Below are 114,141 nucleotides of genomic sequence, written 5' to 3' on the forward strand. Positions count from 1 at the left end.
CCACCATAGAACGGACCGAAGAAAGAAACTTTGAGTGCGCCCTCGTACTCATTTCGTACAAAAACTGCAGTTCCTGAAGCTCGTTTATGTCTGCCGGATATCTCGTCGATACCGCTATTCAATACATTCACGGTGCCATCGCCGTTAAGAGTGTATTCGGCAGTGGTTTTAATCAGGCCTTTTTCAAAGCGGTTATCGACACGGGCAACCTCAAACCACTTCCCAAGATATCGGTTTAGCTCGAAACCCGTGACAGGAGTAACATTGTCAGGAATTTGAGGATTACCTGCTTTATATAACTTATATCCTGCGAATATACCAAGTGCAGCCAATAATAGCTTTTTAGCGCTCATAACAAACTCCTGTCAGTTATATTGTGAACGCATATGGGTGTTGAGAGTTCCGCAATCTACCGCTTGAAACAAAAAAGGCAGCTTTTAAGCTGCCTCTCAAATCGGATTACCCCGATGGTATGAAGGATGACATTAATTAATGTTCATGTCAAGTTCTTCAATGAATCTCGATATGTTCTTTTATGTGAGTTCGTAATGCTGTGCCAGCGCTGTCAACCCACGCTTGAGATATTGAACCATATGAGGCAAATGCATGCCTTCTGCTTCATCCCGCACACAGACTTTTTTAGTGACTGATGTGACTGGTCGCCCAGACATATCAACCTCGCCAAGAGCTTGCTCAATCTTCATAATGCGATTAGCTGCTGCCCTCGCGCAGTCTGGCCTGTCAACATTGCTGTGACCACGCACACCACGAACATCATGGGCTTTGATGGTTGGGAATGGAATGCCTGTCAACGCATAGTATCGGGCGTAGTCTTTCGCCATACGCATGCCTGCCTCATACTGAACCTTGGTGATTTCATCAGGGTTGAGAAGATGCAGGCGGCCAAGCGCAGAGCCAGCTTCTTGTGTATCTGCCTCCTTGATGGACATGCCCATTTTGACACGGTTCGCTACAGCCACAGACTTCACCTCTTTTTCAGTTTCAATAAGCCGGAGTACAACGGCTGATTTTCGGCGTGATTTACGCCCGTTTGCCTCACGCTCTGCAGCCGGCAATGAAGGCCGACCGCGTTTTGCTTTTAATTTCTGTGCTTTGCTGTATGCCGCCATTCTGTTTCCTTATGCCATCCCCAACGCGTCCATATAAAGCTGCAGCATGGCATCTTCCTCGGCACGTTCGTGATCTTCCTTCTTACGAAGTCGGATGATTTCCTTGAATGCCTTCACATCAAAGCCGCTGCCTTTAAGTTCTGCGACCACCTCTTTTTGATCATCGGAGATAGCCCGCTTCTCTTCGTCCAGTCTTTCGTAGCGCTCAATGAAAGCGCGAAGCTGGCCAACTGCAATCGACTGTGCACTTTCGCCGGTAATGTCATCACTCATTGCTTAATCCTTATGCTGCGTGTTTTTGAAGAAGTGGCTCAAGGCCTTCCGAGGTGCGAATGTCATCAAGAATGCTCAAAACATCATGCCATGTCGCAATTTTAGGTCGGCCTTTCCCGAATGAAATTTTGTACCGGCGTTTGAAACAGGTGACCGTGATGCCCCGTGCCTGCAAGAAAGTCTGAATGGAAAGAAATGTGCTGCTGAAACCTGCCTCATAGCGCCTTGCCCCACCGTTCTTCCTGAGCCAGTCTGAAATCAAAATTGCTTCCGCCTTCATCGTGCTGCCTGCCTCATACGTTTGAAATTATTGATCTGTGCGGTTCGTTCTGCATGTATTAGCCGCTCAATTTCAGCCTCTGACCTGCCAGTAGCTGCCGCAATATCCAGCGTGTCCTTGCCCATGCGAAACATATCGAGTGCCGTCATGCTGCCACTCCGATGACCTGCCAGCCCTTGCCGTCATCAGGCTTGAGAAGGTGCTCGGGAATACGACAGCCGTCCTGCCATGGCAGAGCCCCGAGCCGAGGATTCCAGCGACGATGCAGTCTTGCTTGCTCAAGGAAAAACTCGAGCTTGCGTTCCTGTTCAGCCTGAGGCAGCGCGAAAACATCAATCTTTGTCACAGTTGCAGGCTTCACCAATCCCGCACCAGCTTTGATCCGGTTATTGTAGGCATCACGGATCGCGCCGATGAAATATGCCCATGAATTGGCTGGCTTAGACATTCGGGTCGCTACAGCGCGAATTGTCGGCAAAATATCTGTTTCCAGATCAACACCATTGTTGATCAACTCCAAAATCGCTGCGACGACCAGTGCACCGTGCGGCTGAATTTTCCCGTCAGCCGCTTCCGTCAGCCTTTTCGTTAAATCTTTGACGTCTAGATTTTGCTTTTGAGAAAGATCAGCAACAGCCTCGCGCACCTGCGCGTTAGAAGCTTTAGCTTCTTTTGGTTCTGGTTCTGATTGGTTGAACCGTGGTGATTTTAAGCCTTTGTTTTTATTAGGGCGAGAACGATTTTCAGCCTGTTTATCTTGAAGTTTTCTCAGAGTTTCGAGCTCGATAATTGCGCGTTCATTTGTCAGAAACTCGCCGTTCACGATAATCTTGCCCATCGCAACAAGCGACCCGCGTAAGGAATTCCACTTCCGAACCGTGCATCCAAGCAGGCCGGAAATGTAACGTGCATCATCAGGAAGGTTGCCGCCCTGCATGTAAATCAGATCAAGGACGAGCCGATAAGCAGCCTTTGTTTCGAAGTCCATGCCTATAGTACCTTCGATAAAATCGCGTGGATATGCTTTGTAATACGGGAGGCCATTCATGCTTCATACCTCGCTGCGTTTCTGACTGCAGAGCAAGCGACATCAATGAACAGGTCAACCTGCGTGACCGGTCCGTTGCGCTGCTTTGCAATGTGGAATTCAAGTTTGTTTTTTACTTCTGCCAGCCTGTCCTGACGGGCAATTTCCTTATCAACATCATCATGCTTTTCACGCTCAAGGTAATAAGCCTCGCGGTAAAGAAAGATGATTGTGTCTGCATCCTGTTCAATAGCGCCACTATCGCGTAAGGCGGACAACTGAGGGCGTTTATCGGCTTGTTGCTCTACCGCGCGATTGAGCTGTGAGAGAAGCACAACAGAAATATCGTACTCGCGCGCCATAGATTTGAGCGCACCGGTCATTTCCGCAATTTCATTGGTGCGGTTGCCAGAATAGCGATTGCTGGCACGGATCAGCCCAAGGTGGTCAATCATCAAGCAATCAAGATTGTGCCCAGCCTTTTCAGAGGCTTCCAGCATCACTTCAAGTTTGACGCGGATATCAGAAATAGAAAGCCCGGACTGTTCTTCAATAAGCAGCGGCAAGCCGTCCATTTCTTGCTGAACGCGCTTCAATGCGTACAAGTCTGACTGAGACAATCGACCTGTAACTAAATCCTGATAAGGAATACGAATATTATCGTCATAGGCCAGATCAGACACTGCTCTGGCCGCAAGCTTCTCAGCATCCATCTCAAGCGAAATGAAGCCAACACCATGCCCCTGTTTGGCAAGTTTGCAGGCAACGGACATTGCAACAGAAGTTTTCCCCATAGACGGACGAGCGCCAATTAGCGTCAGATCACGCTTATGAATGCCGCCGGTCACATGATTGATGTCCGACAATCCCCACGACAGACCGGTAATACCTGTGCCGGTCGCCATAGCGATTTCAGCCGCGATGATTGCGTTTGATGCGGCGTGAGACACAGAGACTTGAGACTTGCGTTTCGAGCCTCGGCGTAAATCAGAAACGATATCATCAAAAATCACACCAGCCTTTGTGACTAATTCCGCAGGATTGGAATTCGGATCACGTGCGGCGGCACTTAGACTTTCGGCCTGATCTGCCAGTGCCAATCGTGCTGATTGCTCAATAACCTGTTTGGCGGTCTTCTCGATATTGGCAGAGCCAAGCACTGACGAAGTGGCAAGGCGAGCAAGATAATGCGAAATACCCTGCCCTGTAGACTGTTCGTGTGTTTCTGCTACAGCTTGAGGTAGCAGCTTGACCAGAATATCAGGACGCGCAGAATTATAGCGCTCATGTGCCGAAGCGATTGCCTGATAGATATGCTGATGAACAGGCTCAATGAAGTGCCTGGCTTCCAGCATAGATGCCACACGGCCAAAACCGCCCAGCATCAGCGAGCCAAGAACCTCTTGTTCAATTTCAATGACAAAATCAGTTTGGTTGAGTGCAATGGTCATACCGCACCCAAGTTTTTCTGAATGATTGGACTTTCATAGCAGTAGAAAGCTTTCAGGCAGCGCTTCGCTTCAACGGCATCCGAAAATGCGCCGGTGTGATCAGCCTTGGCCTTAGCATCGACATAAGCTTGCCAGAGGGTAAATTCATCTGTTGTTACTGACATAAGTACAGGCTTCATGCTGCCTCACTTTCGCGCTCTTGACGGCGGGAGATTTCAGCATCAATCAACCTCACAACCTGACGGCGATGCTGTAAAATCTCCTCCTGTTGAATGAACCAAGCTTCACCGCGCGTTTTCTTAATCCGGTGAAGCGATATGAAATCTTTGAGGGAATTGACTTGTCCCTCGGCAATTGTGCGCATAGTGCGCAGATTAAGAGTGACCGCCATGCGGCACCCGATACGTTTGAGAGCCGCCAAACAGATCATCGCCAGCAGGCTGCAAAAGACCACTATCAATCAGCCAGCGGCCAACGATGACCGGCACTGTCCGGCAGTCAGGCAATGTGAAATAGACGTACCCGCCGCCCTTTTCGACGGCGCGAGTTTCCTGTGAATGTTCACGCACTAGCGTTGCCCCCCCTCTAGACGAGAAAGAACCAGCTTGGTGAAGCGGGGCATTTTCAATTCCTCTGTCATTCTCTCAACTCCGGGCAAATCCATTCGGCTGCACCTGCAGCCCAAGTTCTAAAACTGACGGCGATCTTGTGCCGCCGGCTGAATGACAGCCATCGCAGCAATACGGGCGGTTTCGGCGCGATATGCGGCTTGTTTTCTTCTCCCATCGAGGATTGCCTTCATTTCTTCGATTTCTCTGTTTTCAATCCTGCTAGCTTCTTTGTTGAAGACAGCCCTCACTCTGCGGCGCGTCCACGCACCGTTGCGCTTACTCAAATCTGAATACGCCCGCTCCAGCATGGACTTGATCGTTTCGCGAACACCGCGCTGACCAATGATTTCGTCCAACAGAGAAGCGGCCATATCGACATCAGTCATCGTCGGCTCCTTGGCTGAAAAATCCACGTGCGTGGCTAAAATATCCACGTTCTTGGATGAAATTCCCACGTTCATGGGTGGCTCCTTTGCTAAGTTTGACCTTGCGAGGGACAAACGAAACAGGAGCAACCAGTGCATGGAGCCAGTGGGAAAGATTGCGCTGCGCATTTTGTACAAAAACAGACATGTGCAGATACACCGTCAAAGGACGGGAATTGATGGCCGAGACGATCAAGCGGGGATAAAGAACCGCCTCGGCCTCACCGGTGGGAGGAGTAACCGATGAAATGAAACTGTATGAAAGGGTCGCGTGGCTCATGCTGCGCAATCCTTTTTACAGAGAGAGGCAAACATATCTGGGCGCAAATCACGGCAAGAGATGCCGGTTAGCGCTTCCATTTGCATGACCTTCAAAGCTGAAACTTTTCGAGCGCCAGTCTCATAACGATGCCATTGAACGCCGCTGATGCCGATAAGGGCCCCAGCCTCGTCTAAGCTATATCCTTTGGCAGTTCGCCATTCTTTTATGGTTTCCATATTGGTAATATTACCGATTTGGTAATTTTAGTCAATCGCTGACTTACCAAAATCGACATTCAATCCAATACAGACAATGTTTATTATGCACCCATGACGAGTACAGAACACACAGCGCTACCAAAGCTATTCATTCGTGAATGGGCAAAGCACAAAGGCTTTGACCAAAAAATCCTTGCCGAAAAAATGGACACTACCGAGGCAACTGTGTCCCGACTTTTGTCCGGGCAAAGAAAGATGACGCTTGAGTGGCTAACTGCATTTTCTGAAGTATTAGGCTGCGCGCCTGCAGATATGTTCATAGCACCTAACGGTGAGCGCTCTCCAATTCGTGGGGCGGAACAAATCCGTGAAACTCTGAAGCGTATTCAGGGCTTAACAGACCACGACGTTCAACTGCATTTTGAGCTCATCATGCGTGATATTAAATTTAACGCCGCCGAATATGAACAAAGCCAAGCTGATGATCAACCTCAACTCGCCACTCCCCTCCGTGAGCCAAAGCCATAGATTCAGCTAGCTCTTTAGCTTGGAAATCGACTTTTCTCATTGCTGCCAGTAGGCCACCATTAAGCGTGGCCACACGTAGCAATTCCAGCTTGTCAGCTTCCTTCCCGGCTTCAATGCGAGCAAACTTAATCATTCTCCAACTCCGCGGACAACCTCTCACAATACGCTCACTGCATTTGTAAGAATCTCCGTTCTCACAAACTGCTATCATTCCAGAAAATTAGAACATATCAAGAACAAATTTCAGTTTTACAAACAAAATAATTTCCATAGATGCCTTACTTAGACATAAAAAAAGCCACCCAATGTGGGTGGCTTTTTATCAGTTATAGGCTTTGATTAGAACTTGTAGTTCAGCCCTACACGAACTGTGTGGAAAGGTGTCTTGGCTGCTACATTTATACGGGTGAAATCGTCACCAAGTGTAAATTTGGATTTACCTAAGTCTGTGTAGAGGTACTCGCTCTTCATTGTCCAATTATTGGTAAATGCATATTCTGCACCGGCACCTACAGTATAGCCCACACGTGTCTCAGAGTTGGAGATATCTGCACCGCCGCCAAATGCATTGATGCCTGCATATGTCTTTACCTTGCCGTAAGCAACACCACCGGTTGCATAGACCATGAAGCGATCAACTGGCGTGTAACCAAGGCGGACACGTGTCGTACCGAACCAATTGATTTTTGAACCAGCTTCGATACCGCCAACGCCATTGATGTTTGCTGAAATCTCGCCCTTAAGGTTGGCTACCTGGATGTCAGTTTCAATACCAACAATAGTTTTGTCAAATTGCCAGTTATAACCAGCCTGGATACCACCAACAAAGCCGCTTGAATTCAGGTTCAAAGAACCTGAGCCAACATTTGTCCAGCCATTGTTGTTAACTTCCAAGTCAATCGGGTGCTTGAACTTACCGCCAGCATAGCCAGCATTCACACCGATGTATCCACCAGTCCATGAAAAGATGTCAACAACAACTGGTGCCGGCTCCGTATACACAACCGCATCAGCTGCATAGGCTGAACTTGCGGCGAAAAAAACGGCGGAAGCTAATAAAATCTGTTTCATATTTAATCCCCTGTTTGTTTAGGTGGGGTCAAAATATGACTAAAACCCATCAAGCAATATAGCAAAAATACAACACAGAACCAAAATGAGGTGCGATGTAATTTATATAAATCGCATATATATTTACAATCAGCATCTTATCTGTAAACTCTTATAAATATACTAAGATAATTAAATTTAATTATACATTATTATTGCCCCTTGCCATCATAAAGGGCAGTTTTCCAGCGCACAAATAGAAGCCTCAGGCGGCACTCAGCCTTCTTCTGTTTTGAGAATCGAGCAGATTTTTAACACATGGCGAAGGATGCACTAGATGTGGTGGTGATTGGAATTGGGGAGCACAAATAGGCGCATATGACAATTATACCGAAAAATAAACGGCGAATTCGTTAGTCACATTTTCATTGCATTTAACTCTTATAGTAACTAAAGCAGCCAACAGAGAATGAGATAAAAATACCAATCTTCGTAAATTTGTTAATTTGACTCTTATAAATGGTAGTGATTAGAGTGTAGCCATGAAAAAGATTGCGAAAAAAGACATTTACAATACGAAAATCCAACCAAGACAAGGCCGTCTTGGGTTGGTTGGTAGTGTTGTGACTGGATTTGCAGCGCTTTTAGCTATTTCCGGCTCCAGCAACATTACTAATTTCACTAAAGGCATGTCGGCCACAAACTCCCTCAGGGGGGACTTTGTACGCCTTGGTGGGGATATGAGATCAGCGATTGCAAAAGAACGTAAACGGTCAAAAACCAATAGCTAAATCTGACAAAACACCAACGCACAATGGCGAGCCAAACGGAACGCTAGTCAGCATTGAGCAGACTTCATCGTGGTCCGGTCCATTACCTTCCCCAGTTCACTTAGAACAGTACAGCGCGATCGTTGAAAACGGAGCTGAGCGTATTTTCAAGGCATGGGAAGAAGAGTCAAAGCATCGTCGCGACTTAGAGAAGAAAGAGCTAACTTGGGTGATTTTTGAAACCATCCTTGGAAAGGTTTTTGCACTCTTATTTGTAATTATGGCACTATCGTTAGCCGCATACTCCATTTACTCAGGGCAGAGCTGGGTTGGCGCAGTCCTAGGAACTGGAGTGCTCGCATCTGTCGTAACAGCGTTTGTCGCAGTCAACCGAAAGCAAAAATAACATAGCGCCGGTCACTCCGGCGCTTTTCTTTTGTGCACACTTTGCAGATATTTGCAAAATGCCAAAGCTCTCAAATTACCATCTCCTTTGATCGCAAACTCGTGATTATTTCTGGACTCTTAAAATCAACTGAATTAGATTGGGATTAGGTTACGCACTCTCTAACCTTAGCATTCAGAGGGGGCTCTGTAAGGTGAATTGATTGAGCTGCGCAACCTGCAAAGCCTACCCCACAAAGCAAAGCCTCGGGTAATACCGAGGCTTTTGCTATTCATGATTTACAGTTGCATGTCCTGTTGCCTGCAAAATTGACACCCTAAAATAAACAGGAACCAGCGGCCGCTCTTTCCCACGTAGAACAGTTCGAGTATAAGCAGGCTCCCACCACTCAGGAGTGCGGGATAATAGCCTGTGTGCGAACATATGAAGACTATCCCCATCCATAGATTTTAGGATGCCTTCAAATTTCCCCGCGACTACTAAACTCTTCCAATCGTTGACCGCTTTTATTTCAGTAAAGCTTACGCAGACATTATCGTTTATCTGCATGATATCTAACTTTCGGCCTACCGTGGTCAAAGCATAAAGATATCCGCCATTATGGACAAACCTGAGAGGAACCACATATGGGAAATTCGATAGAGCGCATGCAAGATAACCAATATTAACGGTATCCAGCATTGCTGAAATCTCAGCCTCATTCATGTCTCTGATTTTCATGTCGTGCCTCCTTCTCTGCTTAATGAGCGATTATAGCACGGATAGACTGCTCCCTAGATCACGTTTTCCCAGCCCGCCTCGTGCGGGCTTTTTGCTGCCTTGCGCTTCATTATCTATTGAAATACTTCAGCCACGACAAATCAAATGAGCGCTTAGCATTCTGCCCTGACTGCACATTTGCAAATACAATATCTTTCAGTCGATCAGTAAACATCTGAACATCAAGAAAATAATTCGGATATGCTTCGCGAAGATTTTCTGCCTTATCAACCTCAACCAACACAGAGTTAACTCCTGAATGCCTTCTTTCTTCCCCTGAGTACGCATCAGCAGCGCTGCCAACCCTACTATAGCCGCGCACACGAATATCTTTATTCACGCTATCGTACTGTATAAGGAAGTAATTAGAGTGCTTCCCGACATAACTCTCTGTGTACTTAACCGCTTGATTTAGCGTCTCTAGAAACTTAACAGCATCAAGCTCCTTGCTGAGCGCAATCAACTCGGCCCGCCTCAGTCTCGCTTCCACTGGAGTGTCAGGAACTATCGGGCAATCTTCTTCATCTGCGAACTCTGATGACATTAGAGCAAATAAACGGAGCCACCTTGGGCACCCTTCCCCAGATTTTAGCTCTTCTTTCCGTACCATCCCAACCGCTTCTATTGCTGTTGACCATGCATGCTGCAGTTTGGTTCTGATCTGAATTTCAACCCTGCGTTTATCGTACTGCACTTCATGCGGCTTGGCTTGAAACTCAATAATCAAGTGATGTCCGCGATAACCAGATGTCTTAGGGGCTTCGACATAATCCTTGCTCCATTGGACGCTATGAGCAGTACCCCCGTTATAATACATAGCAACGAGTGTCTTCATCTCATCAAGCGTGGACATAATAGCCCTGCACCCGCAAAGGTCTTGCATTTGATGCAACTTAGTCGTTGACCCTGACAACTTTCGACGAATTGATTTCATGCGCTTCATCCGAGCGGATGTTATTCCGACTTTCTTGTCTTTCCGGATATTTCCCATCAACTCGTGGCGTACACGATGCATAGGGTAAGCATGAGAATCCCGCCAGTTGTATGCGATCTTGAAAACACGAATAACCTCCTCCAACTCATCCGCATCATACGGGATATCTTGAGCTAGCATCTTGCCAGCCCTTTTTAGATCGCCCGTACTGAATTCATAAATCGGATAATTCGCCACAACTTCGCCCCGCTCTTTCGAATCTTTGAAAGAGTTAATCAGGGATTTTACGAAGTGGGGAGTCCGGAAGAAGCTATCCGAAAATAATGAAAACTTACGCTCTCTTTTCATGCCCTGATTCTAGCATGGCTGGAGCGTGGCTGCAAATAAATTACCATATTGGCAATTCAAACATTGACGCCTCATTACCAATTTGGTAATTATATATCCATCAACAGCGCGAAGAAGCAACCGCCGATCCGCTAACCGATGGAGAGAAACATGCCCGCAGCATTGCATACCACCCACACAGATTTGACCGGCGCAGAGGCAGTAAATGCCAAGCCAGCCGCAAAGCCTGCAAAACGCGGTCGTGACTACTCCAAGCAGTCAAAAGCTATGAAAATGGCATGGGCAAGCTACCGCAAATGGGAAGCGGACTGGATCAAGGATTTCAACGAACCGGTTGGCCGCTTTGTCCGCGCTCAGTTCAATATGTATCTGCGCAATGCCTACCAGACCATGCGCATTGCAGCGATGGGAACCGTCACCATCACCCGCGAAGAAGCTCAATTCATCGGCTCCGACTGCCTGATGAAAATGCAGGAGGCAGCGTAATGATTAATCTTTCCAGCATCAGACAGGCATTTAACGACCTGTATCGGGCAGTCGAAGCCGAAGGCGGGCAAGCACAAGATAACGACACTTACGGAATAGGAAAGAATGACGGCTTAGACCTCGCCCTAGTCAAACTTGAAGCAGCGGGATTTGACCGTGGCGAAAGCCTATTCGACCAAATTGTAGCGGCGGCTCAAGTGGCAATCAAAGACGATCTGATCGACGCCCATATTGAGATTGAGCGCCTGAAAATTGAACGCAGCAGCCTGCAAACAGCACTGGACAAGGCGCACGGGCTTATCGCCACTCAGCGCAAGCCTGCCTATGTCGCGCCAAAACTGCGGGTGGTCAACTGATGTCTCAAGACCTTTGCGCCCTCGCCTCAATGTCAATCTTTGTGGCTGTTTTCCTCACTTATATCGGAGCATTTTCATGAGCGCCGCACTTGAAATTCATACGCCTACAGAAACTCAACCTTATCGCGCAGATACCCCTATGATCTCTATGATTGAGCGTATCGCAATGGATCCCAATATCCCTTTGGATCGCCTTGAGAAAATGCTCGACATGAAAGAGCGTATGGAAGACCGCGCCCGTGAAGATGAAGAGCGTCAAGCGAAGAAGGCATATTTTGCCGCTATGTCAAAATGCCAGTCCGAATTGCCGGTCGTTATCAAGAACCGTGGCAACGACCATACTAAGTCGCGCTATGCTGATCTGGCGGCAATCGAAGAACAGGCAATGCCAACCATTCATAAGCATGGTTTTGCCGTTTCATTTCAGCCAGACGGTTACAACAATAAGGGCGAACTTCGCATTATCTGGGAGATTTCCCACGCAGAAGGCCACTCACGCAATGGCGTAGGTGAAATCCCTGTTGATGGCGCAGGCGCTCAAGGCAAGGTCAATAAAACCGGAACTCAGGCGTTCGGTAGTACGGCCACCTATGGCCGCCGGTATCTGCTTTGCATGTTGTTCAATATCAGCACCGGCGACGACACGGACGGCAATAATCAGCCAGTCAAACAGTACAGCACCATTTCACAAGATCAGGTGAAAACCCTCCTGCAGCTCATCGAAGAAACTGGCACTGACATTGAACAGTTTTGCAGGGTCGGAAAAATCAACTCTCTGCCAGAAATGATCTCTGAAAACTACGACAGAGCGGTCAGCCTTCTTGAAGAACGTAAAAAGAGGATGGCGCAATGATGCAGGTTTACAACGATATCGAACAAGGCACACCAGAATGGTTTGCTGCCCGCGCTGGCATCCCGACGGCATCGCGCTTCTCAACTGTCATGGCAAAAGGCGAAGGCAAAACTCGCGCTGAATACATGAGAAAGCTGGCAGGTGAGATTATCACCGGTGAGCTCGCAGAAGGCTTCACAACCCCGCACATGGAGCGCGGCAAGCTGATGGAAGATGAAGCGCGTGAGACTTATGCCTTCATCAATAGCGTCGAGCCTTATCAAGTCGGCTTCATCCGTAGCGGCGATAAAGGCGCAAGCCCTGATAGTCTGATTGGAACCAATGGCGGTTTAGAAATTAAGACTGCCCTTCCTCACATCCAGATTGACCGGCTTGAGCGTGATCGACTGCCACCGGAGCATAAAGCACAAGTGCAAGGCAATCTTTGGGTATCGGAGCGTGAATGGTGGGATTTCGTGTCCTACTGGCCTCGCCTGCCAATGCTGATCACGCGCGTTTACCGCGATGAGCCGTACATCAAAACTATGTCCGGTGAGATTGACCGCTTCAACGATGAAAAAGCGGCACTGGTCGAGCGCATCCGCGCCTACGGACAAGAACCATCGAAGGAATCAGCGTAATGGCAAGTAAGAAAATTCGCGATCTACTGGTTAAAGTCGGCTCGTACACTGACCGCAATACTGGCCAAGAAAAATCACGCTGGAAGAATGTCGGAGCCCTCATGCAGAATGAGGAAAACGGCGAAGTCAGCTATTTCATTATGCTCGACAAGACCTTCAATCCTGCCGGCGTACCGGACAAAGATAATCGCGAAAGCATCCTAATAAGCGCATTTGTGCCGCAGGATCGCAATGCATCGCAGCAAAGCGGCGGCACCCAGCGATCAAGCTATGACGAGCAGTCAGGTGGCTTCCACCCTGATGATGCCATTCCGTACTGAGGTGTTTCATGGAAAAACAGCGTTTCGTTCTCATAAGTCCAGAAGTTCGTCAGAATGCAATCCGCAAACTCATGGCGCTCCCTGACGGCCATACAGCGACATTCGCACCACCAACCCGAAGCGGAGGGCAGAATGATTTCTTTCATTCAATTTGTTCTGACATTGCGAAGTCTGGTTTTGAATGGGCGGGCAAACCGCGAAAGCCGGAAGAATGGAAAGTTTTGCTCGTTTCCGGCCACACAAAAGCAACACAAGGCGAAGTCGAATTTGTGCCAGGACTTGAAGGCGAATTCGTAAACATCCGCGAAAGCACCGCCCGCATGTCAGTTAAACGCGCTGCATCCCTACTCGAATACGCGCTGGCGTGGTGCGCCGATCACAACATCCCCCTCACCGACACACGCCGCCAAGGTTATTTTCAGGAGGCAGCATAATGCAGACTGTTCCCCTTACCGCTCCTTATGAGTTTCGCCGCAGTAAAAAGCTGGCGCAGGCTCATATCCGTTCAACAACCGAATTAATGAGCGCTCCCGAAGTATTAGCCAACCGTCAAAAACGCCTGAATGACCGGATCACCGATATTCTGGCTGATGAACTAACTGCAGCACTGTCCTCCCTCAACTTCAATGAGGCACAGTCATGATCAAGCATTTACTTCTTGGACGGGGCATCAAGGGCATTCACCGCTTCTTTAAGTCGCTTTTCAACCTTTTGTCCTTTTGGAGGGATTTGCCCCTCTTCATTCAAAGCGCTCTTTGCAGGCTCTTCCACTGTCTCAATTTTTGTATCTGTAACTTTGTTCTGATTGGCAGTTTTGGGGTAGGTCATAAATCAACTCCTTCTCCAAAACTCAACTCGCAAAAGACAAATACGTTCCAATTTTTGTGGGGTTTGCAATGAATAAGCGCATGGAATTTACCCGCAAGGACAAGGCAAAGATCATCGCCCGTGCAAACGGCAAATGTGAAAAATGCTCTGCAATGCTTAAAACCGGTGAAGGCGAAGTGGATCACATTCTGCCTTGCGCTCTCGGTGGCGAGGCAACGGTTGCCAATGGCCGCCTGCTCTGCCGTGTCTGCCATGTTGAAAAGACAGCAGACGATATTCGGCGCGTCAGGAAATCAGACCGGCAACGTGACAAGGCCAACGGCGCGGTACGGCCAAAGTCTGCATTGGCAGGCCGGAAACGACCAAAGCCGGCACTCACAAAAACACTGCCACCACGCCCAATGTATATAACCGCAGGGGATGGAAGCGCGGCACAAGGAGGTCGGGAATGAAATCTATCACTTCAAAGAACATCCCACGCCTTGGCCTCAACCGGTCAGAAGTTGCGCTGGCACTCGGCGTCGCTCCGAATACCGTCGATGCTATGGTCAAAGAAGGCGTACTGCCGCAACCTCGTGTTTGGCATTCTCGCAAGTTCTGGCGTGTAACCGAGATTGATGCAGCAATGAACGAATGGCCAACAGCAGAGAGACAGGAGACTGATGCATCCCAATGGCGTGCATCCACCTGAAACCATGACAAAACTCAATCTGCCCTACATCGAGCGCAATGTCTCGCGTCATCATAAAGTTCGCTATTATTACCGATTTGAAGGAAAGCGCATTGCCCGCCTGCCGGACAATCCTGAAAGCCCAGAGTTTACAACTGAATACTGGCGCATCCGAAACGGCATAAATGACGGAACAGGAGCGCAGAGAGTTTTCAGCGCATCGGACAACCCGCGCCTTGGCACATTCCACCACCTGTGCATCAATTATCTGCAATCCACTTCTTTCAAGACACTGGATAAAACCACTCAAGCCAAACGGCGGGCAATCATTGACAGTATGCTGCTGGAAAAGCTCTCGCCAAACAGCTCACTTATATTCGCCAATATGCCGGCCAGCGAGCTTGATGTGAGTAATATTGAGGTATTGCGCGACCGCAAGAAAGACACGCCTTTTGCGGCTGATGAGCGTCTGAAAATCCTGCGACAGATATTTGAAGCTGGAATTCCCAAACTGGTTAAACAAAACCACGCAAAGCTAGTGAAATCATTCAGGAAAAAGACCGAGGGTCACGCTACCCTACATTCAGACGATATCGCCAAATACATCACGAAGCACGGTGTAAAATCAAAGGCCGTATTAGCTCTGACCATCCTTATGTACACCGGTGTCCGTGTCTCTGATCTGGCATTATTGGGACCGCGCCACAGACGCGGCGATATCATAAGCCTGCGTGTATTCAAAAATCGCAATCGCAATCCGGTAGTCTTGGATTTACCCGTGCATCCAATTCTCGATGCGGTACTGAATATGCATCCTGCAGATACTGAAACCTATGTGACCACAGACCATGGGAAGCCATTCAGCATTAAAGGCCTTGGCAATCGAATCTCGGACTGGTTCACACAAGCTGGCCTGCCCCATCTGACTGCGCACAGCGTCCGCAAAGGACTGGCAACAAACATTGCTGAGAATGAAGCAACAGACCTTATGCTTGAGGGAATGTTCGGATGGAAAGACAGCAAAACATCCAAAATCTATACCAGGAGCGCTCAACGCTCGAAGCTGGCAAGACAAGCTGTTTCTAAGATAGACTGGGGAAGTTTAGACAGTGTTCTGCCACACCCAAATTCGGGTGAGGAGTTCCGCGACAAAAACAAGGGAAAATAAATGAGCTATTTCAGCTACTTACACCGCCAAAGTGTGGCAGTTGGAGGCCTCGCCCGGAATCGAACCGGGGTGCAAGGATTTGCAGTCCTCTGCGTAACCACTCCGCCACGAGGCCATCCGTATGTGGTTGAAAGCTCAATAGGTTAAGCCGATTGACTCGTCAAGCCTCCCTGGCACGCTTTCTGTGAAAATTTAAATTTCCAATCAAAATAATGCAGATGGCGGCTCTGTTGTTCACAGCTTCTCCATTTTTTACACTACTTAAACGGCTTATTCCGGTTTGGATGCCTTTTCAGCACGCTTACGGGCTCTGTATTCACGCCACCGGCGTAATAGTCCAACCTCTGATTTCCTTCTGATCCGTCTGATGCGGCTGGAATCACGTGAAAGAATAATTAACCCAAGCGGCAACATCCAAACGCCAAGCACCGGTAAAAAGCTGAATACACCTCCGACAACCAGACTGCCGCCTAATGCTCGTCGCAACCAGACAGATTGCGGCAACGGAATCGTTTTTCCAAACAGTTTGATCCGATGCGCTCCACTTACAGCGCCATCAGTCTCCTGCTTAGTCGCAGTATCATCAATATCACGATCCGGTTTTAACAAGCTGCCTGCCCTGCTTATATCTCAGTTCCACAATTAGCTTTTCTATATAAGAACTATTTTTCCCTATAAAACATCGTCACCAGAAATTTCGTCTTTTCATAACCAAAGCAGCACCTTCAAAATACAGATTCGAATTCCCATATACTAAGGTACTGATTCCGCTAGTTTTTACGTGCAATCACACAACCACAACAACTTTAAGATGTTAGAGCCAGCCGATCTGTGGATAGAAAATCATATTCCTTCAGGATTTAAGCCCGAAAATTCGCGTATTTCCAGAAAATCCGCTAAAAAGTTGATAAAAAAGCGAAAAGGGGCTTGGCAAAGCAGAAAATCATTTGCTATACGCCAAATCGCTGAAAGCAAGAGCACCTGTTCCTCGGTAGCTCAGCGGTAGAGCAACCGGCTGTTAACCGGTTGGTCGCTGGTTCGAATCCGGCCCGGGGAGCCACTCTTTCCTAATAAAGAGCGTGCAAATTTTCCAAACTGACAATACAGAAAATCACTCCCTATAAGGGAACTCTATGTGATTATATTCCCTCATCTAAATATCTGAAATAAATGATATTTATCATTTCCCCTCGCTGCTTGAACTGAGCGAATAATCAGAAAAAACATTTCCTGTCATAAATCTGCTTTTTTCCTGTAGAATATCAAAATAAGGGCTTGGCAAGAGCATTTTGCGTTGCTATACGGCTGTCATGCAAATGCAGAGCAACTGTTCCTCGGTAGCTCAGCGGTAGAGCAACCGGCTGTTAACCGGTTGGTCGCTGGTTCGAATCCGGCCCGGGGAGCCACTCTTCTTATAAGAGTTTTGATCTGTATATTTTCAATTATAATTTAGCTGATGTTTTGTATTGCTTGTTGCAAGCATATAAAAGCTTTTTACCATCATGCATATTCTAATAATGTAAATCCCCCCACTTACTCACATCACTCAAAAGCAAAAAATTACGATTTTTTACAACGGAACACAAAAGTCCTATCTGCCATTCTGAATATGCAAAACTTGCATAACATTCAGAAAACAAAACATTGGCTCTCAGAGCTATTTTTACATAGCTTCAATCACATCAGATTCCTGTAAATTCTAACGCTAAGGAATGCGTTGTGAGCCGAATTGTATATGTAAACGGTGCCTATGTCCCTGAAGAAGAAGCCAAAATCTCGGTATTCGACCGCGGTTTCGTTTTTGGCGACGGCATTTATGAAGTCAGTGCAGTTATCGATGGCAAGCTCGTTGATAATGACGCCCATATGGCACGCCTTGGCCGCTCCCTCAAAATGATTGATGTTCCGGCGCCGATGAGCGACGAAGACATCATTGCCATGCAGAACGAACTGATCAAGCGCAACAACCTCACTGAGGGTGTGGTCTATATGCAGATCACCCGTGGTGCCGCTGACCGCGACTTCGTTTACAGCAAAGATATGACACCATCACTGGTCGCTTATACGCAGGTTAAAAACCTGACCGCATCTGCTGCCCAGAAAAACGGTATTGCCATTCACGTCGTTGAAGACATCCGCTGGCAGCGCCGCGACATTAAAACAGTGATGTTGCTCGCACAGGTACTTGCCAAGCAGGAAGCAACCGCCCATGGTTGTCAGGACGCATGGATGCAGGAAGACGGCTATATCACTGAAGGTGCCTCCTCCAGCGCATTCATCATCACTGAAGACGGCACACTGATCGTGCGCCCGAACTCCAACGCAATTCTGCCGGGCTGCACACGTATTGCCATGCTAAAAATTGCTGAAGAGCAAAATCTGAAGGTTGAAGATCGCCGCTTTACCCTTGAAGAAGCCTTCAAAGCAAAAGAAGCGTTCCAGACCAGTGCTTCCGGTTTCGTAACACCGGTTGTGAAGATTGCAGGTACTGTGATTGCTGATGGCAAGCCAGGTCCGATTACCCGCAGTCTGCAGGAAAAATATATCGAAGTTGCTAAAGCAGTTTAGAAAAAGTGGGAACCGGTTTTTCGTTAAAAACTGCGTTTCAAAAAACTTTCGGCTTAAACTTTAGCCTTTAGAATACTGAGTTTTATCCGGCCATAATTCAGAAGCTTTGGCCGGATACCGTTATGATCGCAAGCGCCCCACAAACGGCTTGTTCTTTTGGGCCTCCCCCAGAACAGGCTGTTTAATTTCCTTGGCTCTGATCATATGTCGGGCATTAGCACCACACTGAAACGGCAGTCTTGCCGCAGAAGTGAAATTGTCGTTTCTTTTTAATGCCTGATGATAATGCGCTGACAGCCCACCGGAATCCGGTCGGGCTGTCATTCTTTATCTGGAGAAACTTGGCTTTATCTGCCGATAACTTGGCTTTATCTACTCCACATTGACTTATCTGCACCTTACCGGCCTGCATTTACGGATTTAGAGGAATATTCCATGACAGCTTCAGCACGCGATTTTGGTATTGTTTGCGGTACCATGCCGACCGGCACCCATAATGCGATTACCGATGTTCCAGGCGTAAAAGTCGGCCACATCACAATCCGTGAAGGCAATATCAATACCGGCGTTACAGCGATTCTGCCTCATGACGGCAATATGTTCCGCCAAAAAGTTCTGGCTGCTTCCGAATCCATCAATGGCTTCGGCAAAAGCGCCGGCCTCGTACAAGTCAATGAACTCGGCTCACTGGAAACCCCAATTCTGCTCACCAATACGCTCAGTGTCGGCACATGCGTCAATGCACTGATCAAACGCGCTGTTGCTGCCAACAGCGATATTGGCCGCACCACTTCAACCGTCAATGCGGTTGTCGGTGAATGCAATGACGGCCCGCTCAATGACATTCAGGCAATGGCTGTGACGGAAGACCATGCCTATGCGGCGCTGGACGCAGCGACCACAGGCGTTGTTGCGCAGGGCAATGTCGGTGCTGGCACCGGCATGACCTGCTTTGGCTTCAAAGGCGGTATCGGCACCTCTTCCCGCCGCATCAAGCTTGATGGCAAAGACTATCACCTTGGCACGCTGGTTCTATCCAATTTTGGCCGTAAGGGCGATCTGACACTGCCGGACGGCCGTCATCCGACACCGGATTTTCCTGATCAACCGGAAAAGGGTTCGATCATGATGATCATGGCCACAGACATTCCGCTGGAGCATCGCCAGCTTCAGCGTGTCATTCGTCGCTGCGGCGCAGGGATTGCACGCCTTGGCGCATTCTGGGGTCATGGCAGCGGCGATATTGTGATTGGTTTCACCACCGGCAACACCATTGATCATGATCAGAAATCCGATCTGGTGACCATGCAGGCACTGAACGAAGACAAGATTGATCAGCTGTTCCGCGCGGCAACCGAATCTACACAGGAAGCTATTCTCAATTCCATGTGCGCAGCAGAAAGCTTTAACGGCCGCGACGGCAACAGCCGCAAATCACTGGCAGACTGGTTAAAGCTGAATAGCTGAGACTGTCTTTGATGAGAAAAACAAAAAAGCCTGCGGTGCAACTCACAGCAGGCTTTTTTATTTACGTTCTAATCATCAAAACCACATCGGCATTGGCTTTCAGCGTATTGCTGACCGTACACATGGCTTCTGCTGTCTCGGCCAGCTCATGTGTCTCAGCTTCAGACAAATCACCTGTAACCCGAAAATGCACATCAAACCGCGTAATACGATAAGGTTCCTGCGCTGCCTTTTCACCACTGACCTGAACCTCATAGGCACTGATCCGCTCAATAAAACCGAGCTTACGTGCAGCAATACGGGCGCTCATCACCAGACAGGCAGACAGAGACGCATAAAGCAGATCAATCGCGTTGAAACCCACACCGGATACGGTGTTTTCAAGCCTCAGTTCTCCGCCGGTCAATGAGCGGATAACCGGCTTTTCCTGACCTTGCAATGTCGCTGTCGCGCCGGTTTCTCGGGTGCGTATGCCTAAACCTACCATATTACTCTTCCGGTTGCAGTCCCGCAGCCTCTGCCAGTAATTTAAAGGAATGTAAACGTGCCTGATGATCAAAAATCTGCGCTGTAACCATCAGCTCGTCAACACCGGTACGCTCGACAAATGCATCCATCTGCTTGCGTATAGTTGCTTTATCACCGACAGCAGAACAGGAAAGCGCCGCTCTGATGCTCGGTACAAATCGCGGATCAAGATTTTCCTCATAACCTTCCACAGGCGGCGGCAACTGCCCTGCATTACCGGTGCGTAAGTTCACAAATGCCTGCTGGATAGATGAGAACAGCAAACGTGCTTCATCATCCGTGTCGGCTGCAAACACGTTAAATCCGGCCATTACATATGGCTTATCGAGATATTGCGACGGCTCGAAACGATGGCGGTATAATGCAACCGCATCATCCAGATCTCCCGGTGCAAAATGCGAAGCAAAAGCATAAGGCAGGCCAAGCATCGCGGCCAATTGTGCACCGAAAAGGCTGGAGCCAAGAATCCATACCGGCACATTCAGACCAGAGCCCGGATAGGCGCGCACACGTTGCTCTGTTGTCGGCTCGCCGAAATAGCCGAGCAGTTCCACGACATCCTGCGGGAAGGATTGCGCATCAGAGCTTGAGTTGCGGCGCAAAGCATAGGATGTCACCTGATCGGTGCCCGGTGCGCGCCCCAAACCTAAATCAATACGGTTCGGATAAAGCGATGCCAATGTGCCGAACTGTTCAGCAATAACCAGTGGCGAATGGTTTGGCAGCATAATGCCACCTGCCCCGACCCGTATGCTCTTGGTAGCACCGGCCACATGGCCGATCAGCACCGAAGTGGCAGCGCTGGCGATGCCCGGCATATTATGATGCTCGGCCAGCCAATAACGGTGAAAGCCGAGTTTTTCTGTGTGTTGGGCAAGCTCAACAGTATTCTGCATAGCCTGCGCTGCGGTGCTGCCGAGAGTGATCGGCGCCAGATCAAGTACGGATAATTTTGTCATGCCCAAATATATATAGCAGAGACTACAAAATACCAGAGTGCAAAATCACAAGCCTGATTATTTTCCTCAAATTTCGCGCAAATGTGATCTGCACTCCCTGCCAAACAAAAAAGGCCGGTCACAGGGACCGGCCTTTGCTTTATTATTATCTGTCACATCAATGGTGAGCAGATTGTACTTCTGCCTTCAGCTCTTCTTCTGTCGGAACCGAAACCAGAGGTTTAACGGTCTTCGCAGAAATCAGAGTGTAGAACATTGGCACCACAAACAGAGTGAACACTGTACCCACAACCAGACCGGTAAAGATCACCAGCCCCATCGCCTGACGGGCAGCAGCACCAGCACCGGATGCCATCATCAGAGGTACAACACCAAGCGCCATAGCCGCAGTTGTCATCAGGATCGGACGCAGACGGGTTTTAGCCGAAGCGATAATCGCATCATGACGGCTCAGCCCGTGTTCATGGCGCTGCTGATTGGCGAACTCCACCATCAGAATACCATGCTTGGTGATCAACCCGACAAGGGTAATCAGACCAACCTGCGTATAAATGTTCAGCGTACCCAAACCGAGGTTCAGCGGTACAACCGCACCGAAAATCGACAGCGGAACAGTCATCATAATGATGAACGGATCGCGGAAGCTTTCAAACTGCGCAGCCAGAACCAGATAGATCACAATAACAGCCAGGGCAAAGGCAATCATAATTGTATTGCCCTGTTCAACTTCCAGACGGGACTGACCCGCATAGTCGATGAAGAAGCCATCAGGCAGTTTGGCATTAGCAATATCAACAATCGTTTTCAGACCATCACCGGTGGTAACACCAGGCATAGGCAGAGCCGAAATTGTTGAAGAGTTCAGCTGGTTAAACTGCTCAATTGCGATTGGCGAAGCGTTACTGGTGATTTTAACGACAGCAGACAGCGGCACCATATCGCCGGTAGAACTGCGGACATAAAACTCACCGAGCTTCGACGGGTTACGACGAAATTCATCCGGAACCTGCATGATAATATCATAGCTGTTATTATCACGGTCGAACTGGGCAACTTTACCACCACCGGTCATCAGACCAAGGGTCGCACCGATTTCACTGACTGTTACACCCATTGTCGATGCGCGTTCACGATCAACTTCGATTGTTGTCTGCGGAGCATTAAAGGACAGGGAGTTCTGAACAATAATGAACTGTCCGGAAGCCTGTGCTTCATTCTTGATCTCTTCAGAAATATCGAAGACCTGATTGGAAGAACCAGTTGACTGAATAGCAATCGAGATCGGCAGACCACCACCGGTACCCGGCAGCGACGGCGGAGCAAAGATGAAGGCCCGTACACCGGTCACATCTTTAATACGCGCAGTTAGGTCTTCCTGAATCTGTTTTTGCGAACGGTCACGCTGTCCCCAGTCTTTCAAAGCCCAGAGTGCAATCGCTTCATTCGTCGCACCCAACCCGGTAACGTTAAAGCGGGCACGCAACTCAGGCAGATCTTTGGTCAATTCGTCGATCTGATCTGTGTAGAGCTTTGTGTAATCCGTTGTTGCATATTCAGGCGCTGTTACGAGCGAGAACAATGCACCGGAATCTTCTTCTGGTTCCAACTCGGACGAAGTGTTCATAAACAGGAACGCCATCAGCGCCATCAAGCTTACAACCACAGTCATCGTCACCGGACGATAGTTCAGAGAACCGGAAACCCAGCGTTCATAGCCATTTTCAAAGCGGCTGAACAAGCGGTCAACAGTTTTAGCAAAACGGCTAGGCTCACCATGGGTCAACATGCGTGAACACATCATCGGTGAGATGGTCAACGCCGCAATACCGGAAAGAATAACCGCACCAGCCAGCGTGAAAGCAAATTCACGGAACAGCGCACCGGTCAGACCACCGGTAAAGCCAAGCGGTGCAAACACCGCAGCCAGTGTAATGGTCATCGCCACGATAGAAGAGGTAATTTCTTTCATGCCCACAAAGGAAGCATGAATAGGTGTCAGACCTTCTTCAATATGACGGTGAATGTTTTCAAGAACAACGATCGCGTCATCCACCACCAGACCAATGGCGAGAACCATAGCCAGCAATGACAACAGGTTGATCGAGAACCCGAGAACGAACAGGAAGAAACACACACCGATCAGCGAGATCGGAATAGTAACAATCGGAATCAGAACCGAACGGAACGAACCAAGGAACAGCAGGATCACGAGAACAACAATGATCATAGCTTCTGCAATGGTTTTGAAAACTTCCTTAATCGAGGAAGAAATCTGTTCCGTCGCATCATAAACCATGATGATGTTCATGCCCTGCGGCAGGCTTTCCTGAATACTCGGCAGCTCCTTATGAACGGCGGTTGCCATATCAATCGGGTTAGCCGAAGGCGTCGGGAACACACCAATAAATGTACCGCTGGAGCCGTTAAACGACACAACAGTATCCGTGCTTTTTGCCGCCAGTTCTACACTGGCAACATCGCGCAGACGGATAATGTCCGAGCCATTCGCACGTACCGGCATTTCCGCAAAAGTCTCTGGTGTCTGCAAAGTTGAATGCAGAGTAATCGAGCTTGCGTAATACTCGTTTTTGGTTTTACCCGGTGCCGACAGGAAGTTGGACGCTTTAATCGCAGCCAAAACCTCTGAAGCAGTCACATTACGCGCAGCCATGCGAATAGGATCAACCCATACGCGCATTGAATATTCCTGACCACCAAGGATCTGCGCATCAGCCACACCTTCAATGGTGGACATACGCGGACGGATCACGCGGTCAATATATTCTGTAATCTGCTCATTGGACATATTCGGGTTTTGCACAGCAAGATACATGGTCGCAAAAGACTGACCTGTACCCTTAGCAATCACCGGATCCTCAGACTCTGTTGGCAGATCGCCACGTACCTGATTAACCTTGGAGATAACTTCGGTAAGCGCGGCATCCGGATTGGCGCCAAGCTTCATCTGTACGGTTACTGTACTGACAGACTGACTACTTTTAGAGGTAACGTAGTCAATATCTTCCGTTGTTGCGACAGCCTTAGCAATCGGTGCAGTAATAAAGCCCTGAATAAGCTCACCACTCGCACCCGGATAGGACGTTGTAACAGTAATAACTGTTTCATCCACTTCCGGATACTGACGCACCGAAAGGTTGAAGATCCCCTGCAAGCCGAGCAGGATAATCATCAGCGAGACAACGATCGAAAGAACGGGCCTGCGTATGAAAATATCGGAAAAGCTCATCTCTCGACCTTATTTCTTAATCTGGGCATCCGCTGGATTAACGTCGTTATTGATATGGGCAGACATCCCGTTGCTAAGACGGTTCTGACCAGAAGTCACAACAACATCGCCATCTTTAACGCCGCTCAGAATTTCAACATTGTTACCGGTACGACGGCCAAGCTTCACAAAGATCTGATGCAGAACCAGATCATCAGCTTTTTCAGCTGTGTCAGCTGCAGCATTTTTGTCTGCTTCTTTTTTGACAACCGTGAAAACATAATCGCCATAAAGACTGGTCACGACAGTGGTCAGCGGCAGGATGACGACATTGTCTTCTTCAGGAAGAATAACGCGAACCTGTACGAACTGACCCGGAACCAAAGATTTATCGGAATTATCCACCTGAGCCTGAACGGATACCAGACGGCTTGCAGGATCAATCTTCGGATCGATACCAACGATTTTACCCTTGAAAGCATAATCGCTTGCCGATGCACCAATATGAACTTCCTGTCCCATGGACAAGTTTTTCAATTCCTGTTCCGGAACACTGAAATCCACACGCATGGTGTCAACATTCTGCAATGTAGCGACGACAGTACCAGGAGCCATAAACTGACCAATATCAACGCGCGAAATACCGATTACACCGGAGAAAGGTGCGATCAGACGCTTCAGATCAAGCGTTGCCTGTGCTTTTGCTACATTTGCTTTTGCGGATGACAGAGCTGCGGCTGTTGTATCCACATTAGATACAGCACCTACACCTTGTGTGCGCAGGGTTTGTGCACGTTTATAGTTCTGTTCGCTCAGCTCAGCTTCAGCTTTGCTGGCTACCAGATCTGCCTTCTGAATTTCATCATCCAGCTGCAGCAATAGATCGCCTTTTTTGACAATCTGATTTGGCTTGAACATGATTTCCTTGACGATACCGTCAACCTGGAAAGTCAGATTAACGCCGTCTTCAGCACGGGCAGAACCGAGTGCCTCGATACCAGGCAACCATTTTCCTGGCTTAACGTCGATAGTTGAAACAGCTTGGGATGGCTGCTTCATATTCGCAAAATAGTCTTTAATCGCCTGAGCACGGAACAGGTTAAAACCAACCAGACCTCCGCCTATAATAACAAGCAATATGATTGCGATGATGAAACGTTTAATCATCTTATGTGGCACTCCTGCCGCAGAATGGATACAGAACGGAACATGTCCAATCGGCATGGCTGGACATACGTTAACACTAAATAGGGTGCGATAACTGTACGTTAAGCTGAAAATTGTCAACTCATGCTTGGTCACGCTATGGTCATCAGTATTGCCCGGTAATGGGATTACCGTTTTTTATCAGCCTGTTTTATAACAAGTGTTTCAGGCTCAACACATACTCAACTCATGGACTGAGGGGCAGAATAGTCTGTTTTTATTGTTTTTCGGATCAAGATTGTGTCAAGAAACAACAAATTCATCTCCGTTCATTATAAAAACTATCATATTTCACGGTTTTGTCAGGAGTTTAGACTAAAAAACCGATTTTTACACCTTATATTATCGCCCGCTAAGCGGCTGCTATTACTCACGAAATTGTTATGAGTTTTTAGAGCAATATCTCAACCGCAATTGAGGTTTTGGCTCTGAGGGCTAGTTTCAGCTGAACCATTTTATGTCATGATTCATTGTTAAGGATGAAGACGGGGCGGAATTAAAACAATTCCGGCCGGTTATAAAACGGAAGATATTCTTATTATGGTGACAATCCGCAAGGCAGTTTTTTCAGTCGTTCTTTCCGGCATTGCGATGAGCTTTTCAGCTCCGGCTTTTGCCTTAGAGACCGGATTGAAGAACAAGGCACAGACAGATCAGTCTGCACCGTATTATTCTTTGCCCGGCGTCCAACCCGCCAAGCCGATTGTCAGCCCTGCGCAACCTGAACCGGACAATGCGACGACAAATACCAATCCGGACGGCAGTTTTAATATCGGCAATACGCGTGTGAAAATCAGCGGTGACATTACTGTCGATGTCGGTACCGGCAATGGCCCGAACAGATCCAATAAATAGTGCATTGCACAGTATGTTCAAAATAAAAGCCGCAGAGACCAGTCAGTCTTTGCGGCTTTTTTGTTTCCTGCGCCTTCAGCAAAGTCATACCTGAAACGGCATGTCTGCTCTCTGGCGTAAAGATCGGATCAGCGGGACAATAAACATCCCTGCCCCGATAAGAGCTGATTAGCTGTTAACAGCGTCTTTCAGGCCTTTACCAGCCGAGAATTTTGGTACGTTACGGGCAGCAATTTCAACTTCTTTACCGGTCGATGGGTTGCGACCTGTGGAAGCTGCACGATGTGATACTGAGAAAATACCAAAACCTGGCAGACGAACTTCGCCGCCTTCTTTCAATGTACCGGTGACGGATTCAAGCACAGCGTCAACGGCAGAAGCGGCATCAGTCTTGGTGAGACCGGACTTTTCTGCAACGGCAGCAACCAGTTCATTTTTGTTCATCAGGTAATTCCTTTCGTTTTTTTCCGCTGGTTACGACTCAGCCGGATTGGCGAAGTTTATTCAAAGAAACAGACGAACCAAGCTAAGTTTTCGCTCCGGAGCCTTAAAAAACAGGGTTAAACACAGAAATAAGCCCTGAAAACCGGCATTTTCACTCCGACGCAACCACAGGCTTTATATTTTTAGCCCGCAACGACCAAAGAAACTGCCTACGGCGAATCTGTCGCACATCACAACAAACACACAAAGCACGGCACTCTGTTACCGCAGAACGCTCCGCGGCTTCTCCAACGCTCTGTCTTATAACCACGCACAAAAAAAGCGGCCGAAGCCGCTTTTCTACTTTCAGATCGAATACCAAAGATCGGGTACAGATTATTAGCCGTGAATTTTAGCGGCGATTTCTGCAACGCGCTTGCCCTGAAAACGGGCACCTTCGAGTTCAGTTTCCGAAGGCTGACGGGAACCGTCACCATCAGCAGTGGTTGTCATACCATAAGGTGCGCCACCGCGAACAACATCATTACCGAGCTGGCCCTGGAAAGCGTAGGACAGCGGAACGATGATCATGCCATGGTGCTGAAGCTGCCACTGGGTGGAGATCAGAGCCAGTTCCTGACCACCGTGCTGGGTTGCGGAAGAAGCCATAACCGAACCAACCTTGTTCAGCAGAGCGCCTTTTGCCCACAGACCGCCGGTCTGGTCGAAAAAGTTTTTCAGCTGTGAGGACATGATACCGAAGCGTGAAGACACGCCAACGATGATTGCATCGTAGTTTTCCAGATCAGCGGGTGTCGCAATTTCTGCTTCCTGATCCAGTTTAAAGCCGGAAGCCTTGGCAACTTCAGCAGGCACCAGTTCTGCAACGCGCTTGATATCCACCTGAGCACCGGCTTCGCGCGCACCTTCGGCAGCAGCTTTAGCCATCTGTTCCATGTGACCATAAGCGGAATAATAAAGTACAAGAACCTTAGCCATATTCAATCAATCTCCGTTTTGTGTTTCGGGCATTCGTTTCACGACACCAAGCCGTACAAATGCAATTCAATCTATACTCAATATTTAATACAGAAATTTAAATAGACCAGTCACGGGATACAGGACGCACTGTTCAGGATTCAGGACAATAGCCCCCTACTCACAACAATGGTTGAACACAGCATCACTTGACGATACCGGCCTTGTCCGTTCATGGTCTCTCTATAAATGGAGTCTCCCATGACAAACACACAGCCCGTGATTATACGCGCCGCAATGCTGGCAATCGGTGATGAACTGCTCTCCGGCCGCACCAAAGACAAGAATATCGGCCATATGGCAGACCGGCTTTATGAAGCAGGCATTGATCTTACTGAAGTCCGTATCGTTGCTGACGATCAGCCGTCGATTGTGAAAGCCGTAAAAGAACTGAGCGAAAATTACGACTACCTGTTCACTTCCGGCGGTATCGGCCCTACCCACGACGATATTACCGCCGATGCGGTTTCCGCGGCTTTTGATCTGCCTTGCGTCTATGATGAAAAGGCAATGGCCTTGCTGGCTGCCCATTATAAAGCCAGAGACACGGAATTTACACCGTCCCGTCAACGTATGTCACGTATGCCGCAAGGCGCGCAGCATATCGACAACCCTGTCTCGGTGGCACCGGGTTTCATCATTGGCAATGTCTATGTCATGGCCGGTGTACCTTCCGTTTTTCAGGCTATGGTTGAGAATATTCTGCCGACTTTACGCACCGGCAGCCGCTATCATTCACGCACAATTTTCTGCCCGTTTGGCGAAGGTGTTATCGGCATTCCTCTGCGCGAGGTGCAAGACGCCCATCCCGATACCGTGATCGGCTCGTATCCTAAATTCGAGGAAGGTAAATTCTCAACCGAACTGGTGGTGCGCGCAAGAGATGAGGAAAAACTCGATGCAGCAGCCGCAGCAATTGCGAAAATGCTGGCAGATATTCAGCAATAAATGCAGGTATTTGCGTTTATCCGCACCTCAAAATGCGTTATAATCGCTTCAATACAGACTTTTAGAAAACGGAATTCTTGAGTGGTCACATTATCATGCCATTCAAGTATTCAACTTGAAAGTGAAATGCTTAATTTATGACTGATCCCCTGTCTTTTGCAGGATCGCTTGCAGGGGATCGACAGAGATAAAAAACTGAACAAAATTGCGCAGCTATCACGCGTAACGAATACGGAGTGTATCCATGTCCTATCGTACCGTCATCGCCTATATCCGCAGCACACAGGAACTGCAGCGAATGTTCAAAGCCCTGGCGCTTCTTGCCAAGGACGGCGAGCCGATGCATGTCACCGGTCTTTATGTTATTCCCACACCGGTTATTTATTCCGACGCCAGCGGCTTTATAGATGCCAGTTTTTATGAAGGGCACCTCAAGCATCATCAGAAAAATGCTGAAGATGTTGCGCTCTTGTTTCAGCAGCAAATCTCCAATTACTCTACGACCTCAGAATTTCTGATTGTCCGTTCTGAAAATGACAATGCCAGCCAGACGGTCAATGAATTTGGTATGGCTGCAGACCTGATCCTCGCCGGTCAGGCCGATCCTGATGATCCGGAAACGCAGATCACACCACTGGATCAGCTCGTTTACAACACCAAAACACCGGCACTGATCGTGCCTTATAATTTCCACCCGCCACGCAATATTCGTCAGCTAGCCATCGCTTTTAACGGCAAATATGAAGCCTCCAGCGCGGCCTTTGATGCTCTGCCGCTGGCGCGTAATTGCGCAACTGTCCGCATTGTCTGGATCAACGCGCCAAAACAGGAAAGCGAAGAAGCAGCAACCACTGTTATTCCGGATCCGCTGCGTGATCCGAGCGCACCGCGCGGCGCACCGGACATCGCCTTGCGCTTGCAACAAGCCTATCAGCGTCACGATATTGCTGCCAGCATTGATCTGGTTCCGTCCGATGGGCAGACCGTTCAGGATCGTCTGCGTGACTATGTTGAGACCAATAATATTGATGTGCTGATCATGGGTGCCTACAGCCAGTCCCGTTTGAAAGAGCTGATTTTTGGCGGCGTAACCCGCTCATTCTTAGCCAATATGCCTTGTCTGACATTGTTTTCACGGTGATCTCTTGTATGCGGTGAGCTCTGCGCCTATATCCCGCACACAAAACGAAAACAAACGAAGATAAATGAAAATACGCACATCAGCAGATTTATCTGCCGATGTGACAAAGTTAATATTGCCAAAAAAGTACTTTTTCGTTTATCACGGTAAATCACCTGAAACGGGCAAATCTCTTGTATGTTACCCGATTTAGGGCAATCTGTCCTCGTTAGCCTGCCAGCACAGATCTTGTCCGGAGACAGATTTGAATTTAGCGGCTATCGGTGGCTAAGCTACCCGTTTTCAGATCACGATATGATTTGAAAAACACCAAAACGAAACAACAGCACAGAGTGGCCGCTGCTTTCATCTGAAACATGCGGAACTGTCAGAATATTCTAAACGGAGCATTTCGATGTCCTTGCCTGATAAAGCTTTCCCGGTTTCCTGGGACCAATTTCATCGCGATGCCCGCGCACTCGCATGGCGTATTGCCGGACAAGGCACAGAATGGCACGCAATTGTTGCCATTACCCGTGGCGGGCTGGTACCGGCTGCAATTATCTGCCGTGAACTTGGCATTCGCATGATCGAAACCGTCTGCATCGCCTCCTATCACGATTACAGTGAACAGGGTGAATTGCGGGTCATTAAAGAGATCGGCGAGAAACTGCTCGTCAATGGCGGTGAAGGCGTTCTCGTAATCGACGACCTCACCGACACAGGCAAAACAGCACAAATGGTACGCAAAATGATGCCAAAGGCACATTTCGCTACAGTCTATGCCAAGCCGCAGGGTCGTCCACTTGTTGATACTTTTGTTACAGAAGTTTCGCAGGACACATGGATTTATTTCCCTTGGGATATGGGCTTCACCTATCAGGAGCCAATCAACAAAAGCCATCGCGGCTAAAGAATTCCGCTGCCACCGGTTTAATACCGTTGGCAGCAACGCCTTCCGGATGGATTAAACTGACAAAACCGGCAGGTGCAGTACGATCCTATTCGTATCAAATTAAGAGGCTGCCTGATTTGGCTTCCATGATGTTTTCGAATTCTCATATGCACCGAAATGGGCGGGCGTATGGAAATAAGAAACAGAATAAAACAAAAACATTTGCTGCAAAGCATAAAACAAACATATCTCAGTCAATCTAAAACCATATTGATGAGGTCTATAGGCTACATATTAAAAGCGTAGCTTAAAAATTATATACAAAATAACTGCTGCCATTCAAAGGCGGCCAACAAAATACATAATAAGGTAAGTAAGTTCAGTGAATATACAGGGAAGCGGTATCGTCGCAACAGATAAACGAATTTTAACAGCTGCAGGACGACTTCTGCAGGTTGCGGCACTAGTTTATCGAAAACCGGGTCCCTCGCCTGAAATTTTACTGATTACCAGTCGCGGCACAGGCCGCTGGATTACCCCGAAAGGCTGGCCAAAAGCCGGAAAAACCCTGCATGACATGGCGCTGCGGGAGGCTTTTGAAGAATCCGGCATTCGCGGCACAGTTAATCCTGATCCGATTGGCCAGTTCGATTATATGAAATATGATCTCCCTGCGGAGGCCATTCCGAGCTTTACAGTCAATGTCTATGCCGTTGAGTTTGACCGCATGGCTAAAAACTGGCCGGAACGCGGACAGCGCATCAGCGAATGGGTCAGCCCTGCAGAAGCAGCCACACGCGTGGATGAACCGGAATTGAAGAAGCTGCTGCTCAATCTGCCTGATTTCATTCAAAGCAAATAAGCTATCATCAAAACAATCAAGGGTGCGCGAAAACTCGCGCACCCTTTTTTATAAACAGCAAACTTAAAATCTCTTCAAAAAGAAGAATTCCCGTTCTTTATAGACCGATGAGTGCAACTGCGATCGTTACCGTCGTGGGATAGTTCTTCATGCTGAGCGCAAAACAAGAATGGTTGTTTCGGCCGCCACTTCAGCTTGCGGAAGCAAGATGCCGCTCCCGTAGCAACAGGAACATCGGCAGCGCCAAGGAAGGGCCTACCACGAGACAACACAAAGGCCACCACCAGTAACGCATTGCGAGTCTTGCGCTCTCTGCTACCACAAATACCGCAACAACGACACCTGAAACCAGTACATCTGACCACGCGAATGCTGCGATATGACCGGAAGTAGCTTGCTGCAGCAAGAGCGGCACATCAAGTCCATGTGCGGACAACCACGGAACAAATTGCGAGAGAGGCAGAGCTGCGCCAATGACACATAACAGGATGTAAAGAACTTGCACGCTCCCTCCGATCATCTCAACCCTATTGCAACTATCAAACCAGTTTAACGCCCGCCGGAAACATCAAGTAACGCACCAGACGTATAAGATGAAGCATCGCTGAGCAGCCAGACAATCGCCTCGGCAATTTCGCTCGCCTCACCTGGTCGTCCGAATGGTGTATTCACGCCCAATCGCTGTGCCCGCCCCGGCTGACCGCCACTGGCATGAATATCCGTATTCACCAATCCAGGACGCACGGCATTCACGCGCACCTTTTGCGGCCCCAACTCTTTGGAAAGACCAAGCGCCAGCGTATCAACTGCCGCTTTTGAACCAGCATAATCAATATATTCAAACGGCGAGCCGATCCGTGAAGCCACTGACGACACCAGTACAATCGAACCGCCCTTGCCGCCGCGCTCAACGGATAAACGACGCGCGCTTTCCCGCGCACAGAGATAGGCGCCCAGCACATTAACATCAAACATGCGCTTCAATCGTTCCGCACTCATATCTGCCAATTGCAAAGATGGTGCAACAATACCGGCATTGACAACAACACCGTCGAGTTGACCAAATTGTTGCTTCGTCTTGTCAAACATAGCAATAACATCCGCTTCAACTGCAGCATCCCCCTGTATGGTGATCGCTTGTCCGCCAGCCTTGCGCACATCTTCTGCAGTTTGTTCCGCAGCTTCATGATTGCCGACATAGTTGACTGCAACAGACCAGCCACGCTCTCCGCATAAAATTGCGGCTGCACGTCCGATACCGCGGCTGGCACCTGTAATCAGAATAATCTTGCTCATAATCTCCACCCTTTATTCCAGTCTGCATTCTTTGAGAAACATGCCCTCCGGCATCTCAAAACGCATTTATAAATAAAAAGCCGCCGGATCTCTCCGGCGGCTTAAACTATTAAAGCTCGTTCAAGGCTTAGCCTGCAATTGCTTTTGCAAGAGCTTCCAGAGCTTCATCTGCTTTCGAACCATCCGGACCACCGGCCTGAGCCATATCCGGACGGCCACCACCGCCCTGACCGCCAAGTGCACTAGACGCAACACGAACCAGATCAACCGCACTGAAGCGCGATGTCAGATCTTCCGTCACCGCAACAACGGCGCTGGCCTTGCCATCTTCGCTCACACCGATAAAGGCCACGATGCCGGAACCCAGCGCTTTTTTACCTTCATCCGCCAATGGCTTCAGATCTTTCGGTGCAACACCGGTCACGCTGCGTCCCATGAACTGAACACCATTAATGGTCTTCGTTTCATTATCAGCCTTCGAGGAACCGCCACTCAGAGCCAGTTTCTTGCGGGCTTCGGTGAGTTCTTTTTCAAGCTTGCGACGCTCATCCAGCAGGCTGTTGACACGTTCCAGCGCTTCAGACGGCGTGGTCTTCAAAGCAGATGCAATGGCTTTAACGCGCTCATCCTGTTCTTCAAGATAAAGACGTGCTGCCTCACCGGTCAGCGCTTCCATACGGCGTACACCGGCTGCAACCGCACCTTCGGAGACAATGCGCACCAAACCAATATCACCGGTCTGGCGAACATGCGTACCGCCGCAAAGTTCCAGCGAATAGGTTTTACCGGCTTTATCGCCCTGTGTTGCAGTGCCCATGGAAACCACGCGTACTTCATCACCGTATTTCTCGCCAAACAGCGCCATAGCACCGGCTTCAATCGCATCATCAACCGCCATCAGGCGGGTAACTACCGGAGAGTTCTGCAGAATGATCTCATTGGCAATGTTTTCAACTTTGCGCAATTCTTCTTCGCTGATCGGCTTCGGATGTGAGAAGTCAAAACGCAGACGTTCCGGCGCAACAAGCGAGCCCTTCTGTGCCACATGGTCACCGAGCGTTTCGCGCAGTGCTTCATGCAGAATATGGGTTGCCGAGTGGTTAGAACGCATACGGCTGCGGCGGTCATGAGCAACGACCAACTCAACCGCATCACCGGTTGCGAGCTTGCCTTCACGGATCACAGCCTGATGGACAAAGACACCATCTGCTTTCTTCACTGTATCGGTCACTTCAATCACGAAGCCATCGCCATAAATGAAGCCGGCATCGCCCTGCTGACCACCGGATTCCGCATAGAACGGAGTCTGGTTTACAATAATGCTGACAGTTTCGCCCTGAGCAGCCTTATCAATGATCTGACCATCACGCACCAGAGCAGTCACAACGCCCTCAGCCTTCTCAGTATCATAACCGAGGAATTCTGTAGCGCCAACTTTGTCACGTACCGAGAACCAAACCCGTTCAGTCGCAGCATCACCGGAACCCGACCAGTTAGCACGCGCCTCGGCTTTCTGACGTTCCATAGCGGCACTAAAACCATCGGTATCAACAGTAATGCCACGTTGACGCAAAGCATCCTGTGTCAAGTCGAGCGGGAAGCCATAGGTGTCATAGAGTTTGAATGCAGTCTCACCATCAAGGCTCTGACCTTCACTCATATTCTCTGTTGCATCGCTCAGGAGACCAAGACCGCGTTCCAAAGTTTTACGGAAACGGGTTTCTTCAAGCTTCAGCGTTTCTGAAATCAAAGCTTCGGCACGCACCAGTTCCGGATAAGCCTGCCCCATCTCACGAACCAGTGTCGGCAGCAGACGATACATCAACGGATCGCGGGCACCCAGCAGCTGCGCATGGCGCATAGCGCGACGCATAATACGGCGCAACACATAGCCACGACCTTCATTCGACGGCAGAACGCCATCAGCAATCAGGAAGCTGGCAGAGCGCAGATGGTCGGCGATTACGCGATGGCTGGCGCGCTGGCCACCTTCAGCCTTAACGCCGGTTGCTTCTTCCGAAGCGCGGATAAGCGCCTTGAACAGATCGATGTCATAATTGTCATGAACGCCCTGCAGAACCGCAGCAATACGCTCCAGCCCCATACCCGTATCAATCGACGGACGCGGCAAATCAATACGTTCTTCTTTGGTGATCTGTTCGAACTGCATAAAAACGAGATTCCAGATCTCGATAAAACGGTCACCGTCTTCATCAGCCGATCCCGGAGGGCCACCCCAGATATGATCGCCGTGATCAAAGAAAATTTCCGAACACGGACCACATGGACCTGTATCACCCATCGACCAGAAGTTATCATTGGTCGCGATGCGAATAATACGATCATCGGAAAGTCCGGCAATCTTCTTCCAGTAATTCGCTGCGTCTTCGTCAGTATGATAAACCGTAACCAGCAGCTTGTCTTTGTTCAGACCAAATTCTTTGGTCAACAAATTCCATGCAAATGTAATTGCTTCTTCTTTGAAATAATCACCGAAGGAGAAGTTCCCCAGCATTTCAAAAAAAGTGTGGTGACGTGCTGTATAGCCGACATTGTCCAGATCATTATGCTTGCCACCGGCGCGCACGCATTTCTGCGCGGTTGCTGCACGGCTGTAAGGGCGTGTTTCAAGACCGGTAAAAACGTTCTTGAACTGCACCATACCGGCATTGGTAAACATCAAAGTCGGGTCATTGCGCGGCACAAGCGGACTCGACGCCACCGCTTCATGGCCATTCTTACGATAATAATCGAGGAATGTTGACCTGATCTCGTTAACGCCGCTCATTGTTCACCTTTGGGTTCTGCCCGATTTTAAGCCGTAATAACACAGCTTTTAACATCTTAAATAAGCAGTGGTTTCAATCTGCACAACCATCTGACAGGTATCAATAAAGCTTAAACCTGCAGCCATAGAATAGCAGTCACCATTGCAACTGCACTGCTTTTAAACAGATGATCATGCACTGTCCAGATATCCGTATAAATTGAAGTGTCACAGATACAAAATGCCCCGCATCACGCTATGCAATGCGGGGCACTGAACCTGATCAGTAAGCTGCAATCTTCGGCTTATGCCTCAGCAGCATCATCTTCCGCGCCGCCATTGTCGAGCATCTGCTCGGCAATGAGACCGGCATTCTGGCGCAAGGTCAGTTCAATCTCATTTGCCACTTCCGGATTTTCCTTCAGGAAGTTCTTCGCATTATCGCGACCCTGACCAAGGCGCTGTGAATTATACGAGAACCACGAACCGGATTTCTCTACAATACCGGCCTTAACGCCGAGATCGACCAGCTCACCGGTCTTGGACACGCCCTGACCATACATAATGTCGAACTCAACCTGCTTGAACGGAGGAGCCAGCTTATTCTTAACAACCTTCACACGGGTCTGGTTACCAACAACTTCATCGCGCTCTTTGATCGAACCGATACGGCGAATATCCAGACGAACGGAGGCGTAGAATTTCAGCGCATTACCACCGGTGGTGGTTTCAGGCGAACCGAACATCACACCAATTTTCATACGGATCTGGTTGATGAAAATAACCATCGTATTCGATTTGGAAATAGACGCTGTCAGCTTACGCAGTGCCTGACTCATCAGGCGCGCCTGAAGGCCTGGCAGAGAATCGCCCATTTCACCTTCAATTTCCGCACGTGGTGTCAGAGCCGCAACGGAATCGACAACCAACACATCAATCGCACCGGAGCGCACCAGTGTGTCAGTAATTTCCAGCGCCTGCTCACCGGTATCCGGCTGCGAGATCAGCAGATTTTCCAGATCAACACCGAGCTTACGGGCATAGACCGGATCAAGCGCGTGCTCCGCATCCACAAATGCGCAAATACCGCCCTTTTTCTGCGCCTCTGCAATTGTATGCAGCGCCATTGTTGTTTTACCCGAGCTTTCAGGCCCGTAGATTTCAACAATACGTCCTTTTGGCAAACCGCCAACACCAAGTGCAATATCCAGAGACAGTGAACCGGTCGGAACAGTTTCAATTTCCACCACCTTATCATTCTGGCCAAGGCGCATAATCGAGCCCTTACCGAATGAGCGCTCAATCTGTGACAGTGCCGCGTCCAGAGCCTTTGATTTGTCCACTGATTTATCCTCAACAAGTCGTAATGAATTCTGAGACATTTTAACTATCCCTTTGCGTCACTTGAAGTCCGCAGATTGAAACTTTATGTATAATATGTATCCTATTTGTTCTCAATTCGCAATAGAGTTAATACATTGATATTGCTATGAAATTATATTTTGTTCTTCTGTTGTTCTAAATTATAAATAACGCAAAACTAAAAAAGACATTTCAAATTAAAACAAGACGGGAACGAATTTAGTGAAAAGTCGATTCGAGAAAACCGGCGTCCCATAGCGCGAATACAAATGAAAGCCAGACAATAAAAAACCGCTCCGGCAGAGCCGAAGCGGTCATTTTTCAAAGCATTTATAAAACGCTTAAACGCCTTTAAGCGGGGAAATTTCGATTTCCACGCGACGGTTCTGCGCACGGCCATCCGGTGTTGCATTGGATGCAACAGGCTGCGTCGCACCGAAGCCCATGATCGCAAAACGACGACCATCGATGCCCTGACCACTCAGGTAGTTACCAACCGAAGCTGCACGGCGCTGAGACAGATTCTGGTTATGCGAAGCAGAACCGGTCGAATCTGTGTGACCTTTAATATCAACCAGCGTCTTATCGAACTTACGCAGAACGATCGCCACGGAAGTCAGGGTTGGGTAGAACTGTGGCATTACAACATCCTGATCGGTGTTGAATGTAATGCTGGAAGGCATGTTCAGGATAATGCGGTCACCGTTACGTGTAACCGAAACGCCGGTACCCTGCAGCTGCGAGCGCAGTTCGCTTTCCTGACGATCCATATAGTTACCGATTGCACCGCCGCCCAGCGCACCAAGACCGGCGCCGATCAGCACGGCATTACGCTGTGCATTTTTTGAACCGCCAACCATCATACCGCCGAGCGCACCAACAGCAGCACCGATACCTGCACCGCCGGCGGTATTGGAGATTTTCTGCTCGCCTGTGTAAGGGTCAGTTGTACAACCGGCCAAAAATGTAGTGACTGTTGCGGCAATAGCAATCTTTTTCAACATGGTTCAAATTTCCTGATTCAAGATGTGCCGCAGGATAACGGCAAATACGGCAGCATGTTGGTTAATTTTTGTCCCGAGGTCAAATTCATATCATTCGGAACGCATCTTTATGGTGCTTGTACTACAAACAACCGGTAAACAAGCACATAATGGCTGGCACGATTTTTGGTACAGAGAATAAGACCGCTGATTTTCACCCTACAATGATGCAGATTTGAGAATCGCACCCTCCAGATATGTTCTAGAGCGTGTTGCGCTTCATCGTACCCACTGCGTTCGCGTCTCAATTCTTTTAATTATCGCATGTTCGCGGTAGCTCAAATGAATATATTTGAGCGCGACATGCTTTAGCGGATTGCCCTTCCCTCACCGTCAAAGCGATGAATTTTACCGCTGTCCGGCGTTGCATAAACCTTCGCACCTGCCTCAATACGATACTGACCGAAAATACGCACTGTCAGCAGCCCTGCGGCCTCTGTATCGAGATAGACGTTGGTATCCGCACCGAGCTGCTCCACGTGCACCACGGAACCTTTCCACTGCCCTGAATTTGTATCCAGCGTAATATGTTCCGGCCGGATGCCGATACGTTTTGCCTGCCCGTCATTCAGCGCAGACGCATCAACAAAATTCATCTTCGGTGAACCGATAAAGCCCGCAACAAACTCGTTGTCCGGCGCATTATAGAGATCCATCGGTGCACCGACCTGCTCAATGCGTCCGGCATTCAGCACAACGATCCGGTCAGCCAGCGTCATCGCTTCCACCTGATCATGGGTTACATAGATCATAGTTGCAGAAAGCTGACGATGCAGCTTGGCAATTTCCAGACGTGTATTCACGCGCAATGCTGCATCAAGATTGGAAAGCGGCTCATCAAACAGGAACAACTTTGGCTCACGTACCAGCGCACGACCGATAGCCACACGCTGACGTTGCCCGCCGGAAAGCTCAGCCGGACGGCGCTGCAAATAACTGTCGAGCGACAACATGCCGGAAGCCTGCTTGACCCGCTCATTAATTTCGGTGGCAGGCTTACCGGCCTGTTTAAGGCCAAGTCCCATATTGGCTTCAACCGTCAAGTGCGGATAGAGTGCATAGCTCTGAAACACCATTGCAATGCCGCGTTTGGCGGGCGGCGTCTGATTGACAACCTGATCGTCAATATACACTTCACCGGAATTGGCATCTTCCAGCCCTGCAATAATGCGTAAGAGTGTAGATTTACCGCAGCCGGACGGCCCGACGAAAACGACCAGCTCACCGTCACGCACATCCAGATCGATACCTTTGATAATATCGACCTGACCATATGATTTACGGATATTATTGAGTTTCAGAGTTCCCAAAGTCGTGTTCCCGTCAGAGTAATTTCAAAGCCAGTCATGCACATAAGCAGGCAGGCAATATTATAGTTTCACAGCCAGACCTGTGCGCACGCTTTCATCTGCTGCAAGGCAAATGCGCAGAGACTGCACGGCATCATCCATATGGCGCGTCAGATCGATCTTTTCAGTAATCGCCTTCAGCATGAACGCCTGTTCGCGGTCGCACAGTTCCTGATGATCAGGCTCACCCTGCATCGAGAGCAATTCATCTTGTTTTTTGAATTTGCCCTCGGCATCGGTTGCGGCCTGATGCACACGAATGACAGATGTTTTGGTGTGGGTGTTAATGTCAGCGGAGCTTGCGCCCTCTTCCATAACAATCGAAACACAGCCCTTCGGCGAGATTACATCTTTCACGAAGAATGCCGTTTCCGACATCATCGGCCCCCAGCCTGCTTCGTACCAACCCACCGAGCCGTCCGCGAACAACACTTGCAGATGGCCGTAATTATACATGCCTTCCGCAACTTCATCAGAGAGCCGTACGCCCATGCCGCGTACTTCAACCGCTTTTGCATCGGTAATCTGGCACATAACATCCAGATAATGCACACCGCAATCGACAATCGGTGATGTGGTTTTCATCAGCTGTTTATGGGTCTGCCAATGCGCGCCACTGGACTGCTGGTTCAAATTCATACGGAAGACATAAGGCCCGCCGAGATTGCGTGCCTCTTCAATCAGACGCATCCATGACGGATGGTGACGAAGGATATAACCGATCACCAGCTGGCGGCCTGTCTCTTTGGCTTTTGCAACTACACGTTCCGCATCAGCCACAGTTGTCGCCAATGGCTTCTCAACAAAAACGTCACTGCCCGCTTCCATCGCCATAATCGCATAATCGGCATGACTATCCGAATAGGTCGCCACACAAACCAGATCAGGCTTAAGCTGCTGCAATGCGTCTTCATAAGAAGTCATCAGCGGATAAGAGCGCAGTTCTTCCGGCAGATTAATGCTCGAGCGATTGACCAGACCGACAATCTCGAAGCCCGGATTTTTATGATAGGCGAGCGCATGGCTCAGCCCCATATTGCCCAGACCTGCAACCATCACACGCAGTTTTTTTGCCCCGTTATTACTCATTTGACTGCTCCTGCGGTAATGCCGCGAATTAACTGACGGGAGAATATGAAATAGAGGATCAGCACCGGCAGAATTGCCAGCGACAGTGCGGCCAAAACCGCATTCCAGTTGGTTACATATTGCCCGATAAACATCTGTGCGCCGAGTGTTACGGTTTTGGTTTCCTCAGACGGCGCAAGGATCAGCGGGAACCAGAGATCATTCCAGATCGGGATCATCGTAAATACCGCAACTGTTGCCATAGCCGGACGTACCAGCGGCAGTACAAGGCGGAAGAAAATACGATATTCGCTCAGACCATCCATACGGCCGGCATCTTTGAGATCTTTCGACACCTGCCCCATAAATTCAGACAGGATGAAAATCGCCAGCGGCAGCCCCTGTGCTGTATAGACAAGGATCAGTGATGTCAGCGTATTCACCAGACCGCTGGCCACCATCAGTTCCAGAATAGAAACCGTGCCGAGACGGATCGGGATCATAATCCCCAGTGCCAGATACAGCCCCATCAGCGTATTGCCGCGGAAGCGATATTCCGACAGCGCGAAAGCGGCCATTGCTCCGAAAATCAGCACCAGTGCAATCGCCACTACGGTGACGATCATACTGTTCTGGAAATAGAGGAAGAAATTACCCTGCGTCATCACCGTCTGATAACCAATCAGACTGAATGTTTCCGAATTCGGCAATGACAAAGGCGAACGGAAGATTGCCGCCTTGGTCTTGAAGGAATTGATGATGATGATCACCACCGGAAACAGAGCGATCAGCGTATAGAGAATAAGGATCGCATGGGCGGCGATACTGCGTACCGGAGACTGGGTTGCGCGGCTCATATCATTATCCTCAGAACTGGTAGCGACGCAGACGTCGCTGAATGCCGAACAAATAGACACAGACGCCGATCAGAATGATGAAGAACATCAGCGAGGCGATCGTCGCACCCATATTCTTGTCACCAACCTGAAGCTGGAAGCCAAAGAAGGTGCGGAACATAAATGTGCCGAGAATGTCGGTGGAGTAATTCGGCCCTGCCAGCGCACCCTGCGCCGAATAAATCAGATCGAATGCGTTGAAATTGCCGACAAAGGTCAGAATGGAGATAATCCCGATGGACGGCAGGATCAGCGGCAGTTTGATCTTCCAAAACTGCGACGCGCCGGTAATCCCGTCGCACTCGGCAGCTTCAATAATCTCGTCAGGAATAGACAGCAGCGCCGCATAGATCAGCATCATCGGAATACCGATAAACTGCCAGACTGAAATCAGGCCAAGTGCTGTCAGCGCATATTCTTTCTGGCCGAGCCATGGTGCGAACAGGCTCTTCAGCCCCACCAGATCCAGCATATTCGGTGCCACGCCCCAAAGCGGTGACAGGATCAGCTTCCACACGAAACCGACGATCACAAAGGACAGAATGGTCGGAATAAAAATCGCCGAGCGGTAGAAAGCGGCAAAACGCAATTTCGGATGGCTGAGCAGCGCGGCAAGCAAAATACCGATCGGGTTCTGCACCACCATGTGGATAACAAAGAACCACATATTATTGCCCAGCGCGTTCCAGAAGCTCGCAGACCAGCGCTCATCACCGAGCAATGTGCGGAAATTATCCAGCCCGACAAAAAAGCTCTGCTGATTTTCCACGCGGAACAGCGACAATTGCATCGTTCCGAAAAGCGGCAGGATCATAATAGCCGTATAGACCAGCACCGCTGGTGCCAGAAAAACCGCTATATGCCAGCGGAAGGGCGGTTTGCTTGTCGAATTTCGCGCCATACCGGTCTAACGCTTTCAAAACGGGCACTTCCGGCAAAGCAGCAATATTTACACCGGAATATGCATCAAAAAACAATCGGATAAAAAAGCCACCCGCCTGCCCCTATCCGATCTGAAAAACAGACAGAAAAGGGGTTTCAGGCGAATGGCTTCAATTCATGTTACTTCGCAGGCTTGTACCAGCTGTCGAGGCCCTTCTGCAGCTTTTCGCCGGCCTGTTCAGGTGTCACTGTGCCATTGATAACATTGGCGGATTCAATCCAGGTTTCATTTTCCAGATTTGGTGTACCGCGTGAGAGGATCTGGTAGGTCGAACGGATGGTCGACTTACAATCCTTACGCCAGCCAACCATTTCCGCAGCCAGAGGATCTTCCAGCTTGATTTCGTTGGAAGACAGGCTGAAGAAGCCCGGCAGCGCATTCGCATAAATGGTTGCGAACTCATCCGATGCCACCCAGTTCAGGAATTTGGCAGCAGCTTCCGGATTTTTGGTCTTGGCATTCATGCCGATCCCCAGATCGTTGTGATCAGAGATATAGCAAGTGTCGCCGTCTTTACGCACCGGAGGCGGGAAAGCGCCCATTTTGAAATCAACCTGCGGGTTGAAAACGCTAATTTCCCATGAGCCGGTCGGATAGATTGCAGCACGGCCAAGGGTGAACAGGTTCTGGCTGTCCGGATAGGTCTGGGCTTCAAAGCCGTCGCCGAGATAATCTTTCCATTTTGCAAGGGTTTTGAAAGGATCAACCCAGTCTGCATCGGTCAGTTTCTGTGTACCGGCGATCAGAGCTTTGCGGCCTTCTTCACCCTTCCAGTAGGTCGGGCCGATATTCTGATAGCCCATTGTTGCGGCTTCCCAGAGATCCTTCGTGCCCATAGCCATCGGAATGTAATTGCCGTCGGCTTTGATCTTTTCCAGAGCCGCGAAGAATTCCTCTTCGGTCTTCGGAACGCTGACGCCTACTTTTTCAAAGGCATCTTTATTATAGATAAAGCCGTGAATAACCGAAGCAACCGGCACGCAGAATGCGGTTTTGCCATCGTCGGTCTGCCATGCGGATTTTGCCACATCGCTGAAGTTCTTCATGCCTTCCAGATCATTCAGGGAAGACAGCTGACCTTTGTCAAAGAGTGCCAGCGACTTGTCGAACGGACGGCAGGTAATGATGTCACCGGCAGTACCGGCATCGAGTTTCGCACCCAACGCCGCATCATATTCAGTCGGCGTTGAAGGGTTAAAGGTCACTTTGATGCCCGGATTGGCTGCTTCAAAAGCCGGAATGAGCTTTTCCTGCCAGATCGGCAGATCATCATTACGCCAGCTTTCGATGGTCAGTGTCACATCGGCAGCGGAAGCTGCAGAGACACCAGCCATAGCAGCAGCACCAAGTACACTTGATGCCAGCAATGCGGAACTGAAATTCTTAAAGTTCATTTTTCTCTCCCCGCGGCGCGCTCACATCCGGCGCGTCATGAAACGTGTTTGTTTCTGTTCTTAAAGCGGTTCCGGTTCATGCTGAAACATTGAAACCGCTCTATTTTTGTTTTGAACCACGCATCTTGTTCCGAAAACCGCTTCACACTTTTCGGTATGCGCTTTAGAACTCCGGTTTTCCGGATCATCATTCTGGTCTGCACCGCTGCCATTACCGGCACCGGTTTTCACACTCTTTTGCCTATTCAGACATAAGGACAGGAAATCATGTCCGGCAGCCTGTGAACAGAACCACTTATTGCGGTAAGAATAATTCCCGAAGTTCCCTCACGGCCGGACTGGTTCTATATTGGATAATAAACCAACCGGTCTCAGTTCCCCCTTAAGACCTCTTCTCCCGTCTGTTCTCCGATAGAGTAATGCGTAAATATCGTTTGCTGTCCAGCAAAAGCAAAGATTTTATCACCATTACTTGCATTCACGTGCAGTCGTCTTATTCAAACAGCAATATTGGTTCTATTTTTTTCGACCATATGGATCATCATAAAAGACCATTCTTGAATACCAATTCCCTGACTGGCATCGGACAGACATAATGCGACTCGCAAAATCACCCCGCTGGTTGTTCGTCAGGTTACCCGCGAAATTAAAACGATTTAAATAAGATTATACTTTGAATTGGCAATTTGTGTTACCTGCAATAAAAACGGCACCAGAAACGGACAAAGAATCGGGAGCATGATGTGGCGGATTATATTCTTGGCATAGATGGCGGCGGCACCGGCTGTCGTGCAGCGATTGCAGACACATCCGGTAAAGTTCTGGGGACAGGTCAGGCAGGCCCTGCCAATATCATGACCGATATGGATACATCTGTCGTCAATATTCTCGCTGCAACAGATGCTGCCCTTCTTGCTGCAGAGCTACCGGTACATGCCTATAGCCGTATTACCGCTTGTCTAGGTCTGGCTGGCGCCAATGTCTCCGGCGTTGCCGCACAATTGCAACAAGCCCTGCCCTTTGCGCAAAGCAGCGTCGTGTCTGACGGCATTATCGCCTTGCAAGGTGCTATCGGTGATGCAGACGGTGTGGTGGTTATCCTCGGTACCGGCTCTGTCTATATCTCCCGCAGCAATAATGCTGTCACGATGAAAGGCGGCTGGGGCTTCAAAGTCAGCGATCTTGGTGGCGGCGCCCGTCTTGGCCAGAAGCTGATTGAAGAATCCCTGCTGGCCTATGACGGCATTTATCAGCGCAGCCCGCTCAGCAATGCTTTGCTTGCGCATTTCAACGATGAGCCACATGCCATTGTGCGTTTTGCCCATGATGCCCGCCCGAATGATTTCGGACAATTTGCGCCGCTGGTGTTTGAATATGCCGCAATGAATGATCCGCTGGCTGACAAAATCCTCAAGCAATCGGTCGAGACGATTGAAGCAGCACTCGATGCTTCAATGTGTGATGATCAACCGGTGCTGTCACTGATCGGTGGTCTCGGCGCACTTTATGGCCCACGTCTTTCTGCCCGCTATCAGCCACGTCTACGCGCGCCGCAAGCCGACGCCCTGACCGGAGCCGTGGCACTGGCCGCAAAACTCTACGCTCAAACGGCACAATCCTGATGACCCGTATCAATTGCATACCACCACAGGAACTGACCGGTCCGCATCTGGTGGCAGAATATCGTGAGTTACCGCGTATCTTCACGCTGGCCCGTGCCGCTATTGAACGTGGTGAACAACCCGATGATCCGCGTAATCCGCGCAGCTATACACTTGGCAAAGGCCATGTGCGGTTTTTCTATCCGCGTCTGGGCTTTCTGGTAAAGCGTCAGCAGGCATTGATTGATGAAATGCTGCGGCGTGAATATCAACCGTCCTACCGCACCACGGAGCATTTGATTGAGAATATTCCGGCACAATGGTGCGCCGACTGGCAACCGGATGAAGCAGCAATCGCACTCAATAAAGCACGCATTGCCGAGCGCCTGAACAAACCGGATTCAAAAGATTAAAAGAATAGCGTATAGCATTGTATAAAAATAAAAAACTCCGCATTCATCATGCGGAGTTTTTTGTATTTCATAGAGATAAAATTAACACTCAACCACATTCACGGCCAGCCCGCCGAGACTGGTTTCCTTATAGCGCTCATTCATATCCACACCGGTTTGACGCATTGTTTCAATACAGGCATCAAGCGGCACAAAATGCGTACCATCGCCCTTCACGGCCAATGACGCACCGGTTACAGCTTTCACCGCACCAAGCGCATTACGCTCAATGCAAGGCACCTGCACCAGTCCGGCAATCGGATCACATGTCATACCCAGATGATGCTCCAACGCGATCTCTGCCGCATTTTCGATCTGCTCCGGCGTACCACCAAGCACAGCCGCAAGACCTGCCGCCGCCATAGCAGAAGCCGAACCGACCTCACCCTGACAACCAACCTCGGCGCCGGAGATCGACGCATTATGCTTGATAATACCGCCAACCGCAGATGAGGTCAGCAAAAAGTCGCGAATGCCCTTCTGGTCTGCATCATCATGGAAATGCAGGTAATAGCGCATGACGGCAGGAACAACACCGGCTGCACCATTGGTCGGCGCGGTCACAACGCGGCCACCGGCGGCGTTTTCCTCATTCACCGCCATCGCATAGACGGACAGCCAATCATTGGCCAGCAGCGGATTATGACGGTTCTGGCGCCATTCTTCATTCAGACGATCATGCAACTGCTTGGCACGGCGGCGCACATTCAATCCGCCCGGCATAATGCCTTCCTGTGTCAGCCCGCGCTCAATACAGCTGCGCATGGCATCCCAGATTTTATCCAGCCCCGCATCCAGCTCTTCACGGCTCATACGGGTTTCTTCATTAGCGCGCTTCATTTCCGCAATGGAAAGACCGCTCTTAACCGACATTTCCAGCATCTCTTTTGCCGAAGCAAAAGGATAAGGCACATTATTATCGACCGGAGGTTTGCCGCCGCTCACACGCGTAGCGTTCAGCTCTTCTTCCGTGACAATAAAGCCGCCGCCGATAGAATAATAAACGCGGCGCAGCAGAACGCGGTCGTCACGATCCAGCGCTTCAAACGCCAGACCATTGGCATGACCCGGCAAGGCCACTTTACGATCCATCACCAGATCGGCTTTCGGATCAAAATCATAAGCCGGATGTCCGGTCGGGCGAATTTTATGCTCTTCATTCACCTTGGCCAGCAGAGCATCCATTTTGTCCGGATCGATATTGGCCGGTAAATATCCGCAAAGGCCGAGAATAACCGCACGGTCGGTTGCATGACCGATGCCGGTAAATGCCAGTGAGCCATGCAAATAGGCTTTGATCCGCGTGACTTTCGCATTATGCGGACGCGGCCACTGGCCGTCTTTCAATTCTTTAAGAAACTGATGCCCTGCCGTCATCGGTCCCATTGTATGAGAACTCGACGGCCCGATGCCAATTTTAAACAGGTCAAAAACTGACAGGAACATAGAAGATTACCGCTCTTTCATTTTTTTGAAAGTGCAGGCAAATCACCGCCTGCAAACTCCCTCATCTCAAGCCTTATATAACCCGTTATGCGGTTCTGTAAAACCGGATCAGATCAGTGTCTCACTTAATATGGTTGTATCATGCGCAAAATACACCACAAACCAGCAAGAAAACGACAAAGCTGCGATAAAAACTTTGTCATATCACAATAAAAAATCACCGGGCTGATAAGCACCGGTGATTTAAACGCTCTGAAATTTCTTTGAATATCCGTGATTATACGGAGAACAAATAGGTCAACAAAATTACAGCGGCCAATCCAACAACTGCCCAAAGGGTTACCCCCCAGCAGGACTTCTGAACTGTTTCATCCATGGAATATTTTACTCGTTTCCGGTATTTCATTCATGAGAACATGCACCGCACTATTGCTATGCCTGTCTGAGATTTATACTCCAAAGCCCTGTCACAAGCAATCTGCAATTGCGTCAAAACCATGACATAGCAGCTATGCAAATTTACCATAATAGAAAAACATTTTATTTATCAATATATTAAATCAATTTTCTCAAGCTGCCATATTTACCATTCCGGCAAAACTCTGTCAGAACCCCGCATAATAACCACGTATAAACGCCTTTTACGATCCGTTATCCAGCCAGAAACCCTTCCGAAACAGACAAGAGCATCTCAGCTTGTCATCCGACACAAACTCATTGTAGCTATAGCAACCAAGCCACAACACTCTGCTGAAAGTCTACAATGAATCCGGCCAGCACTGCCCTTAACGCTGAAACACCGATGAAATCCGGCACACGTCTCGGACGTTTGGACATTGCCCGCGGGGTGGCGCTGATTGCCATGGCAATCTATCACTTCGGCTGGGATCTCGAGTTTTTCGGCTATCTGGCACAAGGCAGCGCCAGTCAGGGCTGGTGGCGTATTTTTGCCCGCTGCATCGCCTCCAGCTTTCTGTTTCTGGTCGGGTTCAGCCTGGTACTTGCCCATGCACGAGCCATCCGCTGGAAACCCTTTATGATACGGCTGGCGCAAGTGGTGCTTGCTGCCGCTGCTATCAGTCTGCTGACATGGTTCTTCATGCCGCAGGGGTTCATCTTTTTCGGTATTCTCCATCAGATTGCTCTGGCAAGTCTGCTCGGCCTGTTATTCTTACGTAGCCCCGTATGGCTGACCATTCTGCTTGCTGCTGCAATCATTGCCACGCCGGTTTATTATCGCGCTGAATTCTTCAACCATCCGGCACTATGGTGGGTCGGGCTCTCCAGCATCAATCCGATTTCCAATGATTATGTGCCGCTGTTTCCGTGGTTCGGGGCTGTGCTTCTCGGCATTGCAAGTGCCCGCATCATGCAGGCAACAGGCCTCCTGCGTCTGCTGCAAGGCGGCATCAAACCACAATGGCTTGAGCGCCTGCTCACCTTTATCGGTCGCCATAGCCTGATTTTCTATCTGGTACACCAGCCGGTTCTGATCGGACTGCTCTACGGCTTTTCAGCAATCCTCCCGCCATCACCGGCACTTCAGGCAGCCAATTTTGTCAATCAATGCACAGTTCAGTGCAGCGCCAATGGGGATGAGCAGCTTTGCAGGGTGTATTGCAGCTGTATGCTGGAGACGATTGAGGCGAATAATCTCTCAAACTTACTGAGAAGCCCCGCTGCGACAGACGAAGAACGGCAGAAACTCAGTGCTTTTTCCGCGCAATGCGTGATTACAGCGGTTCCAGTTAAGACTGAATCGTTGGAACCGCTGTAACTATTTGTTTTTACGCATTATCCGACGCAAAACCGGTTCCCACTTTTGCTGGAAATGCTATAAAACGCAAGAAGGGCAGCCCGTTCAATAAGAACAAACTGCCCTTCCAAGCGAAGTTTCATTATCAGGTGCGGACACCAAGCTCAGCCATACGGCCAATGCAGGCTTCTTCCACCTGATCCAGTTCGCTGAGTGTTTCATCAATATCACGGCGTTTCTGGCGCAAATCCTCGCGCTTTTCTTCCACGCGCTTGATCAGCAGACGCAGCTGACCGGCCTCGCCCGGCGGCTCGCGATACATCTGAATAATTTCGTGAATTTCCGCGATGGAAAAACCAAGCCGTTTACCGCGCATAATCTGTTTAAGCAAATGCCGGTCAGACGGGCGGAACAAGCGTGTCCGACCACGGCGCAGAGGATGAATTAACCCCTCATCCTCATAAAAGCGCAGAGTTCGTGTGGAAATCCCAAACTCCCTCGTCAGCTCCGTAATCGAATAATATTCACGCATTTAGTCCACCAATTCGTTTTATTCTCTTTTGTGACACCGCATTTACGTAAAAGTCAATATTTCATTCGTAAATGCGATTATTCACAAACCGTCATTTCCTGCAAAATCTCATCTTCGCTCTTGAAAACGACGATACTCATGCACCTTGTTTCGCCCGAATGACAGCAATTATCTGCACTTTGAGCAAAAACAATATTCATATGTAATAATAATAATTACGCAACAAAAAATCTCATAAGGCGTGTATGGCGTAATTTTATAGCATTTGCGAGCCCAAAGTGGGAACCGATTTTGCGTCGGATAATGCGTAAAAACAAATAATTACAGCGGTTCCAACGATTCAGTCTTAACTGGAACCGCTGTAAATCACGAATATTTTAGCTGAACGAAAATCCGAACCACCAGGTCGCAAGCCCGAGAAAGGCAAAGAACCCGATCACATCGGTGACTGTGGTTACAAAAACCGCCGAAGCAATGGCCGGATCGGCACCCAGACGATGCAGTAAAAGCGGAATGAGAATACCGCCCAATGCAGCAGCCAGCATATTGATGATCATTGCACTGCCGATAATGCCGCCAAGCTGCGCATTATCAAACCAGAAACCGGCAACCGCGCCGATCATAACGGCAAACATCATACCATTGAGCAGACCGATCAGGGCTTCACGGCGGATAACACGTGCAGCATTGTGAATATCAATATTACGGGTCGCGATAGCACGCACCGTCACTGTCATAGTCTGCGTTGCCGCATTACCACCCATAGAGGCAACGATCGGCATCAGCACAGCCAGTGCCACCATTTGCTGAATTGTGCCGTCGAACAGGCCAATCACGGAAGCTGAGAGAAACGCCGTAAACAGATTGACGAACAGCCAAGGTGAGCGTGAACGGGCAATTGTCATAAAGCTGTCGGACAATTCTTCATCGCCCACACCGCCGAGGCGCATAATGTCCTCTTCGGCCTCTTCCTGAATAACGTCCACCACATCGTCAATGGTCAGCACGCCGACAAGACGCTCATTCTCATCGAGAACAGCGGTGGAGAGCAGGTTATATTGCTCGAAAATCTGCGCAGCTTCTTCCTGATCCATCGTCGCAGGAATAGCATGGCGTGCTTCAACCATCAGATCTTCCACCCGTACAACACGCTGCACGCGCAACAGGCGATCAAGATCAATCGTACCAAGCAGATGAAATGCCGGATCAATCACAAAAACCTGCGAGAAACGATCCGGCAGATCATTATCCTCACGCATATAGTCAATCGTCTGACCAATCGTCCAGAACGGCGGCACAGCGACAAATTCCGTCTGCATACGGCGCCCTGCACTGTCTTCCGGATATTCCAGCGCGCGGCGCAAGCGGATACGCTCGGTAAATGGCAGCTTGGCCAGAATTTCATCCTGATCCTGCTGATCCATATCCTCAAGAATATAAACCGCATCATCGGAATCCAGTTCCTGCACACCCTCGGCAATCTGCTCGTTGGGCATGGCATCCACGATCTCAAGACGGATCGCTTCATCAACTTCGGTCAGCGCCTCAAAGTCAAACTCATCACCGAGCAGCTCCACCAGAGACTGACGCTCAGTGCCGTCAAGGGCTTCGAGCAGATGCCCGAGCTCGGATGAATGGAGATCGCGAACTTCCTCACGCACACTATCAGCATCGCGGGCGTCAAGCGCCTCCTCGATACGGGTAACCAGTGCTTCACTGACAGAACCGTCCTCATCATACACATCCTCGCGAATGTGTTTTTCTGAATCGATGTTTTGGGACGGGTCAATGTGCTGCATGAGAACCGTTTCAGTATGAGAGTAAAAAATCAGCAAAAAATAACGCTATGCGAAAAACAGCATCTACCAAAATTTTATATCGGTATTGTGTCTTTTAAAAATGCGGTCGCGCATTGTGTTCTCTATAAAAAAACACCTCTCTTACGGCAAGCAATTTCCTCTGCTCCCTCCATCGTAAAAATGTCACGCTTTCACTTTACTGAACCCGCGAGCCTGATCAGCTTTGTTGAAGATCATATTCGCAAATGCTAAATAGCCTTATTTCCCTCGACAATGTCTAGCAGTCGACGCATCCTTCATGCTAGAGCGCCAATAAAGGCACTTTTAACCGCACAGACAGGTTTCCGATGAGAAAAACAGTCATTGCATTGATTGCTACCTGCGGCGTCCTCACTGTGACGGCAGCGGGTACTTATTTTTATACAATGTCTGCCGGTCAAAACTCGCTGAAACAACTGGCGCAGGATGGCGGTTTCTGCAAACAGGCAGATTGTGCAGACGGCATCGACTACGCCAAATCCTATCTCTCAAATGAATTCGGTATTTCCCAGCGAGGTGTGCAATGGTGCATGGGCGTTGATGATATTGCCAACCGCGATTTTATTCTCGGTGAGAGTGTCAAAACGCTGTTTACTGAAATGCTGTATTTGCCATGCAATCAGGATGACAGTCAGCAACTGCCGACTGATGAGGAATAAATGCGTCGCTTTCCTGTTTTACCCGTTCTGGCCTGGTTGATGCTGGCAGCATTGCTTGCAGTCACAATCAGCCCGATTAATTTCCGTCCGCATATTCCGGGTCATGTCACGGCTGAGCGCTTTATAATGCTGATGGTCATCGGCCTGCTGTTCTGTCTGGCCTATCCGAAACGCTGGGCACTGGTTCTCATCATGCTGATCTCTGCCGCCGGATTGTTCGAACTGATGCAGCGCCTGACACCGGACAGACATGGCGAATTATCAGATTTTCTCGTCAAATCAGCAGGCGCAACTGCCGGAGTCATTTTCGGAAAAATCATTCTTTTCTGGAAAAATTCTTTAAAATAATCAATAAGATATTTTACTTACTTCACAAAATGATAAAGGCCGGTTTTCACCGGCCTTTTTGATATAGTCTTTCAGGTGACAAAGTCAGCCGTTGCCATTGCAGGCGACAAAGTCAGCCGTTGCCCTTTCAGGCAACAAAATCACTTTGCGTACCATGCGCTTCAATCGCCTGTGAAAGACGCAACAGCGCATGAACATAGGCAGCAGTACGCATAGTAACGCCTTTTTCCTTTGCTACATTCCAGATGGCGCGACCTTCCCGCTCCATAATTGCACGCAAGCGTGTATGGATTTCTTCCAGCTCCCAATAGAAGCACTGGCGGTTCTGCACCCATTCAAAATAAGACACTGTCACACCACCGGCATTGGCAAGAATGTCCGGCAGGATGATAACACCCATTTTTTCCAGAATAGCATCAGCTTCCGGCGTGACCGGACCATTTGCCAGCTCAAGGATCAGTTTGGCTTTGACTGTCCCTGCATTGCGTGCATGGATCATGTCTTCCATCGCCGCAGGCACCAGCACATCGCACTGTACGCCAACCAGATCAGCCGCCGCCAATGCCTCATGACCACCATGACCGACAGTCGCCAGGACTGAGCGACCATTCTGCTTTGCCGTGATCAGCGCAGCAATATCCAGACCGGAAGCGCAATAAACAGCACCTTCAGAATCCGACACGGCTACAATTTTATGGCCATCACTGGTCATGAGTTTAGCCATATGCTGTCCGGCATTACCAAAGCCCTGAATAGCCACATGCAGCTCTTCACTCAGGCCAAGATCGCTCGCCAGATGGCGCACAAGATAGAAACCACCGCGCGCAGTCGCATCATCGCGACCGAGCGAACCACCGAGCGAAATCGGTTTGCCTGTAATCACCGCCGGTGAAGACTGACCAACCATCTGCGAATATTCATCGGCCATCCAGCCCATAATCATCGAATTGGTATAAACATCCGGTGCAGGAATATCGCGGTCGGGCCCCAGAATACGGGCAAAAGCCTGAATATAGGCGCGCGAAAGCCGCTCCAATTCTGCCTTAGACAGTTTCCGCGGATCAACCTGAATAGCGCCTTTACCGCCGCCATAAGGCAGGTTCATCACCGCACATTTGAATGTCATCCAGAAAGCCAGTGTTTCGACTTCTTCTGCTGTTGAATCCGGATGAAAACGGATACCGCCTTTTGTCGGCCCGCGTGTGTCATCATAACGGCAGCGCCATGCAATGAAGGATTTACGTGAGCCGTCATCCATACGGATCATCAATCGCACCTTGGTAGTCTCTCGGGCAAATTTCAGTTTTTCGATAACGTCCGCGTCAATGTCCAGATGGCTGGCAGCTTCATCTAAACGTACGAGTGCATTTTCGAGAGGATTATCCTGCGACATCGAAATTTCCCTTTCTTGCGATTGCAGCATGAAAAATTACATTTTGAATAACTTTTGATGACGCTTCGCGCAATAAAAATATGGCAGTCATACTGACATTATGACAATTCAGCATAAGGTCAGACCGTTTATCTATGAATTATGCGACATGTCTTGGCGCGTGAATGCATATTAGAACAATATTTTTGTATCAAAGCGCAGTTTGGTCATTGCAATCCGCTTGATTCGCAAAAACAGCTGCAAACAGCAGTCCGGCAGATATGCTTTTTGCGCATCACCAATCACTTTTGACAGTGCTCGGTTGTTTCCGTCGGCACCACAGCGAAATTAAAGCCAAGAGGGAATGCGGAATAACGCTCGGTCACATTTTTCATTCCGTAACAAAGATCAATTGCTGCTTGAAAAACAAAAGCATGCGGTTCTTGTCTCATATGGCAGATCATAAACCGGCCTGACGATCCCTGCAGCAAACCTTGTGCAATCGTCATAAGCACCGTAAAAGCGCGGCATATAGTGTTTAAATACCAGATAAGAACATGCCTCCCGCAACCCGGCGAAGGCATGCAAGGACAAATCCATGACAACGCCCCTCAATGATGACCAGAATATGCTAGCATCAGATGATGTGATTTATGGTCAGGATGTACCTCTGATTTCGCGTCTCGTAACGGTTGTTTTTCCCGGCGACACCAATCATCACGGCACATTATTCGGTGGCGCAGGCTTCGCTTTGATGGATCGCATTGCCTTTATCTCAGCAACCCGTCACGGCCGCGTTCCTTTTGTTACCGCGTCCTGCGAGCGCATTGATTACACCGCACCTGTTAAACTCGGACAGATTGTAGAACTCACTGCCAAGGTCATCCGTGTTGGCCGCACCTCACTCTCCGTTGAAGTAGAGCTGGTGGCCGAGAACATGATCGGCGGCGAACGTGTGCTTTGCACGCGCGGCCTGTTCCATATGGTTGCCAAAACCGAGCTGACAAAAGACAAATCATGGAGCCTGCCGCCTCTGCCGCAAGCAGCTGTTGCCGAAATACTCGATGATCAGCCAACTTTGCTGCGCATGTCCGATGTCGTCTTTGCCGATCAGGCCAATTCCTATGGCACAATGTTCGGTGGCGTAGCCATGGCTGCGATGAGCAAAAGCGCTTTCATCGCTGCAACACGCTATTGCCGCCTGCCAACCGTTCTCGCTTCATCGCGCAAGATGGATTTTAAATATCCGGTACGTGTTGGGTCTATTCTTGAACTGGTCTCCAAGGTCATCAAGTCCGGCCGCAGTTCCGTGGTTGTTTCAACCGAACTCTGGTCTGAAGATATGATGAGCGGTGAGCGTTTGATGACTGCCAAAGGTGAGTTCACTATGGTTGCCGTTGATGAAAACGGTCATCCTGTTCCTGTACTAGCAGAAGATGGCGCACGGGAAGCATAAGCTCTTTTGACAATCAAAAGAGCCTCCTCATCTAAAAGCATTGACAAAATTTACTTTTAAGCGAAATTAAATATATAAATAATTTCAATAGTTTCTAACACCTATACACTCAACATCACAAAACAATAAAATATATTGCAACACATTAAATTAATATTTCAATGAGTTTATCATGCGAGTATTTATAGCTCTTATTACATTTTTTACGCTCATCACCAGTATGTCTATTATGAATAGCCAAGCGCAAAATTTAATCAGCCCAACGCACTCTGCAGAGTTTACCGCGCCGGATTTTAAAACCGGCATAATTCAGCATATTGTGCTTTTTCGCTATAAGCCTGAGGTTGGTGGTGAACAGCGCAAAGAGGTTTTCGACCGGTTTTTGCAACTCAAAGATAAAGCCAAGCGTGACGGCAAGCCTTATATTGTTTCCATAAAGGCCGGTGCGCAGAATATGAGCCTTGAAGGTGCAGGACAAAATTTTGATCAGGCATTCATCGTAGAGTTCCGATCAGAAGGTGACCGTAATTACTATGTCGGCACTCCGGCAGTCACGGATCCAGCCCTTTATGATCCGGAACATCAGAAGTTTAAAGAATTTGTCGGCCCGTTTCTTACAGAACATGGTGCCCTCGTCTACGACTTCCCGTCATAATAGCAAAAGGGCAAAACAGCATGTTTTGCCCTTTCTCATCATACGCTCAGGCTGTACCTTTAAGTGCCTGATCAAGCAGCTTTAAAGCGCCTTCTTTCGTCAGTTCCACCGGATTGCCACCTGCGGTCGGATCGACAATCGCCATTTCCGCGATCATATCCTTGCGGGCATCGTCCATCTCCAGACCTTTGATAAATTCCGGCAGACTATCCGGCACGTTCAGCTCTTTGCGCAGTTTCATCACTGCCGCAACAAAGCCGTCAAATCCTCCTGCGATGCCTAGATAATCAGCCAAACGATTAATACGGGTTTCAATGGCTGCACGATTAAACGCAAGCACATAAGGCATAAATACCGCATTGGTCATGCCATGATGCGTATCATAAAGCGCGCCGATCGGATGCGACAACGAGTGGATCGCGCCAAGCCCTTTCTGGAAGGCTGTAGCGCCCATAGCCGCTGCGGCCATCATATTGGCACGCGCTGTAATATCCTGCCCGTTTGCATAGGCTTTTGGCAGGTTTTCAAACACCAGCCGGATGCCTTCCAGCGCGATACCATCTGCCATCGGGTGATAACCGGGTGCGCAATAGGCTTCTAAACAATGCGCCAATGCATCGAGGCCGGTGCCCGCTGTAATAAACGGCGGCATACCGGTGGAAAGCTCCGGATCGGCAATCACCGTGACCGGCAGCATTTTCGGATGGAAAATCACCTTCTTGGTATGTGTTGCCTCATTGGTCAGCACACCGGCGCGACCAACTTCCGAGCCGGTCCCCGCCGTTGTCGGCACGGCAATCACCGGTGCAATCACGGCGCTGTCTGCACGTGTCCACCAGTCACCAATATCTTCAAAATCCCAGACCGGACGCGTCTGCTTGGCCTGAAACGCAATCAGCTTGCCAAGATCAAGTGCCGAACCGCCACCAAAGGCGATCACCCCATCATGATGGCCATCATTGAAGACTTTAACACCGGCGGTCAGATTGCTCTCCACCGGATTTGGCTTCACTTCCGTGAAAGTCCCGTATTTCACCCCCGCCTGATCCAGCACTGCCAGAGTGGATGCCACAACCGGCAGCTTCGCCAAACCCGGATCGGTAACGAACAGCGGATTGCTGATACCTGCAGCTTTCAGCACTGCAGGCAATTCTTTAATACGACCAGCGCCGAACAGCACAGTGGTCGGGAAATTCCATTTTGAGGTCAATGTTGTCATTACACTTACTTTCACATCAAAATTCAAAAGCGATCAGATTTTTTCACGCAGGTGATAGGATTTCGGACGGGTGAGATTGCCATAACCGATCGACGAGAGCGAAGCGCCCTTGCCCGTATCTTTAACGCCGGTCCAGACCAGGCCCGGATCGATATAATCACAGCGGTTCATAAACACTGTGCCGGTTTCGATCTGATCGGCAATATTGGCTGCGCGATCTGTATCCGGTGTCCAGAGCGATGCTGTGAGGCCAAAATTGCTGTCATTCATCAGCGCCACAGCTTCTTCATCGCTGCGCACTTTCATAATGCCGACAATCGGTCCAAAGCTTTCCTCGCGCATAACACTCATCTGATGATCGACATTGGTCAGTACTTCCGGTGCCAGATAAGGTGAACCGGCACGGTCATTTTCAACGCTCATATTAATATGAGCTTTTGCGCCTTTACGCAGCGCTTCCGCTTTCTGCTCGCGGATCAGGTCAGCGAAACGCGCATGTGCCATTGGTCCCAGCGTCGAGGATGCATCCAGCGGATTACCAACGACATATTGGCTGGTCAGATCAACAAAACCATCGACGAATTTGTCATAGACCGCCTCATGAACATAGATGCGCTCAATACCGCAGCAGCACTGACCGGAATTGAAAAAGGCACCATCCACGAGATTAGCAACGGCATGCTCAACATTAACATCGGGCAACACATAGGCCGGATCTTTACCGCCGAGTTCCAGCCCCACAGTCATGAATGTACCGGCAGCAGCTTTTTCAATCGCACGGCCACCACCAACCGAGCCGGTGAAATTCACATGATCAACAGTACCGGAAGCGAGCAGCGCTTCTGTTGTGGCATGACCAAGCATGACATTGCTGAAAACACCTTTCGGCAAACCAGCAATCTCAAATGCTTTGGCAAAACGCTCACCGGCAAGCAGTGTCTGTGTGGCATGTTTGAGGATCACCACATTACCGGCCATCAGCGCCGGAATAATCGTATTCACCGCAGTGAGATATGGGTAATTCCACGGCGCAATCACCATCACCACACCAAGCGGCACATGCTTCACATAGCGGCGGAAACCGTCCTTTTCTTCCGGCACCAGAGGCTTGAGCGCCTCTTCCGCAATATTGATCATATATTGGCCGCGCTCCTGCACACCGCCATTTTCTCCGCCATAGCGTACCGGACGCCCCATCTGCCAAGCGATTTCCGGCACCAGTTCATCATTCATTGCGGCCAGAGCAGCAAGTGCCGCAGAGCAATAGCTTGCACGTTCAGCAATAGTCAGTGCCGCCCAGCCGGTCTGTGCCTGCCTCGCATTGGAAACAACAGCCTGTGCTTGAGCCAGATCAAGACAGGCCCGTTCCGCATAAACGGAACCGTCAATCGGAGAAATCAGTCTCGCCACTTCGCTCATGGCTTCATTCCTTTATAAACTTGATGTGTGTTTGAATCAAAAAGCTGCAGGCCGTGGCGAAAATAGCGATTTCGAGAACCGGAACGCAGCGTACATTTTAGTACGTGAGGCGCGGCAAGCACAGAAATTGCTATTTGCAGACCGGCATGATGTCTTTTGGATCAGACACTTAGTAGCGTTCGAAACCACGATGTAGCTCCCAGTCGGTGACACGGCGGTCATATTCAACCTGCTCCCAATCGGCTGTATGGACATAATGATTGAGAACTTTCTCGCCCAAAGCCTCTTTCAGGAATTCCGAGTTCTTCAGTGTCGTGATTGCATCGCGCAGTGTGTAAGGAATTTCTTTCAGTTTCACTGCGGCATAGGCATCCCCGACAAACGGCTCTTCCAGTTCCAGCTTTTCATCAATACCGCGCAAGCCTGCAGCAATGAGTGCTGCAAAAGCCAGATAAGGATTGAGATCAGCACCGCCGATACGGCATTCAATACGGATACCCTTGGTGCCCTCGCCGCAAAGACGGAACCCTGCCGTACGGTTATCCTGACTCCAGCTGATCTTGGTCGGCGCGAAAGTCCCCGCCTGAAAGCGCTTGTAGGAATTGACATAAGGTGCAAGGAAATAGGTGTAATCAGCGGCATATTTCAGCTGTCCGGCCACCCATGAGCGCATCAGTGCAGACATGGTATAGGGCGCATCCGGATCGTAAAACAGTGACTTGCTGCCATCCAGACTCCACAGCGAATTATGCACATGGCTGGAGCTTCCTGCTTTGCAATAATCATATTTCGCCATGAAGGTGATGCATTTGCCTTGCGCCTCGGCAATTTCCTTCATTGCATTTTTCATGATGACATGGCGGTCTGCCATATCCAGCCCTTCCGCATAGCGCACATTGAGTTCCTGCTGACCGGAACCTGCCTCACCTTTGGAATTCTCAACCGGAATACCGGCTTTGGCGAGATGATTACGCATTGCACGCAGCACGGATTCTTCCTTGCTGGTCAGATGGATCATATAATCCTGAATATACGGAGACGATGTATCCATATGTTTCCAGTATTTCTCGCGGGCGGATTTATAGGTTTCGTCAAAAAGATAGAATTCAAGCTCCGAGGCGAAATAAGCGCGATAGCCACGCTCTTTCAGCCGTGCCAGCTGCTTTTTCAGCATTGCACGCGGCGAATGGGCAAGGTCTGAATGGTCATGATGATCCAGCACATCGCAGAGAACCAGCGCGGTCTTCTCCAGCCATGGTGCAAGCCGTAAAGTGGAGAGATCGGGCTTGATGACAAAATCACCATAGCCTTTATCCCAGCTGGCGGCCTCATAACCGGCTACCGGTTCCATATCAATATCATCGGCCAGCAGATAACTGCAGCCATGCGTTTCATCAAAGGCGCTTTCAACAAAAAACGGCGCATAGAAACGCTTGCCAACCAGCCGCCCCTGCATATCTGTCAGGCAGACGAGCACGGTATCAATTTCATCATTCGCGACCGCTTTTTTCAGCGCATCAAAAGTCAGGTTTCCGGTCATTTACAAACTCCGTGCTTCATCGGCATTTTATTAGAGCGCGTTTCGATCTGATTGAATCAGATCGGCGCTCTAACACTCTGATTTGACGCGCATCTTGTCCGAAAACCGTTTCACACTTTTCGGGATGCGCTCTAAACTGGAGTGTCGCCGCCCCTCCGGCGACGACAGTTTTTGTAAATTTACATTTATGAGTAACGATATGGCGCTCCGGCCTTGCGCATGGTCTCCTGATATTTCTTCAGAATTTCGACCACTTTGGCACTGCGCTCGCTTTTAGCCGCCACTTCATCCCAGAACTTCATCGCCTCATCTTCAACTTTACTCCACTCCGCTTCCGGAATGGTTGTCAGCTCAAGTTTGCCGCCGGTAGTGCGGTAATGGGCTTCACCCCACCAGTACCAATGCTGGCGGTAATAATGAGAGCTATCCATGCTGAGCTTGAACAATTGCTGCAGATGAGGCGGTACCGCGTTCCATTTGTCTGTGTTCGCGAAATAGGAACCTGCCCAAGCGCCGCTGATATTGTTGGTGAGATAATATTTATTAATATCAGCCCAGCCGACGGTATAAACCTCAGTCGCGCCCGACCAGCACACACCATCCAGTTCACCGGTCTGAATGGCCACTTCAATATCTTCCCAAGGCAGTGTCACCGGCACTACCCCAAAGCGGGTAAGGAACTGACCACCGGTCGGGAAGGTAAAGACGCGCAGACCTTTCAGATCTTCCAGCGAGCGGATCGGCTTGGTGGTGGCAAAGTTACACGGATCCCACGAACCGGCACTGAGCCATGTCACGCCCGGAATTTCGCCATAGGCTTCTTCCCAAATCTCATTGAGCCCGTAATGATTGAACAGTACCGGCACATCAAGGCTGTAGCGGGAAGCAAAGGGGAAATACGCCCCGAATACCGACACATCCACCGGCGATGCCATAGAGTCATCATCCGATTGCGCTGCATCAATCGTCCCCGCCTGCACCGCACGGAAAAGCTCACCCTGCGGCACCAGCTGATCGGAGGTATAAAGCTCGATTACCATTTCATCATTGGCTGCTTTGTTAAAAGCATCAATCGAAGGCTTGATCACATGCTCGGCCAGAGCAGGCCCTGCATAGGTCTGCAGACGCCACTTAATCGGGCTCTGCGCCTTCACATAAGGTGTGGCGAGTGCTGTCGCACCAACTGCCCCGACCGTGGTCAAAGCAGATTTTTTAAGAAATTCGCGCTTATTCAGAAATTTGCTGTCACTCATTTGCGTGTCTCCCGTCGCAATAGAATTCAGTTTTGGTTCCCTTTTCTGCGCAGCATTTTATTTTTCAGTATTTTAGCTGCGTTATGCACTTCACACTTTATCAACGTCCCGAATACCAGTTGGGCAGCCACAGAGCGATCTGCGGGAAGATCATCAGAATGATGACCGTCAGCACCATCAGGAAGAAGAACGGAACGATAGATTTATAAATATCAACCATGGTCACAGTAGACGGTGCGAGCGCCCGCATCATGAACAGGTTATAGCCGAAAGGCGGGGTGATATAGGCAATCTGACAGGTGATCGTGTAGAGAATACCGAACCAGATCGCATTGAAACCGAGGCTTTTGACCAGCGGAATATAGAGCGGCGCAACAATAACCAGCATCGCCGTGTCATCCAGAAACATGCCAAGCACCACGAAAGACAACAGCATCAGGATAAGGATTGTCCATGGTGACAGGTCAAAGGTACCGATCAGCAGTTTTTCAATTGCTTTCACCGCACCGAGGCCGTCATAGACCGATGAAAAGCATAGTGCGGCAAGGATGATCCAAAGAAACATACAGGAAATCATCAGCGAATTACGTGTTGTTGTTTCCCATATCTGTTTCGTCAGCCGGCCGGTTACCAAAGCGGCTAATGTTGCCAGCAATGCGCCAACCACAGAGCTTTCCACCAGACTGGTCACACCGGTCAGAAACAGCCCCATCATTGTACCGAAAATGATCAATGGCAGCAGACCGGCGCGCAACGTTGAAAATTTCTCGGCCCATGTGATGTTGTCGAGTTCTTCTTTTGGCAAAGTTGGCCCGAGTTCCGGATTAATCCGGCAACGGATATAAATATATACGGCAAACAAACCGGCCATCAGCAAACCCGGTCCGATACCGGCCAGCCATAATTGCAATACCGGCTGACGGGCAATCATCGCATAGAGTACCAGCACCACGCTGGGCGGGATCAAAATCCCAAGCGAGCTGCCCGCCTGAATAACACCGGTGACCATCACTTTATTATAGCCGCGCTTCAGCAGTTCCGGCAGCGCAACGGTTGCGCCAATAGCCATACCGGCAACACTCAGGCCATTCATAGAAGAAATCACGACCATCAGCCCGATTGTGCCGAGCGCCAATCCGCCGCGAACCCCGCCAAACCAGACATGGAACATACGGTAGAGATTACTGGCAATACCGGATTCCGAGAGCATATACCCCATGAAGACGAAGAACGGTACGGTAATCAGCGGATACCAGTTCAACACAGCAAAAGTGGCATTGAATGGCATTTCAAATGCGCCGTTGCCCCAGAGCAGCAGAGCAGCAAGTGAACCGACAAAACCGATCACACCAAAGACGCGCTGCCCGGTCATCAGCAGCACCATCATTGTGGCAAACATAAAGAGGGTAATAAATTCCGAGCTCATACGATCTGCCCTTCCTGCGGTGCAGCATCAGGAACATAGGATGCAGGTTTGATAGGCTTGCCGCGCCAGATTGCAAAATCTTTGATCAGATTGGATATGCACTGCAACAACAGCAAGAAAACACCAATGGTCATCAGCGTTTTAATCGGCCAGAGAACCGGTGCCCATGCGGTGTAATTTTTCTGATTATAAACATAGGCATAATTGGTGCTGGACAGACCGCCAGCAAACATCACACCGAGATAAAAAATCACACAGAGGATGGTAATAATATCGGTCAGTGCCTTTTTCTTCGGCGTAAACCGGTCATAGAACAAATCCATCCGCACATGCGCGCCTTGCTGCATCGCATAGGCACCGCCCAGCAGATAATAGGCGGACAGAATGAACTGCGACATCTCCAGCACCCAATTCACCGGCACGCCTAATACGACCCGTGAAAAAGTGGAATACAGCAAACAGCCTGCCATCAAAAAGATGAGATACATCGCGCAGCGCCCGACCCGATAATTCAGCGCATCGACATATTTCACGAAGAGTCTGAGTATTTTCGGCACTTTTTTGTTCCCGTTGTTTCAGGCTTTTTATGGCCGTTTTTCCGGCTCTTATGCCTGTATTCACCAGTTACCGTTTGTCCCTTAAAAGCCCGCCCGCTCCTCAACAGATCGGGATCAAGGTTATTTCTCCTTATACAGTCTCAATTTCCTGCAGAATTGTCGACAGGCGAGCAGCCCAAAGAGCCTGCCCTTCTTCATCAGCAATTTCATTATTCCGTATCTCCACCATCGCACAGAGATCGCCGCGTTTACGCGCATGACATTCGACCGTGTAATAAACACGGTCATCGGGTGAATAAGGCTGGTTCACACCGACACTGACACCCGACTTCTCGCTATCCTTGCGCAATCCGGCAATCATTTTTGCTCCCAGCCGGTCATCAGCATCATGAATGATCCCGATTTCCCATGGCCGCCCAACACCTTTATAAACCGGCGTATAAGAATGGATTGTAATCAAACGGCTTTCCTGCCCGCGCTTCCGTCGGGCTTCGATAACCGCTTCGATTTTCGCGTGAAAGGGCTTATGCGACAGCGCAATACGCTCCTGACGCGCCGCTTCCGACAAATTATGATTACCCGGAACAACCGTAAACTCGCTGATTTCCGGAATTAAATCCGGCGCGGAAAGCGGTCTGTTGCAATCGATCAGCAAGCGGGACAATCCGGCTTCAACCAAAGTGGCATCCAGCGCTTTGCTCATGCGCCGCGCAACTTCTGCAGCGCCCGGATCCCACGCAATATGCGCTTCCATATCAGCTTCAGACAAACCAAGACGCGCGAATTTCTCCGGCATAAAATTAGTCGCATGTTCACAGATCAGCAAATATGGACTGCTGCCGTGCTCATTGATCACCGTTGCCGCCGGTGTGTCGGCGGCAGCGTCTGTATCGGAAAATCGGGCATGCATGTCATTGCCGTGAGAATCGCGATGCTCCGCCATTCTGCCTCCCCTCATGCGTGTAAACTTTACCATTTACAGATGTAACTTATGTTACGTTATTTTTTATTTCGCACTATTGTGTATCATCTCATACGCATTATTATCTTTTGTCAAACAGTATTTTTAAACGGATTGAAACCACATCGCTCAATCGCAGGCAGCCTTCAAAAATTGACGGGAACAACAATGAATAACAGTATCGCTGAGCTGATTACTGAGCGGATTGACACAATGCCGCCGGGCGAGCGCAATGCTGCTCAGACCCTGATTGCCAATTACCCGCTGCTCGGCCTTAAAACCGTTGCAGAATTTTCCACGCAGGCCGGTGTCAGTTCACCAACGATATTGCGCTTCATCAACCGGCTTGGTTTTCAGAACTATCCCGACTTTCAGGCACGCCTTCAGGAAGAGCTTGCGGCACAATTGCAATCCCCGCACAACCGCAATGAAAGCCAGCCAATACAGCAAGATACAACCTATCCGGCTTTGGAGTATACGCTTGAAAATATCCGTGAAACCTTCCGCCATATCAGCGAAAAACAGCTAGGCGATATTGTACGCGCACTGACCACGGCACGCGGTAATATTTATCTTATCGGCGGACGATTTACCGATCCGGTGGCACAATATATGGCCGCGCATATGACGGTTATCCGTCCTCATGTCTTTCACATCACCGGTCAGGAAAGTGCATGGCGTGACAGGTTGCTGGATATGGGACGCAAAGATATGCTGATTGTGTTTGATATCAGACGCTATCAGGAAAGCCTGCTGCATCTGGCTGAAACCGCGAAAAGTCGCGGCGTTGAGATATTATTGATCACCGATCAGTGGCTGTCACCGATCGCGCGTTTTGCCCGTCATGTGCTGGCTGCCCGCACAGGTGTTCCGTCCGCATGGGATTCGTCAGCTGCGCTGTTTGTACTGGCAGAGAGCATCATCCGTGAAATGACCAGACAGCCGGATCAGAATACCGCTGCGCGAATTAAGGAGCTGGAAGAGCTGAGACTAAAAAACCGGCTGTAACAACAGTCATATTTCTCTCACAGATTTTTTATAAAAACTCTTTTCTTTCAACCTCTCATCTTTCGATGTAATGGGAGGAAAATAAATAATTCAATAAGAGTAACCGCAGCGTGTGGGAGGCACAATGCGGGCACTCCTGATACGCCGCTTTGAATTACTAAAACAAACAATTGCCCTGAAATCAGATTTTTGAGGGCAAAGCTATAAGGAAAACGCTGGTTAGCAGCGATTTCAGGAAAACAGATAATGACAGATTCCTCCCCCGCACTGGTGTTGGACAGCCCCGCCGCCACCGATGCTGAACCGGCAGAACGCACCGTAAATTTCAAACTGGTTTTGCTGGCGCTTGCTATGGGCGGTTTTGCAATCGGCACCACAGAATTTGCAGCCATGAGCCTGCTGCCATATTTCTCTGTCGGTCTTGGCATTGATGAACCAACCGCCGGTCATGTGATCAGTGCCTATGCATTGGGTGTGGTTGTCGGTGCACCGATCCTCGCCGTTTTCTTTGCCCGCATGTCGCGACGCACACTGGCAATGGGGCTGATGGCTGTCTTTGCCGTCGCCAACGTACTCAGTGCATTGTCACCATCCTATCACTGGATGCTGCTATTCCGCTTCATGAGCGGCCTGCCGCACGGCGCTTATTTCGGCGTTGCGGCACTGATGGCCGCCTCACTGGTACCGATGAACCGTCGCGCATGGGCCGTTGGCCGCGTTATGCTCGGCCTGTCGATTGCAACCGTCATCGGCGTACCTTTCGCCACATGGCTCGGTCAGGCACTTGGCTGGCGCTGGGGCTTTGGTGTTACCGGCGTGCTGGCAACAATCACCTTCCTGATGATTATGGCCTTTGCACCGAAAGACCCGCCGCGTCCGGGCGCAACACCTTTGCGCGAATTGAGCGCACTTAAAAACCGTCAGGTATGGCTGACACTGGCCATTGGCGCTATCGGCTTTGGTGGTCTGTTTGCCGTCTATTCGTATATTGCCTCAACGCTGCTGGAAGTAACCGGCGTAGCCCCTTACTGGGTACCTGTTGTACTGACAATTTTCGGTATCGGCATGACCTGCGGTACACTCATTGGCTCATGGGGTGCAGACCGCGCCTTGATGCCAACAGCCGGTATTTTGTTGCTGTCCAATGCGATCTTTTTGGTCATTTTCCCGTTCGTCGTCATGAATGTCTGGCTGCTGACAGGACTGGTCTTCCTGATCGGTTGTACGGGTGGTCTTGGAACAGTTCTGCAAACCCGTCTGATGGATGTGGCACAAGATGCGCAGACATTGGCCGCAGCACTTAATCACAGTGCCTTCAACGTCGCCAATGCTCTTGGACCGTGGCTGGCAGGTATGTCCATTGCCGCAGGCTACGGCTTCGCCTCTTCCGGCTTTGTCGGTTGTGCGCTTGCACTGGGCGGTCTGCTTATCTGGGCAATTGCGTTGTGGGATTCACGCCGTACCGGCATCTGAAAACAGACAAATAACACGCAATAAAAAAGCCGGCAGAGTAGATACTCTGCCGGCTTTTCTAATTTAAAACAGGAAAATCAGTTAGCAACGATCTTGCCGTCTTCCCATTTGTAGACCACGAAGGTCGGAGAAGTCAGATCGCCGTTCTTGTCATAGGTCAGATCACCAATAATGGTTTTTGATTCCAGACCATCATGCAGAACTTTGGCCACGTCGGCTGCATTATCTGCTTTACCAACTTTCTCGATACCGGCTTTCAAAACCTGCACAGCAGCATAACCGTTCAAGGTGAATACTTCCGGCGCAATATTCTTGGCCTTCAGCGCGTCAACAGCTTCAGCGGCAGCCGGATTCTGTGTCACATCAACAGCATTGGTGAAGAGTGTGCCTGCACCTGTATCACCGGCAATGGCCCAATATTCAGTATTGGACAGGCCTTCACCACCAACCAGCAGAAGCTTTACGCCCTGATCGGCAAGCTGGCGGGACAGAAGACCGGCTTCAGGATGGTAACCACCGAAGTACAGCACTTCCACACCACTGTTTTTGATCTTGCTGACGAGCGCGCTGAGATCTTTTTCACCCGGTGTCAGGGATTCATACAAAACTTCTTTGATGCCTGCTTTGTTCAGGCTGTCTTTAAAGCTGTCTGCCAGACCCTGACCGTAAGGGGCTTTATCATGCAAAACGCCGACTTTTTTATCAGCCAAATTTTTTGCAACATATTCAGCAGCAACAACAGCCTGCTGGTCATCACGGCCACAAGTACGGAAAACATTTTCCAGACCGCGGTTTGTCAGGCTTGGAGCGGTTGCAGTTGGCGTTACCATGACAACACCGGCCTCAGCCAGCGCATCAGATACAGCCATAGCGGAACCGGAGGTCACAGGTCCTACAACGAACTGAATGCCGTCACCGATCAGCTGGTTGGCAGCAGAAACACCCTGTTTAGGGTCGGCCGCATCATCCACCAGTTTCAGGACAACTTTCTCGCCGAGAATACCGCCATTCTTGTTGATATTTTCAACAGCGGTTTCGGCACCGTTTTTCACCTGAATACCATAGGCAGCAACACTACCGGTTACCGGTGCAATCAGACCAATCGTAATATCGGCATAAGCCTGGGAAGCAAACGCAAGTGTTGCAGCAAAGGCTACCCCGGATAATAATGAACGACGCATCTCTTCCTCCAAAACAGTCCCGTCACGGGACATAATTAAAACACAAGCCCCCGTGCGCGCATTGTACGTCGCGTGACGGTTCGTACACTCCTGTCTCACCATATTATGGTCAGACGATCAGTCTTCCTTTTCCAGCATCTCCTTAACAGCGGTCGCCAGCTGCTTCAGTGAGAACGGCTTCGGAAGGAACCCGAATTGAGCATCTTCAGGTAGATTCTTTGCAAAAGCATCTTCTGCATAGCCTGAAACGAAAATAAACTTAATGTTTGGATAGGATTTGCGCAACTCTCTTAAAAGGGTCGGACCATCCATTTCCGGCATAACCACGTCAGAAACAATAATATCGACCTTACCTTCAAGTTCTTCAAGCACTTCCAGCGCCTCAACGCCGGACGATGCCTCGTGAACTGTATAACCTCGTGTCTGCAGCGCACGGACACCGCCCATACGCACTGCATCTTCATCTTCAACCAGAAGAACTGTTGCCGAACCGGAGAGATCAGCCTGTTTTTCTGCTTTCTTTTCAACAGGTGCAGGCTTTTTCGCCACGACTGCCTGTTCATCCGGCATACCATTAGCATCCAGTACAACCGGCGCTTTTTCCTCGATAAAGCGCGGCAGATAGATGCGGAATATAGTGCCTTTGCCCAGTGTGGAATCACAGAAAATGAAACCGCCGGTCTGCTTGATAATACCGTAAACCATCGACAGACCAAGGCCGGTGCCCTTACCTACTTCTTTAGTCGTAAAGAACGGTTCAAAGATCTTGGCGAGGATATCCGCCGGAATACCGGTACCCGAATCTTCAACCTCGTAAAGCACGTAGTCAGCTTCCGGCAGTTCGCGATAACCCAGTGCCGCTGCTTCAGCTGTTTCCACATTACGGGTACGCACTGTAATCGTACCGCCGTCCGGCATCGCATCGCGCGCATTGACCACGAGATTGACGGCAACCTGCTCGAACTGACCAAGGTCAGCCTTCACCGGCCACAAATCACGGCCATGCTCGATTTTCAGCGCAATATCTGTTCCGACCAGACGCGCCAGCAACATCCGCAGATCAGCCAATACATCGGTCAGATCAAGCACTTCCGGACGCAAGGTCTGACGGCGTGAGAATGCCAGCAACTGACGTACCAGCGAGGCCGCACGATTGGCATTCTGTTTGATATTCATGATATCAGGGAACGACGGGTCAGATGCATGATGGTTGCTCAGCAGCAGATCCGAAGACATGATAATCGCGGTCAGCACATTATTGAAGTCGTGGGCAATACCACCTGCAAGCTGTCCTACAGCCTGCATTTTCTGGCTCTGCGCCATCTGCCCTTCCAGAGCCTTCTGCTCAGTGGTCTCTACGGCAGAAACAATAGCCGCCTCTTCTACCGCTTCACCACCGATATCCGATACCGGACTGACATAGAAACGGATATGACGCTCATCATTGCCAGGCAAAACTGTATCAATCGGCGTAATGCTCGCCTGACCGGCAAAGGCTGATGCCAGCGCACGGGAAATCGTTTCACGGTCACGCGGATGCACCACGCTTTCCAGAGAGATTTGCTTATCCAGCGTATCGCGATCCACATCGGAGCCGAAAATATCAAGAAAACGCGCATTGGTCGAAAGAATGCGGCCATTCACATCAACCGAAGCGATTGCCATCGGCGCGGAATTAAAGAAGCGTGTAAAGCGCACTTCTGCAGAGCGCTGTGCGGCAGATGAATCATTACCTTCAGCGCGATTGAGGACTATTGTTCTGCTGGTACCGCGCGAACCGTCACGTGGCTGCTGCACACGGTGATAAAAGCGCACAGCAAGGCTCTGGCCATTGCTTTTTGTCAGATCAAGATCGATCACCGTATTGCGGCTGGAACCCGGATCAGCACGCACCGCATTAATCAGCGACATGCCGTTACCGGCCACAATATCCTGCAAGGTCAGTGAACCGGCAGTGAATTTTGTGAGATCAATTCCCAACCATTCCGCCAGCGTGGCATTAATATAGATAATACGACCTAGCGTATCAGCTGAAAAGAAACCGGCCGGTGCATGATCCAGATGATCAATAGCTTCCTGCAGATCCTGAAAGAAACGCTCCTGCTCGGCACGCTCTTCCGAAATATCGGTAATCTGCCACGCAAACAACGGCCCTGCGGTCTCGCTCAATGGATTAGTCTGCGGCGCAATCACCGGACGCGCTTTAACACGATACCATGCTGCAGCTTCCATGCCACGGGCAGATGAGCCGATCAGACGAATCTCTTCCTGCGCTGAGAGCCCGTCACGCACGGCATTATTCAGCCGGTAAACTGCTTCCAGTGCCGATGGCTCACCTGCCAACACGGCATCGAGCGTTGGCAAATCAGCGGCATTCTCTGCGCCCATCATCTGCGCATAAGCCTGGTTAGCATAAACGATATGCCCTTTAGCATCGGTGATCACCGTGCCTTCCGGCATTGAATCCAGCAGCGTATCCACCACATCATCATGCTCTTCACGCGGGCTGAACTGGATAAGACCGGTTGCCCAGCCGATCAGGCAAAACACGCCCATAATCGACAAAAGACCGAGCAATATCAGCAAGAAGGCATCGCCAAGCTGTTCACGGAACACAAAATAAAGACCTGCAACAGCAATTAATAAGACACCCAGCGTCAGCAATCTGAGCGCAGCAGGGTTCTTTTTTGCGGAAGCAGTGTTTTTTGGAAAAGAATTTGTCCGTGATGGCTGAGACATAAGCCCCAATATCCCTTTTCTTGCGCCGTACATCCGGCGGTTCAGCAGATCCGTCGCTGATGCGTCGTCCGCAATATCGGGCATCAGTTTATCAGTTCAGGTGCAATACAATCTCCACCTTATTGATAAACCCAGCCTTATGAGGTTTTCAGAATTATGCTTTAGAGTATTTCCCAGTCAAATGGAATTCTCCGCAGATTGCACCAGCACACCGAACACGACAGAAGTACGAAAATCTTGAGTCATTTTGCACCTCATCCCCTCTATATGCTGACCGCTTTTTCTGAAACTGCTTATTTATTGCCTGTACAGTCTTCACAAGCGATTAATTTCAGCCCGTTTTTGTGCAAAAAACGCATTTTCCGTGCGCAACGCTCACAGGCATTTTCAAGCGGATAAATATGTTTTAAACTTTCATTCAGTTTAAAGATTTACTTTCAGGGTGATATGCGTTTTTACAGACGTAAAACCACCACTGATCACACACTATACTGGTCTCAAGCGCCCTTTAGCGGCCTGAAAACCGTGTTTAAAAACAAGCAGGTTATGCAATTATGCGGTTAAAGCGTTTATCAACGCCGCAGAGATTGCATGATTCTTATAAGGACGATTGAATATGATGGATTGGCTGAGCGGGCTGTTGGGCGAAAATACAGCCCATATTATCAGCTTTATCGGGCTTTTTGCTCTGTTTCTTGCAGGCGTTTTTGTTGTCTTTGCCGTAATTAAACGAATGACAGCAGGCACTTATGTCACCAAACAGCATGATGCTGCACCACGCCTCACAGTAACTGACGCAGCAGCGGTCGACAGTCAGCGCCGTCTGGTTCTGGTACGCCGCGACGATGTGGAACATCTGATCCTGATCGGTGGTCCATCTGATATCGTTATTGAGCAGAATATTACCCGCCATAAAAACAAGCAGCAGGAACAGGCAGCACCACGCGTTCGCCAACAGGAAGAGCGCACAGGTTTTGCGCCTGTTGCCGCCATAGCTCCGGCAGTGTCACAAGCTCCGCTCATTGCACCGGAGCCAAATCTTACTATCGCTCCTGCCGCAGATATTATCGCAGCAACTCCAGCCTATAAGCCTGAAGCTGAAACACCTGCACCACAGCCACGCCCAGCTGCACCAACTGCCAGCGCGCCGGTTACAGTTACGGCTTCACAGGCTCAGACCTTGCAGACACATGCCCAACAGGTTGCTGCTGCTCGCCAGCAGCAGAGCCAAAAACCTGTCCAGCGTCAAAGCGCCCAGCCTGCTGCTCGTCCAGCGACGGAAGGTGCAGCACCAAAACTGCATCCTGTCTATCCGCTGGGTCAGGTATCGCGCGGCGTGATTGCTGCAACGTCCGGTCTGGCTGCTGCCAATAATGCAGCTCAGCAGGAACTCATTGAGGCTGCAAAGCGTGATAACCGCAGTGCATCACCATCACTTGATGATGTACGTCCGGGCTCTACCCAGAAAACCGAAGGCAATCCGCTGGTATCCCAGAGGGCAACACCGCAGGTTGGTCGCCCGACCCAGCTAGAGCCATCATTCAGCGCTCCGGTAACGCCTGCCCCTGCTCCGGCAAAACCTGCTCCGCAGCCAAGCTTTGAGCTTGATCTTGAGAATGCAGTTGCTGAAGCACTGTCCTCCAAAGACACAACACCAGACAGCGAAATCTCATTCGAAGACCTGCTCGCCTCAGAAATGGACCAGCACTTTGCTGCAAGCGAAAAAGCAGCGGCTGAAAAGCCAGCCAGCAGCACATTAGATATCTCTCCGCGCAAATAAGCGCGGGGAGACCTCCCCCGACAGGGGTACCGATAAGTACAGACAGAAAAAAACGCAGTGCCCTCCAGCACTGCGTTTTTTAATTTCTATTTATGCGTGCGATCAGCACATCACCCATACTTATTCGTCGCGATAAACTTTTTCGCGGCGCTCGTGACGTTCCTGTGCTTCGATCGACAAAGTCGCAATAGGACGGGCGTCCAGTCGCTTCAGGTTGATCGGATCACCAGTTTCTTCACAAAAACCATAGGTTCCTTCATCAATACGAAGCAAAGCCGCATCAATTTTGGAGATTAGCTTACGCTGGCGGTCACGGGCACGAAGCTCAATAGACCGATCTGTTTCCGAAGAGGCCCTGTCAGCCAAATCAGGATGATTAGCATTTTCACGCTGTAATGCTTCCAGCGTTTCGCGTGCTTCACGCAAAATGTCATTCTTCCAAGCAACGAGCTTGGCACGGAAATATGACTTCTGCCGATCATTCATGAACGGCTCGTCATCCGTGGGCTTGTAGTTCAGGTCGATTAATTCACTCATTTTGAATCACCCCTCACCTAGGAGACGATGCGCCTTATAGGTCTATAAGCAATCCGATACAACCTGAAAAATCATACAATCAAGTATTTTCAACCAGAACCTGAAAAATACGAAAATTATTATCAGATTACATAAAACTGAGACATATATATTCTAAAGTACAAAAAATTTATCTCTCACATTGATTTCAAAATTCTAATAGCAATATTTTAATTCAATAACATAAATATAAAATATTTACAGATTTTCACACAAATTAACCCTGTTATTTTTCTTCGCACGTTTCCCCATATTCATAAAATCTGATCAAAAACGATATATTTTAACTTTGAAATATAAGAAAAAGCGCTATTTCGATTCCGAAAAACAACAGAAACATTTTTCTTAGTTTATGTTTTCAATACAATTTTAGGAAATTAATCAGGCTATCTTTTCGGTGCAAAACCTGCAAAATATCGTCATGCGCACCATTTTGCTCCTTCGCCATGCCCAAGCCGTTCTCCCTGATAGCAGCGGCAAAGACTTTGACCGGCAGCTCAGTTCCGCCGGAAAAACGGATGCTCTGCAACAGGCAGAACGTCTGATAAAATCCGGCATCATTCCTGATTTCATTCTCTGCTCTCCGGCATTGCGCACTCTGCAAACGGCTGAAATTTTCAGCGCAGCAATCACCAGCGCCTTTCCTGAAATCAGCATCACACCACAATACGCATCGTCACTCTACCGTACCAATGCTTCCGGCTATCTGTATGAAATTCGTGAACAAGCCCCGCAAGACGCACAATGCGTACTGTTAGTCGGTCATAATCCGAGCATTGAAGATTGCGCCCTGCTCTTCGCGCAGCCAGATAGTCCGCTGGCGCAGAGGATTGGCTATGGTTTCCCGACTGCCGGTGTGGCACAGATTGAAACCAATGCAGAATTTGCAGATATCACGCCGGAAAATGCCCGATTGACCGCGCTTTTCTTGCCTCAGGAAGACTGAACCAGAACCCTGCGACAGGTGTATTTTACAAGCTCCTGCTTTTACTCTCTGTAATTTATTGATTTCTCACCCTATATTCACAACCAGAATAGTGAGTAACGTCTTTACGGGGGCATCTTTGGCCAAACTGACCACTTTTACAGATGAAGCCAAAATCGCTTTTGATACATTGATGGAGCGTACCGGCAGCTTGGTTACGCCGTCTTTACGCCTTGGTGTTACCGGCCTTTCCCGCGCAGGGAAAACGGTTTTCATTACCTCTCTGGTGCATAATCTGACCCAAGGCGGGCGCATGCCGCTATTTGAAGCGCATGCTACCGGACGTATTGCCCGTGCCTATTTGCAGCCGCAACCTGACGATGCCGTGCCGCGTTTTCAGTATGAAGATCATCTCGCAGCATTGGTGAAAGATCGCATCTGGCCGGATTCCACCCGTGCAATCTCTGAGCTGCGCCTGACCATTGAATATCAGTCGGCCTCTTCATGGGGACGCATGCTTTCTGCCGGTAAGCTCTCGATTGATATTGTCGATTATCCGGGGGAATGGCTGTTGGATCTGCCTTTGCTCGGCAAAAGCTATAGCGAGTTTTCCCGTGATTCTTTTGCGCTCGCCAATGAAACCGCCCATCTTGGTTTTGCCGAAAACTGGTTGCGGGAAGCCGCGACGGTTGATGCCTTAGCGCCAGCCGATGAAATGACAGCGCAGCGTCTGGCACGCAGCTTCACCGATTATCTGCGTGCAGGTAAGTCCGACGAACAGGCACTATCCACCCTGCCCCCCGGGCGCTTTTTGATGCCCGGCGATCTGGAAGGCTCACCTGCGCTTACTTTTGCGCCTTTGCCTGATTTACCGGATGGCAGTTTCAAAAGCGGCTCATTGGCCGCGATGATGGAGCGGCGTTATGAATCTTATAAAACCCATGTAGTGAAACCGTTTTTCCGCGAGCATATTGCCCGCCTCGACCGGCAGATTGTGCTGGTGGATGCGATGCAGGCGATTAATGCCGGTGGCGGCGCGGTGCGCGATCTGGAACGCGCGCTCACTGAAATTCTGGCCTGCTTCCGCGCCGGACGTTCCAATATGCTCACCGGCCTGATCCAGAAACGTATCGGCCGCATACTGATTGCAGCCACCAAGGCTGATCACCTGCACCATGAAAGCCATAATCGGCTTGAGGCCATTGTGCGCAGACTGGTCGATCGCGCTGCCAAGAATGCCGATATGTCCGGTGCTGAAATTGATGTGCTGGCGATGGCGGCAGTGCGTGCCACACGCGAGGCAACCGTCAACCAGAACGGCGATACATTACCGGTGATTGTCGGCACGCCGCTGAAAGGTGAAGTCATTGACGGCGAAGTCTTTGATGGTGAAACCGAAACCGCAATCTTCCCCGGTGATCTGCCGCAAAATGCTCAGGCAATTTTTGAGCAGCCGGAGTTTTCGCCGCAGGATCGTGCCCGTGAAGCACCAATCCGTTTTGTCCGTTTCAGACCGCCACATATCAAAGCCGATCTCGATGGCATTCATCTGTCGCTTCCGCATATCCGCCTTGACCGTGCCATGCAGTTTCTGCTCGGTGACCGATTAGCATAGGGATAAATCATGTCTACAGGCCCGCGCAAACCGATGAGCTTCAGCGTAGAACCGCAAGCGGATGACAGCCAGCCACAGGCGCCACGTAAACCGGTGGCAATTCGCGACTTGTCGGCAGTCACGGCGGAAGCGGTGGATGTTTTTGAACAGGAAGCCATTGACGCAGGCGCACAACTGACACCGCCTCCTGCGAGCCTGATCAAGCGGCGCTTTACTCTGCGCAGTGTGTTTTTCTCCGCACTCGGCCTGCTGGTGAGCTTCGCCATTGCAATCTGGACGGAAGACCTGATCCGCGCCATGTATAGCCGTGCCGACTGGCTTGGCTGGCTGACGCTCGGCGTCGCCTTGATTGCACTTTTCTCTTTACTGGCACTGGTCGTGCGTGAGGGGTTGGCCTTGCGCCGCCTCTCAGCGGTGCAGGAACTGCGCTTTGCTGCGGCAGAAGCAAGTGAGCGCAATGATGCAGACAAAGCCCGCAAGATCACCGACAAATTGCTGGAAGTTACCGCCAATCTGCCGCAAACAGCCCGTGGCCGCGCGACTCTGGAAGCCTTGCGTGGTGATATTATCGACGGGCGCGACCTGATCCGCATTACCGAACGTGAAATTCTGCACCCTTTGGATCGCGAAGCGCGCATGCTGATCCTCAGTGCCGCCAAGCGTGTTTCCATTGTCACGGCGGTCAGCCCGCGCGCTCTGGTGGATATTGCCTATGTGGTTTTCGAATCATCACGGCTGATCCGCCGCCTGTCCGAGCTTTATGGTTGCCGCCCCGGCTCCTTAGGCTTTTTCCGCCTTGCCCGCAGCGTTATTGCACATCTGGCTGTGACCGGAACAATTGCGATGGGCGATAGTGTGGTGCAGCAATTACTGGGTCAGGGACTGGCCTCACGCCTCTCCGCCAAACTTGGTGAAGGTGTTATCAACGGCATGATGACAGCACGTATCGGTATTTCAGCGATGGATATTGTGCGCCCATTACCGTTTGATGCAGAAAAACGCCCCAATATCAGTGATTTCGTCAGTGATATTGTAAAAGCCACAACTCAAAAAAAACCGGTATGATGCTAAAGCGTATCCCGAAAAGTGTGAAACGGTTTTCGGATAAGATACGCGAAAAACCAAAAATCGAGCATTTCCTATGTTTCAACATAAACTGGAAATGCCCTAGTTTATCCTTCGTTTTAATTATGTTAGAAACCACCTATTAACCATTCCAGCCGATTATACAGACTGGTTTTGGTATTTTGTTTGATGGCATTTTGCACAGTTAGCGCGAAGATAAATCATACAGAAAACTGATAAACCGCCCTCTAATTATCCGGAACAGAGTTCTGTTATGATCTTACGTGCCACTGCCGCCTGCCTCTTATTCTTTACCTCTGCAGCCAGCACTGTATCTGCGCACGCATCGGATAAGGATGAAGTGTTTTTCCGTAATGTTGAAGGCCAGTGGAGCGGTCCCGGCGAAGTTGTTGCGGGAAAATATAAAGGCACAAAATTTGTCTGCAATCTGTCCGGCACCACACCGGATGGCAATGTTGGCATGACTTTGGACGGCACCTGCCGCGTTGGCGTTTTCTCCCAGCCGATGAAAGCAACTGTTGTCCGGACCGGCAAAAATTATAGCGGCACATTCAATGATGGCGCTGAAGGCAAAGGTCTGAACGTGACATCCGGTTCCGTCAACGGCAACCGCGTTGTGCTGTCCCTGAGCCGCAAACAGCTCAATGGTGCAATGCTGGCGCGTGTAACCGATCAGAATACGATGAATGTTACAGTTTCGGTTAAAGTCGATGATACTATGGTGCCGGTTGTCGGCATGAGCCTGAAACGTGTCGATGGCGGCGCAGTCAGCAACATCGCCCGTAATTAAAGTATATGGTATTTTAAAAACCAGCCCTGACAGTTCATCTCTCGGGGCTTTATTGTTTTTATAATGTTACCTTACAACTGCCAGCGTAAAGCCGTCCCAGCCCTTAGAGCCAACGGTTTGTAAAGCCGTCGCATCCAGCCTCGACTCCGCTTCAATCATATCAATAAAGCGCCGCACGCCGATGACATTGGTATCCTCTGACTGCGGATCGGTCACCGCGCCATTGCGAACAACATTATCACCGATAATGACAGTGCCTTTACGCGCGAGCTTCAGCGCCCATTCCAGATAGACCGGATTATTCGGCTTATCAGCATCAATGAAAATCAGATCAAACGGTGCACGATCCTGCAACTGCGGCAGGCTGTCGGCAGCAGCACCGATGATAATTTCTACTTTATCGGCAACACCGGCGGCTTCAATATTCTGCTGTGCAATTGCCGCATGTTTCTCGGAATATTCGAGCGTAATCACTTTGCCACCCTCAGGCAGTGCTCGCGCCAGCCAGATTGTGCTGTAGCCACCCAATGTTCCGATTTCCAGAACCATTCTGGCTCCGCACATTTGTGCAAACAGATTGAGTAACTTGCCCTGATTGATCGCCACATCATGGGCAGGCAACCCTGCCTCGCTGTTGCGTCGCAATGTGGCCTCCAGTAGCGGATCATCACCAATCAGCTTCTGCGCCATATAGGCGTCAACCTGTCTCCACTGCTCTTCCGACTGGTACATAATCGCTCCTAAAATTAAAAAGAGACATGCTACACGGAAACAACAGCAGAATGACAAACAGCTTTACAGCGCTGTGTCCTGCCACCAGCGATGGCCATAGCTCATGCGCTGAATTTCACTGCTATCCACTTTTTGCACCAAATCGGAAACAAGCTCACCACGAATTTTAATATTCGGCGCAATGGTTTCCAACGGCACCAGCACAAAAGCGCGTTGCTCAATGCGCGGATGCGGCAGGATCAGATCCGGCATTTCCAGCGCAAAAACATGCTCATAGGCCAGCATATCAATATCAATGGTGCGCGGGCCCCAGCGTTCGCTGCGAACCCGCTTCAGACGCCGCTCGATAGTCTGCGTCACATCCAGCAGCTCCGGCGGCGTTAGTATCGTCGAGATTTCAGCGCAGGCATTATAAAACCAATCCTGATCGGTTTTCCCCCAAGGCGGCGTACGGAACACCGGAGACACAGCGATAACCCTGACATCCTGCCGTTCATCCAGCAGTTGCAAAGCCTGCGCCATTGTCTGCACAACATTGCCGATATTACCGCCCAGACACAGCCAGGCTTTATGAACCTCGCGTGCTTTCATATATTCGGCCACCCGACCGTCACTTCAACATAATCCAGCACACCGGCGACCGGCGCATTCGGTTTGCGCACAGTAATCTCGGATTTCTGAATTTGCGGAAACGCAGCACAAAGCGCTTTAGCAACATCCAGTGCCAAAGCTTCAATGAGATAACGGCGCTTTCCGGTGATAATCTTCTCAATCATGGAGAAGACAATACCGTAATGCACTGTTTTATCAATATCGTCATTTTCGAGCGAGTCGCCCGGATCAACAGTCAGCACTGCATCAACATAGAAACGCTGGCCGAGCTTTTCTTCCTCGTCAAAAACGCCGTGATGCGCAAAAAACGCGCAATTCATCATACGGATCGTGTACAAAAAGCCCTCATTTCTTCACTACTGCATTATAAACGGGCGCTTATAACGCTAAATTTTGTCAGTCCAATATCAGATTATACTGCAAATTCTGAAAAACCGGTTCACGCTTTTTCATGAACGGCTGCGGCATTTAAAACCGCATCTGCCATCAATAAAGCATCACGATTGAGTGCAACATTATGCACCCTGAATATATCCGCACCGCCAAGGCGCAGCATAACACTGGTTGCAGCCGTTGCGGCATCCCTTTCTGCGGCAATATCACGGGCACTCACGGCACCGGTAAAGCGCTTGCGGGATGTTCCGACCAGCCACGGCAAACCAAAACTGTGCAGTTCAGCAAACCGTGCCATCAGCTCCACATTCTGCTGTATATCTTTGGCAAAACCAAAGCCCGGATCAAGCATAATCTGCTGCGGCTTTACACCCGCAGTTGCAGCAATTTCCAGTGATCGTTGCAAGAATACATGCTGATCTTCAATCACATCGGCTGCAACATCTCTGTCGCGCCCTGTATGCATAATCACCAGACCGGCACCGGTTTCAGCAGCAAGCCCCGCAATATCCGGCTCTTTCTGCAATCCCCAGACATCATTGACAATATGCGCACCAGCCGCGACCGCCAGTGTTGCCGTCTGCGCTCGATAAGTATCAACCGAGATCAGGCAACCGAGTTCCCGCGTTAAAGCCTCAATCACCGGAAGCACCCGTTCCTGCTCCTGCTGAGCAGAAACCGGCTCGGCATCCGGACGGGTCGACTCGCCGCCGACATCAATAATCACGGCACCGGCTTCCAGCATAGCACGCGCTGATTGTAGCGCTGCATCTATGGTCTGGTTATTGCCGCCGTCTGAGAAAGAATCCGGCGTAATATTAAGAATCGCCATAATCAGCGCCTGCGATCCAGTTTCCAGAACGCGACCATGCGCCAGTTGCCATTCTCGCTTTATAGGGAAACTCTTAATCATATTCGGAATTAACCTTTTAAAATTGCTTTGCTTTCCAAACCAGCCATAAGTTCTTTACACATTTCATGGAACGATAAAAGCTGACGGAAAGCGCATTTCCGGCAAAACTGTCAATTGCTTTGACCGGCAGCGAATGCGCAGACCAATAAGACCAGCATCATGCAACAGAAGACAATTCTGCCGTATTTTGTGTTAGAACCTGTAAAACAAGGGCATTTATCAAAAGAGCCCTCGCAGCAAAGGAACAGATAATGTCCGGCAAATATCTTGCACTCTCCCTCACCGGTCTGGTTCTGTTATCCGGCACTTTAATGGCCACGCAAGCAGACGCTGCTTCTGTGACACGAAAATATCGCTATTTTCCGGTTTACGGCACAACCGCAGAACAGCTGGATAAATCATTGGCCAAGAATGGCCCAAAGCTTGATGATGGTGGTGAAAGTCATCCGGGCGCGACAAAAATTGCATTTAATGCCCGTGTAAAATACCGCTTTGACGGCAAATATTGCCGTGTCTCAGATGTGAATGCCAATGTGCAGGCTACAATTTCCCTGCCAAGCTGGAAAAGCCGTCGCCGCGCCAGCGCTGATACGAGAATGGTCTGGGATGTGCTGGTGAAGGATATTCGCCGCCATGAAGAAAGCCATATCGTTATCGCCCGCTCCCATGCTTCAGATCTTGAGCGCCGTATTCGCGGTATGCGCAATGAGCGTGACTGCGCGACACTGCGCGCCAATGTCGACAAGATCACTGAGAGCGTCTTTGCGAGCCATGACAAAGCCCAGCAATATTTCGACCGCGTTGAGACAGTGAATTTTGAAACCCGCTTTGAAAGACTGCTCACCAACAGCCTTGAAAAACGCTACGCTCAACAGCAGAAGAAAAAATCCTGACACCTGAATTTTAACAAAGAAAAAGCCCTGCATCATAAAATGCAGGGCTTTTTTGTTCATTTCGTTCACAAGCGCCCATGCAAAAAGCGTCAGGCCACTTGCAGACCGGCAGACACTTTTTTATTAATTAACGCCGAGCTTCTTCTGCAGGCTGGTCGACGACGTGGTGTACTGGAACACAACGCGTTCACCCGGGCTGATAATGCGCTTGGCAGCCTGTGTCATCAGCGCGGCTTCATGGAAACCGGAGAGGATGAGTTTCAGCTTGCCCGGATACCAGTTGATATCGCCGATCGCAAAAATACCTGGTTCGGACGTTTCAAACTTCTCGGTATCAACAGTGATCAGGTTTTCATGCAGGTTAAGACCCCAGTCAGCAATCGGACCAAGCTTCATGGTCAGACCGAAGAATGGCAGCATACGTGTTGCCGGCAAAACGGTTTCACCATCCGTACCTTTGAGTTTAACCGCTGTGAGGTCACCGTTTTCGCCTTCAAGTCCGGAAACCTGACCAACTTCAAAACGGATCTTACCGGCATCAACCAGCTCGAACATTTTCTTCACGCTGTCCGGTGCCGCGCGGAATTCCGGACGACGATGTACAACGGTCATGCTTTTAACGATTGGCTGCAGGTTCAGCGCCCAGTCCAGCGCACTGTCACCGCCACCAACAATCACAACATCCTGATCGCGGAAAGCTTCAACACGGCGAACGGCGTAATAAACGCTCTTGCCTTCATATTCTTCGATACCGGGTACAGGCGGACGCTTCGGCTGGAAAGAACCGCCGCCGGCAGCAATCACCACAACCTTGGTTTCGAAAACTTCGCCTTCGTCGGTTTCCACATGGAATGAACCGTCTTCCAGACGTTCAAGCTTGGTCACCATACGGTTGAAATGGAACTGCGGCGAAAACGGCTTGATCTGCTCCATCAGTTTGTCGGTCAGCATCTGACCGGAAATTTCCGGCCATGCCGGAATGTCATAAATCGGCTTTTCCGGATAAAGTTCGGCACACTGGCCACCGGGACGGTCAAGAATATCAATCAGATGGCATTTCAGGTCATAGAGACCCAGTTCAAACACAGCAAACAGCCCGACAGGACCGGCACCGATAATGACAACATCTGTGCGGATAACTTCGCTCATATTTTCAATCTCGCTGAATCATAACAACTGCGCCAGCCATTACGATCTGTCACATTAATCTTATGTTCTGCCAGTTGTCACACAGAACACGCTCTATAGTTGCTGCCTTCAGGGAAATGGGGCAGCATTTAAATGCCGGAAACCGGCTCATCCGCATGTAACAGGCCTGATATTTTCAGGCAAAACCACACCGGACAAAATTCAATACGAGTTCTATAGTCAAGTTTAGCTCAAATGCCTATAGTTTTTGCGGATATTCATCTGAATAATAGCCGCTCATTTTACATATGACCCGCACGACATTCTAATGCCTGACAAAATCCAGCAGATACAGACACAAAACTGTGTTTAAAACGGCTATCTGTAGAATGTTATTGCGCCGCAAGCAGATGTCACTCCTCTGCACTGATCATGAGATCAACAAAAAAGCGGCCTGCAATGAAGCAAACCGCTTTCACATACACATTATAGTATAGGCAGATCAGCTCTGGCGTTCAGGAACCTGCACAACCAGACCTTCCAGCTCATCACGCACGATGATCTGGCAGGACAGGCGGGAATTTCCACGCACATCATAGGCGAAATCCAGCATATCTTCTTCCATCGGCTCAGGACCGCCAACCACATCTGTCCAGTCTTCGTCAACATAGACATGGCAGGTTGCGCAGGCGCAGGCACCACCGCATTCCGCATCAATGCCCGGAATACCGTTGCGAATTGCATTTTCCATAACGGTGGAACCGTTTTCCGCTTCAACTTCATTGCGCATCGCGCCGTCAGCGGAAACAAATGTGATCTTGGTCATAAACTCATCCCGTGAGATACCCGCATGAAGCAAAGTGACCAGTCTGAGCGCCTGACCATTTATGCGGACACGATTATAAATAGTATTGCAGGCCAGATACGTGCTGTGCGCAGAGAGTTCAAGCTGTAAACACACTATCCCTGCCCGTCTGCGTCAATTTCGAGCACAAATCCCTCACCACCGTCGCAGAAAAAATGTAAATTAAAGCAACTGACGTTAATCAGTTGCGAGTTTAGCGCCAAGCGCCATACGCCTTTGGCAAACACATTAACTTCTTGCTCAACTATGGCAAAATGTGCCACAATCTGAGCCATAATATAGAGACTTCTGATGTTTGCTTAAAGATTTCCACAATTAGATAGCGCTTAAAAAAGCCCGCATTTGCTTAGTTTTCGCTATTCCTTACCATTTCGCGTTAACCTTATCTTTAAACAATTCATCAACCGCTAATTCCGTAGTTCCCATATGGCTCCGGAAGTTTTAACCTATAGACTGCGCAACATGTCTTTATGACTGCCTTTCAATTCAGAAGGCAGCAGTGCGGACATGGCTTTTACGTAAATGTATGAGTACGGGGTAAAACGGCTATGGCACAAAATACAAAAGCGCAAAAGCTTGAGCTTGATATGGAACAAGCCCTCACTGACGGGCTGGATCTGGATTTCAGCGACGACTTTGAGCTGGATTTGAATTTTGACGCTCCTGAGGTGGAATTCTCGCTTGATGATCTGGAAAGTCAGATTTCGCGAGCCGCTGAAGAACTGGCACTGGAACAAAACACAACTGCACCTGTTGCAGCTGCCGCTACTGGTGCAGCTATTGCCGCCGCAGCCAGCGCTAAAACAGAAGCCAAGACTGCAGCAGAGCCAAAAGCTGAGAAAGCTAAAAAAGCTGATGTGCCTGCCACACCAGTTACGCCTGCCGCACCTCCGGTTGTTACAGCCTCTGCCGCAACACCATCTGCCTCCACCCCGGGCAGCGTGACTGTATTGCAGGCAGCCAATCAGCCTGAAGTGCCAACAGCCAATACAACAAAATCAGACAGCACCATCTCTTTTGATGAACTGGATCTGTTGCCTGAAACAGCTCCGGCTGCAGAATTTACTGTTTCCCGTCCTGCTGCCCCGCAGGCAACAGCAGCGCCTGCTGCACCATTAACTCCGGCCAATGATGATCTGCGCAACGATAATTTGTTGCTGCGTCGCACTAATGGCCGTTCATCCAGTGTCTTCTGGACAACCACAGCGATCAGCGCACTCTGGACAGCGGGTGGTCTTACCCTCGCCCATGCGCTGAGCCCGCAGGGTCTCACTTCATTCTCCGCAATCAAAGACTTCTTCACCACACCGGCAGGTATTGGTGTTGCAGCCGGTATTGCAGTGCCGGTCGTCATGTTCTGGGGTTTTGCCCAGATGGTGCGCCGCGCACAGGAACTGCAATCTGCTGCCCGTCAGATGACCGCCGCTGCCCTGCGTCTTGCTTCACCTGAAGCTGCCGCCGGTGACCGTGTTTCCACACTTGGGCAGGCAGTGCGTCGTGAAGTAGCGGCGATGAACGAAGGCATCGAGCGCACACTCGCCCGTGCAGTTGAACTGGAAACTCTGGTACAGACCGAAGTTCATCAGCTTGAACGCGCCTACAGCGACAATGAAGTTCGTATCCGCGCCCTGATTGCTGAACTTGGCAATGAACGTGAAGCTGTGATCAGCCATGCGGAACGTGTCCGTTCGTCCATCTCCGGTGCGCATGAGCATCTGAAAACCGAACTGTCTTCGGCCAGCGATATCATCCGTGATAATGTTCTCACCGTTTCCAGCGAGCTGACCTCCTCCCTGTCCCATGCAGGTGAGACCATGATCAGCCGCCTGAATGAAAGCGGCGCGGCCATTTCTGAAGCGATTGATACCCGCAGCACCGATATTTCCACCCGCATCAGCTCTTCGGGCGGCGATTTTGTTGAAATTCTCGACACACGTATCGCAACGCTGGAAGAACGCTCACGCGGTCTCACCGAGACACTCACCGAAGCTCTGGATGCCCGTACATCCAACATTGCTTCGCTGCTCGGCGATGCGACCATGAATATGGTCACCGAATTCGATCAGCGTCTGGCAGATCTCAACGCAACACTGGCTGCGCGCGGTCATTCGTTGCTCACAGAATTTGAAGGCCGTGCGCAGGCGATCGACAGCAGCACTGAGAAACTCAATGCCGCTCTGGAAGTCCGTTCGCGTCAGATCAATGAAAACCTGATCGCCCGTACCCGTGAGATTGCTGAAACCTTCTCCGGTGTGCGCTCCTCGATCAGCACTGTTGTTGATGAAACCAAAGACAAGCTCAATGGCGAACTTTCCGGCATTACAGACTCTGTTGCCGGTCTGCTGAACGACCGCGCCGGTCAGTTTATCTCGCAGATCGCCGACAGCCGCGAAGCACTGTCAACCACCCTCTCCGGTGAATCCGAGCGTATTGCCGCGGCTATGCAGCAGCACAGCCAAACCATCACCGAGCGCGGTGCGGATATTGAACGTGCAATCGCAGGTAATGCAGCGCATCTGGATCAGACAACCAATCAGCATGCAGCCATTCTGGAACAGCGCACCAATGATATGCGTGAAGCCATGGCTGCACATAATGCACAGCTCAACACGATCTTCACTGAAGAAGAAGGCCGTTTTGAAGGTCGTGCATCCGCACTCAAATCCTCGTTCGATCAGCAGCACGCCGATTACACCCGCACGCTGGATGAACGTAATCAGCAGTTTGCAAACAGCTTGCAGCAGAACAGCTCTGCCGTCAGCTCTCTGCTGAACGAACATATCAACACTGTCGGTGATCGCGCTTCGCAATTGCAGGCTGCTATGCAGAGCGGACAGGAATCTCTGGATGCCAATCTGCGCCAGCATGGTGAAACACTGGTACAGCGCACAGTTGCCCTTCAGGATGCCGTTGCCAACGCAACCGGCACATTGCAGAGCACTTTCGACAACCAGACCGGTATTATCGAAGAACGTACCTCCACCATGGAACGCGCTCTGAGCATGGGCGTGGACAATGTCCGTAAATCGCTTGAGCACAGCGCGACAGTGGTTGCCGGTACGCTCCGCGAAAAAATTACAGAAGCTGCAGGCTCGCTCAGTGCAGAAGCGGCAAAAGCCGGTAACGCACTGCATGGCTTTGGTGAGAACTTCAACGACCGCCTGATTGAAAATCTGGCCGGTACAGAAGCCCGCCTTGGTGAACGCGCCAGCCAGATTGCTTCCGGTCTTGAAGCCATTGAAACCCGCCTCACCGGCGAACTCAGCGGTATCGAAAGCCGTATCGCAGAAACAGCGACACGCACCAGCGATGTGCTTGGTGCACATTCTGAAGCGTTCAGCGCCCGTGTTCTGGAAAATCTCTCCGGCACAGAAAGCCGCCTGACGGAGCGTGCGGAAGCGATTGCTTCCGGCATCAGCGATGTGAGCAACCGTCTCACCGGTGATCTCAGCGGCATCGAAAGCCGTATCGCACAGACTGCATCCCATGCCAGCGATGTGCTGGGTGCGCATTCTGAAGCATTCAGCGCCCGCGTTCTGGAAAACCTCTCCGGCACTGAAGCACGCCTGACTGAGCGCGCTGATGCGATTGCGATGGGTCTTGGTGAAATCGGTTCCCGTATCACCGGTGAACTCGGTGTTATTGAGTCGCGCATTTCCGATGCAACGCAGAATACTTCTGCAACGCTGGAAGAACGCACCCGTGAGCTGAATTCGGTTCTCGCAGCCCGCTCGCAGGAAATCACCCGCATTCTCGCCGACACTGCCGAGCCTCTGGTACAGCGCCTTGCCGATAGCGGTCAGGGTCTTGCAAGCCAGCTTGAACAGGCAACCCATGCGGCAACCGACCGTCTGCGTTCGGAAAATGCGGCTCTGGTCAATGCACTGGCAAGCCGCACTGCTGAAACCATTTCTGCGGTTCAGGAAGCCAAATCAAACCTGTCTCAGGGCGTTGGCGGTCTGATTGATCGCCTGGCAAGCTCGAATGCAGAACTCGGCCAGCTGATCGACAAAGCGACCCTCAACCTCAACGATATTGATACCCGTCTGGTTGAATCGACAACGAACTTTGCTGACAGCACCAATCGTGCCGCACAGATCTTCTCCAGCTCCAGCGTTGTTATCGACAACAATATCGGTGCTCTGCGCTCCCTGTCCGGCAATACGCTGTCGCAGATCGCAGATATCGCCAAGCGCTTTGAAGATCACAGTGCAGTTCTGTCCCGTGCGTCTGACCTCATCAATTCGGCTCAGAATGGCCTTAATGATACATTGGCTGATCGTCATGATGCGCTGGAACGCCTGTCGGCCGGTCTGATCGACAAGTCGGAAAATATTGAGAAAGTGATGCAGGGCTTTGAAAACCTCGTCACCTCTGCTCTGGAACGTACAGAAGGCCGCACACGCAACTCTACCGAACAACTGCGCGCAGCCATCTCTGAAGTTGTGGATCAGGCAACACAGAAATTCGCATCGGCAACAGATGATATCCGTCGCTCGGCTGCGGAAATCCGTGGTGAACTGGATGCAACCCGTGGTGAGCTGAAGCGCGGCGTACTCGATATGCCTGCGGAAGCCAAAGAATCCACCACTGCAATGCGTAAAGCTGTTTCCGAACAGATCAACGCACTGAAAGAACTGGCTTCGATCGTCAACAAATCCGGTCGTCTGATGGATGTGGGTGACAGCCGTGCAGACCGTACCGTTGCCAAACAGACTGTTGCAGCCGCAGCACCGGCTCAGGCCTATGTCGCACCGGCTGTTACACAAACTGCTGCACCGGCGCCGCAGCCACAGAGCTACACAGTATCTGCTCCGGTACAGGCACCTGCTCCACAGGAAAGCCCGCGCGGTGGCTGGGTATCCAATCTGCTGGCACGCGCCTCTGCTGACGAAGATACAAAAGCTTCAGCACCACGCAGCCAGAGCAATGTGACACCACAGCGCTCGGCAGCCCATGTTGTTGACAGCCTGAACTCGCTGTCGGTTGATATTGCCCGCGCAATTGATCATGAAGCATCGGTTGAGCTTTGGGATCGCTACCGTCGCGGCGAGCGCAATGTGTTCACCCGTCGCCTCTATACGCTGAAAGGTCAGCAGACTTTTGAAGAAATCAAAAGCAAGTACCAGATGGATGGTGACTTCCGTCGTGCAGTAGACCGCTACATGGATGATTTCCAGCGTCTGCTGGAAGATGTTGCCCGCAATGATCGTGATAATATGGTCACTCAGACCTACCTCACATCAGACACCGGCAAAGTCTACACCATGCTGGCACACGCATCGGGTCGTCTGCGTTAATCAGAGCGAAGAATTTAAAAGGCGGGATTTCTCCCGCCTTTTTTATTTTCAAAACCACCTCTGACAAAGCGTCTCAGCCTTATAATTTTACCAACCCGCTCTTGCCAAACCATAGGCCACACCTTCTATAGTGAGCTCTACAGAATTACATTGCGGCATATTATTTGCTGCTCTCAAGCATATATACCGGAGGAAATATGTCTCAGACTGCACCGCGCTATCCAGATACCCAGCTCCTGATCAACGGCGAATGGCGCAATGCGCAGAACGGACGCACAATTGATGTGCTCAATCCGGCAACCGGTGAAGTTATCGGCAAGGTTGCCCATGCGGAAAAAGTTGATCTTGACGCAGCGCTGGATGCTGCTGCCAAAGGTTTCAAAATCTGGAGCGCAAGCTCGCCATTCGACCGTTCCAAACTGATGCGCCGTGCGGCAAACCTGCTGCGTGAGCGCGCAGATGCCATTGCACCAATCCTGACCCTTGAGCAGGGCAAGCCGGTGGCAGAAGCCAAAGGCGAAATCCTCGCTGGCGCCGATATTATTGAATGGTTTGCCGAAGAATCCCGCCGCACCTACGGCCAGATCATTCCGGCACGTGCTGCCGGTGTATCGCAGATGGCATTCAAACTACCTGTCGGCCCAGTCGCCGCCTTCACACCATGGAACTTCCCGATCAATCAGGTGGTGCGCAAATTGTCTGCGGCCATTGCTGCCGGTTGTTCGATCATCGTCAAGGCACCGGAAGAAACACCGGCCTCGCCTGCAGAGCTGATCCGCGTTTTTGTTGATGCCGGTATTCCTGCCGGTGTGGTCAATCTGGTCTATGGCGTGCCGTCAGAAATCTCCGAATATCTGATCCCGCATCCGGTTATCCGCAAAATCTCGTTCACCGGTTCCACCCCAATCGGCAAAATGCTGGCCGGTCTTGCGAGCCAGCATATGAAATTGTCGACCATGGAACTCGGCGGTCACGCACCGGCGATCATCTTTGATGATGCCGATGTGGAAGGCGCCGTTAAAACATTGGCGATGTCCAAATTCCGCAATGCTGGACAGGTTTGCGTTTCGCCGACCCGCTTCCTCGTGCAGGAAAATGTCTATGAGCAAGTTGTGCAGTCCTTCACGGAAAAAGCCAAAGCCATCAAAGTCGGCAATGGTTTTGACGAAGGCGTGCAGATGGGCCCGCTGGCCAATGAACGCCGTATCCCTGCCCTCGAATCTCTGATTCAGGATGCAGTGGACAATGGCGCGCGCCTGATGACCGGTGGCCGCCGTATCGGCAATGTCGGTAACTTCTTTGAACCGACTGTCCTCGCCGATGCACCGAAAACCGCACGTATCATGAATGAAGAACCATTCGGCCCTGTGGCAGTGTTCTCCTCCTTCAAGACACTGGATGAAGTGATTGATGAGGCTAACCGCCTGCCATTCGGCTTGGCATCCTACGCCTTTACCCGTTCAGCGGAAAATGCCCGTGAGCTGGGTATGCGTATTGAGGCCGGTATGACAACCATCAACCATCTCGGCCTTGCTTTGCCGGAAGTTCCTTTCGGCGGCATCAAGGATTCCGGCTACGGCACCGAAGGCGGTTCAGAGGCAATCAACGCCTATCTGACCACAAAATTTGTGACACATCTGGTTATCTGATCAGTAAAAGTGCAAGAAAAATAACCCCCGTCTGCAGAAATGCAGGCGGGGTTTATCTTATTCTGAAAAGCAATAAAATTATTCAAATATCGTTTGATCTTTCAAATTGTTACTTTAGGCTATCCCCTTAAGCCGGCCCAAAACAAAAAACACGGCCGTATGAATGAGGGGAAAATAAGCATGAATTTTATACCATCCATCCGCAAAACCAATCTCGGCAAACTGACAATGGCACTGGCTTTCAGCACAGCGCTCACCGGTTCAGTTTTGCTCAGCGCTGCCAATGCCGCCACACCAGCCGATACACTGGTGATCGCCATGGCAACCGATGATGTGATTTCGCTGGATCCGGCAGAATCTTTCGAAATTACAACCGCGGAAATTCTGGCAAACAGCTATGGCCGCCTGCTGCGTACAGATTACAAAGACCCGTCCAAGCTGGTCGCTGATATTGCTGAAAGCTGGGATGTTTCCGAAGACGGCAAGACTTTCACCTTTAAAATCCGCAAGGGTCAGAAATTCGCCTCCGGTAACCCGATCACTGCGCATGATGCCGCCTATTCACTGCAACGTGCCGTCAAGCTCGACCAGAGCCCTGTTTTCATTCTCAGCCAGTTCGGCCTGACCAAAGACAATGTGGATGAAAAAGTCTTTGCCAAAGACGATGACACGCTGATTTTCACCTCGGAAAAAGCCTTCGCACCAAGCTTTGTTTATAACTGTCTGACCGCAACTGTTGGTTCCGTTGTTGACAGTAAACTGCTCAAAGAACACGCCAAGCCGGTAACGCCGACAGCAGATTCCAAAGCCGATAATGATTTTGGCCATGAATGGCTGAAACGCAATTATGCAGGTTCCGGCGCCTTTGAAATCAAAGACTGGCGTCCGAATGAAATCATCATGATGGAGCGTAACGAGAATTATGATGGTGAGAAACCACCGCTCAAACGCATCATCTACCGTTACGTAAAAGAGAGTGCATCGCAGCGCATCATGCTCGATGCCGGTGATATCGACATTGCCCGTAATCTTGAGCCTGGCGATCTTGAAGCCATCTCCAAAGATGGCCGCTTCCACACCGCCAGTGCGCCGAAAGGCACGATCTATTATTTCAGCCTCAATCAGCAGCACGACACACTCTCCAAGCCGGAAGTGCGTCAGGCGGTTAAATATCTGGTCGATTACGATGCTATTCAGTCCACACTGATCAAAGGCATCGGGACAATTCACCAGAACTTCCTGCCAGCCGGTATGCTTGGCTCGACAGATGAAAACCCGTTCAGCCTCAATGTTGAGAAAGCCAAGGAACTGCTGGAAAAAGCCGGTCTGAAAGACGGTTTCACCATTACCATGGATGTACGTAACACCCAGCCGGTCACCGGCATTGCGGAATCCATTCAGCAAACCTTTGCCAAAGCGAATATCAAACTTGAGATTATTCCGGGCGACGGCAAGCAGACACTAACCAAATATCGTGCGCGTAAGCATGATATTTACATCGGCCAGTGGGGTATTGATTACTGGGATCCGCATACCAATGCCGATACTTTTGTGACCAATCTCGACAATTCCGATAATGCGGTTTCCAAAACCAGTGCATGGCGCAACTCATGGGAAATTCCGGAACTGACCCAGAAAACTCTGGCGGCAGTGATGGAAAAAGACGCTGACAAACGTGCGCAGGAATATCTCAACATTCAGAAAGAATTCCGCGACACCAGCCCGTTCACCATGCTTTATCAGTTGAATGAAGTGGCAGTCGTATCCAATAAGGTGAAAGACTTTATCATTTCACCGGATACCAACTATGTGCTGAAAGCATCAAAGGAGTAGTTACTCACGAAACGGCCGCAGAACTCATTCTGCGGCCGTTTTCAATGCCAGATGGCAAAAATCTAACCAATTCAAGGCTGTCACAGCATAAAATGTTAGAGCGAGTTTTGTGCGCCCAAGAGGTCAAGCTCTCAGATTTTAACGCACAACCAGAATGGCAGTTTTGGTATGTGTCAGCACTTCGCTTGTCTGACTGCCCAGCAGCAAACGGCCGATACCACGGCGACCATGCGAGGTCATAACGATCAGATCAACGTCGCTCTTTTCGCTGAATTCCGTGATTGCTTCAGCCGGCCAGCGATCATCGATATGTTTCAGCTCGGCCTTAACGCCGTGTTTTGCAGCCGTTTCAGCAGCGGCCTTGAGAACAGATTGCGCCTGACTGGCCTGATTTTCATTATAGATTTCGATATCTTTTGGGTTGGCAATCCAGCCTGCACTGCTGGCTGTCGCCATCATCGGAAAAGGCTCAGTTACGGTCAGAATCGTAACTTTACTGCCGAGTTTGGCCGCGAGTTCCAGCCCCTGATCCAGACCTTTTTGTGCCAGATCCGATCCGTCCGTAGCGATTAGAATATGCTTATACATCGTGCCATCCCTGCTCCGTAAATTGACATATCTTCTATGAAGCCGGAGCCCAAACATCATTTAACTTCATATTGAAGTGACTATCATTCTATCGGGCATATTGCTTGGTGTGAAGATAAATGCGCAACAAAACAGCAAACAAATTTTATAAATCCGGATCATTTAAGCCGCGACAATTAAAGCCTTAAATAAAAAAAATATTGTGATACCATTCTATATTACAACTGGTAAAATTGACGGCAGTGAAATCAAATAAATAACTGCATAATTATTCGCATTTACGCTTGAAAGGTAATATCAAACAGCTTGGGAGAAATAAAATGAAAATTATTTCAAGGATTTATGATCAATACGGCCCTGCAAAACAAGTCGTGCATAATCTTGAAGCTGCAGGATTTCCTCACTCTGATATTATCATTGTAAGTCGTAAATATGCCGTAGATGACACCTCTACCTGCGACAGTATTGTCAACGGTGCCGGTATGGGTGCCATAGTTGGTGGTGCGACAGGACTACTCATTGGTCTTAATCTGATCAGCGCTCCGATATTTGCATCCGTTTTAAATTCAGACTGGATCGTATCTGCTGCTATAGGCATGATTATAGGTGCAGCGACAGGCAGCATCATGGGGAGTATTATTAACTCCTTCACATCTGCCGGCATCAGCAAGGAAGATGCCCGTCTGTGTATTGAGGCATCCAAACTAGGCAAAACCATTGTCAGCCTGCGCCTGAAAGATCAGGAAAAACCGCAAATGGAAACGGAAGCCAATCAAATCATGGATGTTCCGGAAGCACAAACGATCGAGCAGTTTCGTAATCTTTACAGCCGCACTTTACCGCAATTAATTAGCCATACGAAACACCGCCACACCAGTGCATAGATCAACTCGGATCTTTCTTGTAAAAAGCTTCCGGTAGGCTTTGCGTGCCTTTCTGACTGGTAAAAAGCACACTCGGCTCGATACGGCCAGCTCCCCTGTAGGGGCTGGCATGAATGGCTAAAATCCACATACTCATAACGGCAGTCACAATATAAATGCCCAGAGCCTTACGGCCTGCTTTTGGCCTGTCTGCATGAACAGCCGCAATAACAACCAGAGACAGAAGCGTAAGGAAGAAAACCAAATACCACTTGTAATGATTGACGGAGCTGGACCCCAATGCCAGACGCTTATTGCGTGCGTCCTGCATTTCATCAAAATCCTGCACCATCTGGGACATCAGCGCGCCCGAGATATCCGTGCGAGATAATGCAATCATAGCGATACGGATATTTTGCAGGGATTCTTCAACAGCGCGTGCAGGCTGGTTATTATAGCCCTTGTGCCATTCATCCGTAATTACGGAGACGCGGTATGTCGTCAGAGCTTTCAAAAGCAGAGGATCATTCAGCGCTTCCGGCCGCGCCATACCAATCAAACGGGTAATCGATGAGCGTTCTTCACTCGCGGCCTGATCCGCACGACTGTTCACCGCCCAGGTATCAGCAGCGACAAAGCCGAGAGCCAGAGCCCATGCTGTCGCAATTGTGCCGATGAAAGCGCCAATCGGCAGCGAGAGAATATCTTTGGATGCCTGCTTGCCGAAGATTTTCAGAAACACCAGTCCGACAATGTAAAAGACAACTCCGCAAATAGTAAAAAGCAAAAACATTAAAATCGGCGGAATACCAAATAAGTAATGCATTTTGCCCCCTCTGAGCGTGCTGCTATTGTCTGTATGATGTCACCCTCAGATGGTTTTGCACTCTATTTTACATTAATTCAATATTTTACAGCAGAATAAATCCGCCTCCAGACGAATGGCTACAGTCCTAGAGCGCCGTGTGCCATACTTGGCACACAAAGGTCGCTCTAACACTTTAAAATCAGAGCATAATTTCTTCTTAAACTGATCCAAGTTTAAGGAATTATGCTCTATTCCGCATTACCTGCTTGCTGACGCATATAATCGCGTGGAGAGGCTCCCAGCATGCGTTTAAACATTGTTGTAAAGGCTGCGGCACTCTCATAGCCGGTATCAAAAGCAACGGATGTAATCGACTCGCCGGAGGCCAGTTTCGGCAGCGATGCGAAAATACAGGCTTGCTGGCGCCACATCACAAAGCTCACGCCGGTCTGCGCACGAAACAGCCTTGTAAACGACCGGCGGCTCATACTCAGCCGCTGCGCCCAATTATCAATGCTGGCAGCAGGATCAGGCGCTTTCAGAAACTCCTTACATAAAACGGCCAAAGACGGCTTTTCCGGAAACGGCAATCCCAGTTCACGGACAGGCAACCGTGTAATTTCATGCATCAGCAGGTCAAACAATAAGCCACTGCGCTCATCATTCTTGTCAGGTTTTTGTAGCTTCACCACTTCGGCCAGCAAGCTTCGCGTCAGCTCATTCACGGACAGCACGCACGGATAATCACCATGCTCATAATCGCGCATATAGACCGACTGCATCTCCACACCGGAGAACATCTCAACACGATGCTCAATACCACGCGGGATCAGCAAGGCATGATCCGGCGGGATCATCCAGCGTCCGCGCTCTGTCGCCACCAATGCAACACCGGAACGCGCATATAAAAACTGGGTACGGGAGTGCCGGTGTAACGGTATCAGCAAGCCGCCCGGATACTGCCTGCGCAGGGCAACAACCGGATCGGCAGCGTGTTCCACCAGATCGAAACCCTGCTCAATCAGAGCATTTATATCATTCGGACTATTAAATTGCATGTTTTGGCCCAGTCAAAAAACCTTACGTCCTTAGCACGAAAGCAGGCCAGAGAAAAGCAGACTAAGCAGAATGCTGCCAGTCAGGGATAATTCAGAAACCGGCACAACTGCCGGATGCGCAATATTGTTTCGCCTTTATCGCCATCCGACAGCGGCATGAAAACATCATACCCCGATACAAGTAATATTGCGTAAAGTCAGTAATCGTCAGACGCAGCGCACTCTTGCGATGGCATAACATATCCGGAGCACTTGCAATGACTACCGTGACCAGCCCGTCACCTAAAATAGCCGAAACCACAGCAGTATCACTGATTGTGGTCGTCGCTTTTTGCCACATGTTTAACGATATTATGCAGTCGCTGCTGTCTGCAATTTATCCGCTTATCAAGACCAATTATAATCTGGATTTCCGCCAGATCGGCCTCCTGACCATGACATTTCAGATTACCGCTTCGCTGCTGCAGCCGGTGATCGGAATTATCACAGACCGCTGGCCTATGCCTTATTCGCTACCGCTCTCCAGTGTCAGCACCTTTACCGGTCTTATTCTGCTCGCCAATGCGGACAGTTATACAGTGCTGCTGATCGGCTCCAGCCTCATTGGTCTGGGCTCGGCGATCTTCCATCCGGAAGCATCCCGCGTTGCCCGCATCGCCTCGGGCGGCCGTCACGGCTTTGCACAGTCACTGTTTCAGGTTGGCGGCAATTTCGGCTCCGCACTCGGCCCCCTGCTTGCAGCCTTTATCATTCTGCCGAATGGTCAGTCGAGCGTGGCATGGCTGGCAATCATCGCGGTTTTTGGCTTCATCGCTCTCACCCGCGTCAGCCGCTGGTATGCTGAAAAACAGCGCCAGAATAAAAACAAACCTGCTGCAGACCGCACTTTGCCGTTGCCACAGGGGCGTGTTCTGTTTGCGATTGCCATCCTCGTGCTGCTTACCACCACCAAGAATGTTTATATGGCCAGCCTGTCCAGCTATTTCACATTCTATGTGATTGAAAAGTTTGCTGTCAGTGTTCAGAACGCTCAGTTGATCCTGTTCCTGTTCCTCGGCGCATCCGCAGCCGGTGTCTTCCTCGGCGGCCCGATCGGCGACAGAATGGGCGCACGCTTCGTGATCTGGTTCTCGATCCTCGGTGTTATTCCGTTTGCCCTGATGATGCCCTACGCCAATCTGTTCTGGACCTGCATTCTGGCCGTTGTCATTGGTATCATCTTCTCCTCAGCATTCTCCGCAATTGTGGTTTTTGCTCAGGAACTGGTGCCGGGGCGCGTCGGCATGATTGCCGGTATGTTCTTCGGCTTTGCTTTTGGCGCCGGCGGTATTGGTGCAGCATTGCTCGGTGACTATGCCGATACGAAAGGCATTGAATATGTCTATTGGCTCTGTTCGTTCCTGCCATTGCTTGGCATTCTGACGATCCTGCTGCCACGCCTGCCTAAAAAACACGGCTAATCGCAGCATCTAGAGCACATACCGAAATGTGTGAAGCGGTTCTAAGGTTTCGATTTTAACTGAAACCGCTTTAAAACAAAAAACGGGGAAGACCGCAAAGTCTTCCCCGTTTTTTTGATTTTTTTGCTCTGAAACTTTCTGAATCGGGACCTATTCGAGACAGAAAAAGCAAGAGAACCGGCCTGATCAGAGCATACTCAACACTTATTTCTTGAGGTATTCCTGCAGTTCATCATAAGCTTTGCAAGCTTCAGCCATATCAGTTGTGCCCTGATATTTGGTCTGCATTTCCTGAGCTTTTGCCATAATTTCCTGGGCTTTGCTCGGGTCTTTCATAACCGCTTCCTGAATAGCAGTGGTTACATCGGTTACCTTCTTAGTCAGCTCTTCCTGAGTGCAAGCAGAAGCAGCAGCTACAGTCATCAGCAGTGCAGAAGCGGAAACGGCAACCAGTGTTTTAATCTTCATAGAAGTATCTCTCTTTACGGTTATCAATAAACGAGCAAATAATTTATGCGTTGCTAACTTATGCCGTGCGTTTATGTATTTAAAATAACAAATTGTTATTCGGTAAAACAAAAAATAAACGAAACGCTGATTTTTTTCCTTTTCGAAGAAAATTGTTTTATAAAAATAACAGGACTTTTCTTGGGGGACAAATATAGTGCGGACAGTCATTTTGTCTGCTGCTTTAGCAGCTTTCAGTTCCGGTGCGCTGGCGCAGCCAATTGATTCATACAGAGCGCGACTCAGCAAACAGGATCACTATAATTCATCCGGTGATGCTCTGATTTCAGCAGCAACAATCATCCGTCAGGATCGCGCCAATTTCTATGTATTCGGAAAACTCGATCCGGAAGATGAGTATGACACCTTCTTCAATGACAAAGCCAATCGCGCCCGTCTGGAAAAAATGCTGAGTCGCGGCTCCATCTCAGATAACGATATTGAAAGCATCCTGAACGGGACACCGCTGATCCGCGTGGATATTCATGCGGAGTATGTAGTGGTCACCATCGAAGAACATTAACAGCCTGATTAATTGAGATTCTTCCAAAAGATGATAGTGCCGGTCAGTTCGCCAAAAGGATTAAGGGCAAAATCCGGAATTTCACCGGCACGCTGAAAACCCAGTTTTTCATAAAGTGACACAGCATTGCTGTCACTGGCAGTATCCAGCATCAGATGTGTCCGTTTATGATCTCGTGCCAGCGCTTCAGCCGCCTGCATCAGCAATGTTGCTACGCCCTGCCCGCGATAATCTACAGATGTCATCAGCTTACTGATTTCAGCTCGATGCGGTTGATTAGGCGTCTGTACCAAGACCAAACTAACAGTACCTGCCAGCCTGTCCCCGTCATAGGCTCCCAGAAGAATGCGCTCGCCCTGAGCGGCAGAATCCAGCACACCACGCCAAAAAACTTCGGCATCTGCAAGCTCTAAAGGATGCATAAAACTGACAGAGCCACCGCTGGCCACGGTTTCAACCAACAGATTAGATAACATAGTCAATTGTGCCGGAGATGAAGAAACAGGTCTGATTGAAAAATCTGTCATAGCCGGAATATCCGTTCTCTTGAGGCTGAAAATCTGCGCCAAAATTTATAGATGAAATTCGTTTCAAAACACAAGAACATTCAAAATAGCTAAAATATATCAATGGATTGATGCTCGCAATTTGCAAACCTTCGTTAGAAAACTTGCCGTATAACTTGCAATCTTTGTAGTGGCTCAAACCGAAGAGACCTATGACCACCTTGCGTAATGATCTGCGGGGGCTGATATGGTTCAAATTCTTCTGAAAGCAACGCTCGTAACGGCCTTAGTGGTTGCATTGAGCCAGATATTCTCATTCAGCATCCGCCTTGCCTCCGGCCAGCCTTTTACTGCTTTTGTATTCCTGATGAACTCGATTATGCCTGTGCTGACCGGCTTTCCGATCAGCGTCTATATTTTCATTCAGAATGCAAAACTGAAAAAAACAACGGATGATCTGACAGAGGCCAATCGTCTTTTACAAATACGTGCTGATACCGACAGCATGACCGGCCTGCTCAACCGGAATGCTTTTTTGGACATGATCAAACAACTGAATAAAACCAGCAGGCAATCTGCCTTGCTGGTAATTGATGCGGATAATTTTAAAAACATTAATGATGTTTATGGCCATCAGGCCGGTGACAAAGCACTCACCGCAATTGTCGATGCATTGCGTATGCCATTACGCCAGAACGATATTATCGGCCGCATCGGCGGTGAGGAATTTGCAGTCTTTCTGCCCGATACTGAGATCAAACCCGCGCTCAAAATCGCTGAGCAATTACGCTACGCAGTTGAGAGCATAGAGTTTCACCCTGTGGAGGGACAGGATTATCCGCTTAGCATAAGTATCGGGCTTACACTTTCCGCACCCACTTATACCACATCACAACTGATGCGTATGGCTGATCAGAGTCTCTATCAGGCCAAAGCCAACGGCCGCAATCAGATTGTCGTCAATCAGGAAGGCTTGGTCAGCAAAACCAATAGCTGCAACAACACCGATGCCGCATAAAAAAGGCCACTTTGCAGCGGCCTTTGATCATTGAGAGTATTAGAGCATCGTATACCAAGTCTGGCACACGGCGCTCTTAATCTGCCCTTATTGGGCTGTTTCAAGCCCTAAGAATTGGAACGGCTTGGATTCTTTAAACTCCTCATTGACCTTACCGGAGAAAATATTGGTCTGGTTTTCACCAAGATCCAGCTTTTTCACTTTTCCGGTTTCAGCCGAGAAATCCAGCCCTTTCAGATCAACCCAGAATGTATTGGGTGTCAACGCAGATTCAAAGAAATAGAGTTTACGTTTCTGATCAGCGACAGTTCTCCAGCGGGTAGAAGAAATATTTGGTTGATCCGGTGTGGTAATACCAAAAGGCACTGACACGTTACGAATAACGCCGAACACGCTCGCCAAAGCGATATCCGTATTCTCATGCTTCGGAATTGCATTGATATAGAAGGAAGCGCGCGCAAAGCGATCTGCAGCGCGGTTGGTGCCCGGCAACATCACTGTACCGCCGATTTGCTGCCAGTAGCTGTTCAGCGCCAACTGCTGGTCGAAAGTTGGTGAGTTAGTCATGACCTGATATTCACGACTATGGTGAATAACCTGCTTGCCATCAATATATTCGATGATCGCACTGTCACCGCTTGCATCCGAGATCGACAGATGCAGCGTTGCCAAACGGCTCTCACCCGGCACCTTATCGGTCACGATGGTGAATGGCTCGTCTTTCAGCGCCGTAACAGCCTCTTCAACCGTGGCATAATTATCCAACACATATTGCGCCCATGCGGCGATGGTCAGCCCCGGTTTATCTTTGTTGAATTCCGGATAGTCAGACTCAACCAGCCACAAAACGCTGGCTGAAAGTCCCTCTTCGTTCATGCCATCAGTCGTTGCAATATCGTAACCGGACGCAATCACGCTGCCATATTTTGATGTCCACTTGATCGAATTTTCACCGGCTTCACCATTACGTTCCATGCCCTTCGGGAACACCCAGAGATTGGTCGCAACATCGACTTTCCAGTCCATCGAACGCGCAGTGATCACGTCATTATTAGCACCCTGATAGACAACACGGGTGCAGGCTTCCGCGATCAATGGCGAAGCGAATAAGGATAAGGCAACTGTCTTGGCCACAAGAACAGAACGAACGGATTTACGCTGAAAAAACATCAGTCAGACCTCGTTGGTTAGAACCGCATCGACAGACCGACAACCGGCCCGTGCTGCACGACATCCCATTTGAAAGTATGGCCTAAGAGCTCAGGACCTTTAAAATCCTGAGACAATACACGGTAGCCGACACGTAAATTGGTCGGGCGGTCAAAAAGGAATGTACGATAGCCCAGATAGGCCTGCGCATTATAACTCAGTTTTGATCCGGCGCCAAAACCACCGATATCTGCCTCACCGGCAAGGTTCCAACGCTCATTCAGATCAGTTTTCAGACGAACACCGACAAACGGATCTGTCCATTCGGCTTTTCTGCTCACACTGAAAGGACCGACAGAAAGATCCGCCTTGATCTTTGTCCAGCGCACGCCGAGCATCGGCTCAACCGTAAACGTTTGCGCTTCGTTGAAAACAGTCACACCGCCAAGCTCACGCTCGTAAACACGGTAAAACGCACCACCGGAAATGGTCGTGGTTTTGATATTCAGCGCCAGCTCATTGGCCAGAATATCTTCATCCTGTGTGGTGGCGACATACTGACCGTCAATGAAGAAACCCAAAGGTCCTTTGATAAGCTCGATAGTGCCCATAGCAGCCAGATCAAGATTGTCAAAAATCTCGGAAAACGGAACATTCACATCTGTTTTGCGGCCACCAATGGCCGCTTTACCTTTAAGTGAAGCACCCCATACATATGGGCTGACAATGATTTTCCATTCACTGTCCGCTTTATAACTCGGCTGAGAAACATCTGCCGCCATTGCGGTGCACAGCATAGCCAGACTGAATACAGCCGAAGTGGTAAAAAGTGCAGTAAAGCGCATAGCAGGCACGTCCCCTTGCCGTCATTAAGATTCTATTGAGAAAATAGATGATTATGGCAAAGGGTCAACTTCTGACAGAACTATTCAGACGTAATTCAACAATAATTGTAAACAATATAATACTCACAAGCCGCACCAGCAATAAAGTCAACAGAGCATAGTGAACCAGATCAGCATAATTATAGTTTTGCTGATCTGGTAGAAATTGAATCCTTCGGCAGTTTTATAATCTGATTAGATACGAAATCAGACGATCCTTTGCTGGGTTTGCGGATCAAAATATACGGCTTTATCAAGATTGAAGGCCAGCCGTGCTGTTTGACCGGCCTGAATATGCGCGTCCGCCCGCAACCGTGCCACAACCTCTTTGCCACCCAGCTTGGTCACAGCAAAAGTATCAGAACCGGCAGGCTCCACCACCTCAATATGGCAATCGCCTTCTGCGATCATGCCCGCATTACGATCTGTACCATCCGGGTCGGTCAGAGCCTCCGGCCGGATACCGAACACCACCTGTCTGCCCTTATAAGCAGCAAGCTCGCCATTCGCGCTCACAACCGGCAATTTCAGCGGAGCCGCATCTGGCCGCTCTAATGCAACCTGCAAGCCATCACCGCCATTTTCAACCGTACCGGTCAGCAAATTCATCGCCGGTGAACCCATAAAATCAGCGACAAACATATTCACCGGCTTGTTGTAAATCTCTGCCGGTGTCCCGAACTGCTGTAATATCCCGTCTTTGAGGACAGCAATTTTCGTGGCTAGCGTCATCGCTTCAATCTGATCATGGGTCACATAAACGATGGTGGTTTTCATCCGCTGATGCAGCCGCTTAATCTCGGTACGCATATCCACACGCAGTTTAGCATCCAGATTGGACAACGGCTCATCAAAAAGAAACACCTGCGGATTACGAACCAGCGCACGCCCCATTGCCACACGCTGACGCTGACCGCCAGAGAGCTGACTTGGCTTGCGATCCAGCAAGTGCCCGATCTGAAGAATGTCCGCCACTTCACGAATAGCCTTTTCGCGCTCCGGCTTGGGCACACCGCGTACCTCCATACCAAAGGCAATATTACCCGCAACTGTCATATTCGGATAAAGCGCATAGGACTGAAACACCATTGCAATATCACGTTTTGAAGGTGGCAAGTCCGACACGGATTGTCCGTTAATGGTGATGTCACCGGAGGTAATCGGCTCAAGTCCGGCAATGGTGCTAAGCAGAGTAGACTTACCGCAACCGGACGGCCCGACCAGTACCAGAAAGCCGCCTTCTTCAATCTCCAGATTAATATCTTTGAGGATTTCTGTGGCACCGTAGGATTTACGCAGATTGGCGATTTTAAGAAATGACATAGATTATCCCTTCACGGCACCGGACATCAGACCACGCACAAAATAGCGGCCGGAAACAATGTAGACGATGAGCGTTGGCAAGGCGGCGATGATCGCCGCAGCAAAATGAACATTATACTCCTTAACGCCGGTCGATGAGGAGACGAGATTGTTGAGCGCAACCGTCATCGGCGTGGTTGAAGCACCGGCAAAAGACGCCCCGAACAGGAAATCATTCCAGATATTGGTGAACTGCCAGATCACAGAGACCACAATAATCGGCCCCGAGGACGGCAGCAGAATACGGGCAAAAATCTGCATAAAACTGGCACCGTCAATCTGTGCCGCGCGCACCAGCTCGGTCGGGAATGCCTCATAATAATTTCGGAAATACAGTGTCGTAAAACCGATACCATAAACCACATGCACCATTACCAGTCCCCATATGGAACTGGACAGCCCGAGCAAGCCGAGAATACGCGCCATCGGGATCAGCACAATCTGGAACGGAATAAAGCAGGAGAGCAGCAGCAAACCGAAGAACAGATTTGAGCCGCGAAAGCTCCACTTTGTCAGCACATAACCATTCAGCGCGCCAACGATGGTAGAAATCGCCACCGCCGGTACGACCATCAGAATGGAATTAATAAAAAACGGTTTGAGACCGGTCGGCTGCACACCGATCTGCGCTGTTGACCACGCCGAAAGCCATGGCTCGATCGTCCATTGTTGTGGCAGGTTCAGCATGCCGCCCTGCCGGATTTCTTCCAGCGGTTTGAAGGAATTCACCACCATCACATAAAGCGGCAGCAGATAATAAACCAGAAAGATCAACAGGATTGAATAGATTAGCGCCCGTGTCAGTCTCTGGTGCGAGATCGCATTTTGTACATTGGCAGAACCACTCATCAGCGTTTGCCTCCGCGAATTTCCGAATACAGATAAGGAATAATGATCGAGAAAATCATTGCCAGCATGATAATCGCCGATGATGCACCAATGCCCATCTGGTTACGGGTAAAAGTATAGGAATACATGAAGGTTGCCGGAACTTCAGTCGCCTGCCCCGGCCCGCCGCCGGTCAGCGCCACCACAAGATCATAGGCCTTGATCGCAAGATGCGCGAGCACCACAAAGGCTGACAGAAAAACCGGCCGCATCATCGGAATAATAATCCGGCGATAGGTGGTAAAAGGTGAAGCTCCGTCAATTTGTGCGGCTTTGATGATCTCATTATCAACACCGCGCAGCCCTGCCAAAAACATCGCCATGATAAAGCCGGACGACTGCCAGACGGCGGCCAGCACCACACAATAAATCGCGTAATTGCGATCTTTAATCCAGTTGAACTGAAAACTCTCCCAGCCCCATAAATGCATGGTATTTTCAAGCCCGATACCCGGATCAAGAAACCACTTCCATGCTGTGCCCGTAACGATAAAAGACAGTGCCATCGGATAAAGATAAATCGGGCGCAAAAAACCTTCACCGCGAATTTTCTGATCCAGCAAAATCGCCAGTCCGAGCCCCAGCACTGAACAAATAATAATATAGAGCGATGCGAAGATCGCCAGATTGGTTATGGCGCGCCACCAATGCGGCAAAGCCCAGAGTTTGGAGTAATTTTCCAAGCCGACAAAATTATAAGACGGCAACATTTTGCTGTCTGTCAGCGACAGCAAACCCGTATAGGCAATAAAACCATATACAAAAATCAGAATGATGAAAAAGCTGGGTGCCACAACAAGTTTGGGCAACAGCTCCTGCAATCGGCTGCGACTATTCATGGTCAATCACCACGCTTGGTATCTGCCCCGCTTTGATCGGCACGGCACATCAAAAATAAAACTAAAATGCTCTTTGGTTTTTACGTATGACGCTCAAAATCGATGTTCGTTTTTAAGTGCCCTGCAGTAAAATAAATGTCAGCTGCCTCCGTCAGACAGCAGAGAACGGAGGCCGCCACTGAGGCAGCCTCCGGTTTTGCAATAAATTATTGAGCGGCGGCCACCGCAGCAACGAGTTCCTGCGTAGCTTCTTCCGATGACAGTTCACCATTGAACTGGCGGGTAATCACGTCAAAGAATGCATTCTTCACAGATGCCGGACTTGCATAGCCATGTGCCATGGAACCAAACATGGTGCCCTTGCCGCTGGCTTCTTTGACATCGGCAATCGCTTTCTTGCCACAAGCATCGAAAGCAGCATCAGACACATCTGTACGTGCCGGAGCAGAGCCTTTGACCACATTAAAAGCCGACTGGAATTCAGGATTTTCAATCGCTGAAGCAATCGCCATCTGCGCTTTTACCTTATCCTCGGAGACCTTGAACATTGCGAACAGATCAGAGTTAAAGGTAATTGCTCCTTGTGTTTCAGGATAACGGATACAGACAAAATCCTCGCCCGGCTTTTTACCGGCTTTGACGAATTCGCCTTTCGCCCAGTCGCCCATGAATTGCAGACCGGCCTTGTTTTCAATGACCATGGCCGATGCCAGATTCCAGTCACGACCGGAAAAATTATCATCAACATAGGTGCGCAGCTTGGTCATACGATCGAAAACCTGTTTCATCGTATCGCTGCCAAGGGCTTCCGGATCGAGATCGATCATAGCCTTTTTGTAGAAATCAGTCCCGAAAGACAGCACCACAGCCTCAAAAAGCGTACCATCCTGCCATGGCTGGCCACCATGTGCGACCGGTGTAATACCCTGTTCTTTAAATTTATCGAGAAGGGCAATCAGTTCTTCCCAATTGGTCGGCTCTTTGCCACCGGCTTTATCAAGTGCGGCTTTGTTGATCCACATCCAGTTGGTGGAGTGAATATTGACCGGCGCACCGATCCAGTGCCCGTCATATTTGGCAAATGCCTGCAAAGGTGCCGGAATAACTTTGTCCCAGCCTTCTTTATTGGCAACTTCATCCAGATTACCGAGCGCGCCCTGCTTTGCCCAGTCCAGCGCATCATAACCAAGCATCTGCACAGCAGTCGGGGCGTTACCGGCAGTCACACGGGCACGCAACACGGTCATCGCTTCAACGCCGCTACCACCTGCGACCGGCATATCCGTCCAGCCGATGCCCTGCTTTTCGAGATCTTTCTTCAGCACTTCAAGCGCTGCGGCCTCACCGCCTGCAGTCCACCAGTGCAGAACTTCCACATTTTCCGCAGCTTGCGCCGCACCTGCCATTAAACCCAAAGCCATTGCTGTTGTTGTCATGAACTTGCGCATCGTATTCCTCCCGTTTGCAAGTTATCAGCAGCGGAACCCTCCCGCTTGGTCATTACAGCTGCCCTCACCGGACAGTATAGAAACTGGCATGCTTTTGATCCGGCGCTTCGCCTGCGATCACTCCTCAACCGGAATAGGACGTTACAAAATTGCGTTCGTCAAGCATGCTCACATAAAATTCAAATCGATTAAATATTACAACATTCTTTCATGTAGCTATAAATTACTGTCATAAAATAAGTGTATCCGGCATCCCGTATCCTTTTTAACGATTACAATTCGTTCTCAATGCCGGATTCCGCCGTCGGCCTGAATTGACCCCACCTTTAAAACGGCTATAAAGGCCGTTTTCTCAAAAGCCCACATGCGCAGATACAAGGATTTGAAACAATGACTGCGGGAAATAACGCCCCCTCGGAGACGATAACCCTTGGCCTCGATTTTGGTACAACCAATACAGTTATTGCCGTGGCTGACGGCAATGGTATTGCCGAGGTTATGACCTTCCCGAAAGATGACGCCATTGTTTCGGCCTATCGTTCGGTACTGTGTTTCTGGCAGGATGGCAATAAAGGGCATCGCAATGTCGAGAGCGGTCCCTGGGCGATGGATCGCTTTATCGCCGATCCGCATAATTGCCGTTTTTTGCAGTCTTTTAAATCCTTTGCCGCCAGCAAATCCTTCACCGATACACCGGTATATGGCAAACGCTTTAAATTCGAAGATCTGCTGCGTACATTTCTGGAAACTCTGGCGGAGCGTCTTGGTGACCGCCTGCCCGCGCGTGGCAATAAAGTCATTGTCGGTCGTCCTGTCATCTTCGCCGGTCATAATCCGGATGAAGCACTGGCTATGGCACGCTACGAAAAAGCACTGCGCGACTTCGGCTTCACCGATATTCATTATGTGTATGAGCCAGTGGCTGCAGCCTATTTCTATGCACAAAAACTGACGCAGTCCTCAACCGTGCTGGTTGCCGACTTTGGCGGCGGTACGAGCGACTTTTCGATTGTGAATTTTGAAGTCGGCGCAGATGGCCTGACCTCAACACCGCTCAGTCAGGTAGGTCTCGGCATTGCGGGCGATACTTTCGATTACCGCATCATTGATAATGTGGTTTCGCCAAAACTCGGCAAGAAGAGCAATTACAAATCCTTCGGCAAAGTTCTGCAAATTCCGAACCATTATTTTGCGAATTTTGCCCGCTGGAACACCCTGTTCCTGATGAATACCCCGTCAACATTGCGGGAACTGCATGAGCTCGCCTCACAGGCAGAACAGCCGGAAGTGCTCGAACATTTCATCGAAATGATTGAAGGTGATTACGGCTTTGAGCTGTATCGCGTTGTTTCCGACGTTAAAGCTGGTCTCTCCTCTGCCCAGACTTCAGAGCTCACATTCAAGGCAGAAAATTTCAAAATCGAAGCACAGATTAAGCGCTCAGACTTTGAAAGCTGGATTGCGGAAGACATGCAGGCAATCTCGACCTGCGTTGATAATGCCGTGCAGAATGCCGGACTGAGCGATAAAGATATTGACCGCGTGTTTTTGACCGGCGGTACATCGTTTGTACCGGCAATCAAAACCTTGTTCTCGGAACAGTTTGAACATGCGCATGTGTCGAGCAGCAATCAATTTGACTCCATCGCGACAGGTTTGGCCTTGATTGGTCAGAGCAATGATATTGAGCGCTGGTCGGTCAAATTCTGATTGATCCTGATCAATGTCGGCCACTGAGACTCATGCGAAGCTCCTTTCAACAAAATAAGGAAGGAAACAGCATGTCCAATACACCGCATACACTTGGTGAAGAATTTCCGGGTCAGCTGGAGCGCATCCATGCTCTGAAAGCAGCTGATCCGCGTTTTGCCAAAGTGCTTGAAGAATATGACGACGTGAATGACCAGATTCACCGCGCAGAGACAAAAATTGAGCCGACAAGTCAGGACAATGAAACAGATCTTCGCAAACGTCGTCTTGTCCTGAAAGACGAAATCGAAAAAGCACTCAATCAGGCTGCGTAAAACAGCCTGAAAAGACAAAAAAGTCTTTTTCGGGATTAAAGGAACAGAGGTCTTATCACGAGGCTTCTGTTTTTTTATGCGGCAAGATATTGGCCTTGCAGTGGCACAGAGGACGCGAATCGCTCTATCGTTCGATACGCTCATCGAACAGGGAGACGATCTCATGGCCGGACCAATCGCACAGTTTGAAATCAAACCGATTGCAAATTTGGGTGAAGTCGGCGGTATGCAGATCGCTTTTACGAACTCTGCCCTGTTCATGCTTATCGCAACCGTCGGTGCCGGTCTCTACCTGTTTCTGTCGGCACGCGGCAGAACACTGATCCCGGGACGCTGGCAATCCACAGCTGAAATTCTCTATGAATTTGTGTTTTCTACTCTGCGCGATAATACGGGAGAAGAAGGCAGACGCTTCTTCCCGCTGGTCTTCTCACTATTCATGTTCATTCTTACAGCAAATTTGCTGGGCATGTTCCCCTATGCCTTCACGGTCACAGCGCATATTATTGTGACATTCGGTCTGGCACTAACCGTCTTTCTGACCGTTACCCTCTACGGCCTGATGCGCAACGGTACGAGCTTCTTCCGTCTGTTCATGCCTTCCGGTGTGCCACTGGTCCTTGCACCGATCATTGTCCCCATTGAGTTGATGTCTTATTTCTCACGGCCTGTCAGTCATTCTGTGCGTCTTTTCGCGGTTATGCTGGCCGGACATATTACATTGAAGGTCTTTGCCGGATTTGTTGCCTCTCTGGCAGGGCTTGGAACCTTAGGCATTGTCAGCTCTGTTTTGCCGCTCGCCATGACAGTCGGCATCACCGCACTTGAATTTTTGATGGCCATAATTCAGGCCTATGTGTTCACAATGCTGACCTGCATGTATCTCAATGATGCCCTGCACCCGGCCCATTAATGGCCTGCAAAGCGCATTCCGTACAAATAAAAAATCCGGAATGCGCAGGAATTTCACCACAAGTCATTGCATTCTATAACACTTTCAAAAACATGAATAACTTCATGCATAACATTACGAATTTGTAATTAGACATTCCATATTGATCCCACATTGCTGGTCAATATTACTCCGCATGCCATCCCAAGGCTTAGTGTAACGCATGACGGAGTTATTATAACTATGAATACGAAAACAATCATTCTCGCACTCGTTGCTTCCTCAGTTCTTGCAGCACCAGTCTTAGCGCAAGAAAAAACAGAAAAGAATGTTGAGCAAACTGCGCAGCATACATCAGGCCACCGTGATCGTGGTCCGATTGATCTGGAAAAATTCACCCGTATGGAGGAATTGAAAGCCGCTGACACCAATAAGGATGGCATTCTCTCCCGTGAAGAAATTGAAGCCCATGCGCAGAAAATGATGGTCAAGCGTGCAGCAGACCGGATGGAGCGCCGTCTTGATGTGAATGGTGACGGCAAAATTTCGCTCGAAGCCATTGAGAAACACCGTACTGCCCGTTTTGCCGAACTTGACAAAAACAAAGACGGCAAGCTCGATCGCAGTGAGCTGAAAGCAGGGAAACACCACGGCAAAGGTGAGCAGCGCCATAAAAGCAGAGACCACGGCAAGCACACACCAGCTGAATAACCATCCAGCAAAAATAAGCCCGGCGAAAATGCCGGGTTTATTTGTTTAAAGAACATTCTTTCGGCATGTTTAAATTTTAAAAGTATAAATTCATTGCTTTATTCAAATTTTAGTACAAGATTATATAAACGGGAGAGATAACATGCCTTTCCATAAGTCAGATTATCTTGGGATCTATAAACCTGAACAGTTAAATACGCTTCAGGCTGCATATAATGAAACATGCGAAATTCTGGGACATTGTCCGACAACTGACGAGAATAAAAACCAGTTGGCGCGCACAGTTATCCGGATTTATGAAAGCGGCATTCAGGATCCGCACGAGATAGCCAGTCTTATCTTGCAGATCGAAAATTTACGTCCATAGCGCATTTCACAATCAGGTTGATCCTGATCAATGCACGAACAGACAGCACAGACTAAATTACAGACTGCAAGCATTGAAATGAACAGCGCTTCGGAAATACCCGTCTATGCAGAAATGTTCGTGTGCGACGGCCATATCTGCCATCCCTTTACGAAGCCGCAGACTATCTACAGAGGCACAAGGTTTTCACTTCAGGAAAACCATTCGGAGGGACGAATGTCTACAAATTTCCATCTGGCATCGATGATCGGCTCGATTGCATTTATTGTTCTCGTCGGCTGCGGCTTTATTGTTGTTCTGACAGTGCCTGCTCTGGCACATAAGCCAATCTATCCTATGCTGACTGTCGTCGGCGTCGCTTTGGTCGTTACACCGATTATTGGCTGGTATGTTGCTACGCGTATGCAGCAACTTCGGTAGACAAGACAGTGTCACCTCAGTTTCTGAGTTTCATCCCCGAAAGCAGGCTCTGTTTTCGGGGATATTTATATTCTGTGTGCCAAGTGGCAAAAAGTGTCACAGTCAATTTAAAGAGAGAGTATTAGGCGCTGCTTGAAATAATAGCGGTCTGCTGAAATAGTTTCTTTATCCCGATGCTGCTCCGTGAGTCTTGTGCACGGCAATATCAACGGAACCAAATCATATCCGGTCGCGTTGATAAGAAAGAGCATAAGGGAGGCAAATGAATGTCTACTCGTTTTCAGATTGCCGTATTACTGAGCCTGATGGTCAATGCCGTATTGTTCGGAATTGGTATGATCATTGTACTTACAATCCCTGATTTAGCGCAAAACGCTAAATATCTTATTCCTGTCGTCATTGGCTGCAGTTTTCTGATTACCCCGTTTATATCCTGGTTTATGGCACCGCGTATGCGCAACCGTTACTGGCAGAACAGAAATCATAAAACCGGCAGCTTCTAGATCAGGTCTACGACCAATAAGGATTTTATCATGCGTTTAGCTATCATTGCAGTGGCCGCGATTGTTGCACTCTCCGGCTGTACATCAACAGAAAAAGATTTGAGCGTGGGTACTGCTGCAGGCGCAGTTATCGGCGGTATCGCCGGTGGCGGCAAAGGTGCACTGATCGGTGCCGGCGCCGGTGCGGTCGGCGGCCTTCTGGTTCGCAATCTGCGCAACGGTAAATGCCAGTATCGCAACAGCCGCGGCCATATCTACACAGCTAATTGTAAATAACCGCAGCATTTGACGGTATTTGCAAATGCCCGAGCTTAGGCTCTGCGCTGTATGAATTTTTAAAGGCGGCCTTTATCCGGAAACGGAAAGGCCGCTTTTACATTTCCTGTCAGGGCTTGGTTTGCGGCTTGCAGACCATGCGGTAAACCGGCGGAGACGGTGGCGGTTGCGGCGGCTGATAGACCGATGATGTCGGCGGCTCCCACCAATTCCGGTTATTGTTTTGTGGTGGAATCCCATCCGTTGCATCAATGACAAGTTCCTGCTTGCAAACAATAAAACAAAAATCCGATTTCCCTTCCCCCTCCGGGCAGCCGATTGCGAGCGGAGGTCTCGGCGCTAACTTCTCACGCGCCTGCGCCTGAAATGACACTCCGAGCATCAGGCCTATGAAAATAATAATCAGATTTTTCTGCATGTTTAAAAACTTTAAATTTCAGTTTTCAAACCATGCGGTCATTCGCGAAATTCGTAAATACCAAGGAATTGGCAGGAAATTCATTGGAGGATAGTCAAGTGTCAGCCTGCTTTCACCACGCTCAACGCGAAGCGCTTAATATTCTGCGTCTGAAAGCATGTCTTGGGCAACGCGGGTTTCAATCGGAACATGAGGTTTGAGCCCTCACATCACCGGATCAAGCCGGTTTTATCAAGATATTGCCAAGACATCATCGACACCCGCCAAAGTCGTTTCCGGTTCGAACCATAATTCTGGCATCCATGCAAATTTCATGATTGATGGAACACGGGGTTGGCCGCAACCGGAACACATGTATCGTCAGCACGCATTATGCCCCCCAGCATAGTCTGACATACCCTCCACCGGCTGCTATTTACCCGTAGTCGCCAACCCCGCCCACTGAAAACCATCCCCTCAGAAGAGACATATCGGGCGCGGGTTGAGAGCCTCAGATTTCATCTAATCAATAAATCCACAGGCATGCACTGAAGCAAAAAGATTTATTGCTGAGCATTAATTAAATCATACCCATGATAATTAATGAATATTTACTTTTACCACCAATACCCCCCCGTATTTGCGGGGATTGTTTCATTTATCACGCTAAATTACGGATTTCAGCAGATCTTCGGTTCATCTCTGCTTGAGTCTTTCGGTCATCGCCTGCGTAGCAACGGCGGATAATCATATGACAAAGAATAATCCGAAATGACCATGTTGATCGTCCATAGAAATTTGAAACCGCAGACAGGCAGTCGTAATTATAAAATTACAGTATTTGTCTGATATTTAAGGTGGGATAAATATGAAAATCTTTACACTCGCAGCGACCGCTGCGCTTTTGGCTACTCCGGCACTTGCAGCAGATGCTGTTGTATATAATGATCCGGCTCCGGCAGTTGCCGATACATTTTCATGGACAGGCGGCTATATTGGTGTGAACGCCGGTTATGCCGGTGGCAAATTCAAAACCGACATGTACGGCGATTTTGATGAGAGCCTCTCCCTTCGCAGCAATTCCAGCGGCTTTATCGGCGGTGTTCAGGCCGGTTACAACTGGCAGTTCGGCCAGACAGTTGTTGGTATCGAAACCGACATTCAGGGCTCCGGTGTAAAGTCTGACTTCACTGTCGGATCAATGGGTTCTGAGGTAAATCTCGGCACCAAAGTCAGCTGGTTCGGTACAACCCGCGCCCGTCTTGGTTACACGCCGGTTGATCGCTTCATGGTCTATGCAACAGGTGGTGTTGCCTATGGTAAAGTGAAAACCTATGTCAACGCACCATTTGACGAAGGTTCATCCTCTTTGTCCGATACACGCGTTGGTTACACAGTTGGCGCCGGTGCAGAATATGCACTCACAAACAACGTAACCCTGAAGACAGAATATCTCTATACCGACCTTGGCAAGCTCAAGTTCAACGTATCGGATGATTTCGACAATGTTGTTCACGGTGCAGCTAAATCTCAGTTCCACACTGTCCGTGTAGGTCTGAACTATAAGTTCTGATTTCTGCCTCCGGAAATCAAAACAGCCCCGGATAATCTATCCGGGGCTGTTTGCGTTTTAGCGCCGTGCTTCGGTGAGCATACGAATAGCAAGCCCTGTCAGAACCATCCCCATCAACCAGCGCTGTACAACAAGCCAGCTCGGGCGTTTACTGAGAAACACCGCAATAGAACCGGCTGCAATTGCAATCATTGCATTCACGCTGACGCTTATCATGATCTGTACAAAACCGAGAACCAGAGATTGCGTTAAAACACTGCCATGCTCAGGACTGATGAATTGCGGTAACAATGAGAGATACATCACCGCGATTTTGGGATTAAGCAGATTGGTCAGAAATCCCATGAGAAAAAGTTTGCGCGGGCTGTCTTCTGGTAAATCCCTGACCTGAAACGGCGAGCGTCCGCCCGGTTTCAGCACTTGCCATGCAAGATAGAGCAAATAGAGCGCACCGCCAAAGCGAAGCGCGTCATAGGCATAGGGCACTGCCATGACGATTGCAGTGATACCAAATGCGGCACAGAGCATATAAAACACAAAGCCGAGCGCCACACCTCCCAGCGAGATCAATCCCGCGATGCGCCCCTGACAAATCGATCTGGAGATCAGATAGACCATATTCGGGCCGGGTGTGAGCACCATTCCGAGTGCGATCAAAGCGAAAGCTATGAGGCTGGCAGTTTCCGGCATACACAACTCTCCCCTTGGCATCAGCCGAATTATAGTATCGTATATTTCCTGATTGAATTCTGACTTTACCGGCTCAAAATTGCAACGGGAGGAAGCATGAAAATCGCAGCAGGGAAAAATATCGCCATCAAAGTGCCGCTCCACAAATGGGCAGAAACAGTTGCCTATTACCGTGATAAAGTAGGACTACCGGTCAAAAAAGAGCTGAAGGCCAGCGTCGGCTTTATCTTCGGAGACATGACCTTATGGATTGATCGTGTTGAGAAACAAAGTCAGGTTGATGTGTGGCTAGAACTGTTCACAGACGATCCCGATCAGGCACTGAGCCATCTGGGAAGTCCGTTACGCGACGAGCTGGAGCCTCTTGATGAAGTGAACGGGCATTGGACATCTGATCCGGCTGGCGTTGTGCTCCTCGTC

General features: G+C 49.7%; 119 protein-coding genes and 3 tRNA genes (1 of these 122 only partly in view). 53 read left to right on the plus strand and 69 right to left on the minus strand.

Annotated features, from left to right (window positions below; translation table 11 throughout):
• The 12 genes from DFR47_RS16840 to DFR47_RS22365 all read right to left on the minus strand — a co-directional run.
• The coding region (locus DFR47_RS16840) for a lipocalin family protein (RefSeq protein ID WP_210207336.1) at window positions 1-353 on the minus strand (353 nt) is incomplete at its 3' end.
• 180 nt (window positions 354-533) lie between these two features.
• Window positions 534-1,130, minus strand: a complete 597-nt coding sequence (locus tag DFR47_RS16845; RefSeq protein WP_113945586.1) for a hypothetical protein — start codon at window positions 1,128-1,130, stop codon at window positions 534-536.
• A gap of 9 nt (window positions 1,131-1,139) precedes the next feature.
• A complete protein-coding gene (locus tag DFR47_RS16850; RefSeq protein WP_113945587.1) occupies window positions 1,140-1,403 on the minus strand; it encodes a DUF2312 domain-containing protein in 264 nt (87 codons plus the stop codon).
• A gap of 276 nt (window positions 1,404-1,679) precedes the next feature.
• Complete coding sequence (locus tag DFR47_RS21825) at window positions 1,680-1,832, minus strand: hypothetical protein (RefSeq protein WP_170137533.1); 153 nt, start codon at window positions 1,830-1,832, stop codon at window positions 1,680-1,682.
• Window positions 1,829-2,731 carry a DUF1376 domain-containing protein gene (locus DFR47_RS16860; protein WP_113945589.1) on the minus strand — a complete coding sequence of 301 codons (903 nt, stop codon included), beginning with the start codon at window positions 2,729-2,731 and terminating at the stop codon, window positions 1,829-1,831. Before DFR47_RS16860 ends, DFR47_RS21825 begins: the two co-directional genes overlap by 4 nt.
• Entirely contained in the window at window positions 2,728-4,161 is a 1,434-nt protein-coding gene (locus DFR47_RS16865) for a replicative DNA helicase (RefSeq protein ID WP_113945590.1), read from the minus strand. Before DFR47_RS16865 ends, DFR47_RS16860 begins: the two co-directional genes overlap by 4 nt.
• Window positions 4,158-4,340, minus strand: coding sequence for a hypothetical protein (locus tag DFR47_RS16870; protein WP_075656913.1), 183 nt, complete (start codon window positions 4,338-4,340; stop codon window positions 4,158-4,160). Before DFR47_RS16870 ends, DFR47_RS16865 begins: the two co-directional genes overlap by 4 nt.
• Window positions 4,337-4,552: a hypothetical protein gene (locus tag DFR47_RS16875; protein WP_075656912.1), complete on the minus strand. Its 216-nt coding sequence runs from the start codon at window positions 4,550-4,552 to the stop codon at window positions 4,337-4,339. The genes DFR47_RS16870 and DFR47_RS16875 overlap by 4 nt, the downstream gene beginning before the upstream one ends.
• Window positions 4,536-4,730 (minus strand): hypothetical protein, encoded by a 195-nt coding sequence (locus tag DFR47_RS16880; RefSeq protein WP_113945591.1) that lies wholly within the window; start codon window positions 4,728-4,730, stop codon window positions 4,536-4,538. The genes DFR47_RS16875 and DFR47_RS16880 overlap by 17 nt, the downstream gene beginning before the upstream one ends.
• Window positions 4,731-4,849: 119 nt before the next feature.
• Complete coding sequence (locus tag DFR47_RS16885; protein ID WP_147245607.1) at window positions 4,850-5,158, minus strand: hypothetical protein; 309 nt, start codon at window positions 5,156-5,158, stop codon at window positions 4,850-4,852.
• Window positions 5,151-5,477 carry a hypothetical protein gene (locus DFR47_RS21600; protein WP_147245609.1) on the minus strand — a complete coding sequence of 109 codons (327 nt, stop codon included), beginning with the start codon at window positions 5,475-5,477 and terminating at the stop codon, window positions 5,151-5,153. Before DFR47_RS21600 ends, DFR47_RS16885 begins: the two co-directional genes overlap by 8 nt.
• Window positions 5,474-5,695, minus strand: a complete 222-nt coding sequence (locus DFR47_RS22365) for a helix-turn-helix domain-containing protein (protein ID WP_113945593.1) — start codon at window positions 5,693-5,695, stop codon at window positions 5,474-5,476. The genes DFR47_RS21600 and DFR47_RS22365 overlap by 4 nt, the downstream gene beginning before the upstream one ends.
• Before the next feature lie 93 nt (window positions 5,696-5,788).
• On the opposite strand from DFR47_RS22365, the gene DFR47_RS16895 reads away from it, so the two are divergent.
• The gene (locus DFR47_RS16895; RefSeq protein WP_113945594.1) at window positions 5,789-6,205 is read left to right on the plus strand and encodes a helix-turn-helix domain-containing protein; all 417 of its coding nucleotides are present in this window, start codon (window positions 5,789-5,791) and stop codon (window positions 6,203-6,205) included.
• A gap of 339 nt (window positions 6,206-6,544) precedes the next feature.
• Here the strand turns inward: DFR47_RS16895 and DFR47_RS16900 are convergent, their stop codons facing one another.
• Complete coding sequence (locus DFR47_RS16900) at window positions 6,545-7,276, minus strand: outer membrane protein (RefSeq protein WP_113945595.1); 732 nt, start codon at window positions 7,274-7,276, stop codon at window positions 6,545-6,547.
• Window positions 7,277-7,797: 521 nt separating this feature from the next.
• Between DFR47_RS16900 and DFR47_RS21605 the strand changes: the two genes are divergently transcribed.
• Both DFR47_RS21605 and DFR47_RS16905 read left to right on the plus strand, forming a co-directional pair.
• Window positions 7,798-8,046, plus strand: coding sequence for a hypothetical protein (locus DFR47_RS21605; RefSeq protein WP_147245612.1), 249 nt, complete (start codon window positions 7,798-7,800; stop codon window positions 8,044-8,046).
• A complete protein-coding gene (locus tag DFR47_RS16905; protein ID WP_113945596.1) occupies window positions 8,009-8,431 on the plus strand; it encodes a DUF2335 domain-containing protein in 423 nt (140 codons plus the stop codon). The genes DFR47_RS21605 and DFR47_RS16905 overlap by 38 nt, the downstream gene beginning before the upstream one ends.
• Before the next feature lie 267 nt (window positions 8,432-8,698).
• Here the strand turns inward: DFR47_RS16905 and DFR47_RS16910 are convergent, their stop codons facing one another.
• A complete protein-coding gene (locus DFR47_RS16910) occupies window positions 8,699-9,151 on the minus strand; it encodes a pyridoxamine 5'-phosphate oxidase family protein (RefSeq protein ID WP_113945597.1) in 453 nt (150 codons plus the stop codon).
• A gap of 109 nt (window positions 9,152-9,260) precedes the next feature.
• Complete coding sequence (locus tag DFR47_RS16915; protein WP_113945598.1) at window positions 9,261-10,472, minus strand: RelA/SpoT domain-containing protein; 1,212 nt, start codon at window positions 10,470-10,472, stop codon at window positions 9,261-9,263.
• Window positions 10,473-10,622: 150 nt separating this feature from the next.
• On the opposite strand from DFR47_RS16915, the gene DFR47_RS16920 reads away from it, so the two are divergent.
• The 7 genes from DFR47_RS16920 to DFR47_RS16950 all read left to right on the plus strand — a co-directional run bounded on the left by DFR47_RS16920 (window position 10,623) and on the right by DFR47_RS16950 (window position 13,750).
• Window positions 10,623-10,958, plus strand: coding sequence for a hypothetical protein (locus DFR47_RS16920; protein ID WP_113945599.1), 336 nt, complete (start codon window positions 10,623-10,625; stop codon window positions 10,956-10,958).
• Entirely contained in the window at window positions 10,958-11,314 is a 357-nt protein-coding gene (locus DFR47_RS16925) for a hypothetical protein (RefSeq protein ID WP_113945600.1), read from the plus strand. Before DFR47_RS16920 ends, DFR47_RS16925 begins: the two co-directional genes overlap by 1 nt.
• A gap of 76 nt (window positions 11,315-11,390) precedes the next feature.
• Window positions 11,391-12,167, plus strand: a complete 777-nt coding sequence (locus DFR47_RS16930) for an ERF family protein (RefSeq protein ID WP_113945601.1) — start codon at window positions 11,391-11,393, stop codon at window positions 12,165-12,167.
• Window positions 12,164-12,787 carry a lambda exonuclease family protein gene (locus DFR47_RS16935; RefSeq protein ID WP_113945602.1) on the plus strand — a complete coding sequence of 208 codons (624 nt, stop codon included), beginning with the start codon at window positions 12,164-12,166 and terminating at the stop codon, window positions 12,785-12,787. The genes DFR47_RS16930 and DFR47_RS16935 overlap by 4 nt, the downstream gene beginning before the upstream one ends.
• Window positions 12,787-13,107 (plus strand): hypothetical protein, encoded by a 321-nt coding sequence (locus DFR47_RS16940; RefSeq protein WP_113945603.1) that lies wholly within the window; start codon window positions 12,787-12,789, stop codon window positions 13,105-13,107. Before DFR47_RS16935 ends, DFR47_RS16940 begins: the two co-directional genes overlap by 1 nt.
• A gap of 8 nt (window positions 13,108-13,115) precedes the next feature.
• The gene (locus DFR47_RS16945; RefSeq protein ID WP_113945604.1) at window positions 13,116-13,541 is read left to right on the plus strand and encodes a recombination protein NinB; all 426 of its coding nucleotides are present in this window, start codon (window positions 13,116-13,118) and stop codon (window positions 13,539-13,541) included.
• Window positions 13,541-13,750: a hypothetical protein gene (locus DFR47_RS16950; RefSeq protein WP_113945605.1), complete on the plus strand. Its 210-nt coding sequence runs from the start codon at window positions 13,541-13,543 to the stop codon at window positions 13,748-13,750. The genes DFR47_RS16945 and DFR47_RS16950 overlap by 1 nt, the downstream gene beginning before the upstream one ends.
• Before the next feature lie 8 nt (window positions 13,751-13,758).
• On the opposite strand, the gene DFR47_RS21835 is transcribed toward DFR47_RS16950, so the two are convergent.
• On the minus strand, window positions 13,759-13,935 hold the full coding sequence (locus DFR47_RS21835; RefSeq protein ID WP_170137534.1) for a hypothetical protein: 177 nt from the start codon (window positions 13,933-13,935) through the stop codon (window positions 13,759-13,761).
• Between the two features lie 68 nt (window positions 13,936-14,003).
• Between DFR47_RS21835 and DFR47_RS16955 the strand changes: the two genes are divergently transcribed.
• The 3 genes from DFR47_RS16955 to DFR47_RS16965 are packed head-to-tail and all read left to right on the plus strand — an operon-like array spanning window position 14,004 to window position 15,773.
• A complete protein-coding gene (locus DFR47_RS16955) occupies window positions 14,004-14,387 on the plus strand; it encodes an HNH endonuclease (RefSeq protein ID WP_113945606.1) in 384 nt (127 codons plus the stop codon).
• On the plus strand, window positions 14,384-14,626 hold the full coding sequence (locus DFR47_RS16960; protein WP_113945607.1) for a hypothetical protein: 243 nt from the start codon (window positions 14,384-14,386) through the stop codon (window positions 14,624-14,626). The genes DFR47_RS16955 and DFR47_RS16960 overlap by 4 nt, the downstream gene beginning before the upstream one ends.
• Window positions 14,598-15,773, plus strand: coding sequence for a tyrosine-type recombinase/integrase (locus DFR47_RS16965; RefSeq protein ID WP_113945608.1), 1,176 nt, complete (start codon window positions 14,598-14,600; stop codon window positions 15,771-15,773). Before DFR47_RS16960 ends, DFR47_RS16965 begins: the two co-directional genes overlap by 29 nt.
• 41 nt (window positions 15,774-15,814) lie before the next feature.
• On the opposite strand, the gene DFR47_RS16970 is transcribed toward DFR47_RS16965, so the two are convergent.
• Together DFR47_RS16970 and DFR47_RS16975 are read right to left on the minus strand one after the other, a co-directional pair.
• Window positions 15,815-15,888 (minus strand) — tRNA-Cys (locus DFR47_RS16970).
• A gap of 155 nt (window positions 15,889-16,043) precedes the next feature.
• Complete coding sequence (locus tag DFR47_RS16975; RefSeq protein ID WP_483470858.1) at window positions 16,044-16,382, minus strand: hypothetical protein; 339 nt, start codon at window positions 16,380-16,382, stop codon at window positions 16,044-16,046.
• A 376-nt stretch (window positions 16,383-16,758) separates the two neighbouring features.
• On the opposite strand from DFR47_RS16975, the gene DFR47_RS16980 reads away from it, so the two are divergent.
• From DFR47_RS16980 to DFR47_RS16995, 4 genes are all read left to right on the plus strand, one after another.
• A tRNA-Asn gene (locus DFR47_RS16980) sits at window positions 16,759-16,833 on the plus strand.
• 271 nt (window positions 16,834-17,104) lie between these two features.
• Window positions 17,105-17,179, plus strand: a tRNA-Asn gene (locus DFR47_RS16985).
• Window positions 17,180-17,492: 313 nt separating this feature from the next.
• Window positions 17,493-18,341, plus strand: coding sequence for a D-amino-acid transaminase (locus tag DFR47_RS16990; RefSeq protein ID WP_113945609.1), 849 nt, complete (start codon window positions 17,493-17,495; stop codon window positions 18,339-18,341).
• 435 nt (window positions 18,342-18,776) lie between these two features.
• On the plus strand, window positions 18,777-19,808 hold the full coding sequence (locus DFR47_RS16995; protein ID WP_113945610.1) for a DmpA family aminopeptidase: 1,032 nt from the start codon (window positions 18,777-18,779) through the stop codon (window positions 19,806-19,808).
• Between the two features lie 61 nt (window positions 19,809-19,869).
• On the opposite strand, the gene DFR47_RS17000 is transcribed toward DFR47_RS16995, so the two are convergent.
• The 4 genes from DFR47_RS17000 to DFR47_RS17015 form a co-directional block, all read right to left on the minus strand.
• Window positions 19,870-20,295, minus strand: coding sequence for an OsmC family protein (locus tag DFR47_RS17000; protein ID WP_113945611.1), 426 nt, complete (start codon window positions 20,293-20,295; stop codon window positions 19,870-19,872).
• A gap of 1 nt (window position 20,296) precedes the next feature.
• Entirely contained in the window at window positions 20,297-21,295 is a 999-nt protein-coding gene (locus DFR47_RS17005; protein ID WP_113945612.1) for an LLM class flavin-dependent oxidoreductase, read from the minus strand.
• Window positions 21,296-21,452: 157 nt separating this feature from the next.
• Window positions 21,453-24,542, minus strand: a complete 3,090-nt coding sequence (locus tag DFR47_RS17010) for an efflux RND transporter permease subunit (protein WP_113945613.1) — start codon at window positions 24,540-24,542, stop codon at window positions 21,453-21,455.
• A gap of 9 nt (window positions 24,543-24,551) precedes the next feature.
• On the minus strand, window positions 24,552-25,688 hold the full coding sequence (locus tag DFR47_RS17015) for an efflux RND transporter periplasmic adaptor subunit (protein WP_113945614.1): 1,137 nt from the start codon (window positions 25,686-25,688) through the stop codon (window positions 24,552-24,554).
• 579 nt (window positions 25,689-26,267) lie between these two features.
• On the opposite strand from DFR47_RS17015, the gene DFR47_RS22125 reads away from it, so the two are divergent.
• Window positions 26,268-26,582 (plus strand): hypothetical protein, encoded by a 315-nt coding sequence (locus DFR47_RS22125; protein WP_245416617.1) that lies wholly within the window; start codon window positions 26,268-26,270, stop codon window positions 26,580-26,582.
• Between the two features lie 168 nt (window positions 26,583-26,750).
• Here DFR47_RS22125 and DFR47_RS17025 read toward each other — a convergent pair whose 3' ends face one another.
• Both DFR47_RS17025 and wrbA read right to left on the minus strand, forming a co-directional pair.
• Complete coding sequence (locus tag DFR47_RS17025; RefSeq protein ID WP_113945615.1) at window positions 26,751-27,026, minus strand: HU family DNA-binding protein; 276 nt, start codon at window positions 27,024-27,026, stop codon at window positions 26,751-26,753.
• Window positions 27,027-27,404: 378 nt separating this feature from the next.
• Window positions 27,405-28,004 carry an NAD(P)H:quinone oxidoreductase type IV gene (wrbA, locus tag DFR47_RS17030; RefSeq protein ID WP_113945616.1) on the minus strand — a complete coding sequence of 200 codons (600 nt, stop codon included), beginning with the start codon at window positions 28,002-28,004 and terminating at the stop codon, window positions 27,405-27,407.
• Between the two features lie 240 nt (window positions 28,005-28,244).
• Here wrbA and DFR47_RS17035 point away from each other — a divergent pair, with 240 nt between their 5' ends.
• The 4 genes from DFR47_RS17035 to DFR47_RS17050 all read left to right on the plus strand — a co-directional run bounded on the left by DFR47_RS17035 (window position 28,245) and on the right by DFR47_RS17050 (window position 31,868).
• Window positions 28,245-28,991, plus strand: a complete 747-nt coding sequence (locus DFR47_RS17035; protein ID WP_245416618.1) for a competence/damage-inducible protein A — start codon at window positions 28,245-28,247, stop codon at window positions 28,989-28,991.
• Between the two features lie 244 nt (window positions 28,992-29,235).
• Window positions 29,236-30,132 carry a universal stress protein gene (locus tag DFR47_RS17040; RefSeq protein ID WP_113945617.1) on the plus strand — a complete coding sequence of 299 codons (897 nt, stop codon included), beginning with the start codon at window positions 29,236-29,238 and terminating at the stop codon, window positions 30,130-30,132.
• A 394-nt stretch (window positions 30,133-30,526) separates the two neighbouring features.
• Window positions 30,527-31,024 carry a xanthine phosphoribosyltransferase gene (gene gpt / locus DFR47_RS17045; RefSeq protein WP_113945618.1) on the plus strand — a complete coding sequence of 166 codons (498 nt, stop codon included), beginning with the start codon at window positions 30,527-30,529 and terminating at the stop codon, window positions 31,022-31,024.
• Between the two features lie 364 nt (window positions 31,025-31,388).
• Entirely contained in the window at window positions 31,389-31,868 is a 480-nt protein-coding gene (locus DFR47_RS17050; RefSeq protein ID WP_113945619.1) for an NUDIX hydrolase, read from the plus strand.
• A gap of 190 nt (window positions 31,869-32,058) precedes the next feature.
• Here the strand turns inward: DFR47_RS17050 and DFR47_RS17055 are convergent, their stop codons facing one another.
• The 10 genes from DFR47_RS17055 to DFR47_RS17100 all read right to left on the minus strand — a co-directional run bounded on the left by DFR47_RS17055 (window position 32,059) and on the right by DFR47_RS17100 (window position 43,926).
• The gene (locus DFR47_RS17055) at window positions 32,059-32,373 is read right to left on the minus strand and encodes a DUF2834 domain-containing protein (protein WP_113945782.1); all 315 of its coding nucleotides are present in this window, start codon (window positions 32,371-32,373) and stop codon (window positions 32,059-32,061) included.
• Window positions 32,374-32,417: 44 nt separating this feature from the next.
• Window positions 32,418-33,164, minus strand: coding sequence for an SDR family oxidoreductase (locus DFR47_RS17060; protein WP_113945620.1), 747 nt, complete (start codon window positions 33,162-33,164; stop codon window positions 32,418-32,420).
• A gap of 127 nt (window positions 33,165-33,291) precedes the next feature.
• Window positions 33,292-35,952 (minus strand): alanine--tRNA ligase, encoded by a 2,661-nt coding sequence (gene alaS, locus DFR47_RS17065; protein WP_113945621.1) that lies wholly within the window; start codon window positions 35,950-35,952, stop codon window positions 33,292-33,294.
• A 284-nt stretch (window positions 35,953-36,236) separates the two neighbouring features.
• Window positions 36,237-37,313 (minus strand): recombinase RecA, encoded by a 1,077-nt coding sequence (gene recA / locus DFR47_RS17070; RefSeq protein ID WP_113945622.1) that lies wholly within the window; start codon window positions 37,311-37,313, stop codon window positions 36,237-36,239.
• Window positions 37,314-37,634: 321 nt separating this feature from the next.
• Window positions 37,635-38,297 (minus strand): YiaD family glycine zipper/OmpA-like lipoprotein, encoded by a 663-nt coding sequence (locus tag DFR47_RS17075; RefSeq protein ID WP_113945623.1) that lies wholly within the window; start codon window positions 38,295-38,297, stop codon window positions 37,635-37,637.
• Window positions 38,298-38,644: 347 nt separating this feature from the next.
• Entirely contained in the window at window positions 38,645-39,646 is a 1,002-nt protein-coding gene (locus DFR47_RS17080; RefSeq protein WP_113945624.1) for an ABC transporter ATP-binding protein, read from the minus strand.
• A gap of 60 nt (window positions 39,647-39,706) precedes the next feature.
• Window positions 39,707-40,774, minus strand: coding sequence for a Gfo/Idh/MocA family protein (locus tag DFR47_RS17085; protein ID WP_113945625.1), 1,068 nt, complete (start codon window positions 40,772-40,774; stop codon window positions 39,707-39,709).
• On the minus strand, window positions 40,771-41,610 hold the full coding sequence (locus DFR47_RS17090) for a carbohydrate ABC transporter permease (protein ID WP_113945626.1): 840 nt from the start codon (window positions 41,608-41,610) through the stop codon (window positions 40,771-40,773). Before DFR47_RS17090 ends, DFR47_RS17085 begins: the two co-directional genes overlap by 4 nt.
• A 10-nt stretch (window positions 41,611-41,620) precedes the next feature.
• Complete coding sequence (locus tag DFR47_RS17095; protein WP_113945627.1) at window positions 41,621-42,550, minus strand: carbohydrate ABC transporter permease; 930 nt, start codon at window positions 42,548-42,550, stop codon at window positions 41,621-41,623.
• 161 nt (window positions 42,551-42,711) lie between these two features.
• Complete coding sequence (locus tag DFR47_RS17100) at window positions 42,712-43,926, minus strand: ABC transporter substrate-binding protein (protein WP_374788328.1); 1,215 nt, start codon at window positions 43,924-43,926, stop codon at window positions 42,712-42,714.
• An 803-nt stretch (window positions 43,927-44,729) separates the two neighbouring features.
• On the opposite strand from DFR47_RS17100, the gene DFR47_RS17105 reads away from it, so the two are divergent.
• Window positions 44,730-45,608, plus strand: coding sequence for a glucosamine kinase nucleotide-binding domain-containing protein (locus DFR47_RS17105; protein WP_113945629.1), 879 nt, complete (start codon window positions 44,730-44,732; stop codon window positions 45,606-45,608).
• Window positions 45,608-46,000, plus strand: a complete 393-nt coding sequence (locus DFR47_RS17110) for a pyrimidine dimer DNA glycosylase/endonuclease V (RefSeq protein WP_113945630.1) — start codon at window positions 45,608-45,610, stop codon at window positions 45,998-46,000. The genes DFR47_RS17105 and DFR47_RS17110 overlap by 1 nt, the downstream gene beginning before the upstream one ends.
• Window positions 46,001-46,081: 81 nt before the next feature.
• Here the strand turns inward: DFR47_RS17110 and DFR47_RS17115 are convergent, their stop codons facing one another.
• Entirely contained in the window at window positions 46,082-47,485 is a 1,404-nt protein-coding gene (locus DFR47_RS17115; RefSeq protein WP_113945631.1) for an L-serine ammonia-lyase, read from the minus strand.
• Window positions 47,486-48,248: 763 nt separating this feature from the next.
• Here DFR47_RS17115 and DFR47_RS17120 point away from each other — a divergent pair.
• The gene (locus DFR47_RS17120) at window positions 48,249-49,262 is read left to right on the plus strand and encodes a heparan-alpha-glucosaminide N-acetyltransferase (protein WP_113945632.1); all 1,014 of its coding nucleotides are present in this window, start codon (window positions 48,249-48,251) and stop codon (window positions 49,260-49,262) included.
• 124 nt (window positions 49,263-49,386) lie between these two features.
• Here DFR47_RS17120 and DFR47_RS17125 read toward each other — a convergent pair whose 3' ends face one another.
• Together DFR47_RS17125 and mgtE are read right to left on the minus strand one after the other, a co-directional pair.
• Window positions 49,387-49,773 (minus strand): MerR family transcriptional regulator, encoded by a 387-nt coding sequence (locus DFR47_RS17125; protein WP_022711931.1) that lies wholly within the window; start codon window positions 49,771-49,773, stop codon window positions 49,387-49,389.
• Between the two features lie 377 nt (window positions 49,774-50,150).
• On the minus strand, window positions 50,151-51,572 hold the full coding sequence (gene mgtE / locus DFR47_RS17130; RefSeq protein ID WP_113945633.1) for a magnesium transporter: 1,422 nt from the start codon (window positions 51,570-51,572) through the stop codon (window positions 50,151-50,153).
• 347 nt (window positions 51,573-51,919) lie between these two features.
• Between mgtE and DFR47_RS17135 the strand changes: the two genes are divergently transcribed.
• Both DFR47_RS17135 and DFR47_RS17140 read left to right on the plus strand, forming a co-directional pair.
• The gene (locus DFR47_RS17135) at window positions 51,920-52,270 is read left to right on the plus strand and encodes a hypothetical protein (RefSeq protein WP_113945634.1); all 351 of its coding nucleotides are present in this window, start codon (window positions 51,920-51,922) and stop codon (window positions 52,268-52,270) included.
• Window positions 52,271-52,618, plus strand: a complete 348-nt coding sequence (locus DFR47_RS17140; RefSeq protein WP_113945635.1) for a VanZ family protein — start codon at window positions 52,271-52,273, stop codon at window positions 52,616-52,618.
• A 127-nt stretch (window positions 52,619-52,745) separates the two neighbouring features.
• Here DFR47_RS17140 and DFR47_RS17145 read toward each other — a convergent pair whose 3' ends face one another.
• Window positions 52,746-54,011 carry a Glu/Leu/Phe/Val family dehydrogenase gene (locus tag DFR47_RS17145; protein ID WP_113945636.1) on the minus strand — a complete coding sequence of 422 codons (1,266 nt, stop codon included), beginning with the start codon at window positions 54,009-54,011 and terminating at the stop codon, window positions 52,746-52,748.
• Between the two features lie 281 nt (window positions 54,012-54,292).
• Window positions 54,293-54,499 carry a hypothetical protein gene (locus DFR47_RS22005; RefSeq protein ID WP_113945637.1) on the minus strand — a complete coding sequence of 69 codons (207 nt, stop codon included), beginning with the start codon at window positions 54,497-54,499 and terminating at the stop codon, window positions 54,293-54,295.
• 89 nt (window positions 54,500-54,588) lie between these two features.
• Here DFR47_RS22005 and DFR47_RS17155 point away from each other — a divergent pair, with 89 nt between their 5' ends.
• Window positions 54,589-55,446 (plus strand): acyl-CoA thioesterase, encoded by an 858-nt coding sequence (locus DFR47_RS17155; protein WP_245416619.1) that lies wholly within the window; start codon window positions 54,589-54,591, stop codon window positions 55,444-55,446.
• Between the two features lie 319 nt (window positions 55,447-55,765).
• Window positions 55,766-56,101, plus strand: coding sequence for a Dabb family protein (locus DFR47_RS17160; protein ID WP_170137535.1), 336 nt, complete (start codon window positions 55,766-55,768; stop codon window positions 56,099-56,101).
• Window positions 56,102-56,147: 46 nt separating this feature from the next.
• Here DFR47_RS17160 and DFR47_RS17165 read toward each other — a convergent pair whose 3' ends face one another.
• The 7 genes from DFR47_RS17165 to DFR47_RS17195 all read right to left on the minus strand — a co-directional run bounded on the left by DFR47_RS17165 (window position 56,148) and on the right by DFR47_RS17195 (window position 64,425).
• The gene (locus DFR47_RS17165) at window positions 56,148-57,320 is read right to left on the minus strand and encodes an iron-containing alcohol dehydrogenase (RefSeq protein WP_113945785.1); all 1,173 of its coding nucleotides are present in this window, start codon (window positions 57,318-57,320) and stop codon (window positions 56,148-56,150) included.
• Between the two features lie 33 nt (window positions 57,321-57,353).
• Entirely contained in the window at window positions 57,354-58,739 is a 1,386-nt protein-coding gene (locus tag DFR47_RS17170; protein WP_113945639.1) for an aldehyde dehydrogenase family protein, read from the minus strand.
• A 169-nt stretch (window positions 58,740-58,908) separates the two neighbouring features.
• Window positions 58,909-60,279, minus strand: coding sequence for a glutamine synthetase family protein (locus DFR47_RS17175; RefSeq protein WP_113945640.1), 1,371 nt, complete (start codon window positions 60,277-60,279; stop codon window positions 58,909-58,911).
• A 185-nt stretch (window positions 60,280-60,464) separates the two neighbouring features.
• Entirely contained in the window at window positions 60,465-61,532 is a 1,068-nt protein-coding gene (locus DFR47_RS17180) for a TRAP transporter substrate-binding protein (RefSeq protein ID WP_113945641.1), read from the minus strand.
• 100 nt (window positions 61,533-61,632) lie between these two features.
• Complete coding sequence (locus DFR47_RS17185; RefSeq protein WP_113945643.1) at window positions 61,633-62,958, minus strand: TRAP transporter large permease; 1,326 nt, start codon at window positions 62,956-62,958, stop codon at window positions 61,633-61,635.
• Window positions 62,955-63,515 (minus strand): TRAP transporter small permease subunit, encoded by a 561-nt coding sequence (locus DFR47_RS17190; protein WP_113945645.1) that lies wholly within the window; start codon window positions 63,513-63,515, stop codon window positions 62,955-62,957. Before DFR47_RS17190 ends, DFR47_RS17185 begins: the two co-directional genes overlap by 4 nt.
• Before the next feature lie 130 nt (window positions 63,516-63,645).
• Complete coding sequence (locus DFR47_RS17195; RefSeq protein WP_113945786.1) at window positions 63,646-64,425, minus strand: N-formylglutamate amidohydrolase; 780 nt, start codon at window positions 64,423-64,425, stop codon at window positions 63,646-63,648.
• A 219-nt stretch (window positions 64,426-64,644) separates the two neighbouring features.
• Between DFR47_RS17195 and DFR47_RS17200 the strand changes: the two genes are divergently transcribed.
• Window positions 64,645-65,484 carry a MurR/RpiR family transcriptional regulator gene (locus DFR47_RS17200; protein WP_245416620.1) on the plus strand — a complete coding sequence of 280 codons (840 nt, stop codon included), beginning with the start codon at window positions 64,645-64,647 and terminating at the stop codon, window positions 65,482-65,484.
• Between the two features lie 246 nt (window positions 65,485-65,730).
• Entirely contained in the window at window positions 65,731-66,957 is a 1,227-nt protein-coding gene (locus tag DFR47_RS17205; protein WP_113945649.1) for an MFS transporter, read from the plus strand.
• 77 nt (window positions 66,958-67,034) lie between these two features.
• Here DFR47_RS17205 and DFR47_RS17210 read toward each other — a convergent pair whose 3' ends face one another.
• The gene (locus DFR47_RS17210; protein WP_113945788.1) at window positions 67,035-68,138 is read right to left on the minus strand and encodes a branched-chain amino acid ABC transporter substrate-binding protein; all 1,104 of its coding nucleotides are present in this window, start codon (window positions 68,136-68,138) and stop codon (window positions 67,035-67,037) included.
• Between the two features lie 117 nt (window positions 68,139-68,255).
• Window positions 68,256-70,877: a cell cycle histidine kinase CckA gene (cckA, locus tag DFR47_RS17215; protein WP_113945651.1), complete on the minus strand. Its 2,622-nt coding sequence runs from the start codon at window positions 70,875-70,877 to the stop codon at window positions 68,256-68,258.
• Between the two features lie 616 nt (window positions 70,878-71,493).
• Between cckA and DFR47_RS17220 the strand changes: the two genes are divergently transcribed.
• Window positions 71,494-72,657, plus strand: a complete 1,164-nt coding sequence (locus tag DFR47_RS17220; protein WP_113945653.1) for a flagellar biosynthetic protein FliO — start codon at window positions 71,494-71,496, stop codon at window positions 72,655-72,657.
• Between the two features lie 120 nt (window positions 72,658-72,777).
• Here DFR47_RS17220 and dksA read toward each other — a convergent pair whose 3' ends face one another.
• Window positions 72,778-73,194 carry an RNA polymerase-binding protein DksA gene (dksA, locus tag DFR47_RS17225; protein ID WP_113945655.1) on the minus strand — a complete coding sequence of 139 codons (417 nt, stop codon included), beginning with the start codon at window positions 73,192-73,194 and terminating at the stop codon, window positions 72,778-72,780.
• Window positions 73,195-73,630: 436 nt separating this feature from the next.
• Between dksA and DFR47_RS17230 the strand changes: the two genes are divergently transcribed.
• The 4 genes from DFR47_RS17230 to DFR47_RS17245 all read left to right on the plus strand — a co-directional run bounded on the left by DFR47_RS17230 (window position 73,631) and on the right by DFR47_RS17245 (window position 77,649).
• Window positions 73,631-74,179 carry a SixA phosphatase family protein gene (locus tag DFR47_RS17230; RefSeq protein WP_147245614.1) on the plus strand — a complete coding sequence of 183 codons (549 nt, stop codon included), beginning with the start codon at window positions 73,631-73,633 and terminating at the stop codon, window positions 74,177-74,179.
• A 118-nt stretch (window positions 74,180-74,297) separates the two neighbouring features.
• The gene (locus DFR47_RS17235) at window positions 74,298-75,773 is read left to right on the plus strand and encodes a YcjX family GTP-binding protein (protein ID WP_113945659.1); all 1,476 of its coding nucleotides are present in this window, start codon (window positions 74,298-74,300) and stop codon (window positions 75,771-75,773) included.
• Between the two features lie 6 nt (window positions 75,774-75,779).
• Entirely contained in the window at window positions 75,780-76,838 is a 1,059-nt protein-coding gene (locus tag DFR47_RS17240; RefSeq protein WP_374788326.1) for a YcjF family protein, read from the plus strand.
• A gap of 277 nt (window positions 76,839-77,115) precedes the next feature.
• Window positions 77,116-77,649, plus strand: coding sequence for a hypothetical protein (locus DFR47_RS17245; RefSeq protein ID WP_374788325.1), 534 nt, complete (start codon window positions 77,116-77,118; stop codon window positions 77,647-77,649).
• Between the two features lie 66 nt (window positions 77,650-77,715).
• Here the strand turns inward: DFR47_RS17245 and DFR47_RS17250 are convergent, their stop codons facing one another.
• The 4 genes from DFR47_RS17250 to folP all read right to left on the minus strand — a co-directional run bounded on the left by DFR47_RS17250 (window position 77,716) and on the right by folP (window position 80,281).
• Window positions 77,716-78,381, minus strand: a complete 666-nt coding sequence (locus tag DFR47_RS17250) for an O-methyltransferase (RefSeq protein ID WP_113945663.1) — start codon at window positions 78,379-78,381, stop codon at window positions 77,716-77,718.
• 63 nt (window positions 78,382-78,444) lie between these two features.
• On the minus strand, window positions 78,445-78,972 hold the full coding sequence (folK, locus tag DFR47_RS17255) for a 2-amino-4-hydroxy-6-hydroxymethyldihydropteridine diphosphokinase (protein ID WP_113945665.1): 528 nt from the start codon (window positions 78,970-78,972) through the stop codon (window positions 78,445-78,447).
• Window positions 78,969-79,331 carry a dihydroneopterin aldolase gene (gene folB, locus DFR47_RS17260; protein ID WP_113945666.1) on the minus strand — a complete coding sequence of 121 codons (363 nt, stop codon included), beginning with the start codon at window positions 79,329-79,331 and terminating at the stop codon, window positions 78,969-78,971. Before folB ends, folK begins: the two co-directional genes overlap by 4 nt.
• Window positions 79,332-79,432: 101 nt before the next feature.
• Window positions 79,433-80,281, minus strand: a complete 849-nt coding sequence (gene folP / locus DFR47_RS17265) for a dihydropteroate synthase (protein WP_170137539.1) — start codon at window positions 80,279-80,281, stop codon at window positions 79,433-79,435.
• A gap of 269 nt (window positions 80,282-80,550) precedes the next feature.
• Here folP and DFR47_RS17270 point away from each other — a divergent pair, with 269 nt between their 5' ends.
• Window positions 80,551-81,192 (plus strand): DUF922 domain-containing Zn-dependent protease, encoded by a 642-nt coding sequence (locus tag DFR47_RS17270; RefSeq protein WP_113945668.1) that lies wholly within the window; start codon window positions 80,551-80,553, stop codon window positions 81,190-81,192.
• A 123-nt stretch (window positions 81,193-81,315) separates the two neighbouring features.
• Here the strand turns inward: DFR47_RS17270 and DFR47_RS17275 are convergent, their stop codons facing one another.
• The 3 genes from DFR47_RS17275 to DFR47_RS17285 all read right to left on the minus strand — a co-directional run bounded on the left by DFR47_RS17275 (window position 81,316) and on the right by DFR47_RS17285 (window position 83,460).
• A complete protein-coding gene (locus tag DFR47_RS17275; RefSeq protein ID WP_113945670.1) occupies window positions 81,316-82,341 on the minus strand; it encodes an NAD(P)/FAD-dependent oxidoreductase in 1,026 nt (341 codons plus the stop codon).
• 481 nt (window positions 82,342-82,822) lie between these two features.
• Window positions 82,823-83,146, minus strand: a complete 324-nt coding sequence (locus DFR47_RS17280; RefSeq protein WP_113945792.1) for a 2Fe-2S iron-sulfur cluster-binding protein — start codon at window positions 83,144-83,146, stop codon at window positions 82,823-82,825.
• A gap of 134 nt (window positions 83,147-83,280) precedes the next feature.
• Window positions 83,281-83,460 (minus strand): hypothetical protein, encoded by a 180-nt coding sequence (locus DFR47_RS17285; protein WP_113945672.1) that lies wholly within the window; start codon window positions 83,458-83,460, stop codon window positions 83,281-83,283.
• A 273-nt stretch (window positions 83,461-83,733) separates the two neighbouring features.
• Here DFR47_RS17285 and DFR47_RS17290 point away from each other — a divergent pair, with 273 nt between their 5' ends.
• The 3 genes from DFR47_RS17290 to DFR47_RS17300 all read left to right on the plus strand — a co-directional run bounded on the left by DFR47_RS17290 (window position 83,734) and on the right by DFR47_RS17300 (window position 91,967).
• Window positions 83,734-88,485: an apolipoprotein A-IV repeat region-like domain-containing protein gene (locus DFR47_RS17290; RefSeq protein WP_113945674.1), complete on the plus strand. Its 4,752-nt coding sequence runs from the start codon at window positions 83,734-83,736 to the stop codon at window positions 88,483-88,485.
• 197 nt (window positions 88,486-88,682) lie between these two features.
• The gene (locus DFR47_RS17295) at window positions 88,683-90,134 is read left to right on the plus strand and encodes an NAD-dependent succinate-semialdehyde dehydrogenase (protein WP_113945675.1); all 1,452 of its coding nucleotides are present in this window, start codon (window positions 88,683-88,685) and stop codon (window positions 90,132-90,134) included.
• Window positions 90,135-90,314: 180 nt separating this feature from the next.
• Entirely contained in the window at window positions 90,315-91,967 is a 1,653-nt protein-coding gene (locus DFR47_RS17300) for an ABC transporter substrate-binding protein (protein ID WP_374788318.1), read from the plus strand.
• Window positions 91,968-92,105: 138 nt separating this feature from the next.
• Here the strand turns inward: DFR47_RS17300 and DFR47_RS17305 are convergent, their stop codons facing one another.
• Window positions 92,106-92,555 (minus strand): universal stress protein, encoded by a 450-nt coding sequence (locus DFR47_RS17305; RefSeq protein ID WP_113945677.1) that lies wholly within the window; start codon window positions 92,553-92,555, stop codon window positions 92,106-92,108.
• Window positions 92,556-92,875: 320 nt separating this feature from the next.
• Here DFR47_RS17305 and DFR47_RS17310 point away from each other — a divergent pair, with 320 nt between their 5' ends.
• Window positions 92,876-93,439, plus strand: coding sequence for a hypothetical protein (locus DFR47_RS17310; protein WP_113945679.1), 564 nt, complete (start codon window positions 92,876-92,878; stop codon window positions 93,437-93,439).
• Window position 93,440: 1 nt separating this feature from the next.
• Here the strand turns inward: DFR47_RS17310 and DFR47_RS17315 are convergent, their stop codons facing one another.
• Window positions 93,441-94,244, minus strand: a complete 804-nt coding sequence (locus tag DFR47_RS17315; RefSeq protein ID WP_113945681.1) for a bestrophin-like domain — start codon at window positions 94,242-94,244, stop codon at window positions 93,441-93,443.
• 230 nt (window positions 94,245-94,474) lie between these two features.
• Complete coding sequence (locus DFR47_RS17320) at window positions 94,475-95,284, minus strand: AraC family transcriptional regulator (protein WP_113945683.1); 810 nt, start codon at window positions 95,282-95,284, stop codon at window positions 94,475-94,477.
• A 257-nt stretch (window positions 95,285-95,541) separates the two neighbouring features.
• Between DFR47_RS17320 and DFR47_RS17325 the strand changes: the two genes are divergently transcribed.
• Window positions 95,542-96,744, plus strand: coding sequence for an MFS transporter (locus DFR47_RS17325; RefSeq protein WP_113945684.1), 1,203 nt, complete (start codon window positions 95,542-95,544; stop codon window positions 96,742-96,744).
• 204 nt (window positions 96,745-96,948) lie between these two features.
• Here DFR47_RS17325 and DFR47_RS22130 read toward each other — a convergent pair whose 3' ends face one another.
• Complete coding sequence (locus DFR47_RS22130) at window positions 96,949-97,422, minus strand: hypothetical protein (protein WP_245416622.1); 474 nt, start codon at window positions 97,420-97,422, stop codon at window positions 96,949-96,951.
• 1 nt (window position 97,423) lies between these two features.
• Here DFR47_RS22130 and DFR47_RS17335 point away from each other — a divergent pair, with 1 nt between their 5' ends.
• Window positions 97,424-97,774, plus strand: coding sequence for a hypothetical protein (locus DFR47_RS17335; protein ID WP_113945687.1), 351 nt, complete (start codon window positions 97,424-97,426; stop codon window positions 97,772-97,774).
• Between the two features lie 8 nt (window positions 97,775-97,782).
• On the opposite strand, the gene DFR47_RS17340 is transcribed toward DFR47_RS17335, so the two are convergent.
• On the minus strand, window positions 97,783-98,301 hold the full coding sequence (locus DFR47_RS17340) for a GNAT family N-acetyltransferase (protein ID WP_113945688.1): 519 nt from the start codon (window positions 98,299-98,301) through the stop codon (window positions 97,783-97,785).
• Between the two features lie 226 nt (window positions 98,302-98,527).
• Between DFR47_RS17340 and DFR47_RS17345 the strand changes: the two genes are divergently transcribed.
• Entirely contained in the window at window positions 98,528-99,298 is a 771-nt protein-coding gene (locus DFR47_RS17345) for a GGDEF domain-containing protein (RefSeq protein ID WP_113945690.1), read from the plus strand.
• Window positions 99,299-99,385: 87 nt separating this feature from the next.
• Here the strand turns inward: DFR47_RS17345 and DFR47_RS17350 are convergent, their stop codons facing one another.
• The 6 genes from DFR47_RS17350 to DFR47_RS17375 all read right to left on the minus strand — a co-directional run bounded on the left by DFR47_RS17350 (window position 99,386) and on the right by DFR47_RS17375 (window position 105,868).
• Complete coding sequence (locus tag DFR47_RS17350) at window positions 99,386-100,468, minus strand: linear amide C-N hydrolase (RefSeq protein WP_113945691.1); 1,083 nt, start codon at window positions 100,466-100,468, stop codon at window positions 99,386-99,388.
• 17 nt (window positions 100,469-100,485) lie between these two features.
• A complete protein-coding gene (locus DFR47_RS17355) occupies window positions 100,486-101,292 on the minus strand; it encodes a porin family protein (protein ID WP_113945692.1) in 807 nt (268 codons plus the stop codon).
• 246 nt (window positions 101,293-101,538) lie between these two features.
• The gene (locus DFR47_RS17360; RefSeq protein ID WP_113945693.1) at window positions 101,539-102,654 is read right to left on the minus strand and encodes an ABC transporter ATP-binding protein; all 1,116 of its coding nucleotides are present in this window, start codon (window positions 102,652-102,654) and stop codon (window positions 101,539-101,541) included.
• A 3-nt stretch (window positions 102,655-102,657) separates the two neighbouring features.
• A complete protein-coding gene (locus tag DFR47_RS17365; RefSeq protein WP_113945695.1) occupies window positions 102,658-103,542 on the minus strand; it encodes a carbohydrate ABC transporter permease in 885 nt (294 codons plus the stop codon).
• Window positions 103,542-104,420: a carbohydrate ABC transporter permease gene (locus DFR47_RS17370; RefSeq protein WP_113945697.1), complete on the minus strand. Its 879-nt coding sequence runs from the start codon at window positions 104,418-104,420 to the stop codon at window positions 103,542-103,544. Before DFR47_RS17370 ends, DFR47_RS17365 begins: the two co-directional genes overlap by 1 nt.
• A gap of 206 nt (window positions 104,421-104,626) precedes the next feature.
• A complete protein-coding gene (locus DFR47_RS17375; protein WP_113945699.1) occupies window positions 104,627-105,868 on the minus strand; it encodes an ABC transporter substrate-binding protein in 1,242 nt (413 codons plus the stop codon).
• A 390-nt stretch (window positions 105,869-106,258) separates the two neighbouring features.
• On the opposite strand from DFR47_RS17375, the gene DFR47_RS17380 reads away from it, so the two are divergent.
• From DFR47_RS17380 to DFR47_RS17415, 7 genes are all read left to right on the plus strand, one after another.
• Window positions 106,259-107,578: an Hsp70 family protein gene (locus DFR47_RS17380; protein ID WP_113945701.1), complete on the plus strand. Its 1,320-nt coding sequence runs from the start codon at window positions 106,259-106,261 to the stop codon at window positions 107,576-107,578.
• Between the two features lie 71 nt (window positions 107,579-107,649).
• Complete coding sequence (locus DFR47_RS17385) at window positions 107,650-107,892, plus strand: HP1242/YdcH family protein (protein ID WP_113945702.1); 243 nt, start codon at window positions 107,650-107,652, stop codon at window positions 107,890-107,892.
• Between the two features lie 163 nt (window positions 107,893-108,055).
• Window positions 108,056-108,805, plus strand: coding sequence for a F0F1 ATP synthase subunit A (locus tag DFR47_RS17390; RefSeq protein WP_113945704.1), 750 nt, complete (start codon window positions 108,056-108,058; stop codon window positions 108,803-108,805).
• A gap of 222 nt (window positions 108,806-109,027) precedes the next feature.
• Entirely contained in the window at window positions 109,028-109,495 is a 468-nt protein-coding gene (locus DFR47_RS17395) for an EF-hand domain-containing protein (RefSeq protein ID WP_113945706.1), read from the plus strand.
• A 583-nt stretch (window positions 109,496-110,078) separates the two neighbouring features.
• Complete coding sequence (locus tag DFR47_RS17405) at window positions 110,079-110,282, plus strand: hypothetical protein (RefSeq protein WP_113945709.1); 204 nt, start codon at window positions 110,079-110,081, stop codon at window positions 110,280-110,282.
• A 266-nt stretch (window positions 110,283-110,548) separates the two neighbouring features.
• Window positions 110,549-110,785, plus strand: a complete 237-nt coding sequence (locus tag DFR47_RS17410) for a hypothetical protein (RefSeq protein WP_113945711.1) — start codon at window positions 110,549-110,551, stop codon at window positions 110,783-110,785.
• A gap of 30 nt (window positions 110,786-110,815) precedes the next feature.
• A complete protein-coding gene (locus tag DFR47_RS17415; protein ID WP_113945713.1) occupies window positions 110,816-111,061 on the plus strand; it encodes a YMGG-like glycine zipper-containing protein in 246 nt (81 codons plus the stop codon).
• Window positions 111,062-111,170: 109 nt separating this feature from the next.
• Here the strand turns inward: DFR47_RS17415 and DFR47_RS17420 are convergent, their stop codons facing one another.
• Window positions 111,171-111,479, minus strand: a complete 309-nt coding sequence (locus tag DFR47_RS17420) for a hypothetical protein (RefSeq protein WP_113945715.1) — start codon at window positions 111,477-111,479, stop codon at window positions 111,171-111,173.
• Between the two features lie 847 nt (window positions 111,480-112,326).
• On the opposite strand from DFR47_RS17420, the gene DFR47_RS17425 reads away from it, so the two are divergent.
• Window positions 112,327-113,031, plus strand: a complete 705-nt coding sequence (locus DFR47_RS17425; protein ID WP_113945716.1) for an outer membrane protein — start codon at window positions 112,327-112,329, stop codon at window positions 113,029-113,031.
• Window positions 113,032-113,088: 57 nt separating this feature from the next.
• Here the strand turns inward: DFR47_RS17425 and DFR47_RS17430 are convergent, their stop codons facing one another.
• Complete coding sequence (locus DFR47_RS17430; protein ID WP_113945717.1) at window positions 113,089-113,721, minus strand: LysE family translocator; 633 nt, start codon at window positions 113,719-113,721, stop codon at window positions 113,089-113,091.
• Between the two features lie 96 nt (window positions 113,722-113,817).
• On the opposite strand from DFR47_RS17430, the gene DFR47_RS17435 reads away from it, so the two are divergent.
• Window positions 113,818-114,141, plus strand: the 5' portion of a protein-coding gene (locus DFR47_RS17435; RefSeq protein ID WP_113945719.1) for a hypothetical protein. Its footprint extends 12 nt past the window's final position; only the first 324 of its 336 coding nucleotides appear in the window; the start codon lies at window positions 113,818-113,820; its stop codon lies beyond the right edge, outside the window.

The sequence above is a fragment of the Pseudochrobactrum asaccharolyticum genome (genome assembly GCF_003314995.1).
Classification (GTDB): Bacteria; Pseudomonadota; Alphaproteobacteria; order Rhizobiales; family Rhizobiaceae; genus Pseudochrobactrum; species Pseudochrobactrum asaccharolyticum.

Excerpts from the sequence above, each read along its gene's own strand:
- DFR47_RS16845 (WP_113945586.1), bottom strand. The coding sequence starts at position 1,130 with ATGGCGGCATACAGCAAAGCACAGAAATTAAAAGCAAAACGCGGTCGG.
- DFR47_RS16850 (WP_113945587.1), bottom strand. The coding sequence starts at position 1,403 with ATGAGTGATGACATTACCGGCGAAAGTGCACAGTCGATTGCAGTTGGC.
- DFR47_RS21825 (WP_170137533.1), bottom strand. The coding sequence starts at position 1,832 with ATGACGGCACTCGATATGTTTCGCATGGGCAAGGACACGCTGGATATT.
- DFR47_RS16860 (WP_113945589.1), bottom strand. The coding sequence starts at position 2,731 with ATGAATGGCCTCCCGTATTACAAAGCATATCCACGCGATTTTATCGAA.
- DFR47_RS16865 (WP_113945590.1), bottom strand. The coding sequence starts at position 4,161 with ATGACCATTGCACTCAACCAAACTGATTTTGTCATTGAAATTGAACAA.
- DFR47_RS16870 (WP_075656913.1), bottom strand. The coding sequence starts at position 4,340 with ATGAAGCCTGTACTTATGTCAGTAACAACAGATGAATTTACCCTCTGG.
- DFR47_RS16875 (WP_075656912.1), bottom strand. The coding sequence starts at position 4,552 with ATGGCGGTCACTCTTAATCTGCGCACTATGCGCACAATTGCCGAGGGA.
- DFR47_RS16885 (WP_147245607.1), bottom strand. The coding sequence starts at position 5,158 with ATGACTGATGTCGATATGGCCGCTTCTCTGTTGGACGAAATCATTGGT.
- DFR47_RS21600 (WP_147245609.1), bottom strand. The coding sequence starts at position 5,477 with ATGAGCCACGCGACCCTTTCATACAGTTTCATTTCATCGGTTACTCCT.
- DFR47_RS22365 (WP_113945593.1), bottom strand. The coding sequence starts at position 5,695 with ATGGAAACCATAAAAGAATGGCGAACTGCCAAAGGATATAGCTTAGAC.
- DFR47_RS16895 (WP_113945594.1), top strand. The coding sequence starts at position 5,789 with ATGACGAGTACAGAACACACAGCGCTACCAAAGCTATTCATTCGTGAA.
- DFR47_RS16900 (WP_113945595.1), bottom strand. The coding sequence starts at position 7,276 with ATGAAACAGATTTTATTAGCTTCCGCCGTTTTTTTCGCCGCAAGTTCA.
- DFR47_RS21605 (WP_147245612.1), top strand. The coding sequence starts at position 7,798 with ATGAAAAAGATTGCGAAAAAAGACATTTACAATACGAAAATCCAACCA.
- DFR47_RS16910 (WP_113945597.1), bottom strand. The coding sequence starts at position 9,151 with ATGAAAATCAGAGACATGAATGAGGCTGAGATTTCAGCAATGCTGGAT.
- DFR47_RS16915 (WP_113945598.1), bottom strand. The coding sequence starts at position 10,472 with ATGAAAAGAGAGCGTAAGTTTTCATTATTTTCGGATAGCTTCTTCCGG.
- DFR47_RS16920 (WP_113945599.1), top strand. The coding sequence starts at position 10,623 with ATGCCCGCAGCATTGCATACCACCCACACAGATTTGACCGGCGCAGAG.
- DFR47_RS16925 (WP_113945600.1), top strand. The coding sequence starts at position 10,958 with ATGATTAATCTTTCCAGCATCAGACAGGCATTTAACGACCTGTATCGG.
- DFR47_RS16930 (WP_113945601.1), top strand. The coding sequence starts at position 11,391 with ATGAGCGCCGCACTTGAAATTCATACGCCTACAGAAACTCAACCTTAT.
- DFR47_RS16935 (WP_113945602.1), top strand. The coding sequence starts at position 12,164 with ATGATGCAGGTTTACAACGATATCGAACAAGGCACACCAGAATGGTTT.
- DFR47_RS16940 (WP_113945603.1), top strand. The coding sequence starts at position 12,787 with ATGGCAAGTAAGAAAATTCGCGATCTACTGGTTAAAGTCGGCTCGTAC.
- DFR47_RS16945 (WP_113945604.1), top strand. The coding sequence starts at position 13,116 with ATGGAAAAACAGCGTTTCGTTCTCATAAGTCCAGAAGTTCGTCAGAAT.
- DFR47_RS16950 (WP_113945605.1), top strand. The coding sequence starts at position 13,541 with ATGCAGACTGTTCCCCTTACCGCTCCTTATGAGTTTCGCCGCAGTAAA.
- DFR47_RS21835 (WP_170137534.1), bottom strand. The coding sequence starts at position 13,935 with ATGACCTACCCCAAAACTGCCAATCAGAACAAAGTTACAGATACAAAA.
- DFR47_RS16955 (WP_113945606.1), top strand. The coding sequence starts at position 14,004 with ATGAATAAGCGCATGGAATTTACCCGCAAGGACAAGGCAAAGATCATC.
- DFR47_RS16960 (WP_113945607.1), top strand. The coding sequence starts at position 14,384 with ATGAAATCTATCACTTCAAAGAACATCCCACGCCTTGGCCTCAACCGG.
- DFR47_RS16965 (WP_113945608.1), top strand. The coding sequence starts at position 14,598 with ATGCATCCCAATGGCGTGCATCCACCTGAAACCATGACAAAACTCAAT.
- DFR47_RS16995 (WP_113945610.1), top strand. The coding sequence starts at position 18,777 with ATGACAGCTTCAGCACGCGATTTTGGTATTGTTTGCGGTACCATGCCG.
- DFR47_RS17000 (WP_113945611.1), bottom strand. The coding sequence starts at position 20,295 with ATGGTAGGTTTAGGCATACGCACCCGAGAAACCGGCGCGACAGCGACA.
- DFR47_RS17005 (WP_113945612.1), bottom strand. The coding sequence starts at position 21,295 with ATGACAAAATTATCCGTACTTGATCTGGCGCCGATCACTCTCGGCAGC.
- DFR47_RS17010 (WP_113945613.1), bottom strand. The coding sequence starts at position 24,542 with ATGAGCTTTTCCGATATTTTCATACGCAGGCCCGTTCTTTCGATCGTT.
- DFR47_RS17015 (WP_113945614.1), bottom strand. The coding sequence starts at position 25,688 with ATGATTAAACGTTTCATCATCGCAATCATATTGCTTGTTATTATAGGC.
- DFR47_RS22125 (WP_245416617.1), top strand. The coding sequence starts at position 26,268 with ATGGTGACAATCCGCAAGGCAGTTTTTTCAGTCGTTCTTTCCGGCATT.
- DFR47_RS17025 (WP_113945615.1), bottom strand. The coding sequence starts at position 27,026 with ATGAACAAAAATGAACTGGTTGCTGCCGTTGCAGAAAAGTCCGGTCTC.
- wrbA (WP_113945616.1), bottom strand. The coding sequence starts at position 28,004 with ATGGCTAAGGTTCTTGTACTTTATTATTCCGCTTATGGTCACATGGAA.
- DFR47_RS17035 (WP_245416618.1), top strand. The coding sequence starts at position 28,245 with ATGACAAACACACAGCCCGTGATTATACGCGCCGCAATGCTGGCAATC.
- DFR47_RS17040 (WP_113945617.1), top strand. The coding sequence starts at position 29,236 with ATGTCCTATCGTACCGTCATCGCCTATATCCGCAGCACACAGGAACTG.
- gpt (WP_113945618.1), top strand. The coding sequence starts at position 30,527 with ATGTCCTTGCCTGATAAAGCTTTCCCGGTTTCCTGGGACCAATTTCAT.
- DFR47_RS17060 (WP_113945620.1), bottom strand. The coding sequence starts at position 33,164 with ATGAGCAAGATTATTCTGATTACAGGTGCCAGCCGCGGTATCGGACGT.
- alaS (WP_113945621.1), bottom strand. The coding sequence starts at position 35,952 with ATGAGCGGCGTTAACGAGATCAGGTCAACATTCCTCGATTATTATCGT.
- recA (WP_113945622.1), bottom strand. The coding sequence starts at position 37,313 with ATGTCTCAGAATTCATTACGACTTGTTGAGGATAAATCAGTGGACAAA.
- DFR47_RS17075 (WP_113945623.1), bottom strand. The coding sequence starts at position 38,297 with ATGTTGAAAAAGATTGCTATTGCCGCAACAGTCACTACATTTTTGGCC.
- DFR47_RS17085 (WP_113945625.1), bottom strand. The coding sequence starts at position 40,774 with ATGAGTAATAACGGGGCAAAAAAACTGCGTGTGATGGTTGCAGGTCTG.
- DFR47_RS17090 (WP_113945626.1), bottom strand. The coding sequence starts at position 41,610 with ATGAGCCGCGCAACCCAGTCTCCGGTACGCAGTATCGCCGCCCATGCG.
- DFR47_RS17095 (WP_113945627.1), bottom strand. The coding sequence starts at position 42,550 with ATGGCGCGAAATTCGACAAGCAAACCGCCCTTCCGCTGGCATATAGCG.
- DFR47_RS17100 (WP_374788328.1), bottom strand. The coding sequence starts at position 43,926 with ATGGCTGGTGTCTCTGCAGCTTCCGCTGCCGATGTGACACTGACCATC.
- DFR47_RS17110 (WP_113945630.1), top strand. The coding sequence starts at position 45,608 with ATGACCCGTATCAATTGCATACCACCACAGGAACTGACCGGTCCGCAT.
- DFR47_RS17115 (WP_113945631.1), bottom strand. The coding sequence starts at position 47,485 with ATGTTCCTGTCAGTTTTTGACCTGTTTAAAATTGGCATCGGGCCGTCG.
- DFR47_RS17120 (WP_113945632.1), top strand. The coding sequence starts at position 48,249 with ATGAATCCGGCCAGCACTGCCCTTAACGCTGAAACACCGATGAAATCC.
- DFR47_RS17125 (WP_022711931.1), bottom strand. The coding sequence starts at position 49,773 with ATGCGTGAATATTATTCGATTACGGAGCTGACGAGGGAGTTTGGGATT.
- mgtE (WP_113945633.1), bottom strand. The coding sequence starts at position 51,572 with ATGCAGCACATTGACCCGTCCCAAAACATCGATTCAGAAAAACACATT.
- DFR47_RS17135 (WP_113945634.1), top strand. The coding sequence starts at position 51,920 with ATGAGAAAAACAGTCATTGCATTGATTGCTACCTGCGGCGTCCTCACT.
- DFR47_RS17140 (WP_113945635.1), top strand. The coding sequence starts at position 52,271 with ATGCGTCGCTTTCCTGTTTTACCCGTTCTGGCCTGGTTGATGCTGGCA.
- DFR47_RS17145 (WP_113945636.1), bottom strand. The coding sequence starts at position 54,011 with ATGTCGCAGGATAATCCTCTCGAAAATGCACTCGTACGTTTAGATGAA.
- DFR47_RS22005 (WP_113945637.1), bottom strand. The coding sequence starts at position 54,499 with ATGACGATTGCACAAGGTTTGCTGCAGGGATCGTCAGGCCGGTTTATG.
- DFR47_RS17155 (WP_245416619.1), top strand. The coding sequence starts at position 54,589 with ATGACAACGCCCCTCAATGATGACCAGAATATGCTAGCATCAGATGAT.
- DFR47_RS17165 (WP_113945785.1), bottom strand. The coding sequence starts at position 57,320 with ATGACAACATTGACCTCAAAATGGAATTTCCCGACCACTGTGCTGTTC.
- DFR47_RS17170 (WP_113945639.1), bottom strand. The coding sequence starts at position 58,739 with ATGAGCGAAGTGGCGAGACTGATTTCTCCGATTGACGGTTCCGTTTAT.
- DFR47_RS17175 (WP_113945640.1), bottom strand. The coding sequence starts at position 60,279 with ATGACCGGAAACCTGACTTTTGATGCGCTGAAAAAAGCGGTCGCGAAT.
- DFR47_RS17180 (WP_113945641.1), bottom strand. The coding sequence starts at position 61,532 with ATGAGTGACAGCAAATTTCTGAATAAGCGCGAATTTCTTAAAAAATCT.
- DFR47_RS17185 (WP_113945643.1), bottom strand. The coding sequence starts at position 62,958 with ATGAGCTCGGAATTTATTACCCTCTTTATGTTTGCCACAATGATGGTG.
- DFR47_RS17195 (WP_113945786.1), bottom strand. The coding sequence starts at position 64,425 with ATGCATGCCCGATTTTCCGATACAGACGCTGCCGCCGACACACCGGCG.
- DFR47_RS17200 (WP_245416620.1), top strand. The coding sequence starts at position 64,645 with ATGAATAACAGTATCGCTGAGCTGATTACTGAGCGGATTGACACAATG.
- DFR47_RS17205 (WP_113945649.1), top strand. The coding sequence starts at position 65,731 with ATGACAGATTCCTCCCCCGCACTGGTGTTGGACAGCCCCGCCGCCACC.
- DFR47_RS17210 (WP_113945788.1), bottom strand. The coding sequence starts at position 68,138 with ATGCGTCGTTCATTATTATCCGGGGTAGCCTTTGCTGCAACACTTGCG.
- cckA (WP_113945651.1), bottom strand. The coding sequence starts at position 70,877 with ATGTCTCAGCCATCACGGACAAATTCTTTTCCAAAAAACACTGCTTCC.
- DFR47_RS17220 (WP_113945653.1), top strand. The coding sequence starts at position 71,494 with ATGATGGATTGGCTGAGCGGGCTGTTGGGCGAAAATACAGCCCATATT.
- dksA (WP_113945655.1), bottom strand. The coding sequence starts at position 73,194 with ATGAGTGAATTAATCGACCTGAACTACAAGCCCACGGATGACGAGCCG.
- DFR47_RS17250 (WP_113945663.1), bottom strand. The coding sequence starts at position 78,381 with ATGTACCAGTCGGAAGAGCAGTGGAGACAGGTTGACGCCTATATGGCG.
- folK (WP_113945665.1), bottom strand. The coding sequence starts at position 78,972 with ATGAAAGCACGCGAGGTTCATAAAGCCTGGCTGTGTCTGGGCGGTAAT.
- DFR47_RS17270 (WP_113945668.1), top strand. The coding sequence starts at position 80,551 with ATGTCCGGCAAATATCTTGCACTCTCCCTCACCGGTCTGGTTCTGTTA.
- DFR47_RS17275 (WP_113945670.1), bottom strand. The coding sequence starts at position 82,341 with ATGAGCGAAGTTATCCGCACAGATGTTGTCATTATCGGTGCCGGTCCT.
- DFR47_RS17280 (WP_113945792.1), bottom strand. The coding sequence starts at position 83,146 with ATGACCAAGATCACATTTGTTTCCGCTGACGGCGCGATGCGCAATGAA.
- DFR47_RS17285 (WP_113945672.1), bottom strand. The coding sequence starts at position 83,460 with ATGGCTCAGATTGTGGCACATTTTGCCATAGTTGAGCAAGAAGTTAAT.
- DFR47_RS17290 (WP_113945674.1), top strand. The coding sequence starts at position 83,734 with ATGGCACAAAATACAAAAGCGCAAAAGCTTGAGCTTGATATGGAACAA.
- DFR47_RS17295 (WP_113945675.1), top strand. The coding sequence starts at position 88,683 with ATGTCTCAGACTGCACCGCGCTATCCAGATACCCAGCTCCTGATCAAC.
- DFR47_RS17300 (WP_374788318.1), top strand. The coding sequence starts at position 90,315 with ATGAATTTTATACCATCCATCCGCAAAACCAATCTCGGCAAACTGACA.
- DFR47_RS17305 (WP_113945677.1), bottom strand. The coding sequence starts at position 92,555 with ATGTATAAGCATATTCTAATCGCTACGGACGGATCGGATCTGGCACAA.
- DFR47_RS17310 (WP_113945679.1), top strand. The coding sequence starts at position 92,876 with ATGAAAATTATTTCAAGGATTTATGATCAATACGGCCCTGCAAAACAA.
- DFR47_RS17315 (WP_113945681.1), bottom strand. The coding sequence starts at position 94,244 with ATGCATTACTTATTTGGTATTCCGCCGATTTTAATGTTTTTGCTTTTT.
- DFR47_RS17320 (WP_113945683.1), bottom strand. The coding sequence starts at position 95,284 with ATGCAATTTAATAGTCCGAATGATATAAATGCTCTGATTGAGCAGGGT.
- DFR47_RS17325 (WP_113945684.1), top strand. The coding sequence starts at position 95,542 with ATGACTACCGTGACCAGCCCGTCACCTAAAATAGCCGAAACCACAGCA.
- DFR47_RS22130 (WP_245416622.1), bottom strand. The coding sequence starts at position 97,422 with ATGACTGTCCGCACTATATTTGTCCCCCAAGAAAAGTCCTGTTATTTT.
- DFR47_RS17340 (WP_113945688.1), bottom strand. The coding sequence starts at position 98,301 with ATGACAGATTTTTCAATCAGACCTGTTTCTTCATCTCCGGCACAATTG.
- DFR47_RS17345 (WP_113945690.1), top strand. The coding sequence starts at position 98,528 with ATGGTTCAAATTCTTCTGAAAGCAACGCTCGTAACGGCCTTAGTGGTT.
- DFR47_RS17350 (WP_113945691.1), bottom strand. The coding sequence starts at position 100,468 with ATGTTTTTTCAGCGTAAATCCGTTCGTTCTGTTCTTGTGGCCAAGACA.
- DFR47_RS17355 (WP_113945692.1), bottom strand. The coding sequence starts at position 101,292 with ATGCGCTTTACTGCACTTTTTACCACTTCGGCTGTATTCAGTCTGGCT.
- DFR47_RS17360 (WP_113945693.1), bottom strand. The coding sequence starts at position 102,654 with ATGTCATTTCTTAAAATCGCCAATCTGCGTAAATCCTACGGTGCCACA.
- DFR47_RS17365 (WP_113945695.1), bottom strand. The coding sequence starts at position 103,542 with ATGAGTGGTTCTGCCAATGTACAAAATGCGATCTCGCACCAGAGACTG.
- DFR47_RS17370 (WP_113945697.1), bottom strand. The coding sequence starts at position 104,420 with ATGAATAGTCGCAGCCGATTGCAGGAGCTGTTGCCCAAACTTGTTGTG.
- DFR47_RS17375 (WP_113945699.1), bottom strand. The coding sequence starts at position 105,868 with ATGCGCAAGTTCATGACAACAACAGCAATGGCTTTGGGTTTAATGGCA.
- DFR47_RS17380 (WP_113945701.1), top strand. The coding sequence starts at position 106,259 with ATGACTGCGGGAAATAACGCCCCCTCGGAGACGATAACCCTTGGCCTC.
- DFR47_RS17385 (WP_113945702.1), top strand. The coding sequence starts at position 107,650 with ATGTCCAATACACCGCATACACTTGGTGAAGAATTTCCGGGTCAGCTG.
- DFR47_RS17390 (WP_113945704.1), top strand. The coding sequence starts at position 108,056 with ATGGCCGGACCAATCGCACAGTTTGAAATCAAACCGATTGCAAATTTG.
- DFR47_RS17395 (WP_113945706.1), top strand. The coding sequence starts at position 109,028 with ATGAATACGAAAACAATCATTCTCGCACTCGTTGCTTCCTCAGTTCTT.
- DFR47_RS17405 (WP_113945709.1), top strand. The coding sequence starts at position 110,079 with ATGTCTACAAATTTCCATCTGGCATCGATGATCGGCTCGATTGCATTT.
- DFR47_RS17410 (WP_113945711.1), top strand. The coding sequence starts at position 110,549 with ATGTCTACTCGTTTTCAGATTGCCGTATTACTGAGCCTGATGGTCAAT.
- DFR47_RS17415 (WP_113945713.1), top strand. The coding sequence starts at position 110,816 with ATGCGTTTAGCTATCATTGCAGTGGCCGCGATTGTTGCACTCTCCGGC.
- DFR47_RS17420 (WP_113945715.1), bottom strand. The coding sequence starts at position 111,479 with ATGCAGAAAAATCTGATTATTATTTTCATAGGCCTGATGCTCGGAGTG.
- DFR47_RS17425 (WP_113945716.1), top strand. The coding sequence starts at position 112,327 with ATGAAAATCTTTACACTCGCAGCGACCGCTGCGCTTTTGGCTACTCCG.
- DFR47_RS17430 (WP_113945717.1), bottom strand. The coding sequence starts at position 113,721 with ATGCCGGAAACTGCCAGCCTCATAGCTTTCGCTTTGATCGCACTCGGA.